This is a genomic window from Spongiactinospora rosea (genome assembly GCF_003315795.1).
GTDB classification, from domain to species: domain Bacteria; phylum Actinomycetota; class Actinomycetes; order Streptosporangiales; family Streptosporangiaceae; genus Spongiactinospora; species Spongiactinospora rosea.
In genome coordinates this window covers 173015-287227 of sequence record NZ_QMEY01000008.1, presented here as the reverse complement: position 1 = coordinate 287227, position 114213 = coordinate 173015, and the positions used below count along the sequence as shown (strand labels likewise).

The 114213-nt window shown below is 70.8% G+C and carries 103 protein-coding genes (2 of these 103 only partly in view); 45 read left to right on the top strand and 58 right to left on the bottom strand.

What is annotated here, in order from left to right; translation table 11 throughout:
* Nucleotides 1-322 carry the 3' portion of a GntR family transcriptional regulator gene (locus tag DP939_RS21045; protein WP_113982436.1) on the top strand. 458 nt of this gene lie to the left of the window's left edge, so 322 of the gene's 780 nt are visible here — the last part of the coding sequence; the start codon falls outside the window, past its left edge; the stop codon is at nucleotides 320-322.
* 1886 nt (nucleotides 323-2208) lie between these two features.
* On the opposite strand, the gene DP939_RS49130 is transcribed toward DP939_RS21045, so the two are convergent.
* Nucleotides 2209-2682 (bottom strand): hypothetical protein, encoded by a 474-nt coding sequence (locus DP939_RS49130; RefSeq protein ID WP_199565308.1) that lies wholly within the window; start codon nucleotides 2680-2682, stop codon nucleotides 2209-2211.
* A 59-nt stretch (nucleotides 2683-2741) separates the two neighbouring features.
* Here DP939_RS49130 and DP939_RS46230 point away from each other — a divergent pair, with 59 nt between their 5' ends.
* A complete protein-coding gene (locus tag DP939_RS46230; protein ID WP_158578631.1) occupies nucleotides 2742-2906 on the top strand; it encodes a hypothetical protein in 165 nt (54 codons plus the stop codon).
* Nucleotides 2907-2923: 17 nt separating this feature from the next.
* Here the strand turns inward: DP939_RS46230 and DP939_RS21035 are convergent, their stop codons facing one another.
* The 4 genes from DP939_RS21035 to DP939_RS21020 all read right to left on the bottom strand — a co-directional run bounded on the left by DP939_RS21035 (nucleotide 2924) and on the right by DP939_RS21020 (nucleotide 7291).
* Nucleotides 2924-3271: an ArsR/SmtB family transcription factor gene (locus DP939_RS21035; RefSeq protein ID WP_113982435.1), complete on the bottom strand. Its 348-nt coding sequence runs from the start codon at nucleotides 3269-3271 to the stop codon at nucleotides 2924-2926.
* Between the two features lie 37 nt (nucleotides 3272-3308).
* Entirely contained in the window at nucleotides 3309-4541 is a 1233-nt protein-coding gene (locus DP939_RS21030; protein WP_113982434.1) for an MFS transporter, read from the bottom strand.
* A 70-nt stretch (nucleotides 4542-4611) separates the two neighbouring features.
* Nucleotides 4612-6012 (bottom strand): FAD-dependent oxidoreductase, encoded by a 1401-nt coding sequence (locus tag DP939_RS21025; protein WP_113982433.1) that lies wholly within the window; start codon nucleotides 6010-6012, stop codon nucleotides 4612-4614.
* Between the two features lie 196 nt (nucleotides 6013-6208).
* Nucleotides 6209-7291 carry a flavin-containing monooxygenase gene (locus tag DP939_RS21020; protein WP_199565307.1) on the bottom strand — a complete coding sequence of 361 codons (1083 nt, stop codon included), beginning with the start codon at nucleotides 7289-7291 and terminating at the stop codon, nucleotides 6209-6211.
* Nucleotides 7292-7369: 78 nt separating this feature from the next.
* On the opposite strand from DP939_RS21020, the gene DP939_RS21015 reads away from it, so the two are divergent.
* The 4 genes from DP939_RS21015 (at nucleotide 7370) to arsB (ending at nucleotide 10419) form a co-directional block, all read left to right on the top strand.
* The gene (locus DP939_RS21015; protein WP_113982431.1) at nucleotides 7370-7762 is read left to right on the top strand and encodes an ArsR/SmtB family transcription factor; all 393 of its coding nucleotides are present in this window, start codon (nucleotides 7370-7372) and stop codon (nucleotides 7760-7762) included.
* A 382-nt stretch (nucleotides 7763-8144) separates the two neighbouring features.
* The gene (locus tag DP939_RS21010) at nucleotides 8145-8834 is read left to right on the top strand and encodes an arsenate reductase ArsC (RefSeq protein ID WP_113982430.1); all 690 of its coding nucleotides are present in this window, start codon (nucleotides 8145-8147) and stop codon (nucleotides 8832-8834) included.
* Between the two features lie 128 nt (nucleotides 8835-8962).
* On the top strand, nucleotides 8963-9313 hold the full coding sequence (locus DP939_RS21005) for an ArsR/SmtB family transcription factor (protein ID WP_199565306.1): 351 nt from the start codon (nucleotides 8963-8965) through the stop codon (nucleotides 9311-9313).
* An 8-nt stretch (nucleotides 9314-9321) separates the two neighbouring features.
* Nucleotides 9322-10419: an ACR3 family arsenite efflux transporter gene (arsB, locus tag DP939_RS21000; RefSeq protein ID WP_113982428.1), complete on the top strand. Its 1098-nt coding sequence runs from the start codon at nucleotides 9322-9324 to the stop codon at nucleotides 10417-10419.
* Between the two features lie 3 nt (nucleotides 10420-10422).
* Here arsB and DP939_RS20995 read toward each other — a convergent pair whose 3' ends face one another.
* Nucleotides 10423-13008, bottom strand: a complete 2586-nt coding sequence (locus tag DP939_RS20995; protein WP_113982427.1) for a molybdopterin-containing oxidoreductase family protein — start codon at nucleotides 13006-13008, stop codon at nucleotides 10423-10425.
* A 339-nt stretch (nucleotides 13009-13347) separates the two neighbouring features.
* Here DP939_RS20995 and DP939_RS20990 point away from each other — a divergent pair, with 339 nt between their 5' ends.
* Nucleotides 13348-14328: a helix-turn-helix transcriptional regulator gene (locus DP939_RS20990; RefSeq protein ID WP_113982426.1), complete on the top strand. Its 981-nt coding sequence runs from the start codon at nucleotides 13348-13350 to the stop codon at nucleotides 14326-14328.
* Nucleotides 14329-14347: 19 nt separating this feature from the next.
* Here the strand turns inward: DP939_RS20990 and DP939_RS20985 are convergent, their stop codons facing one another.
* The 3 genes from DP939_RS20985 to DP939_RS20975 all read right to left on the bottom strand — a co-directional run bounded on the left by DP939_RS20985 (nucleotide 14348) and on the right by DP939_RS20975 (nucleotide 19141).
* Nucleotides 14348-15574, bottom strand: coding sequence for a metallophosphoesterase family protein (locus tag DP939_RS20985; RefSeq protein ID WP_113982425.1), 1227 nt, complete (start codon nucleotides 15572-15574; stop codon nucleotides 14348-14350).
* A gap of 22 nt (nucleotides 15575-15596) precedes the next feature.
* Nucleotides 15597-16289 carry a hypothetical protein gene (locus DP939_RS20980; RefSeq protein ID WP_113982424.1) on the bottom strand — a complete coding sequence of 231 codons (693 nt, stop codon included), beginning with the start codon at nucleotides 16287-16289 and terminating at the stop codon, nucleotides 15597-15599.
* Nucleotides 16290-16636: 347 nt separating this feature from the next.
* Nucleotides 16637-19141: a S8 family serine peptidase gene (locus DP939_RS20975; RefSeq protein WP_113982423.1), complete on the bottom strand. Its 2505-nt coding sequence runs from the start codon at nucleotides 19139-19141 to the stop codon at nucleotides 16637-16639.
* Nucleotides 19142-19478: 337 nt separating this feature from the next.
* Here DP939_RS20975 and DP939_RS20970 point away from each other — a divergent pair, with 337 nt between their 5' ends.
* Nucleotides 19479-20330, top strand: coding sequence for a phosphotransferase enzyme family protein (locus DP939_RS20970; RefSeq protein ID WP_113982422.1), 852 nt, complete (start codon nucleotides 19479-19481; stop codon nucleotides 20328-20330).
* A gap of 419 nt (nucleotides 20331-20749) precedes the next feature.
* On the opposite strand, the gene DP939_RS20965 is transcribed toward DP939_RS20970, so the two are convergent.
* From DP939_RS20965 to DP939_RS20955, 3 genes are all read right to left on the bottom strand, one after another.
* Nucleotides 20750-21655, bottom strand: coding sequence for a DUF4429 domain-containing protein (locus DP939_RS20965; RefSeq protein WP_113982421.1), 906 nt, complete (start codon nucleotides 21653-21655; stop codon nucleotides 20750-20752).
* 355 nt (nucleotides 21656-22010) lie between these two features.
* A complete protein-coding gene (locus DP939_RS20960) occupies nucleotides 22011-24296 on the bottom strand; it encodes an NPP1 family protein (protein WP_225878400.1) in 2286 nt (761 codons plus the stop codon).
* A 337-nt stretch (nucleotides 24297-24633) separates the two neighbouring features.
* Nucleotides 24634-24861, bottom strand: coding sequence for a RidA family protein (locus tag DP939_RS20955; protein ID WP_113982419.1), 228 nt, complete (start codon nucleotides 24859-24861; stop codon nucleotides 24634-24636).
* 192 nt (nucleotides 24862-25053) lie between these two features.
* Between DP939_RS20955 and DP939_RS20950 the strand changes: the two genes are divergently transcribed.
* Both DP939_RS20950 and DP939_RS20945 read left to right on the top strand, forming a co-directional pair.
* Nucleotides 25054-26415 (top strand): serine hydrolase domain-containing protein, encoded by a 1362-nt coding sequence (locus tag DP939_RS20950; RefSeq protein WP_113982418.1) that lies wholly within the window; start codon nucleotides 25054-25056, stop codon nucleotides 26413-26415.
* Nucleotides 26416-26573: 158 nt separating this feature from the next.
* Complete coding sequence (locus DP939_RS20945; protein WP_113982417.1) at nucleotides 26574-27719, top strand: DUF418 domain-containing protein; 1146 nt, start codon at nucleotides 26574-26576, stop codon at nucleotides 27717-27719.
* A gap of 89 nt (nucleotides 27720-27808) precedes the next feature.
* Here DP939_RS20945 and DP939_RS20940 read toward each other — a convergent pair whose 3' ends face one another.
* From DP939_RS20940 to DP939_RS20930, 3 genes are all read right to left on the bottom strand, one after another.
* On the bottom strand, nucleotides 27809-28249 hold the full coding sequence (locus DP939_RS20940) for a rhodanese-like domain-containing protein (RefSeq protein ID WP_113982416.1): 441 nt from the start codon (nucleotides 28247-28249) through the stop codon (nucleotides 27809-27811).
* Nucleotides 28242-29024 carry an alpha/beta fold hydrolase gene (locus tag DP939_RS20935; RefSeq protein ID WP_113982415.1) on the bottom strand — a complete coding sequence of 261 codons (783 nt, stop codon included), beginning with the start codon at nucleotides 29022-29024 and terminating at the stop codon, nucleotides 28242-28244. The genes DP939_RS20940 and DP939_RS20935 overlap by 8 nt, the downstream gene beginning before the upstream one ends.
* A gap of 135 nt (nucleotides 29025-29159) precedes the next feature.
* Nucleotides 29160-29576 (bottom strand): winged helix-turn-helix transcriptional regulator, encoded by a 417-nt coding sequence (locus DP939_RS20930; protein WP_113982414.1) that lies wholly within the window; start codon nucleotides 29574-29576, stop codon nucleotides 29160-29162.
* 95 nt (nucleotides 29577-29671) lie between these two features.
* Here DP939_RS20930 and DP939_RS20925 point away from each other — a divergent pair, with 95 nt between their 5' ends.
* Both DP939_RS20925 and DP939_RS20920 read left to right on the top strand, forming a co-directional pair.
* Nucleotides 29672-30319: an NAD(P)-dependent oxidoreductase gene (locus tag DP939_RS20925; RefSeq protein WP_113982413.1), complete on the top strand. Its 648-nt coding sequence runs from the start codon at nucleotides 29672-29674 to the stop codon at nucleotides 30317-30319.
* Nucleotides 30320-30370: 51 nt separating this feature from the next.
* Nucleotides 30371-31627: a DUF3500 domain-containing protein gene (locus tag DP939_RS20920; RefSeq protein WP_113982412.1), complete on the top strand. Its 1257-nt coding sequence runs from the start codon at nucleotides 30371-30373 to the stop codon at nucleotides 31625-31627.
* Between the two features lie 70 nt (nucleotides 31628-31697).
* On the opposite strand, the gene DP939_RS20915 is transcribed toward DP939_RS20920, so the two are convergent.
* From DP939_RS20915 to DP939_RS20895, 5 genes are all read right to left on the bottom strand, one after another.
* A complete protein-coding gene (locus DP939_RS20915) occupies nucleotides 31698-38525 on the bottom strand; it encodes a DUF2341 domain-containing protein (protein ID WP_113982411.1) in 6828 nt (2275 codons plus the stop codon).
* Between the two features lie 119 nt (nucleotides 38526-38644).
* A complete protein-coding gene (locus tag DP939_RS20910; protein ID WP_199565305.1) occupies nucleotides 38645-39157 on the bottom strand; it encodes a chromate transporter in 513 nt (170 codons plus the stop codon).
* A gap of 14 nt (nucleotides 39158-39171) precedes the next feature.
* A complete protein-coding gene (locus DP939_RS20905) occupies nucleotides 39172-39603 on the bottom strand; it encodes a chromate resistance protein ChrB domain-containing protein (protein WP_113982410.1) in 432 nt (143 codons plus the stop codon).
* Entirely contained in the window at nucleotides 39600-40157 is a 558-nt protein-coding gene (locus DP939_RS20900; protein ID WP_199565304.1) for a Chromate resistance protein ChrB, read from the bottom strand. The genes DP939_RS20905 and DP939_RS20900 overlap by 4 nt, the downstream gene beginning before the upstream one ends.
* A gap of 44 nt (nucleotides 40158-40201) precedes the next feature.
* Entirely contained in the window at nucleotides 40202-40621 is a 420-nt protein-coding gene (locus DP939_RS20895; protein ID WP_225878399.1) for an RrF2 family transcriptional regulator, read from the bottom strand.
* A 528-nt stretch (nucleotides 40622-41149) separates the two neighbouring features.
* Here DP939_RS20895 and DP939_RS20890 point away from each other — a divergent pair.
* Genes DP939_RS20890 through DP939_RS20875 form a run of 4 tightly spaced genes read left to right on the top strand, consistent with a single transcriptional unit; the run spans nucleotide 41150 to nucleotide 44769 of the window.
* Nucleotides 41150-42151 (top strand): sulfate ABC transporter substrate-binding protein, encoded by a 1002-nt coding sequence (locus tag DP939_RS20890; protein ID WP_199565303.1) that lies wholly within the window; start codon nucleotides 41150-41152, stop codon nucleotides 42149-42151.
* Nucleotides 42148-42987, top strand: coding sequence for a sulfate ABC transporter permease subunit CysT (cysT, locus tag DP939_RS20885; RefSeq protein ID WP_113982408.1), 840 nt, complete (start codon nucleotides 42148-42150; stop codon nucleotides 42985-42987). The genes DP939_RS20890 and cysT overlap by 4 nt, the downstream gene beginning before the upstream one ends.
* Nucleotides 42980-43798, top strand: a complete 819-nt coding sequence (locus DP939_RS20880) for a sulfate ABC transporter permease (protein ID WP_113982407.1) — start codon at nucleotides 42980-42982, stop codon at nucleotides 43796-43798. The genes cysT and DP939_RS20880 overlap by 8 nt, the downstream gene beginning before the upstream one ends.
* A gap of 5 nt (nucleotides 43799-43803) precedes the next feature.
* Nucleotides 43804-44769 carry a sulfate/molybdate ABC transporter ATP-binding protein gene (locus DP939_RS20875; RefSeq protein WP_113982406.1) on the top strand — a complete coding sequence of 322 codons (966 nt, stop codon included), beginning with the start codon at nucleotides 43804-43806 and terminating at the stop codon, nucleotides 44767-44769.
* A gap of 21 nt (nucleotides 44770-44790) precedes the next feature.
* On the opposite strand, the gene DP939_RS20870 is transcribed toward DP939_RS20875, so the two are convergent.
* From DP939_RS20870 to DP939_RS20845, 6 genes are all read right to left on the bottom strand, one after another.
* Nucleotides 44791-45123 carry an ArsR/SmtB family transcription factor gene (locus DP939_RS20870; RefSeq protein ID WP_113982405.1) on the bottom strand — a complete coding sequence of 111 codons (333 nt, stop codon included), beginning with the start codon at nucleotides 45121-45123 and terminating at the stop codon, nucleotides 44791-44793.
* Complete coding sequence (locus tag DP939_RS20865; protein WP_113982404.1) at nucleotides 45120-45614, bottom strand: SRPBCC family protein; 495 nt, start codon at nucleotides 45612-45614, stop codon at nucleotides 45120-45122. The genes DP939_RS20870 and DP939_RS20865 overlap by 4 nt, the downstream gene beginning before the upstream one ends.
* Before the next feature lie 108 nt (nucleotides 45615-45722).
* A complete protein-coding gene (locus DP939_RS20860; RefSeq protein WP_113982403.1) occupies nucleotides 45723-46571 on the bottom strand; it encodes a carbohydrate ABC transporter permease in 849 nt (282 codons plus the stop codon).
* Nucleotides 46571-47542 carry a carbohydrate ABC transporter permease gene (locus DP939_RS20855; RefSeq protein WP_113982402.1) on the bottom strand — a complete coding sequence of 324 codons (972 nt, stop codon included), beginning with the start codon at nucleotides 47540-47542 and terminating at the stop codon, nucleotides 46571-46573. Before DP939_RS20855 ends, DP939_RS20860 begins: the two co-directional genes overlap by 1 nt.
* Nucleotides 47543-47553: 11 nt before the next feature.
* Nucleotides 47554-48876, bottom strand: a complete 1323-nt coding sequence (locus tag DP939_RS20850; RefSeq protein ID WP_113982401.1) for an ABC transporter substrate-binding protein — start codon at nucleotides 48874-48876, stop codon at nucleotides 47554-47556.
* Nucleotides 48877-48921: 45 nt separating this feature from the next.
* Nucleotides 48922-50799 carry a DUF5107 domain-containing protein gene (locus tag DP939_RS20845; RefSeq protein ID WP_113982400.1) on the bottom strand — a complete coding sequence of 626 codons (1878 nt, stop codon included), beginning with the start codon at nucleotides 50797-50799 and terminating at the stop codon, nucleotides 48922-48924.
* A gap of 269 nt (nucleotides 50800-51068) precedes the next feature.
* Here DP939_RS20845 and DP939_RS20840 point away from each other — a divergent pair, with 269 nt between their 5' ends.
* The 6 genes from DP939_RS20840 (at nucleotide 51069) to DP939_RS20815 (ending at nucleotide 57476) form a co-directional block, all read left to right on the top strand.
* Nucleotides 51069-52247, top strand: a complete 1179-nt coding sequence (locus DP939_RS20840) for an ROK family protein (protein ID WP_147268059.1) — start codon at nucleotides 51069-51071, stop codon at nucleotides 52245-52247.
* A 155-nt stretch (nucleotides 52248-52402) separates the two neighbouring features.
* Entirely contained in the window at nucleotides 52403-55396 is a 2994-nt protein-coding gene (locus DP939_RS20835) for a galactose-binding domain-containing protein (RefSeq protein WP_113982398.1), read from the top strand.
* Between the two features lie 182 nt (nucleotides 55397-55578).
* Nucleotides 55579-55824: an FAD-dependent oxidoreductase gene (locus DP939_RS20830; protein WP_158578630.1), complete on the top strand. Its 246-nt coding sequence runs from the start codon at nucleotides 55579-55581 to the stop codon at nucleotides 55822-55824.
* 172 nt (nucleotides 55825-55996) lie between these two features.
* Nucleotides 55997-56194, top strand: coding sequence for a CbtB domain-containing protein (locus DP939_RS20825; RefSeq protein ID WP_113982499.1), 198 nt, complete (start codon nucleotides 55997-55999; stop codon nucleotides 56192-56194).
* A gap of 8 nt (nucleotides 56195-56202) precedes the next feature.
* Nucleotides 56203-56931, top strand: a complete 729-nt coding sequence (locus tag DP939_RS20820) for a CbtA family protein (protein ID WP_113982396.1) — start codon at nucleotides 56203-56205, stop codon at nucleotides 56929-56931.
* A gap of 8 nt (nucleotides 56932-56939) precedes the next feature.
* Nucleotides 56940-57476 carry a histidine phosphatase family protein gene (locus DP939_RS20815; RefSeq protein WP_113982395.1) on the top strand — a complete coding sequence of 179 codons (537 nt, stop codon included), beginning with the start codon at nucleotides 56940-56942 and terminating at the stop codon, nucleotides 57474-57476.
* Between the two features lie 66 nt (nucleotides 57477-57542).
* Here the strand turns inward: DP939_RS20815 and dmpG are convergent, their stop codons facing one another.
* Genes dmpG through DP939_RS20800 form a run of 3 tightly spaced genes read right to left on the bottom strand, consistent with a single transcriptional unit; the run spans nucleotide 57543 to nucleotide 60246 of the window.
* On the bottom strand, nucleotides 57543-58544 hold the full coding sequence (gene dmpG / locus DP939_RS20810) for a 4-hydroxy-2-oxovalerate aldolase (RefSeq protein ID WP_113982394.1): 1002 nt from the start codon (nucleotides 58542-58544) through the stop codon (nucleotides 57543-57545).
* Complete coding sequence (locus DP939_RS20805; protein WP_199565301.1) at nucleotides 58541-59443, bottom strand: acetaldehyde dehydrogenase (acetylating); 903 nt, start codon at nucleotides 59441-59443, stop codon at nucleotides 58541-58543. Before DP939_RS20805 ends, dmpG begins: the two co-directional genes overlap by 4 nt.
* Nucleotides 59440-60246 (bottom strand): 2-keto-4-pentenoate hydratase, encoded by an 807-nt coding sequence (locus DP939_RS20800; RefSeq protein WP_113982393.1) that lies wholly within the window; start codon nucleotides 60244-60246, stop codon nucleotides 59440-59442. The genes DP939_RS20805 and DP939_RS20800 overlap by 4 nt, the downstream gene beginning before the upstream one ends.
* Before the next feature lie 129 nt (nucleotides 60247-60375).
* Between DP939_RS20800 and DP939_RS20795 the strand changes: the two genes are divergently transcribed.
* The 3 genes from DP939_RS20795 to DP939_RS20785 all read left to right on the top strand — a co-directional run bounded on the left by DP939_RS20795 (nucleotide 60376) and on the right by DP939_RS20785 (nucleotide 64050).
* Complete coding sequence (locus DP939_RS20795) at nucleotides 60376-61125, top strand: IclR family transcriptional regulator (protein ID WP_225878398.1); 750 nt, start codon at nucleotides 60376-60378, stop codon at nucleotides 61123-61125.
* A 115-nt stretch (nucleotides 61126-61240) separates the two neighbouring features.
* The gene (locus DP939_RS20790; RefSeq protein ID WP_113982392.1) at nucleotides 61241-62896 is read left to right on the top strand and encodes a PHP domain-containing protein; all 1656 of its coding nucleotides are present in this window, start codon (nucleotides 61241-61243) and stop codon (nucleotides 62894-62896) included.
* Nucleotides 62897-62925: 29 nt separating this feature from the next.
* Nucleotides 62926-64050, top strand: a complete 1125-nt coding sequence (locus tag DP939_RS20785; RefSeq protein ID WP_113982391.1) for an esterase-like activity of phytase family protein — start codon at nucleotides 62926-62928, stop codon at nucleotides 64048-64050.
* Between the two features lie 16 nt (nucleotides 64051-64066).
* Here DP939_RS20785 and DP939_RS20780 read toward each other — a convergent pair whose 3' ends face one another.
* A complete protein-coding gene (locus DP939_RS20780; protein ID WP_113982390.1) occupies nucleotides 64067-64657 on the bottom strand; it encodes a TetR/AcrR family transcriptional regulator in 591 nt (196 codons plus the stop codon).
* Between the two features lie 65 nt (nucleotides 64658-64722).
* Here DP939_RS20780 and DP939_RS20775 point away from each other — a divergent pair, with 65 nt between their 5' ends.
* From DP939_RS20775 to DP939_RS20765, 3 genes are all read left to right on the top strand, one after another.
* On the top strand, nucleotides 64723-65418 hold the full coding sequence (locus DP939_RS20775; protein ID WP_113982389.1) for an SDR family NAD(P)-dependent oxidoreductase: 696 nt from the start codon (nucleotides 64723-64725) through the stop codon (nucleotides 65416-65418).
* 112 nt (nucleotides 65419-65530) lie between these two features.
* Nucleotides 65531-66061 carry a hypothetical protein gene (locus DP939_RS46225; protein WP_113982388.1) on the top strand — a complete coding sequence of 177 codons (531 nt, stop codon included), beginning with the start codon at nucleotides 65531-65533 and terminating at the stop codon, nucleotides 66059-66061.
* Nucleotides 66062-66166: 105 nt separating this feature from the next.
* Nucleotides 66167-67120, top strand: a complete 954-nt coding sequence (locus DP939_RS20765) for a helix-turn-helix transcriptional regulator (protein ID WP_113982387.1) — start codon at nucleotides 66167-66169, stop codon at nucleotides 67118-67120.
* Nucleotides 67121-67157: 37 nt separating this feature from the next.
* On the opposite strand, the gene DP939_RS20760 is transcribed toward DP939_RS20765, so the two are convergent.
* Nucleotides 67158-67622, bottom strand: coding sequence for a MarR family winged helix-turn-helix transcriptional regulator (locus DP939_RS20760; protein WP_199565298.1), 465 nt, complete (start codon nucleotides 67620-67622; stop codon nucleotides 67158-67160).
* 120 nt (nucleotides 67623-67742) lie between these two features.
* Between DP939_RS20760 and DP939_RS20755 the strand changes: the two genes are divergently transcribed.
* Nucleotides 67743-68321: an NADPH-dependent FMN reductase gene (locus DP939_RS20755; RefSeq protein WP_113982386.1), complete on the top strand. Its 579-nt coding sequence runs from the start codon at nucleotides 67743-67745 to the stop codon at nucleotides 68319-68321.
* A gap of 27 nt (nucleotides 68322-68348) precedes the next feature.
* Nucleotides 68349-69935, top strand: coding sequence for an amidohydrolase family protein (locus DP939_RS20750; RefSeq protein WP_113982385.1), 1587 nt, complete (start codon nucleotides 68349-68351; stop codon nucleotides 69933-69935).
* A gap of 15 nt (nucleotides 69936-69950) precedes the next feature.
* On the opposite strand, the gene DP939_RS20745 is transcribed toward DP939_RS20750, so the two are convergent.
* A complete protein-coding gene (locus DP939_RS20745) occupies nucleotides 69951-70385 on the bottom strand; it encodes a hemerythrin domain-containing protein (RefSeq protein ID WP_113982384.1) in 435 nt (144 codons plus the stop codon).
* Entirely contained in the window at nucleotides 70382-71731 is a 1350-nt protein-coding gene (locus DP939_RS20740) for an MFS transporter (RefSeq protein WP_113982495.1), read from the bottom strand. Before DP939_RS20740 ends, DP939_RS20745 begins: the two co-directional genes overlap by 4 nt.
* Before the next feature lie 22 nt (nucleotides 71732-71753).
* Between DP939_RS20740 and DP939_RS20735 the strand changes: the two genes are divergently transcribed.
* Together DP939_RS20735 and DP939_RS20730 are read left to right on the top strand one after the other, a co-directional pair.
* Nucleotides 71754-72410, top strand: coding sequence for a TetR/AcrR family transcriptional regulator (locus DP939_RS20735; RefSeq protein WP_113982383.1), 657 nt, complete (start codon nucleotides 71754-71756; stop codon nucleotides 72408-72410).
* A gap of 29 nt (nucleotides 72411-72439) precedes the next feature.
* On the top strand, nucleotides 72440-73270 hold the full coding sequence (locus DP939_RS20730) for a universal stress protein (protein WP_113982382.1): 831 nt from the start codon (nucleotides 72440-72442) through the stop codon (nucleotides 73268-73270).
* Here DP939_RS20730 and DP939_RS20725 read toward each other — a convergent pair.
* Nucleotides 73267-74655: a dihydrolipoyl dehydrogenase family protein gene (locus tag DP939_RS20725; protein WP_225878397.1), complete on the bottom strand. Its 1389-nt coding sequence runs from the start codon at nucleotides 74653-74655 to the stop codon at nucleotides 73267-73269. The genes DP939_RS20730 and DP939_RS20725 overlap by 4 nt on opposite strands.
* A gap of 95 nt (nucleotides 74656-74750) precedes the next feature.
* Here DP939_RS20725 and DP939_RS20720 point away from each other — a divergent pair, with 95 nt between their 5' ends.
* From DP939_RS20720 to DP939_RS20705, 4 genes are all read left to right on the top strand, one after another.
* On the top strand, nucleotides 74751-75722 hold the full coding sequence (locus tag DP939_RS20720) for a sigma-70 family RNA polymerase sigma factor (RefSeq protein WP_113982380.1): 972 nt from the start codon (nucleotides 74751-74753) through the stop codon (nucleotides 75720-75722).
* A 73-nt stretch (nucleotides 75723-75795) separates the two neighbouring features.
* Nucleotides 75796-76641 carry an alpha/beta fold hydrolase gene (locus DP939_RS20715; RefSeq protein ID WP_113982379.1) on the top strand — a complete coding sequence of 282 codons (846 nt, stop codon included), beginning with the start codon at nucleotides 75796-75798 and terminating at the stop codon, nucleotides 76639-76641.
* A 255-nt stretch (nucleotides 76642-76896) separates the two neighbouring features.
* The gene (locus DP939_RS20710) at nucleotides 76897-78357 is read left to right on the top strand and encodes an FAD-dependent monooxygenase (RefSeq protein ID WP_113982378.1); all 1461 of its coding nucleotides are present in this window, start codon (nucleotides 76897-76899) and stop codon (nucleotides 78355-78357) included.
* Nucleotides 78354-78968, top strand: coding sequence for a TetR/AcrR family transcriptional regulator (locus DP939_RS20705; protein WP_199565297.1), 615 nt, complete (start codon nucleotides 78354-78356; stop codon nucleotides 78966-78968). Before DP939_RS20710 ends, DP939_RS20705 begins: the two co-directional genes overlap by 4 nt.
* 84 nt (nucleotides 78969-79052) lie before the next feature.
* On the opposite strand, the gene DP939_RS47025 is transcribed toward DP939_RS20705, so the two are convergent.
* Nucleotides 79053-80555: a hypothetical protein gene (locus DP939_RS47025; RefSeq protein WP_199565296.1), complete on the bottom strand. Its 1503-nt coding sequence runs from the start codon at nucleotides 80553-80555 to the stop codon at nucleotides 79053-79055.
* A 434-nt stretch (nucleotides 80556-80989) separates the two neighbouring features.
* Nucleotides 80990-82495, bottom strand: coding sequence for an MDR family MFS transporter (locus DP939_RS20695; RefSeq protein ID WP_225878396.1), 1506 nt, complete (start codon nucleotides 82493-82495; stop codon nucleotides 80990-80992).
* A gap of 857 nt (nucleotides 82496-83352) precedes the next feature.
* Between DP939_RS20695 and DP939_RS20690 the strand changes: the two genes are divergently transcribed.
* Together DP939_RS20690 and DP939_RS20685 are read left to right on the top strand one after the other, a co-directional pair.
* Nucleotides 83353-85011, top strand: a complete 1659-nt coding sequence (locus DP939_RS20690) for a TROVE domain-containing protein (RefSeq protein ID WP_113982375.1) — start codon at nucleotides 83353-83355, stop codon at nucleotides 85009-85011.
* A 143-nt stretch (nucleotides 85012-85154) separates the two neighbouring features.
* Nucleotides 85155-86282, top strand: coding sequence for an ABC transporter substrate-binding protein (locus tag DP939_RS20685; RefSeq protein ID WP_113982374.1), 1128 nt, complete (start codon nucleotides 85155-85157; stop codon nucleotides 86280-86282).
* A 3-nt stretch (nucleotides 86283-86285) separates the two neighbouring features.
* Here DP939_RS20685 and DP939_RS20680 read toward each other — a convergent pair whose 3' ends face one another.
* The 18 genes from DP939_RS20680 to DP939_RS20595 form a co-directional block, all read right to left on the bottom strand.
* Nucleotides 86286-87314, bottom strand: coding sequence for an ArsR family transcriptional regulator (locus tag DP939_RS20680; protein WP_199565295.1), 1029 nt, complete (start codon nucleotides 87312-87314; stop codon nucleotides 86286-86288).
* Nucleotides 87315-87536: 222 nt separating this feature from the next.
* Entirely contained in the window at nucleotides 87537-88859 is a 1323-nt protein-coding gene (aspS, locus tag DP939_RS20675) for an aspartate--tRNA(Asn) ligase (RefSeq protein WP_113982372.1), read from the bottom strand.
* A gap of 311 nt (nucleotides 88860-89170) precedes the next feature.
* Nucleotides 89171-89845 (bottom strand): TetR/AcrR family transcriptional regulator, encoded by a 675-nt coding sequence (locus DP939_RS20670; protein ID WP_113982371.1) that lies wholly within the window; start codon nucleotides 89843-89845, stop codon nucleotides 89171-89173.
* A 37-nt stretch (nucleotides 89846-89882) separates the two neighbouring features.
* Nucleotides 89883-90659 (bottom strand): HpcH/HpaI aldolase family protein, encoded by a 777-nt coding sequence (locus tag DP939_RS20665; RefSeq protein ID WP_113982370.1) that lies wholly within the window; start codon nucleotides 90657-90659, stop codon nucleotides 89883-89885.
* Nucleotides 90660-90681: 22 nt separating this feature from the next.
* Nucleotides 90682-92136 carry an aldehyde dehydrogenase family protein gene (locus DP939_RS20660; protein WP_113982369.1) on the bottom strand — a complete coding sequence of 485 codons (1455 nt, stop codon included), beginning with the start codon at nucleotides 92134-92136 and terminating at the stop codon, nucleotides 90682-90684.
* Nucleotides 92137-92147: 11 nt separating this feature from the next.
* Entirely contained in the window at nucleotides 92148-93092 is a 945-nt protein-coding gene (locus tag DP939_RS20655; RefSeq protein ID WP_113982368.1) for a phosphotriesterase family protein, read from the bottom strand.
* Between the two features lie 19 nt (nucleotides 93093-93111).
* The gene (locus DP939_RS20650; protein ID WP_199565294.1) at nucleotides 93112-93876 is read right to left on the bottom strand and encodes an SDR family NAD(P)-dependent oxidoreductase; all 765 of its coding nucleotides are present in this window, start codon (nucleotides 93874-93876) and stop codon (nucleotides 93112-93114) included.
* Nucleotides 93877-93910: 34 nt separating this feature from the next.
* The gene (locus DP939_RS20645; RefSeq protein ID WP_113982366.1) at nucleotides 93911-95665 is read right to left on the bottom strand and encodes a GMC family oxidoreductase; all 1755 of its coding nucleotides are present in this window, start codon (nucleotides 95663-95665) and stop codon (nucleotides 93911-93913) included.
* Nucleotides 95666-96448, bottom strand: a complete 783-nt coding sequence (locus tag DP939_RS20640) for a gluconate 2-dehydrogenase subunit 3 family protein (protein WP_113982365.1) — start codon at nucleotides 96446-96448, stop codon at nucleotides 95666-95668.
* Nucleotides 96438-97142: an RraA family protein gene (locus DP939_RS20635; RefSeq protein ID WP_113982364.1), complete on the bottom strand. Its 705-nt coding sequence runs from the start codon at nucleotides 97140-97142 to the stop codon at nucleotides 96438-96440. The genes DP939_RS20640 and DP939_RS20635 overlap by 11 nt, the downstream gene beginning before the upstream one ends.
* On the bottom strand, nucleotides 97142-98110 hold the full coding sequence (locus DP939_RS20630; protein WP_113982363.1) for an NAD(P)-dependent oxidoreductase: 969 nt from the start codon (nucleotides 98108-98110) through the stop codon (nucleotides 97142-97144). Before DP939_RS20630 ends, DP939_RS20635 begins: the two co-directional genes overlap by 1 nt.
* Before the next feature lie 19 nt (nucleotides 98111-98129).
* The gene (locus DP939_RS20625) at nucleotides 98130-98630 is read right to left on the bottom strand and encodes an HIT family protein (protein ID WP_113982362.1); all 501 of its coding nucleotides are present in this window, start codon (nucleotides 98628-98630) and stop codon (nucleotides 98130-98132) included.
* A 40-nt stretch (nucleotides 98631-98670) separates the two neighbouring features.
* On the bottom strand, nucleotides 98671-100302 hold the full coding sequence (locus DP939_RS20620) for an ABC transporter substrate-binding protein (protein WP_113982361.1): 1632 nt from the start codon (nucleotides 100300-100302) through the stop codon (nucleotides 98671-98673).
* Nucleotides 100303-100353: 51 nt separating this feature from the next.
* Nucleotides 100354-101340, bottom strand: a complete 987-nt coding sequence (locus tag DP939_RS20615) for an ABC transporter ATP-binding protein (protein WP_113982360.1) — start codon at nucleotides 101338-101340, stop codon at nucleotides 100354-100356.
* Entirely contained in the window at nucleotides 101337-102326 is a 990-nt protein-coding gene (locus DP939_RS20610) for an ABC transporter ATP-binding protein (protein WP_113982359.1), read from the bottom strand. Before DP939_RS20610 ends, DP939_RS20615 begins: the two co-directional genes overlap by 4 nt.
* Nucleotides 102323-103210 (bottom strand): ABC transporter permease, encoded by an 888-nt coding sequence (locus DP939_RS20605; RefSeq protein ID WP_113982358.1) that lies wholly within the window; start codon nucleotides 103208-103210, stop codon nucleotides 102323-102325. Before DP939_RS20605 ends, DP939_RS20610 begins: the two co-directional genes overlap by 4 nt.
* Nucleotides 103203-104141, bottom strand: coding sequence for an ABC transporter permease (locus tag DP939_RS20600; RefSeq protein ID WP_113982357.1), 939 nt, complete (start codon nucleotides 104139-104141; stop codon nucleotides 103203-103205). The genes DP939_RS20605 and DP939_RS20600 overlap by 8 nt, the downstream gene beginning before the upstream one ends.
* 22 nt (nucleotides 104142-104163) lie before the next feature.
* Nucleotides 104164-104655 (bottom strand): HIT family protein, encoded by a 492-nt coding sequence (locus DP939_RS20595; protein ID WP_113982356.1) that lies wholly within the window; start codon nucleotides 104653-104655, stop codon nucleotides 104164-104166.
* A 167-nt stretch (nucleotides 104656-104822) separates the two neighbouring features.
* On the opposite strand from DP939_RS20595, the gene DP939_RS20590 reads away from it, so the two are divergent.
* Genes DP939_RS20590 through DP939_RS20565 form a run of 6 tightly spaced genes read left to right on the top strand, consistent with a single transcriptional unit; the run spans nucleotide 104823 to nucleotide 110475 of the window.
* Nucleotides 104823-106472, top strand: coding sequence for a class I adenylate-forming enzyme family protein (locus tag DP939_RS20590; protein WP_113982355.1), 1650 nt, complete (start codon nucleotides 104823-104825; stop codon nucleotides 106470-106472).
* Entirely contained in the window at nucleotides 106472-107656 is a 1185-nt protein-coding gene (locus tag DP939_RS20585) for a lipid-transfer protein (RefSeq protein ID WP_113982354.1), read from the top strand. The genes DP939_RS20590 and DP939_RS20585 overlap by 1 nt, the downstream gene beginning before the upstream one ends.
* 4 nt (nucleotides 107657-107660) lie before the next feature.
* Nucleotides 107661-108119: a MaoC family dehydratase N-terminal domain-containing protein gene (locus DP939_RS20580; protein WP_199565293.1), complete on the top strand. Its 459-nt coding sequence runs from the start codon at nucleotides 107661-107663 to the stop codon at nucleotides 108117-108119.
* The gene (locus DP939_RS20575; protein ID WP_113982353.1) at nucleotides 108116-108514 is read left to right on the top strand and encodes a MaoC/PaaZ C-terminal domain-containing protein; all 399 of its coding nucleotides are present in this window, start codon (nucleotides 108116-108118) and stop codon (nucleotides 108512-108514) included. The genes DP939_RS20580 and DP939_RS20575 overlap by 4 nt, the downstream gene beginning before the upstream one ends.
* Nucleotides 108515-108544: 30 nt before the next feature.
* Entirely contained in the window at nucleotides 108545-109372 is an 828-nt protein-coding gene (locus tag DP939_RS20570) for an SDR family NAD(P)-dependent oxidoreductase (RefSeq protein ID WP_113982352.1), read from the top strand.
* On the top strand, nucleotides 109369-110475 hold the full coding sequence (locus tag DP939_RS20565; RefSeq protein WP_318656298.1) for a CaiB/BaiF CoA transferase family protein: 1107 nt from the start codon (nucleotides 109369-109371) through the stop codon (nucleotides 110473-110475). The genes DP939_RS20570 and DP939_RS20565 overlap by 4 nt, the downstream gene beginning before the upstream one ends.
* A gap of 17 nt (nucleotides 110476-110492) precedes the next feature.
* On the opposite strand, the gene DP939_RS20560 is transcribed toward DP939_RS20565, so the two are convergent.
* Entirely contained in the window at nucleotides 110493-111635 is a 1143-nt protein-coding gene (locus tag DP939_RS20560) for an acyl-CoA dehydrogenase family protein (RefSeq protein ID WP_113982350.1), read from the bottom strand.
* A 134-nt stretch (nucleotides 111636-111769) separates the two neighbouring features.
* On the opposite strand from DP939_RS20560, the gene DP939_RS20555 reads away from it, so the two are divergent.
* Nucleotides 111770-112363, top strand: a complete 594-nt coding sequence (locus DP939_RS20555) for a TetR/AcrR family transcriptional regulator (protein WP_113982349.1) — start codon at nucleotides 111770-111772, stop codon at nucleotides 112361-112363.
* Here the strand turns inward: DP939_RS20555 and DP939_RS48755 are convergent.
* The 3 genes in view from DP939_RS48755 to DP939_RS20540 are tightly spaced (at most 18 nt apart) and all read right to left on the bottom strand, a layout consistent with a single transcriptional unit that may run on beyond the window.
* Entirely contained in the window at nucleotides 112305-113036 is a 732-nt protein-coding gene (locus DP939_RS48755; protein WP_113982348.1) for a (2Fe-2S)-binding protein, read from the bottom strand. The genes DP939_RS20555 and DP939_RS48755 overlap by 59 nt on opposite strands.
* Before the next feature lie 18 nt (nucleotides 113037-113054).
* On the bottom strand, nucleotides 113055-113876 hold the full coding sequence (locus DP939_RS20545) for an ABC transporter ATP-binding protein (protein ID WP_225878394.1): 822 nt from the start codon (nucleotides 113874-113876) through the stop codon (nucleotides 113055-113057).
* Nucleotides 113849-114213 carry the 3' end of a FecCD family ABC transporter permease gene (locus DP939_RS20540; RefSeq protein WP_318656297.1) on the bottom strand. It continues 715 nt past the right edge of the window, so the window shows 365 of its 1080 coding nt (coding positions 716-1080); the start codon falls outside the window, past its right edge; it ends in the stop codon at nucleotides 113849-113851. The genes DP939_RS20545 and DP939_RS20540 overlap by 28 nt, the downstream gene beginning before the upstream one ends.

Sequence of the window (114213 nt, the reverse complement as noted above, 5' to 3'; positions counted from 1 at the left end):
CTCAACTAGCTGGGAGCCTTTGGCCACCACACGAGGCACGCCGATCGTGCTGCCCGAGGACGGCATGCTTGCAGGCAGGGGAGTGGTTGAGCGGATGCTGAGCATCGGCGTCGTGATCGACGACTGGGTCGAGGAAGTCGGCGCGCGTCCCGGTACGGCAATGGAGTGCGACCGTCTAAGGCACGCGCCTGGCTCCACCATAATGACTATCCAGCGCACCTACTACGCAGCTGAACAGCCGGTGGAGACTGCCGATATCGTGGTGCCCGCCGACCGTTTTGCCCTAGTCTACTGCGGCAAGATGGGTCGCTTCTCAGGGTAGTGGATCACGCGGAATTCGCAGCGTCCGCGGAAGCTCGTAGAGCTTCGCTCGCAGAAATGCCCTGAGCGCTTTAGCTGATTCTTCAAAACGGTGAACCGCCTCCCGTGACCCCCGCTTCAGGCTACATAGAAGAGCTGCTGCCAAAAGCGTCCCAGCATCTATGAGTGTCGCCTGAAATGATGACCTTTCCATCCAGTCCTTGCTTGATATATGGTCCTGTCGGCTTATCTCGCTGGCCCCACCTAATTACATCTCATATCGTCACCTCTTGTCGAGCTTATCGCACTGCTTGATTATTGCTCATTGGAGGGATGGTATTATGTGCCTAATGGATCGCGAGCCCCCTCAGTAGCAGATGACTATCCGAATCGACTGTTCGGGGCTAAGGTAAGGATGTATTGCCTTAATCCTGGCTCTTCCGGGAGACCGTGAATCACTATCGATTTCTCCGCTCCAAATTTTAGTAAGCGCTTGAATACCTGAGGTGCATCGCTGAAGCGAAATAGCCCCGACGCGTATACATGAATTTCATCGCATGCGGCTAACTGCTCCGGAAGATTCGCTATGACCCTCGGTGCCAGGTCTTGTATCTTGATTGAGCAGGGGCCGACGTCGTCGCTTAGCAGTATATTACGTATGGCCCACTCGCTTCGTCCATTGTAATAGCGGTAGTTAACCAATAGATCATTTTTATAATGTTGGCGGAGCGCTTTCAAGGCGGCTTGCCCGCCACGACCCTGCGTGGAGCCGAGCAAATCTATAAGGCCAAACTTGGAGCCGCTTATTGCGATGGAGACACCCGACTGGTCGGAAGACAGCCTTATTGGTCTGGGATCTTGGCTGTGGGCTATATGGTTGAGGCAAATCTCATATGTAACGTTCTCAACTATACTTGCGTGGCCTTCCCCCCATGCGCGCAGGCCTATATCCCACATGAAGTTTGATACGGCTAGCCCAAGATTGGAGCTTGGGTGAATGTCAACTATATGCGCTGCTAAGCTGCAGGAGTCGCTGTGCATAGGTCGTCCGAGGGCTTCTCTGGCGTTGCCTTCTGCTTTGTTCTTCCAGCTTGTGAGCAAACGAACAGTAAAGCGCCTGGTATCGTCGTCAATCATTTTCGCGTGTGTAGCGCACAGCCAGATTCCGTTATTGTATGACGAGCGTTCCTCGGGCGACATGCGGGAGTCAAATCGAGGGCCTCCAAAAGAAGCGGCTGCTATATGGGCTGCGACACCAACGCGCGAGACGCCATCGCTTTTGGTATCCGAAGGGCCAACCGTCACTGCTCGGCAAGTTGGAGCAGAACATCGATGCCCCGTAGCGTCCGCTAGCCTCCTTTTTACTGCGGAAGGAAAATCGTCGCGCATGCGGCTCTCATTCGTGATGTGAATTGGTCTATTTTCAAGGCGGCGCTTGTGGCTGAGGCACTACATGCCTGTAGCGATGCCCCCCAATTCCCCTGCCGTCTTGCTGGCGGCCGGGGGCACCGGTAGTTGGGTGGGCTTGGGGCAGACCCAAGTGTTGTCTACTGGTCGCTGTAGTGATCCTTGGGTGCGGTGCGCCAAGCGGCACGTGAGGTACAGCGCGATCGGCATAGGCGTGGTCCTGTTCCGATGGATCGGGCATCGCCTTCGAGTGGAGTGCGCTGTGGTCGGAGTCACCAGTTCAACCCAGCCTTCAGGCTCACGATGTCCAGTGACAGCCAAGCATGCCTTGCTCCACGCGATCCCTCGACTGACGGCCACTCCTAGACGTGAATCTGCTCGCCTGGATGGAGTTGATCACCAACGTGTCCCGTTTCTCATTGCTACGGTTTAGCGTGTACTCATCTATGAGGGAATGCAAGGGCGGCCTGGAGCCTGTGGGCCACATGCGGGCCAGTATCATCATTTTCCCATGTGTAACTGGTAAACGCCCAGGTCAACTGGTATGTGTCGTCGTAATCTGCACCCCCCTCCGGAGCCGGGTGCGTAGGTTCGAATCCTACAGGGGGCACGCTTAAGATCTACGTCCTCGGGCGCCTCTTGGAGGCGCCCGTTTTGGTCTGTCTGGATGGCTTCGGCCATGCTCGCGACCCCTTCGATGGTGTCGCTGTCGAGCGTCATGTTGAGCACGGCGACGTTGGTTCTGTCGTCGTAACGGATCTCCAGGCGGAAGGCTTGGAAGAGTTCGCGCTGGAGCTCCGGGGGGATGCTGCCGAGGCTGGTTCTGAGCATGGGGATCATGCCGAGCAGTTCGGCTTGAGCGTCTTGCGTAGGTGGGTCGGCTTCGATCTCGGTCGTGTCGTTGAGCTTCCAATCCTCGTGGCGTTTGCGGTGGAAGATCGGGCAAGCATCGCCACAACCCATGGTGACCACCACCTCCGACGCCTCGGCGGCGTCAATGGCGAGGATCTGACCTGGCCGATGACGGCCCGCTGGTGGCGAGGGCGACCGCCCAGCTCACCGGCGATCTGGTCCAGACTTACGGCGTCGCTGAGAACCGGCAGATCACCCGCGACGGCACGATCGTCTCCAACGCCTGGGGAAGCGAGTGGGAGACGATCAAAGGCTGGGTTGCGCGGGCGGGGATGCCCATCGTGTGATGGTGTTCCAGGGCTGCTTACTGGGAGGCGGTCTCGGCCAAGGGGGTGAAGAGCGTACCGAGCCTGGTCACCGTCTCGGGGATGAGTCGGTAGTAGACCCAGGTGCCGCGGCGTTCGCCGTCGATCAGGCCGGCGGTGCGCAGGATCTTCAGGTGGTGGGAGATCGTGGGCGCGGTGAGGTCGAAGGCGACGGTCAGATCGCACACGCAGGTCTCGCCGCCGGCGTTGGAGCCGATCATCGACAGCAGCCGCAGCCGTACCGGGTCGGCGACGGCCTTCAGCAGGACGGCCAGCTCGGCGGCCTCGGTCTCATCCAACGGCCGGCGGGCGATCGGCGGGCAGCACTCGATCGTGACGGCGGTCATGACCCCCACCTCCTCAATATTTCGATCCTCATCGAAATCATATGCGGTGGTAGGCGATCAGGGACACCGCGGCGATCGCGCAGGCGGTGGCGACCGCGGCCATCACCCAGGTGTACCCGGCCGCCTGTGCCAACGCGACCGCTCCCAGCGGGGCCAGGGCCTTGTCCGCGACGGAGAAGAGGGCGATCCGTCCCGACAGGGAGGCGTAGGCGGCGGTGCCGTACCGCTGGACGAGCAGGTGGGACAGGGTGATGGACGCGATGCCGAAGCCGAGGCCGAAGCCCAGTACACAGCCGACCGCCCCGGCGACCGTCGAGCCGGACAAGGGCAGGAGCAGGGCGGCGATGCCTTGCACCGCGAAGATCGTGGCGGCGATGAGCGCGGTGGGCAGCCGCCGTTGCAGACCGGTGGTGATCAGGCGGCCGGTGACCGACAGCAGGCCCAGCAGCCCGGCGAGGGTGGCGGCGAGCACCGGCGGGTGGCCGAGGTGGATCAGGTAGGTGACCAGCAGCACCGCGACGGTGGCCACGCCGCCGCCGCTGGCGGTGAAGGCGATGACCAGGAGCCGGAACGGGCGGCGGCGTACGGCCGTCCTGACCAGGTCGGCGCGCTCGCCGGCGGCCTGGGACGTGCGGGCCGCCGCCGGGCGGCGGCGGATGACCAGGGCGTGCAACGGGATCGCCGCCACGCCGTAGACCAGCGCGAGCACGACCAGGGCGTGCCGCCAGCCGTAGGTCTCGACCAGCAGGCCGGTCAGCGGGATGAAGATGGTCGAGGCGAACCCGGCGATGATGGTGAGCGCCAGCAGGCCGCCCGCGCGGCCCTTCTCATCGCCGTCGTACCAGGCGACGATGACGGCGAAGGCCGCCTCGTACAGCACCATCGCGCACGCGATGCCGACGACGGCGAAGACGAGGTAGAGCTGCCACAGGTGCTGCACGGCCGACCAGGCCAGCACCGCCGTCGCGCCGAGGACGGAGCCGGTGGTCATCAGGCCGCGTCCGCCCCGGGCGTCCAGCCACCGGCCCGCGGCCGGGGCGCACAGCGCGGCGATCAGCACCGAGCCGGTCAGTGCGGCGGCGACCTGGGTGGGGGACGCGCCGAGGTCGGCGGCCATCGGCGTGAGGAAGACGGAGAAGGCGTAGTACAGCACGCCGTAGCCGATGGTCTGGGTGACGCCCAGGGCGGCGACGAGCCGCCGTCCGTGCCGGGACCGCGACCCGTCGTCGCCCTCGATCTCGGGGGCGGCGGCCTGGGTGGTGGTGCTCACGCGGGTCCGCCGGGCGGCTGCGGGATGCGCATGGTGATCTTCTTCCTCCGGTCGCGCCGGTGTGGCCGGGTCAGCCGCAGCAGCCGCCCTCGCCGGCATCGGCGGTGACGAGTGGAAGCGGGGCGGCGAGCAGACCGCCGCTGATGCCGGTGGCGAGCCCGACCCGCTGTTCCTGGGCCTGGACGAGGCTGGAGGAGCACACGCCGGTCTCGGGCAGGTCCAGCCGTACCTGGCGGGCCGCCTCCCAGTCCCCGGCCAGCGCGGCGACCACCGAGCGGACCTGCTCATACCCGGTGGCCATGAGGAACGTCGGGGCGCGGCCGTAGGACTTCACGCCGACGGCGTAGTAACCCGGCTCGGGATGGGACAACTCGTCCACCCCGTGGGCGGGGACGGTGCCGCAGGAGTGGGCGTTGGGATCGATCAGCGGGGCCAGCGCGCGGGTGGACCCCAGGATCGGGTCCAGATCCAGCCGCAGCTCGCCCGCGATCGAGTGGTCGGGACGGTAGCCGGTCGCCGCGATCACCCGGTCGGCGACGATGACCTGCTCGGCCCCGGACGGGTCGCGGCCGATCACGGTGACCTGCTCGCCCTCCCGCCGGATCGTGTGGGTGAAGAACCCGGTCAGCAGGTGGATGCGGCCGGATTCGACGTGCGCGCGCAGCCGGGTGCCGAGTGCCCCGCGGGCGGGCAGTGCGTCGGCCTCCCCGCCACCATAGGCACGGGCCGCGCCACCGGCGCGGATCGCCCAGATGATCCGGGTGTCGTCGGAGAGTCCGGCCAGTGCGAGCAGGGTGGTGGCGGCCGAGTGGCCCGCGCCGATGACCAGGACGTGCCTGCCCTCGTACCGCTCCCGGTCCGTGCCCAGCACGTCCGGCAGCGCGTGGTCCACCAGATCGCCGGCGTCGGCCTCGCCGTGGGCGGGCAGCCCGGACGCGCCCAGCACGTTCGGGGTCTCGTAGGTGCCGGAGGCGTCGATGACTGCGCGGGCGTGCAGCTCCTCGCCGCCGGCCAGGCGAACGAGGAAGGGGACGTCCTCACGGCCGCTGGTGCGGACCCGGTCATGGCCCAGTCGGCTGATCGCGGTCACCTTCGCGCGGAGCCGGACCCGCTCGCCGAACAGGTCGGCCAGCGGCGCGAGGTAGCCGTCGATCAGTTCGGCCCCGGTGGGCAGCCACTCGGGATCGGGCGCGTTCCAGCCGGCGGCCTCAAGGAGACGGCGAGCGGCGGCGTCGATGTCGTACTTCCACGGGCTGAACACCCGCACATGCCCCCACCGCGCCACCGACGCGCCCGCCTGCTCACCGGCCTCCAGGACGAGGAAGTCGATGCCGCGTTCGGCCAGGTGCGCGGCGGCGGCCAGGCCGACCGGCCCGGCCCCGATCACCACGATCGGCAGCGTGCCGGCGTCGGGGCCGTTGACCATCTGCTCCAGTTCGAGGGCGGTGGTGCCGCAGCAGCCGTCGCTCATGACGGTGTCTCCTTGGGTTCAGGTGAGAACGGGGTGCTTCGGGTCCGGCCGACCGGTACGGGCGGTGGCGCGTTGCACACCGCACCCCACCCCACTGTTTAGAAGATTGTCGAACTAGCAGCCATCATGAATCACTGCTTAGAGAACTGTCAAATTAGCCGGGCGTCGAATCAGGCGGGTCGCGAGCGCCCGCCGGTCACAGGCCGACCCGGGCCGGGGCGTCGCGGACGTGCGCGGCCAGCGGGCCCATGACGTACGCGGCGTCCGCGGCGACCCCGCGCAGGGTGTTGGAGGCGAAGGAGCGCTGGAACTCCAGCCCGAGGTAGGCAAGGCCCGGGTGGGTGAGGGACAGCCCGCCGGCATGCAGCGGCAGGCCGTTGGCGTCCAGCGCGCCGAGCGGGGCCAGGTATCCCAGGTCGGGCAGGTAGCCGGTGGCCCACAGCACCACATCGACGCGCTCGCGCGTGCCATCGGCCCACACCACGTGCTCGCCGTCCAGCGCGGTGAACATCGGCCGGCGTACCAGCCGGCCGGAGTCCACCGCGGCGGCGTAGTCGCCGGTGTCCATGACCGGCCGCCCGGGCAGGCGGGGCAGCAGCCAGGCCGGCGGCAGGTCGTCGAACCCGCTGGAGGTCAGCCAGTGATGCACGTCCCTGCCCTCGCGCCGCTGCGGCAGGAAGGTCAGCGGGGCACGCGAGGCGATGGTGACCTGGGCGTGGCCGGTGAGCTCGTAGGCGATCTGCACGGCGGAGTTGCCGCCGCCGACCACCACCACCCGCCGTCCGTCCAGGTCTTTGGGGGTGCGGTAGTCGGCCGCGTGCAGCACCTGCCCGGTGAAGGATTCCGCGCCGGGCAGGGCGGGGCGGATCGGGCGGGTGAAGGAGCCGCCGGCCGCGACCACCGCCGCGGCTGCGATGTCCTGCCCGGCGGCGGTGCGCACGGTGAATCCGCCGCCTTCGGCGGTCTGGACGGCCCGCACCCGGGTGCCGGCGCGGATCTCGGTGTCCAGGGTGGCGGCGTAGCGGCGCAGGTAGGCGGTGACCTCGTCGCGGTGCGGGTAGTGGTCGGGGTCGCCGGGGAAGTCCAGGCCCGGCATCGCGCTGAAACGGGCGGGTGAGAACGCGGTGAGACTGTCGTAGTACTGCGGCCAGGAGCCGCCCGGTTCGCCGGCCGCTTCCAGGATCAGCGCACGCACGCCCGCGTTCTGGGCGGCGCGGGCGGCGGCCAAGCCGGACTGGCCTGCGCCGATGATGACGACGGGGTGCGGGGATGTGGTCATGACCCGGACCATATATCGCTGTTTTTAGATATGTCAAAGCAACGATATGATGGTGGCTCCGGCAGCTAAGGAGGACACATGACCTCGAAGGGCGCCGATTCGGGCATCACCAGAGGTCCGCAGGCAGCGGACGGGCCATGCTGCCCGCCCTCATCGGTGCCGCCCGCCGGCGCGCAGCAGGCGGTGACCGATCTCAGCCCCGCCGTGCACGCCTTCCTCAAAGCCCTGGCCAGCCCCGCCCGCCAGCGCGTCATGCTGCTGTTCGCCCAGGGGGCCGAACTCAGCGTCGGCCAGGTCGCCGAGGCCACCGGCCTGGCCCAGCCCCGCACCAGCGAGCACCTGGCCGAACTGCGGCGCGGCGGCATCCTCACCTCCCGCAAGGACGGCAAGACCGTGCTCTACCGCGCCGACAAACACGCCAGCGCCGCCGCGCTCGCCGAGCTCCAGGCCTTCCTGCAGCACTGCTGCTGAGATGCAGGCCTGACTGCCTTCGTGAAAGGCGCACAGGCCATCGGTGGCGTCGGCGCGGGTGCACGCACAGCGGTCCAGGAAGTCGGTACGGCGCCAGCACGATCTTGGTGCGGCCGTCAGGGACGGCTCTTCCGGACGATCTTGGTGCGGCCGTCAGGGACGGCTCTTCCGGCAGGGAGGCCGGAATCCTGGCGGCTGGCCGTTCCATCTATCCCGACTCGTATGCATTCGCCCCGCTTGATGACTCAGAGGGCGATTCATCTCGGTATCGTAGTAAACGAGATAATTGTTTACCCTGCGTTCACCTCCTACTCTATAGATGAGTGTCAATATCGATGAGAGTCGAAATAGGTACGCATCGATACGTAGCAGGGGAGTGTCCATGACCGGCGCCTACCAGCGCGAGGACCTGTCCATCGACCAGCAGCTCGCCCTGTCCACCGCCGCGCGGCGGCTGCGGGAGGACTTCACCGGAGTCTTCGGCACCGAGACGATCGAACGGTTCCTGCACTCAAGTTACGAGCAGTTCGCCACCAAGGCGGCGGTGGCCAACTTCCTGCCCCTGCTGGCCGAGCGGTTCGCCCGGCAGCGGCTGCACGCGCTGGCGCGGGTGGAGGGCAGGAGCGACAGCCGGCCGATCGTGCTGTTCCTGTGCGTCCACAACGCCGGGCGGTCCCAGATGGCCCTGGGGTTCTTCGCCCACCTGGCCGGTGAGCACGCGGTGGCCTGGTCGGGCGGGTCGGAGTTCGCGGTCGAGATCAATCCGGCCGCCGTCGCCGTGATGGCCGAGCGCGGCATCGACATCTCCTCCGAGTTCCCCAAGCCGTGGACCGAGGAGATCGTCCGCGCGGCCGACGTGGTGGTCACCATGGGGTGCGGGGACGCCTGCCCGGTCTTCCCCGGCAAGCGTTACCTGGACTGGGAGATCGACGACCCGAACGGCAAGTCCCTCGACCAGGTGCGCCCCATCCGCGACGAGATCGAGCACCGGGTACGCGCGCTGCTGGGCGATCTCGGCGTCCCAGTGCCGGGCCCGGCGTCCGCCGCCTCCGCCTCGCCGCCCCGCGGCTGACCTGGCGTCAGCCCATCCCCGTCACCTGACTGTCACCGAAGCGTGCCGCTGCGCTGTCTTATAGACGGCTGCCAATATAGATACTGTTGGAAGCCGTTACCGGTCGGGGTGACCGAAAGGGAATGACCATGCCGCCACGCCAGCCACTTGAGCTCCTGGACTGCAGCCCGCCGCTGATGCGCGAGCCGCTGGACACCGACCGGGCCGCCGCCGTGGCCCGCGTGTTCAAGGCGCTGGGCGACCCCGTACGGCTGCGCATCCTGTCCATCGTGGCAAGCCACGCGGGCGGCGAGGTGTGCGTGTGCGACATCACCAGCGCCTTCGACGTCTCCCAGCCGACCATCTCCCACCACCTGAAAGTGCTCAAGGAGGTCGGCCTGCTCACCAGCGAACGCCGCGCCTCCTGGGTCTACTACCGGCTGGTGCCCGAGACGCTCGGCGAACTTTCGGGTTTGCTGAACGTGCCCACGACCGTGTGAGGTTGCACATGAGCGCTACCACGGCCCGGCCGCGCCCGGCGGGGCTGATCGGAGCCCTGCCGGTGCTGGACCGGTTCCTGCCCGTCTGGATCATCGCGGCCATGGCCGCCGGCCTGCTGCTCGGCCGCCTCGTGCCGGGGCTGGACGGCGCGCTGGAGGCGGTGAAGATCGGCGGGATATCGCTGCCGATCGCGCTGGGACTGCTGCTGATGATGTACCCGGTGCTGGCGAAAGTCCGTTATGACCGGCTCGGCAGCGTGACCGGCGACCGCCGCATGCTCATCGCCTCCCTGGCCCTGAACTGGATCGCCGGACCGGCCGTGATGTTCGCCCTGGCCTGGGCCTTCCTGCCCGACCTGCCGGAGTACCGCACCGGGCTGATCATCGTCGGGCTGGCCCGGTGCATCGCCATGGTGCTCATCTGGAACGATCTGGCCTGCGGGGACCGCGAGGCCGCCGCCGTCCTGGTCGCGATCAACTCGATCTTCCAGGTGGTCGCCTTCGGCGTCCTGGGCTGGTTCTACCTGCAGGTGCTGCCGGGCTGGCTGGGCCTGCCGGGGGCCGCCGCGCTGACGGTGTCGGCCTGGGACATCGCGTTCTACGTGCTGGTCTTCCTCGGCGTCCCGCTGGCCGCTGGTTACCTCTCCCGCCGGCTCGGCGAACGCGCCCGGGGCAGGGAGTGGTACGAGGCCCGGTTCCTGCCCCGGGTGGGCCCGGTGGCGCTGTACGGGCTCCTGTTCACCATCGTCGTCCTGTTCGCCCTGCAGGGCGGCACCATCACCGCCCGCCCCGCGGACGTGGCCAGGATCGCGCTGCCACTGCTGGCCTACTTCGCCCTGATGTGGGGCGGCGCCTTCCTGACCGGCCGGGCCATCGGCCTGGGGTACGACCGGACCACCACGCTCGCCTTCACCGCCGCCGGCAACAACTTCGAGCTGGCCATCGCGGTCGCGGTAGGAGTGTTCGGGATCTCCTCCGGCCAGGCCCTGGCCGGGGTGGTCGGCCCGCTGATCGAGGTGCCGGTGCTGGTGGGCCTGGTGTACGTCAGCCTGGCCGCCCGCCGGCTGTTCGGCGCGCCCGTACCGGCTCCGGCACCTCGCCGCTGAGGCTCAGCCCGCCTTGCGGATCCGGCAGGCGAAGCACTTGTACGCCTGCTGGCCGGACAGATTGTCATAGAACGCGTCATCGACCAGGGTGTTGGCGGCCTCGTAGCGCGGGTTGCCGAAGAGGTCGCCGACCTCCTGGGCGGGCCCGAAAGTGTTGGGCAGGAAGATCGTGTCGGCCCGGATGCCCCGATCCAGCGACGCGGTCGCCCGTACCGACCCCCGCGGGCTCTCCACCACGATCGCGTCGCCGTCGGCGATGCCGTTGCGGCGCGCGGTGTCGGGGTGGATCTGCGCCAGGCGGACGCCGTTCAGGCGTACGCCGGTGAACGTCCAGTGCGTGACGCTCGCGAAGTGCGCCACGCTGGGACGGCCGGTCATGCCCATCAACGGAAAACGCTTGTGCACCTCGCCGTCGCCCGGCACCCCGATGCGCACCGGGTGGGTGAGCGCCTGCGGATTGACCGGGTTGGCGATGAAGGTGTCCTGGTAGGCGATGGTGGGGTGGGCCCCGGTGACCTCGGGATGGGTGAAGAAGACCGGCAGCGCGCCGTGCCCGCTCGGTTCGAGCCGGGCGTGCAGGGCGGGGGTGTAGATCTCCACCTTGCCGCTGGGGGTCAGGAAGCGCTTGCCGGCGTTGGCCGGGTCCAGCGCGGCGGCGGCCTGGTACCAGGAGGGGTGGTCCAGGTACAGGGTGCTCACCCCGGGGTGGCTCGTGCTCGGGCACGGCCAGCGCAGCGGCTCGGCGCGGCGGCGCATCCGCTCGCGCGTCATGCCCGCGGCGCCGGGGGTGTGCGCGATGAAGGTCGCCCACAGGTTCTTGTAGTCCAGCCATGCCTCGGGGAAGGCGTCTCGCCAGTAGGAGGCCGGCTTGACGCGGTCGCGGCGGGCCAGGGCGTGTGCCAGGCCGATCCACACCTCGGTGTCGGGCCGGGCCTGGCCGACCCTGGGCGCGGCGGCGTCCTGCCAGCGGATGGCGCGGTCGTCGCGGCGCATGTAGACGCCCTCGAACTCCAGGCCGCTGCACACCGGCAGGATCACGTCGGCGTAGTAGGCGGCCTCCTCCATGAACAGGCCGGTGTAGACGTAGAAGTCGAGTTCGGCGAACGCGCGGCGGACCTTGGCGGTGTTGGCCGACGCCAGCAGCGGGTTGCCCTCGGTGACCACGGCGCGGAGCCTGTAGGGGCGGCCGGTGAGGATGGCCTCGGCGAAGGCGTCCGGGCCGACCGGCAGCGCCGGGCCGGGCGCGGGGGTGTCCACGGTGAGCGGGGGCAGGTCCAGGCCGCCGGGCCAGGTGTTGTGCATGAAGTTGCAGCCCCCGCCGGGGACGCCGATGTTGCCGGTCACCGCGGCCAGCATGGCGATGGCCCGGTAGGTGTCGAAGGCGCCGAGCTGGTGTGAGATCCCGGCGTTGCAGAAGATCGCGGCCGGTTTGGCGACGGCGTACTCGACCGCGAGGCGGCGGATGGTGGCGGCCGGGACGCCGGTCACCCCGGCGGCCCAGTCCGCGGTGTACCGCCTGGCGATCAGGTGCTCGCGCAGCTCCTCGAAACCGAGCACCCACCGGGTCACGAACGCCTTGTCGTACAGGTTCCCGGTGATGATCTCGTGCAGCATGCCGAGCACCAGGGCGAAGTCGGTGTGCGGCTTGGGGGCGACCCACTCGTCGGCGAAGGCGCTGGTCGGGGTCTGCCGCGGGTCGACCACCACCAGGCGGGCGCCGGTACGGCGGCGCGCACGCAGCAGATGGGCGTAGGTCACCGGGTGGGTCTCGGCCTGGTTGGTGCCCAGCAGCAGCAGGTACCGGGCCGCGCCGAGGTCCTCCTTGCCGGTGGCGCCGTCGATGCCGTAGCCGTTGGTGAAGTTGCCCAGCCCGAAGGTGGCGGCCAGCGCGTTGCCGCCGGCGTCGTTGCAGACCGGGCCCACGTCGGTGTCGTTGGGGCTGCCCAGCAGGCCGAACAGCCGGTGGACCAGGGAGCCGGTGCCCCGGGGCAGGCGGCCGGTGGTGCGGTTGGCGATGGCGCGGGCCTCGCCCTGATCGCGTAGCCGCAGGAACCGGTCCGCGATCAGGTCCAGCGCCCGGTCCCAGGACACGGGCTCGAACCGGGAGGCGGGATCGCCCTTGGCGCCGCCGACCCGGCGCAGCGGGGTGGTCAGCCGCAGCGGGTTGTACAGCAGCTCGGTCATCATCGGCCCTTTGACGCACAGGTTGCCGTCCTGGACCGGATCGTCTTTGCGGCCGGAGATGTCGATGATCCGCCCCGCCTTCAGCCCCACGGTGAGGCCGCAGGCGCTGTTGCAGAACTGGCACGCGCTGGTGACGGTCTTGTCGGGGGTGAGCGCCGCCGAACCACGGGAGAAGTCCGGCAGCGGTCCGCCGTCCACACCGCCGGTCGCGGGCGTGGGGGCGAACGACGCGGCGGCGTGCTCGGACCGGGGTAACAGCGTGGGCGGTGCAAGCGGTAATGGTCCGGCGGCCGCGAGCCCCGCGCCCGACCACAGCGCGCCGCCCAGCAGGGAGCGTCGCGACGGCGGTACAGGATCGGAGTGCGGCCATTGGTCGTCCTGGGCGGGGGAGTTGGAGGTCGGCATGGCGTGCTCCCGTCCACGTGCGATGGCGATCGGTCGCCCGACCGGCATTTCGGGCCGGGCGTGGTACGAGACGTGCGAGTACCGATGTCGCTATATCGATACATGTTGGTATAGAAGGCCGTCTTTATAGATGGCCTTCTATGCAAGCTCCATAGTGCCCAGGGCCACGGTGGGCGTCAACGACCCCACCGATCACGATCGGGTCACTCCATCGTCACACACGGCCACCGCCGGGCGCGGGAGAAAATCCCTCCGGGTCATTTTCGTTTGATATGACCGAGTCGAGGCGGTGCCTTACCGAACGGTCTTTGTCACGAACCGGGTGCTCCTGGGGGAAGCATGCTTCAGCAATGGGGCCTGTCCGACCACGCCGACGCCGTCTATCGCCTCCTGCTCCGCCGGCCCGAATGGGACACCGCGAAAATCGCCGCCGAGATCGGCGTTTCGGAGACGAGCGTCGAGCAGGCCGTCGACGCACTGGTCGAACTCTCGTTGGTGCACAGGTCGCGGGGTTTCCTTCGGCCGGCCGATCCCAGCGTCGCGCTTCATATGCTGCTGCAACGGCAGCGGGCGGACCTCCTGCACCGGCAGAAGGCGTTCGTCACGACCGAGCAGACGGTCAACCGCCTGATCGACGAATACAACCGGTTGTGCGTCACCGGGGCGCGCCATGGATACGACCGCCTGGACGGCATGTACGCGGTCGAGGCGCGCCTTGGGACGCTGAGCCGTCAGGCCAAACGCGAACGCCTGGCGATCCTCCCGGGGCGGCAGGCGACCGCGATGCTGGACGCGTGGCGGCCGGTCGATGACCTCCTCCTCGGCAGGGGCGTGGTCATCCACACCATCTGCCAGGAGAGCGCGCGCGGCGATTCTTCCGTGCTCGATCACATTCGCCGGCTGCCTCGGCCCCAGGGCGAAATTCGCACCGCGCCCGTACTGCCGGTGTGGGCGGTGATTTTCGATCGTGAGGTGGCGCTGGTCCCGGTCGATCCGCTGGAGCAGCCGAAAGGCGCCGTGGAGGTTTTCGGGGCGGGCATCATCGCGGCGCTGTCCGCTCTTTTCGAACAGATCTGGCATTCTGCGACCCCCTTCGGGGTGAAGGCCGCCATCTCAAGCGAGGACGGTGTCACCTCACAAGAGCGTGAAGTCCTTCGATTGCTCGCGCAGGGTCTGACCGACCAGCGTGCGAGCAAGATGCTGGGAATCGGCGTCCGGACCCACCGCCGCATAGTCGCCGGCCTGATGGAGCGACTGGGTGCGCGAAGCAGGTTCGAGGCAGGGGTCAGGGCCGCGGAACGCGGCTGGATCACCTGTTAAGGCTGTACTCCTCGGTCGTTCAGCCGGCGCAGTGAATCGGTGACAGCAGGATGTTCTGGGCCTGTAGTTCCTCCAGCAAAAGCCGGACGGCTCTGCGTCGGGCCGCATGCGCGAAGGTCGCGGCGGACGGTAGTTCGGCGGGGTGTGACAGGAAGGGCGCCTGATCGACCAGTTGCGGGTGCCACGCCCATCCCTCGGCCGTGAGGGTCAGTTCTGGGAGCGGCAACCGAGATTCGCCGAATGGGCGCATCGCCGGGGCGTCGTGGCCGGGACGTACAGGGGTGATTTCGCGGGCGGCTCCCGCTTCCGCCAGTTCGTCGATCTCGATCGGGGGATCGACGTACCAGATGCGGTCCGGCAGCAGGGGTGAACCCCGCAGGGAACGGACAGGGATGGCGGGATCGGGGTCCGGCCAGGCGTCCTCGTCGATCCCGAGGGCTTTCAGCAATTTCGGGACGCTGGAGTCGTAAACGTGGAAAAGCCCATCGGCCCGCTCAGCGGCAGGCAGCACTTCCAGGCATGTGGTCCACCATCCGGTGACTATGGTGCGTGCGAAGGCGCCGGGGAACTCGGCATCGCGCAACGCCTTCGCCTGCGACCGCCAGTCGTAGTGAAGGCGAACGATCTGCGCCTTCGCGGCACCATCGTCGAGATCGATCAATGCGTACCGGACTCGCCGGTCACCGTCGTTGGCGGGCTTCCCGATGACCCCGACGTTCACCACCAGGCTTGATCCGGCACGGCGGATCCAGGGCAGTCCTGAATGGGTGCAGAGGATGACGTCCGCGCCGCTGGCAGCCACCCGGCGGACATGCTCGGATTCCGGTAGCGATTCCCACCAGAAGTCATTGAGGCCGATGGTCGAGCCGTGCACGAAATGGACATCACAGCCCGCCAGTTTCTCTCTCCGCTCGGTTCGCAGGCCGCCCATCCAGGCGGCGAACCGGCGATCGGTGTTACGCAGGGTGAAGTCGTACATGATCGCGCTGAATTCCCGGTCGCGCGGGTCCCGATATCCGCAGCCGCAATCCTCGTCCGCCGCGGCGATCGCCACGTCGTAGTTTCCGGCGATGCAGGTGACGTCATTATCGACCAGCAGCGGCCAGACCGCGTTCGGCTCGGTCCCGTACCCACCGAGGTCGCCCAGGCAGTACAGGCGATCAGCGCGGTTGCGGCGGGCGTCGGCCACGAACGCGCGAAGGGCCCATGGATTGGAATAGACCCCGCCGCAGACGGCGATCCTCATCCGTTCACCCCGCCCTTTGGCCTTACCGGGCCGAAGCGGTGTCGGGCGACGCGACGGCCGTGCCGCAGCACGGCGAACCCTTCTCGGCCAGCCGATGGCCGGGGTCGAGCGGGCGAAGGTCGCACCCCATCTTCTTGTCGAAGATCACGAGTGTGCCGAAGGCGAATTCGATCGGCCGTCGCCATCCCTGCCACCCCTCCGGAGGGTAGACCCAGTGCTTGGACTTGACCTGGGTGTGACAGCAGTGGACGGGACCGGAATCCCCTTGGGGCACTTCACGCCAGCCGAGTTCGGCCGCCCGCGCCGGCACGTTCTCGAACGCCACGAACGTCGGCGCGGCCTCGTCTCGCATGTCTATGCCGACGTGGTCCATGAACGGCTTCGACAGGACGACGGCACCGGGCAGGTTGTCGTCCTGGGCGATCGGGATGGAGGAGAAGATGAGGTGGATCGCGGCGTCCGTGGTGTACTTGATGTATCCGGGCTCGGCGTTCTCGGGGCGATATCCGAGTTCCTTCAGCCGGAGGTGCGGCAGCGCATCGACGTCGTCCACCTTGATGTGCGCGTGCACGGAGTCGGTGTGCCGCAGCATCGCCGCATAGGGAAACTCCGGCGTGAACACCGAAAGTATCTCGCTCCGCTCCACTTCGCTGACGAGGCCGAGTTCCCTGACATCGCTCAAAACCTGCATGACCGCCGAGCGATCGAACTGCATGGTTCTCCCCATTCGTAGGACCACCAGGTGCTGGAGTAGCGCCGGCCGATGTCCGTGGCCGGCCGTATCGCGCTACGTCATTCCCGCCGGTCGCCCTGGGCAAAGTACGACCATCGGGCAGCAAGCTGCCGGGCACATTCCTGCCACGGAACGCCCACGATCGTGTGGCCTCGAACCCGGGCGCGGGACTCAGCCGCTGACCAGGACAGGCAGCACAAGTACGGGCGGGCCTCCAGTCCCACGGAGTCCCGCCCGTTCTCTTTGTCGCTTGCCGTCAACACCTTGGCCGCGACCACAGGCGCATGTGACGTTGCTCTGATGCCGACTCCACTGATGGTGGTGGTCGGCTACCGCCCGTGGGCGGTGCCAGGGGGGCCGGCGGTGAAGGTCAGGCTCTGCCCGTTCTTGATCGACGGGGTGTCGTGGGAGTACTGGAACGCGTCAGTGCCATCGGCGTTCTCGATGCCGATCGTCGCGGACACGCCGTGGTCACTGGTGCCGTCCACGTCCTTGTAGCGGTAGCTGATCGTGCCGTCCTCACCGAGCAGCACCGAGAACGACAGACGGTCGGTGCTGTCCGCTGGGTCGTCGATGCGGACGTTCCGCCACTCGACCACGAAGGTTCGATTGGGGGCGGTGCCGAACGTACCGGCGTAGATGTCGGACTCCGCGTCCACGTTCAGGGTCGCCCAATACGGATAGAGGGCGAGGTTCGGGAGTGCCGGATTCAGCAGAGGGGTGCGGCCGTTGTTGGAGACGGTCTCGAAGGAGATCACCCCGTTGGGCTCGATCCAGACCTCGGAGTAGGTTCCCCCGTAGAACGGCATCGCGAACGGCAGCCTCGCCTGCATGGGGAAGGAGAGCCGGTCGGTGCCCGCGACGTACGGCTCGGTGCCGGCCTCGCACGTGTACCCGAACGTGTCCCGCCGCACATCCAGTCCGACGTTCCTCGTCACGTTCCCGGCGACCGTGACCTGGTGGGCGGCGGTGGTCACGCAGTGCGAGGCACCGGAGGTCTCCAGCCGATAGGAGCCGTGCGGGAGGGTGATCTGATAACGACCCGAGGTGTCGGTGACCGCCTTGGCCGGCGTGCCGGGCACCAGCACCGTGGCACCCGCTTCCGCTGCGCCGCCGGCGGTGACCGTGCCGGTCACCGTGCCGTGCGGCAGCCGGAGCAGGTCGAGGTTCCCGGTCGCGACCTGCCCGTCCACGACGGTCACGGTCCGGGTGGCGCTCCGGTGGCCGAACTTCGACGCCGTGATCTCGTACCGGCCCGGCGGCAGGCGCAGCAGCGAGTAGCCGCCGTCCGCCGCCGTGCCCACCTTGTGGCCGGAGGAGGTCGTTACCCGCACCTCGGCGTCGCGCAGGGGCCTGCCGCCCGAGGTGACCGTGCCGCGCAGGTCGCCGAGCGCGTCGTCGGGCACGGCCCGCACCGCGGCGTACGCGTCCAGCGCGCCCTCGCCGAAGACGTTGTTGTCGTCCGGCGTCCCGCCGCAGTCGGACGCGGGCATGTCGATGGCGGTGTCGTCGAGCAGCCGCCGGGTGGCGTCGATGTCACCCCGGAGCGAGGGCGCCGCCGACCACATCAGCGCCACCGCGCCGACCACGTGCGGCGACGCCATCGAGGTGCCGCTCATCAGCCGGTAGTCCCCGTAGGGGGCCGAGGAGCGGATATTGACTCCCGGGGCGGAGATGTTCGGCTTGATGTCCCCGTCCCGCCCAGGGCCCGTGGCCGAGCCACGCCCGAGGTCGCCGTTGATGTCGAAGGAGCCCGTACTGTAGCTCTGGGGGTACACCGCCGGCGTGTCGCTCGATCCACAGCCCATTTCGCCGCCGTTGCCGTTGGCGAACATCGGGAAGATCCCCGCCGCGATCCAACTGTCGACGATGTGCTCGTAGCTCTTGTCGGAGGGGATTCTCCAGGAGTTGTTCACGATGTCGGGTACCAGGTCGTAACGGACGTTCTGGCCGTTCAGGTCGGTCGGCTCGATCAGCCACTGCCCGGCCGCGATCACCGAGGTCTCATCGCAGCGCTCGTGCGCGCAGCCCCTGGCGGCGATCCACTTGACACCAGGCGCGACTCCGATGCCGTTCGCCCCGGCCACGGTGCCGGTCACGTGGGTACCGTGCTCCTCCGTTCCGCACGGACCGAGGGTCGCGCATTCCGGGTGAGGGTCGAACCAGTTGTAGTTGTGATCCACGCGTCCGTCGGCGTGCCTGCCGCGGTACTGCGCGGCGAGCGCCGGGTGGTCGAAGTCCGGCCACGAGTCGATGATGGCGACGACGACGCCCTCACCGCGGTCGTTCAGCTCGTTCCACACCTGTGGCGCCTTGACGCGGTCGATGTTCCACTCGACCGCGTTCGCGACCTTGCCCTTTGCCTGCGGCTGGGCCTTGCCCGGCCTGGGCTCGGGCATTTCGATCGTGTCGATGGGGTCGATGGCGGTGACCTCGGGGAGCGCGGCGATCTCGCTCGTCAGCTCCGCGTCCGCGGTGACCTTGACGGCGTTGACGATCCAGAACGGGGTGTGCTCGGCCTTCCGCTCGGTCAGCAGCCGGCGCAGCCCGGCCTGGGACCTGTTCGCGTGGGCGGACTTGGCGTCATGAACCGCCTTGGCCTTGGCCGCCTTGGTGGTGGCCGCGCGGGCGGTGGCGAGGCTCGCCTCGCCCTTGAGCCGGACCAGGTAACTGGCCTTGCCGTCCTTCAGGTCCGCGACGACCGCCTTGTCGATCTTTTCGTTGCCGGGTTCGGCGTGTGCCGTACCCTCCGGTAAGACCAGGCTTAAGGTGGCGAGCACGCCGACGATCAGCCGGCCGAGGGCCGGCCGTCGGCGGTATGGGGGATGGGACACGCGTTCTCCTTCTGATAAGGCGAACTTCCAGGTGCGCGAGACATGATCCGCCCCGCCCGCGAAGACCCTGCACCAGGGCGTTGACCATCCGCCAGGCCGATTCGTTGCTCACTTTCTGGTCGCCCCGCCGGCGGCGAGCGGCGGGCGGGCCCGCTAATCTGCCGGTGCCGTGGCTGTCGGCACGCACGTGAGCAGTACGGCTCCATCAATTTCGCCAAGAAGAAGCCGCTCTCCGGGTCAGGCCACCTGCGATCATGACCAGTGCGGTGGTGCCGGGCTCCAGGCGGCACCGTGTGGAGGCCACGGCGGGGTCCGGGGAAGAGAAGGGCGGGTGACGATGCAGGCGTCGGAGGTGTCGCGGGCGGTGGCCGCGGCGATGGCGGTCGTCTCATCGCTCGGCCTGGTGGCCGACGACGCGGTCGTGCTACACGACTCGAACAAGCTCACCCTCCGCCTGCTGCCCTGTGACGTGCTCGCCCGCGTGGCCCCGATCGCCGATCAGGTGGCGCGGTTCGAGATCGAGCTCGCCCGGCGGCTGGCCGAGTCCGGGTGCCCCGTGGCCGCTCTTGAGCCCCGGGTGGAGCCACGCGTCCATGAGCGCGATGGCTTCGCGATCACGCTGTGGACCTACTACGAGCCCGTGTCCCGCCGCGAGGTCCCGCCCGCCGACTACGCCAAGGCGCTTGCGCGGTTGCACGCCGGCATGCGCACCATCGACGTCCCGGCGCCGCACTTCACGGATCGGGTCGAGGAGGCCCAGCGGCTCGTGGCGAGCCGCGACCGTACTCCGGAGCTCGCCGACGCGGACCGGGAGCTCCTCGGCGGCGCACTGCGCAGCCTGCGCCGAACCATCGGCGACCGCGGCGGCACCGGGCGGCTTCTGCACGGCGAGCCCCACCCGGGCAACCTGCTCAACACGAAGCACGGCCTGCTGTTCATCGACCTTGAGACGTGCTGCCGGGGGCCTGTCGAGTTCGACCTCGCCCACGCGCCCGAAGCGGTCGGCGCGCACTATCCGGATGTCGATCAGGAGTTGCTGCGCGAGTGCCGGATTCTCGTACTCGCCATGGTCACGACGTGGCGCTGGGATCGGGACGACCAGTTCCCGGACGGCCGCCGGCTCGGCACGGAATGGCTCGGCCGGATCCGAACGGCGCTTGAACGGAACGCGCTGGACGTTCAGGGCTGATCGCAGGCATGCCAACGAAAGGTCCCGCTGGCGAGCGGAGTGCTTCAAGCCTGTGGGCGCCCTTCAGCCACTTCTATGCGCGCTTGAACGGTCAGGAGGTTGCGCGCAAGCGGGGGAGTGGGGGACGTGGATCTGCTGGTCACTTCGCAGGGGGCGTGCGATCTCGACCGGCGGCTCCGGCCGCCGACCAGAGCAGAGCTGCTGAAGATCAAGCATATCGAGTGCGAGGGTCGCCCAGTACCTGGGAATCGGCTCGGTGGTCACCGCATGGGCGTATTCCCAGGTGTTGCTCTCCCAGTCCGCGGTGGTTCTGCGCCCTTTCGAGCGCGGAAGCCCCTTCAGCGATCATGGCTGCGGAGAGCTGCCGGCACTTCCGTCCTGTCTACAGGTGTCTACACATGTCTATGCAAGATGGAGGCTTACAGGCGATTGAGAAGCTCCGCCTTCTTCGATGTGAACTCCTCGTCAGTGAGCATGCCCTCCTTGTGCAGCCGTCCGAGCTCGCGGATGCGGTCGTAGACGCTTCGGGCGTCGGCGTCGGCCACCGTGCCCGGGCCGGTGGTGAGCTGCGCGGTTTCGGTCTGCGGGTTCAAGGCATGTCCCGCCGTCGCCGCCCACAGGTGTGCCGTGACCGTCGCGGCCATCACCAGTGTCCAGGCGTCCTGCTTGGCACTGTCCTCGGTGAGCAGGCATGTGAAGTCCTTGCTCGGCTTGGCTGAACCGGCGCCAGTGTCCTCGTCCCACGTCACGATGCGCAGGTAGCCCTCGTCCAGCGATTTCTGCGGGAACCAATCCATGCGGCGGATGTCCGTCAGCGCGTACTCCATCCGGCGTTTCCTGCTCTTGCGGAAGCTCGCGTCATCGGACCACTCCAGCCGGATCGTCTGCCCGTCGAACCTCGCCGACCCCTCCGATGTCTGGATGTGCAGCGGCACGGGCGGGACGAGTCCGAGTGCGTACTCCTCCGGCGGGCGCCGGCCGTCGCCGAGCCGTGCGGCGTCGGCCAAGAGCCGCATCTGGTCGGCGTGGTACTCGGCGACGAGTTCCGTGTCGGGCCCGCCGGTCAGCAGGAACGGCTGCCCCTTCTCGGCGAGCAGCGGGCCGACGGCGGCGTAGGGGTCGGCGCGCTCGCGCAGCCGGAGCTGGAGCCGCCAGCCCTTCTTCCCCGCGGAGGCGAACTCCACCGCCGCGACGGCCGGCAGAGGGACCTCACAGCGGGCGAGGACCTTCAGCAGCGCGTGGGTGCGCCACCTGGTGCTGTACCGGATGACGACCTTCTCCTCGTCGAACTGCCATGTCGCCGTTTTTCCCTGTAACTCGTCCATGCGTCGAAGTCTAGGAGCGTGACCGCCGAGTGGTGAGAGTGTCGAACTTCGGGCCGCGACCTGCTGGGGAAGCCGGACACTACGCAGGGCGACGAGCGGTCACTGACTTGAGGCTGCCTCCGGTCGCCCACGCGGGGACTTCGCCCTGCCTCCCGGGCAGGCGGATCGGCGAACTACCCGGGCGACCTGTCGCTCTGGAAGGAAGGCATGACGTTCGGGCAGAGCCGGGCCGGCGCACACGTCCGATGACACCTTGCGCCCGGTGTCGCGGAAACCGTACGGTCGCGCGCTCCCACGGTGCCGGGGTCCGTGGCCCGTCTGGACACGGACCCCTTGTTCACCGGAACGGACGCGGTCAGGCCGGGTCCCCGCCGTTGTTGATCCATGCCCGTACGCTGCCGATGGCGACGTCGTAGATCAGGTAGTCGTCCCGCCCGTCGCCGTCGATGTCGGCGAACGTCAGGCCCTGGCCGCTTCCGATGCCGATGCCGGCGGCGATCTGCCCACGGGCCGTCCAGCCGCCGCCACCGTCGCCGCCACGGTTCAGCCACGCCCTGACCGACCCACTGGGATAGCCGGTCACCAGGTAGTCGTCCCGCCTGTCGCAATCGACGTTGGCGAAGGTGAGACCATCCTGGGGACTCGCGACGCCGGCGGCGATCCGGCCGCGGGCCGTCCAGCCGCCGCCGCCGTCGCCGCCCTTGTTGATCCAGGCGTTCACCGCTCCGGTGGCGATATCGGATACGACGAGGTAATCGTCCCGCCCGTCGCCGTCCACGTCGGCGAACACCGGCCGGCTCTGGCCTTCGACCCCGACGGCGATCCGGCCGCGGGCGGTCCAGCCGCCGCCGCCGTCGCCACCGTTGTTGATCCAGGCCCGCACCGCCCTGCTCTCGACGTCGACCACGAGGTAGTCGTCTCGTCCGTCGCCGTCGATGTCGGCGAAGTCGATGACCTCGGTGTCACTGTGGGGGATACCGACGGCGATCCGGCCGCGGGCGGTCCAGCCGCCGCCGCCGTCGCCACCGTTGTTGATCCAGGCCCGCACCGCCCCGGTCTCGACGTCGACCACGAGGTAGTCGTCTCGGCCGTCGCCGTCGATGTCGGCGAAGTCGATGCGCTCGTCCTGGGAATGGCCGACACCGGTGGCGATCCGGCCGCGGAAGTTCCAGCTCCCGGGGGTGTCGGTGCAGGTGGTCCCGCCGGAGGGGTCCTTGATCCAGCCCCCGGCCGCCGCCCGGACGATGGCGGTGTAGAACGCGTCGGCCATCTTGCCGTATCCGCTGTCGTTCGGATGCAGATCGTCGCTGAGATCGCCGGGCTTCACGGCGCTCATGTCGGCCAGGAGGACGTGCCGGCCCGCCAGGATGTACGCGAGGACCACCCCGCGGATCTGCGTGTTGAACTCCTGGATCCTGCCCTGGACGGCGGCGTTCCTGGACGGCACCAGGTCGGCCACCACCACCGTCGCATCCGGCGCCGCCTGGTGGATGTCGTCGATCAACGCCGCCAGGGCGTCCCGGGCGGCGCCCGCGTTCCCGTGGCTCATGTCGTTGGTCCCGGCGTGCACCAGTACGACGTTGGGCCGCCACCGCTGCGCCGCGACCACGCCCTTCTGCGCGATCTCGCTGATCATCGCGCCGGGATGCCCCTCGTTGTCGGTGTCCGGCAGTCGCCCTGACCGCTGCGAGCCGACGAAGTCCAGGCTTTTGGCCTTCAGCTTCGCCCAGAGGTCCCCCCGGTAGCCGGAATTGGTGGAGCTGCCGTTGCCGTAGGTGATGGAGTCGCCCAGTGGCAGCACCCGCAGATCCCGCTTCGCCAGCTCCGCTTCGCCGCCCTCGTCGCTGCGGGGAGTGTTCGGGTCCGACATTCCGGACGGCAGTTCATGCCTGTCGACGTCGAACTCGAACGACCAGTCCAGGTAGTAAGGCGAGCCACGCGTCGGCCGGACCTCGTACTTGTGCGCCTTGTCCAGCTCGCCGGGGAATTCGTCGTCCTTGAGCGCGAACGTGGCCGAGCCCCAGTCGTGCGCGGACAGTTTGTCCCGAAGCTCGGTCGAGGGGTAGCCGTTCCAGCTCACCAGGTCGGGAAGCTGCCAGCCCCGGGGGTTCTCCGCCTCCTCACCCGCGCGGGCCAGCCGGAACGCGTGCGTCTCAAGGCCGTCCTTGTGATAGACGATCTTCGGGTGGGTGCGGTCCACGAGCTCGACCTCATCGACCGGACGGGTGTTGTAGTGCCCGTGGGCGGACGGCCCGACGTACTTGACCTCGCCGTCCTTGACCCACACCGCGATGTGCTCCCAGTCGTGCCGGTGCCCGCTCTCGGCGCCAGGAAGCTTCTGGTCTTTCTGGAAGTACAGCCCGTAGAGGTGGACGCACCATCCGCTGGTGTTGCAGCGGGACCGTGCGTACATGTTGACGTTCTCCAGGTCCGACTCGTCATGGCACGCGCCGTCCAGGGCGCCGGAGGGCTTCAGTCCCGGATTCAGGGTGCCGTCGGGTCCGATCGCCACCGACGGATAGCAGCCGTCGCCGTCGTAGTCCATCGCGGGCTGGTACCTCAGTTGCGCCTCACTGGCGTTCGCCGGAAGCTTGGGCGGCGGCGGCTCGGCCCACGCGGGCGGCGCCGTGACGGCGCTCAACAGACCCGCCACCAGGCTAAGTGCGGCGGCGCCGACGGCCGTTCGCGGCCACCTGCGGCGAGTACGGCGGACGGCGGCGGCTGATTTCCTGGTCATCGGCGCTCCGATAACTCTGTCATGAGGTTCTCCTCAGATAGGGGACGTGAAAGCCCCGATATCGGTGACAATGCGAGCGAAATCGCCGGGCATCGATGGGAACGGGCAGGTGCGAGGCGTCGAGTGCGGCGGTGGCGTTCGAATTGCCGGGAATTTGCGCTGCGGGGCGGGCCGGACGGCCATGTCGCGTTCAAGATGCATTGTGCGATCGCGACTGACCAGTTAACAGGCCACTTTGTGCTCATTGCCCAGAAGCCGGTGCCGGCCTGCGCGGCGCGCACCTCGGCGTCTCCCCGCGCCGCGGGGCCACGCCGCCCCGGTGAGAGTGCGCCGGGACGTCGCCATCGGGATACCGGTCCGCGAAGACCTCCTCCCGGGCGGCGTAGAAGCCGGGCAGGTGGTCGGCCCCGGCCACGATGGTCAGCAGCTTGACCAGATCCCGCGGTGTCGCCCCCAGCTCCTCGAACACGCGCGGCCGGGTCCTTCGTGACCGCCCGGCTTCGCTACGCGGCGCTCGGCTATTAAGTGTTGCTACGTACTGGTAGTCAGTGTTACTTTGTACCGGTAATCAGTATCACCAGGTAGCTGAAGGTGAGCGTGGCGCTGGAGGGCCGCGCCGCTCGGCTCCCTGAGTCTCAGCGCTCCAGAAAGGAAGCAGAGCATGGCGGACGCGACAAGCGGGGCACCCGAACCGGGACACGTCGAGCGCCGGACCGTGTTGAAGGGCGTGCTGGGGGCCGGTGCGCTCGCGGGGGCGCAGGCCGTTCTCGCCGGCCCCGCCGACGCCGCCGTGAGCGGTGGTGGGGACGACGGCGAGCGCGGTGTCGAGCATGGCTGGGGGAAGGTCGCGGACGTGTTCCGTGCGAACTTCAGGAATCCTGGCGAGGTCGGCGCGGCGTGCAGCGTCTACGTGGGCGGCCGCCCCGTCGTCAACCTGTGGGGCGGCCTCGCCGACCGCGAGGCGAAGCGGCCGTGGCGCAGGAACACCATCGTCCAGGTCGCCTCCACGACGAAGGGCGCCACCGCGATCTGTGCTCACCTGCTGGTCCAGCGCGGTCAGCTCGATCTGGACGCCCCGGTGGCACGGTACTGGCCGGAGTTCGCCGCGGCGGGCAAGGAGCGGATACCGGTGCGCTGGTTGCTGTCGCACCAGGCCGGCCTGCCCATTGTCGACGGGCCGCTGACGTTCGAACAGGCGTGCGCCTGGCACCCGGTCATCCGTGCGCTTGAGGCCCAGAAGCCGCTGTGGCGGCCGGGCACCGAGCACGTCTACCACAGCGTCACCTACGGGTTCCTGGTCGGCGAGATCGTACGCCGGATCACCGGCAGGTCGCTCGGCACCTTCTTCGCCGAAGAGGTGGCCGCCCCCCTCGGGCTGAGGGCGTGGATCGGGCTGCCGGAGAAGGAGGAGAAGCGGGTGGCCCGGCTCCACGACGCGGCCCCGTTCAGCCTGGAGGAGCTGCTGGCCGGGCTGATCGCGACGACCGGGCTCGACGCGGACACGGTCACCGCATGGGTGAACGCCGTGTGGGCTCCGGGCTCGGTCCAGGCCCGTGCCGGTGAGCTGGGCGGCGCCCTGACCGACCCCAAGGTGTTCGCGACGCGTGCCTGGCGCGCGGCCGAGTTCCCTGCCGCGAACATGCTCGCCGACGCCCGATCGGTGGCACGGATGTACGCCGCCACGGTCAGCGACGTCGACGGGGTGCGGCTGCTCGATCCATCGACGGTCGCGAGAATGACGGCCGTCCAGACCGACAGGACACCGATGCATGGGCTGCCGCCGGGGCTGAACCTCCCGGCCGACCGCTCCTTCTACATGTCGCTCGGGTTCTGGCGAGCCTGCCCGCCGCTGCCGATGACCGGGCCGGGGTCGTTCGGCCACCCGGGCTCCGGCGGATCGATCGGCTTCGCCGATCCCGACGCCGGTGTCGGCTTCGGCTACGTCACGAACCTCTGGAACTACCGGCCCGACGACCCGCGGGCGTCGAACCTGGCCAAGGCCGTCCGATCCTGCCTGGGATGACCGACCTCCAGGCGTCGCCGCAGGAACCGGCGGCCCGCCACCCGCTCGGCGCGGGGTGACCTGACTCATCCCGTTCGTCCGGCTTCGCACATGACGCCGACCGGATGGCAGGTCGGTCACCCCCCGTCGTCACCTTTCTCTTCTCCCGGGAGCGATCCATGCCCACCGTCCCTTCGGGAAGCGTGCAGGCGCCGCCTCCGGCACAGGTCCGCGCGCTCGCCCCCGACCTGGCGCGCGGCGTGATGCTGTTGCTGATCGCGCTGGCGCATGCGCCGACCTTCGTCAGCCACGCCGACCTCGGCCCGTCGGCGCTCAACAGCGTCAGCCAGTTCCTCAAGGTCCTGGTCGCCGACAACCTGGCGCGCACGATGTTCGTGTTCCTGTTCGGCTACGGCCTCGGCCGGCTGGCCGCCGGCCGGTTCGCGCAGGGCGGCGATTGGCCCTCGGTCCGCAAGCTGCTGCGGCGCCGGGGGTTCTGGCTCCTCGTCATCGGGTTCCTGCACGCGACGCTGCTGGTGCCGATCGACATCGTCGCGACGTACGGCCTGGCGCTACTGATCATGGCGCCCATGGTCCGCGCACGTGACTCGGTCCTGCTCTGGACCACGGCGATCTCCTTTGTCCCCGCGACGGCCATCGTGGCGTGGACGACCGTCCGGGCGCACGCCGCGGCGGCCGCCGGCCACCCGGAGTCGCTGCCGTCGCTGATGAAGGACGACTTCGCCGGTCAGTTGCTCCTCCACCTGATGCTGTGGCCGGCGAAGGTACCGGGGATGGTCCTGCTCGTGGTGCCCGGCATCGCGATCGGCATCTGGGCCGCGCGGCGCCGGATCATCGACGAGCCCGAGCTGCATGTGGTCCTGCTCCGCCGCGTCACCGTCTCCTTCCTCGCCCTGGCCGTCGCGGGCAGGCTCCCGATGACGCTGATCTCGGCCGGGGTGTGGACGACCGGCTCGACCTGGCTGCCGGCGATCGCGCACACGATCGCGGGGTACGCCGGCGGCATCGGACTGGCCGCCGCCATGGGGCTGATCGCCGTCAAGATCGGCGGCGACCGCGGCCGCCTCACGACCGCGCTGGTGGCGCTCGGTCAGCGCTCGCTGAGCTTCTATCTCTTCCAGTCCGTCGTGTTCGTCGCCCTGTTCTATCCCTTCGCGCTGGACCTGGCCGATGCCATGGGCTCCGCCGCCGCGCATGCCATCGGCGTGGCGGTCTGGTCGCTGTCGATCGTGCTGGCGGACTGGATGCGCCGCGCCGGCCACCGGGGGCCCTGCGAGATCGCCCTGCGTCGGCTGTCCCGCTGATCCACACGCCGGCAGGGACTTGGGGGCCGGTCGGTGTTGCAGAGGGTTGTCGCTCTGCTTGGTATCTGTAGTGTCAGGTGCTTGGGCGTTCAGGCTCGCGGCAGGCGTGGCGGGGTCGGCGTTGGCGGAGTGATCAAGGGCAGGCCGGCGTGCTTCCATGCGCGGAAGCCCCCGATCACGTCGGTGGCCTGGCCGAGGCCGATCCGGTGCAGCGAGGCGGCTGCCAGGGACGAGGAGTAGCCCTCGTCGCAGAGCACGATCCAGGCGATGTCGTGGCCGGTCGCCTCGTGGATGCGGGCCGGGCAGGTGGGGTCGAGCCGCCATTCCAGGTGATTGCGTTCGATGATGATCGCGTCCGGGATCTCGCCGTCGGCCGACCGCTGGAAGTGCGGGCGCGTGTCCACCAGCCGGGCGCCCCGGGCGAGCGCGGCGGCGGCTTCGGTGGGGGACAACCGGCGCAGTCCGGCGCGTGCCGCGGCGAGCAGGCGGTCGACGGCCGGCGGCCGGACGTCCTCCTTCGGCTCACTCATCGAGGAACTCCGTAAGGACCGGTACCAATGCCTCCGGCGGCACCATGTGATGCTGTCCGGGCAGCACGCGATGGGACCCGGCGGGCAGGTGGCGGGCGATCCGGCGGCCGGAGTCGATCATCCAGGCGGGGCTGTGCCCGCCGTTGATCACCAAGGTGGGGACGCGTACGGCACGCACCAGATCGGCCGGGACGGTGCCGCCGCTGTGGACGTTGCCCATGATCTGGAACTCATGACCGAGCGTCGGCGCCATCGCCCGTGTGCGCGGGTCCCGGCTCGACTGCTCGACCATCGCCGAAGGCATGCCGGCACCGGCCAGGAACAGCTCCACTGCCTCACCTCTTCGGTCCTCGGCCAGGGCCGCCTCGATCTTCTCGGCGATGTCCCGCGCGGCGGCTCGGTGGTCGGCGTCATCAGGCCCGTAGGGCGGCTCGTGCACGACCAGCTTGATGATGGCACACCCATGCGCCGCGGCATGTAAAGCGAGGGCCGCGCCAGAGGAATGTCCGTACACCGAGGCCGCGCCCCCGGCCGCGGTGATGAGCGCGGCGATGTCCTCCACCTCGCGGAGTACCGCGTAGGGGCGGGTGTTCCCGCTGTCGCCTCGTCCCCGGCGGTCGTAGTTGATCACGGTGTGGTGCCGGGCCAGGTGCTCGGCGAGGGCGTAGGTGTCGCTCCTGTCGCACAGGGCCGGGGCCACCACGACGACCGGCGGGCCGTCGCCGATCCGGTCGAAGGCGATGGGAGTTCCGTCCGCCGATGTCACCTTGTCCATACCGGGTCCTGTCTGTTCGGAGGTCTTCGGAAGGAAGTCGAAGCCGGGACCCGGATCTCGACCCGGCACACCGATATGGCCGCTCGCCTGTGCCGGCTGTCCGAACGCCTGACCGGCGTCACCTGCACATGAGCGTCACTTGTCGCGATCCGTGGAGCCGGGAGGAAGTTGATTCGCCTGGTCGTAGGCTTCCTGCGAGGCCGCCACATCGCCGAGGTGGGCGATGGACCATTCCTGCAGGGCGCGCAGGGGCTCGCGCAGGGTGCGGCCTGCCTCGGTGAGCGTGTATTCGACGCGGACCGGGACTTCGGGGTGGACGGTGCGGTGGACGAGCCCGTCCCGTTCGAGGCCGCGGAGGGTCTGGGTGAGCATCTTCTGTGAGATGCCCTCGATGCGGCGGCGCAGGTCGGAGAAGCGGGCGCTGCCGTCCCAGAGGGCGCCCACGATGAGGACCGTCCAGCGGTCGCCGATGCGGTCCAGGATGCGGCGGGTCGGGCAGTCCGCGCTGTAGGGGCTGCCATGGAGCACCGGCTCGGTCGAGGTGGTTACCACAAAGTGCCTTCTTCCCGTTGGAGAGTTGCTCTCATACGGTAAGCGCAGCGCGTCGTTCGACGCCACCCATCCCGTAGAAGCAGAAGGGCACCCCCGTGTCTCGTATCACCATCATCGGCGGCACCGGCTATTCCGGTTCGGCCATCGCCGCGGAGGCCGCCGGTCGTGGTCACCAGGTCACCGCGCTGAGCCGTTCGCTCCCCGAGGCGCCGATCCCGAACGTGACCTACGTCCAAGGCGACGCCGCCGACGAGGCGACGCTCGCGGCGCTCATCGAGGACACGGACGTCGTGGTGGCCGCACTCGCCCCGCGCGGCCCGCTGGCCGGTACGTTCCGCGACGTCAACCGCACCATCGCGCGCCTGGCCGATGCCAAGGGCGTACGCCTGTACGTCGTCGGCGGCCACTCCTCGCTGCGCCCCGCGGCCGGGGCGGACCGTTTCGTCACCGACCTCAGCCACATCCCCGCGGAGTTCCACGACGAGATCCGCGCCGGGGCGGCGCTCATCATCGAGGATCTCCCGGCCGCGCCCGCGACGCTCGACTGGGTCTTCGTGAGCCCGGCGCTCAGGTTCGGCGCGCGGATGCCCGGCGAACGGCTCGGCCGTTACCGGCTCGGCGGCGACGTCGCGGTTCAGCCCGAGGACGGCGGTGCGATCTCCGCCGCGGACTACGCCCTCGGGTTCGTCGACCTGATCGAGAAGGGCGACCACCACAGAGAACAGGTCAACCTCGGCCACTGAGTATGGCCCACCCCGCCCCATCGCGTCGCCCTTAGGAAGGCATGTTCTGTCATGGACAATGAATCTGAGAAGACGCTCTACCGGGGATACGGACCTGTCCTCGGGCTGCCGATCCAGAACGGCCGGGTGGATCTCGCGGGCTTGCCCCCGGACCTCCAGCCGGTGGTGCGCAAGTCGTTCCCGCCCGTGGTCGAGAAGGCGAAGGAGCCGCTGGTCGGCATCACGACCGACGGGCACGTCGTACCCGATCTGTTCGCCCTTCAGGACACCGGCTGGGACCCCGGGTCCGCGACCAGGGCGGCGACCGCGTTCCTCGACCACCTCACTCCCACCCAGCGCGAAGCCGTCAGGTTCGCCATCGACGCGGACGAGTGGCGGATGTGGATCAACGCCTTTCCGAACTGGGACCCGCACGGCCTGCGGCTCGAGGACCTTGAGCCCGCGCAGCGGGATCGTGCGCTCGCGATCCTAGAGGCGTCCCTGTCCGCCACCGGCTTCTCCGACGCCCGGACGGCGATGAAACTCAACGCCGCGCTCGGCGAGCTGATCGGCCACTATCGCGACTCCCTCACCGAGTACAACTACTCCATCGCACTGTTCGGCACCCCCTCGGCGACGGAGCCGTGGGGCTGGCAACTGTGGGGCCACCACCTCGACGTGCACTGCTTCATCATCGGCCGGCAGATGGTCCTCACCCCGACCTTCATCGGGGCCGAGCCCACCGAGGCCGACCGCGGTGTCCACAAGGGCCTGCGCCTGTTCGACGAGCAGCGGGCGGCCGGACTCGGCCTGCTGCGCGGCCTGCGCCCCGAGCAGGCACGTCAGGCCGTTCTGCACCCATCGATCCGGGTGCAGGACCTGCCCGCCGACCTCGCCGATCCGGTCAACGGCAGGCACCTGGGCGGCGCCGCCCAGGACAACCGCGTCATCCCCTACGCGGGGCTACCGGCCGGCGGACTGTCCCACCGGCAGCGGGAGTCGCTGCTGCACCTGGTCGGGACCTACGCGCGGCGGCTCCCGGACGGTCCCGCCGCCGCGTTCATGGCGGACGTCGAGCGGCACCTCGGTGACACGCACATCGCCTGGATCGGCGGGAGCGGCGACGACGACGCCTTCTACTACCGCGTCCACAGCCCCGTCGTCCTGATCGAATACGACTGCCAGCGAGGCGTCTTCCTCGACAACGAGGAGCCCGAGCCGTTCCACGTCCACACCATCGTCCGCACCCCCAACGGCGGCGACTACGGACGCGACCTGCTGCGCCGCCACCTCGCCCGCCACCATCCACAGCGGCGCGCCGGACGCTGACAACGGTCGTGGGCGTGATCGTCGCATGTGGATCGCGTTGCGACGATCACGCCCACGGTTCATTCCAGGGTCAGCTCAGCGGACGCCAGGGGCCGTGCGGATCGCCCGGCTGCTGGTTGCGGGTCCACCAGGTGGCCCTGTACCGGTGGCCACGGTGTTCCACCACGTCACCGGCCACGAAGATGCGGCTCGGTGTCCAGACGGCGGTCCCGTCGGCGGTCGTGGCGATCTCCTGCCACGGCCCGTTCGGGTCGCCCGGCGCCTGGTCGCGGGTCCACCACGCCGCCCGCCAGAGCGCGCCGCGGTAGGTCACCTCGCTGCCTCCGGTGTAGACGGTGCCGGGGGCCCACGCGGGGGCCTTCGCCACGGTGAAGGCGCTGACGGCGCTGCGGGTCACGTGGCCCGCCGGGTCGCGCAGCTCGGCGTACCACTCGTAGGAGCCGCCCCGGGTGAGGCCGTTCAGCACCACCGAGACCCGCTCGGCGCCGACCGCCGGCCGTACGTCACCGACCTGCTTTCGCGGGCCGGCCGCGACGGTGAGCGATTCGGCGGCGAGGGTGCGTGTCGTGCTGCCGCCGAGGTCGATGTCCAGGGCGAAGTTCTCCGTGTCCGCGCCGTGGAAACCGGGGATCGCGCCCTGGGGGACCTTGTGGTGCCAGTTCCCGTCGGACGTGGCCTTGCCCAGCAGCGGCGACCAGGTGTTGAAGTAGATCAGGTCGTTCTCGGCGTCGACGCTGATGTGCTTCAGGTACTCCTGCCCGCCGTACACGCGCGACTGGTAGTCGGTCAGTACGCCGTAGACGCGGTTGCCGCCGGCGGTCTGCCGGGAGGCGACGCCGGTGCCGGCGATGTGGCCGCCGAGCACCAGTTTGACGTTCGGGTACGGGTCGATCAGCGCCCTGGTGACGTTGTCGTTCGACCAGCCGTTGACGCCCTGGTTCACCGAGTTGTGGTTGGCGATGATCACCGCGTGGTCCTGATGGGCCTCGATGACGCGCTTGGCCCAGGCCAGGCCGGGGTCGCCGGCGTTGTCCGCGGAGAAGAAGCCGACGGTGATCAGCAGCAGCTTCGCCCCGTCGATCTCGGCCGTGTAGTAGTAGTTGTCGATGTTGTCGCTGCCCCCGAACCGCCAGGGGCCGCCCTTGAGACTCTTCTCGAACCGCTCCATCGGGAAGTACTTCGGCAGCATCACCCGGCCGTTGCGCGCGTCCGAGTAGTCGTGGTTGCCCCACGAGATCATGTACGGCAGGCCCGCCTTCTCCAGCGCCCGCGCCGACGGCTCGGCGTTCTCCCACTGGTACTCCTGCGACAGGTACTCGCGGTTGACCCAGTCGCCCGACTGGAGCACCAGCCTGGTCTTGCGCGCCGCCGCGACGCCGGCGATGTACTCGAACTGGTGGGTCATGAGGTCGGGCGTCGCCTGCGCGTAGAGCTGGGAGTCCGGTACGTGGTCGAAGGCCCAGTCGTACCGGTCGGCGGCGGGCATGGACCCGACGTTCTCGGGCAGGGCGGTCATGCCGCGCCAGACCAGCAGGTGCAGCTTGCCGCCGGCCACGACGTTCTCGGCGGCGCGGGCGGTCACGTCGAGCTGGACCGCGGCGCCGGACGGGTCCGCCCCTGAGTCCTTCAGGATCCAGCGCCCGGCCGCGTGGTCGTACACGTGGGCCGACACGGTGCGGTCGTCCCCGGAGCCCGTCCAGGTCAGGTGGAACTCCTGCTGCTTCGCCTGCTCGCCGGTCAGCGAGATCTCATAGATCTGGAACGGGTTCTCGTTGCTTCCCCTCGTCGTCGGCAGCAGTTCCTTGCCCACGGTGCCGCTGCCGGGCTTCAGCGCGCCGGGCACCCTGTCGGGGGTGGTCCCGGTGCGTACCACGACGTTCGAGCCGCTGAGCGGGATGGTCGGGCCCGCGTAGAACCTGGCCTCGACCCGCTCGCGGTCCTGGGTCTGGGGCGTCGCGCTCAGCGTGACGTTCGGGCCCTTGCCCGCGGCGGCGTCGTCGCTCACCTTCGGCGCGGCGGGCGCCACGGTGTCCTTGACCGTGACCCGGATCTGGACCGGCTCGGCCACGTCCCGCGACCCGCCGGAGGCGGGCTTGCCCGACCTGCCGATGGCGGCGGCCCCGACCGTGAGCGTCTGCTCGCCCGTCTGATTCACCGGCACGCGGACCGTGAACGGCCCCGCGTCGACCCGCTGGGTGAGCACCTGCTCGGTGCCCACCCGCGCGGTCAGCTCGGCGCGGCGGCTGACGGTGCCGGTCACCTCGGCCAGGCCCGCCTCCAGCGAGCCGCCCGCGCGCGGGGTGCCGACCACCAGCGTCAGGCGCTCGCGCGCCCGCTCGACCCGCTCGCCGAAGGTCACGGCGTCGCCGAACAGGTTCGCGTACCGGAAGGACTCGAAGGCGGGCGTGAAGGCCACCCCCGCGATCTGCACCTCATCGACCAGGCCGCGGAACGGCGTCCGGAGGGTGCCGTCGTTGGTGTAGTAGTCGCCGATCGTGGTCTGCACGGCCGGGTCCGAGAAGGTGCTGCGGTACTCGACCATCTGGCTGTGCACCTCGCGGCCGTCGACGAACACCGAGTACGTCATGCCGTCGTAGGTCTGGGTGACCAGGTGCGGCCTGCCGTCGGCGGGGAAGCCGAACCGGTGGCTCAGATCGACGTTCCCGAACTCGAAGCTGTTGCCGGCAAGGCGCGTGCCGACCTGCTTCTCCGGCCGCACGCCCTGCCAGAACGTGAGCTGCCCGTCACCGGTCGCGCTCTCCTTCGCGACCACGGGGGCCGGTGCGCCCAGCGCGGCCAGGTCCTCCTCGGTGAGGGAGTACACGCCGCTGATCGCGATCCGGTCGTGGCCGCCGCCGACGTCGCCCGCGTACTGCAGGCGCGAGGCGCCGAACCGCGCCTGGCCGGTGCCCCGCTCCGAATGACCGGTGGTGATGTCGCCGCCCACCACGAGGCCGGACTGCCGGCCCGTGGAGTCGGTGCGGCGCTCGCCGCTCGCGGTGCCGCCGCCGAAGTGCTCGACCAGGGAGTACGCCTCGCCCCACACGGCGGTGGGATCGTTGCCGGGCGCTCCGCCGCCGAAGTACGCCCACACCTGCCGCGCCGACCGGGCGGGCAGGCTCGGCACCCGGACCCACACCGTCGAGGTGCCGCCCGGCCGCCAGGTCTCCACCTCGAACGGCAGGGGAGCGCCGTCCGCGGCGAAGAAGGCCAGCTCGTCCGGCTTGACGTCGGGCGCCGCCGGGATGCGGAGCTGGACCGGCGTGCCGGTGAAGTCCGACGCGGTGTCGTTGCGGACGGTGACCATCTGACGGGCGGTCGCGCCGGGGTCGGCCCAGGCCACGGTCTTGCCGTCGGTGGAGACCAGGCCGCCCAGCTCGCGCAGCCGGCGTTCGGCGGCCTCAAGGCGCGACAGGCCGGTCAGGGCGCCGCGCTGCGCCTCGCTGAGGCCGTTCACGGCGTCGCGTACCGCGGCCACCGCCTTGGCGTCCTTCAGGGTGATGTCGGCCGCGGCGGGCAGCTCGCTGATCCGGGCGGCGACCGGGGAGATCGCGCGGTCGATGCCGAAGCCCTCGAACAGGCGGGGCACGCCGCGGTCGCGGATGTCGTACACGTTCACCGTGAGGCGGGCCGCCGTGACGTTCACCGCCGTGAAGTTCTCGCCCGCCTGCTCACCGGTGCGGTCGAACAGCCGCAGGTAGGGCTCCAGATCCACCCCCTGCGGGTCGGTGGCCTGCTTGTAGTGCTTGGCGCCCGCGGTGTTCGGCAGGAAGTAGATGGAACCCTTGGGGTCCACCGCGTACTCGACGCGCTTCCCGGCGCGGACCTCGGTGATCTTGGTGGTCTCGACCGGCCGTGCGCCCTGGACCCCCTTGGGGTCGGCGGCCAGTACCTTGGACCGGCTCATCACATGGTCGTGGCCCTGGAGCACCAGGTCGATGTCCAGCTCGTCGATCACCGGCACAAGAGTGCGGCGCATCGCCATGACGTCGCCGTCGTCCAGGTGGTTCGCCGTCGTGTAGACGCCCTTGTGCATGGCCAGGACGAGCCACCTGGCACCGGCGTCGCGCGCGGCCCTGGCGTCGGCCCGGAGCCAGTCGATCTGCTTCTTGGAGATCCCCTCGGGGCCGCCCTCGTTGGTGTTGAGCACCATGAAGTGCGCCCGGTTGTAGGTGTAGGAGTAGTACACGCCGCTGGAGCGGTTCTGGTCCTGCGGGCCCGCGAGCGTGAAGTGGTCGGCGAACGCGTTGGCCGCCGCGTCGTGGTTGCCCGACGCCGGTGCGAACGTGGTCTTCAGCAGGCTCGGGCGGGCGGCGTCGAGCAGGTCCTTCCAGTCCTGCTCCCGGCCGCCGTCCTCGACGACGTCGCCATTGTGCATGACGAACTCCGCGTCCGGCACGTGCCGGAGCGCCTTGGCGATGGTCTGCGCCGACAGCTCCGCCTCGGCCAGGTTCTGCGACTGGGTGTCGGTCAGGTCGATGAACGTGAAGTCCTCGTCCCCGCCCTTCGCCGTGCCGAACGTGCCGGTGGCGCTCCACACCTGCTCGGCCGCGTTGCCCACGCGGTAGTAGTAGGTGGTGCCGGGCCGCAGGTCGCGGGCGATGGCGCGGTAGAAGGTCTCGCCGTCCTCGCTCTCCTCGCGCTGCGCCTCGACGGTCACCGTGGCCGAGCCCTCGGGGAACTCGCGGTCGGTGCTCAGCACGGCGACGGCGCCGTCCGTGTTCAGCGCCGAATACCAGGTGAAGGCGCGCTGGGTGCCGGGGTCGCCATGGAAGGTGGTGGTGATCCGGTTCGGCGCCTCGGCCGCGGAGACGTACTTCGGCACCGGGTGGCCGAGCTCGGCGTCCCAGCTCCACTTCTCGGCGAAGTCCCAGCCCAGCTTCTCGTACGTCGCCCGCTGGGCGAGCTGTTCGGCCGCGGTGTCGGTGCCGTGCTGGTTCCTGGTGCCCGGCCCGGTGACGGTCTTCCCGCCGATGGTGATCGCGGCATTGGCCAGGTTGTTCTCCGCCGTCCAGCCCTCGTAGCCGGTGTAGCCGACGATCCGGCCGGCGAAGCCGTCGATCCCGCCCCGGTAGGCGATCGAGCCGGACAGCGCGACGTTGCCGGTGAACGAGCCGCCCGCGCTCGGGTTGCCCGGGTAGGCCACGACGTGCGCGGCGTCGATGCCGCGGGTGCCGCCCGCGCCGCCGTCGGCGGCCACGGTGAGGTTCGCCTCGACGAGGTTGTCGCGGATCGTCACGCCGCTGTTGGAGTACGCCACGAGGCCCGCGGGCATCTTCTGCGCGCTGATCGCGGCGCGTACCCAGTTGCCGGTGACGGAGCCGCCGCGCAGTTCGGCGACCAGGCCCGCCGCCTTCTCCGCGCCGGTGGCCGTGAGGCGGGCGTCGAGCACGGCGTTGCCCGTCAGGGTCGCGTCGGTGGCGACGACGGCGAGGCCGGCCACGAACCCGCCGCGCGTGCCGCCGTCGGCCGTGACGTTCGCCAGGGTGAGGCCGCGGATGGTGCCGCCGACGAGCTGCCGCACCAGGCCGAGCCGGTCGGCCTCGCCGCCGGCGCTCGCCTGCGGGGCGTAGAGCAGGCCGCTGACCTTGTGCCCCGCGCCGTCCAGCACGCCCTCGAAGCGGTTGATGCCGCCGAACGGCTCGCGTCCGGCGAAGTCGAGGTCGGCGGTCAGGGCGAAGTGCCTGTCGCCGGTGTACCGGGCGTTGCCGGCGTTGAGCTGGGCGGCGAGCAGTTCCAGGTCCTCGGGGGAGCCGATCTCGTAGGGCTGCTCGGCGGTGCCGTTGCCGAACAGCGTCGAGGTGTACTTCGGCACCGGGTGGCGCAGCGCGTCGTCCCACCGCCAGGCGTTGGCGAAGTCCCAGCCCAGCTTCTCGTACGTCGCCCGCTGGGCAAGCTGTTCGGCCGTGGTGTCGGTGCCGTGCTGGTTCTTGGCGCCCGGCCCGGTGACGGTCTTCCCGCCGATGGTGATCGCGGCGTTGGCGAGGTTGTTCTCCGCCGTCCAGCCCTCGTAGCCGGTGTAGCCGATGATCCGGCCGACGAACCCGTCGGCCTTGCCCGTGTAGGCGATCGAGCCGGACAGCGCGACGTTGCCGGAGAAGGCGGAGCCGTTCGGCGAGCCCGGGTAGCCGGTGATGAAACCCGCGTCGATGCCGCGCGTGCCACCGTCCCCGCCCGGCGCGGCGATCGTCAGGTCGGCCGCCGCCAGGTTGTGCCGCACCTGGGAGTTCTGGTTGACGTAGGCGGCGATGCCACCGGGCATCTTGGCCGCGCTCAGGGAGCCGGTCACGAGGTTGTCCTCGATGGTCCCGTTGTGCAGCTCGGCGACGATGCCGCCCACCTTCTCGGCGCTGCTCGCGGTGAGCCGCGCGCCCTTCACGGCGTTGCCGGTCAGGGTGGAGTTGGTGGCCACCACGGCGACGGCGCCGATCCAGCCGCCGGTGCTGGTCCCGGCGTCGGCCTGCACATCGTCGAGGGTGAGGTCGCGGATCGTGCCGCCCTCCAGGCGGCGGACCAATCCCAGGCGGTCGGCCTCGCCTCCCGCCGACGCCTCCCGTACGAGCCGGACGCCGCTGATCGTGTGACCGGCGCCTTCGAGTGTTCCGGTGAAGGAGTTGATCCCGCCGAACGTGCTTCCGCCGAAGTCGATGTCGGCGGTCAACCGGTAGGCCGCGCCGCCGAGACCGCCCGGGTTCCCGTTGATCGCTCCGGCGACGGTGCGCAGGTCGTCGGCCGAGTCGATCTGGTACGGGTCCCGGGGGGTGCCGCCGCCGTCGATCCCGGGCAGCGGGTCCGCCGCGTGGGCGGCGGGCACACCCGTCCCGAGGGCGGCGACGACGCCGAGCGCGGCGGCGACGCGTGCGAGGGCACGGGTGCGTGACAGGACATGGGAGTGCATGCCGGGAGTTCATCGATCAACGTTGAATGCGCTCGGGCCCACCGGCAACGCCGCGATGAACATCATGGTTTCGGCTCGTTGAATTCTTGATTTTCGGCTGATCTGCGGACCCTGCGTCACTACAGCAGAAGGGAGGCGACGCCGAGCAGCGCGCAGACGCCCAGAATGCGCAGCATCGGCCAGCGCAGGACGAACGTCATCACCAGCGCGGCGGCGACGATCGCGAGTACGGCGGGCGCGATCCCGGCGAACAGTGCGGTCACCACCGTGGTGTCCTGCCAGATGACGTAGACCGCCGACAGGGCGAGCAGGGCCAGCATGCCCGGCAGCACGAACAGGACCCCGGCGACCAGGCCGCCGCGGGTGCCGTTCAGCAGCCAGCCGACGTAGATCGCCAGTTGCTGGGCCTCGGGGCCGGGCAGCAGCATGCAGTAGTTGAGCGCGTGGTTGAAGCGCCGCTGGCCGATCCAGCGCTTCTCCTCCACGAGCGTGCGCTGCATGACGGCGATCTGCCCGGCCGGGCCGCCGAACGTCTGCAGCGAGATGCCGAACCACGCGCGCAGGGCCTGCCGGAAGGGGATCACGTCGCCGGTCACCGGCGGCGCGGCGGCGGATGCCTCGGGTCGGTCCATACGTCCTCCGTCGCCTACGCCGGGGGGCGGCCGAGCAGGAACGCCCGCTGGTAGTACTCGTACAGGCCGTCGAACAGCGGCCCGGCCAGCTCCAGGACGCGCTCGTCGCCGCAGGTCATGGACAGGCCGCGGAGGATGACATCCAGGCCGGGGGCCTCGGGGGCGTCGTAGCGCTCGTCGTCGATGTCGGCCTCGTGCACGATCTCGGCGATCTTCCACAGCACCGGGTCGCCGAGGTCGTAGCGGCGCAGGATCGTCTCGAAACTGCAGTCGGGGCCGTGGTGGGACAGATCGACCCCGCGCATGTCGAACGGCGTGGCGTCGGGCGGCACCTGCGCCGGGTCATCGACGAAGACGAAGGCCGCGTCGGGGTCGAGGTGACGGCGGATCAGCCAGGCGCACGCCGCCCGGTCGATGTGCACACCTGCTCGGGTCGCCCACTTCATCGGTTCTCGTCCTTCCGGGAGGCGGCCGCCCGCTGTTGGGGATCGGGCTTCTTGTCGGGGTCGGCCAGTGCGCGGACGGCCTGGTGGGCCGAGTCCCGCTCGGCGGGCGGGAAGAAGTCGCGGCGGGCGATGCGGCGCAGTTCGGCGCGCAGGCGTCCGGCGGTACGGGAGCGTTCGCCCGGCCTGGCGTTCGTGGCGGCCTGGGCGGCGATGATCACGGTCTGGTACTCGGCCCGGCGGTCGGCCTGCATCTGCCCGGCGATCGCGCGCTCCTGGGTCAGGCTGCCCGGCACGGCCAGCCACACGGTGGCGGTGCCCTGGCCCGCGACGATCTCCTCGGCGATCCAGTCGAACTGCTCCCGGGTACGCGCGTCGCCGGGGAGCGCCACCAGCCCATCGCCCAGCCGGGCCACGCCCAGGCGTTCCAGCTTGCGCCAGATCGCGATGCGCGGGGCCGACGGCTGGCGAGGCATCCGATAGGCCAGCAGCACCCACTGACCCACCTGCCCCGGCTGACCGGGGCGGCCGGGCAGGGCCGCGGGCTCGTGTTCCACGAACATCTCCTCACTTGGTGCAACGACAGTAACTGTAACCGTGGTTACGGTCCAGGGGAAGAGGGTGACCGTCCCAGCCGTGGACGCACCTCGGCCGACGCCAGTATGTCGGCCAGGGTGATCTTGGCCAGGAGAACGTACTCGCGCTCGCGCGCGGCCGTCCGGATGACGGCGAGCGGTCCGGCGACGGCATGCACACGTCGTTTCTCCTCGACGCCTTCGACGATCTCGATGACGTCGGCGACACTGACCTCGCCGGGACGGCGGGCCAGCCGATATCCGCTGCCGCGCCGGCCGTGCACCAACCCGGCCCGCCGGAACTGCTGGAGAATGCTGCTGCAGTATGAGCGGGGAATGCCCTGGCCGGACGCTATCTTCTCCGCCGATAACGCGTCGGGGGCCGCGGCGGCGAGGGCGACGGCGGCGCGTAAAGCGTAGTCGGTCGTCGCGGAAATGGACATCATCCCGCCCGATGGCACGCCGGCGGGCCAATGGCATGTGCATCAGGGATCATCACCGCGCAGCCACCGCTTTTAAGGTATTCCGAAATGCCAGGCCACTCTGAACGCAATACTGAAGGCCGCGCACTACGGCCATGAGATTCACCTCGCCAGGTTCGCGTGGGGGTTGCAAAGGTGCCCTCCCCGGCACTCCGGCAATGTAACCATAGTTACAGTAACCATCGCTACAGGGTGCCGGCAGGGTGTAGGTGACGGCACCCGGGCACCCGCGATCAAGCAGGTCGAATGCCGGGCATATGGCTGAGCTGGGCAGACGTGATGTTGACGATGCAACGCTGTGCGATGTGACGGTGGTTACAGTAACCTGAGCAATACCATGCGCCTCTGGCCAGCGACGACAGCGGGTCACGGAGCGACAGAGAAGCTTCGCGAAGGGCTTGCTCTGAAGCGCTTCACGGCACTTTAATGCTCCGTACATCGACATTACGAGTCGGAAATAGGGGAATCATGGAATCGCGCAGGCTTCGGGCTGTGGCGACGGCCACTGCTGTGGCGTCACTTACGGCCTTGGTCGCCGCCTGCGGGCGCGACAGCGGCAGCGGCGGCGGGACGAGCGGCAAGATCGAATTATCGCTCGTCGCCTATTCGACACCACAAGCCGCATACGAAAAGATCATCCAAGCCTTCCAGGCGACACCGGAAGGCAAGAACATCACCTTCACCAAATCCTTCGGCGGATCGGGCGACCAGAGTCGCGCGGTAGAAGCAGGCTTACAAGCCGATATAGTCGCATTCTCCCTCGAACCGGACATGATGCGCCTCGTCAAGAAGGGCCTGGTCGCCGACGACTGGAACGCCGGCCCGGCCAAGGGAATGGTGACCGACTCGGTCGTCGTCATCGCCACCCGCCGGGGCAACCCGAAGAACCTCAAGACCTGGGACGACCTCGCCAAGCCCGGCGTCGAGGTCATCACCCCCAACCCGTTCACCTCCGGCGGCGCCCGTTGGAACGTGCTAGCCGCCTACGGCGCCAAATCCGCCAAGGGAACCGACAAAGCAGGCGGAATCGCCTACCTTAATGCCCTGTTCGCCAATGTGCCGGTACAGGATGACAGTGCACGTAAATCGCTACAGACGTTCTCCAGCGGTAAGGGCGACGCCATCCTGGCCTACGAGAACGAGGCGATCTTCGCCCAGCAGAGCCGCCAGCCCATCGAGTACACCGTTCCAGACTCCACCATCCTGATCGAGAACCCCGTCGCGGTGACCAGGAAGTCGGCCCACCCGGCCCAGGCCAAGGCGTTCCTGACGTTCCTGTACACCCCGCAGGCCCAGAAGATCTTCGCGGCCAACGGCTACCGGCCGGTGATCGAGGGCGGCGTGCCGGGCGTCACCTTCCCGTCCCCGCCGGCGCTGTTCACCATCGGCGATCTCGGTGGCTGGCCGAAGGCCACCGCCGAGTTCTTCGATCCCAAGGGCAGCGTCATGGCCGATGTCGAGCGCAGGCTCGGCGTCTCGATCGAGGCGAAGTGACCGGTTCCGCACAGACGGTCTCCGCCTCACGCGCCGGGCCGAGAGGCGCCCGGCGCCGCGCCAGCGGCACCGCGCTCGGGCTGGGCGCGGCCATCCTCTACCTCAGCCTGATCGTGCTGATCCCGCTGTCCGCCGTGGTGTGGCGCTCGCAGGAACGCGGACCCGGTGGTTTCTGGGAGGCGGTCACGACGCCCGACGCCTGGGCCGCGCTGACCCTCACCGTCGGAGCGTCGGTCGTCGTCGCAGGGATCAACCTGGTGATGGGGACGATCATCGCCTGGGTGCTGGTGCGCGATCGGTTCCACGGCAAGGCCATCGTCGACACGCTCATCGACCTGCCGTTCGCGTTGCCGACCATCGTCGCGGGGCTGGTACTGCTCGCGCTGTACGGCCCGAGCAGCCCGCTCGGCATCGATCTGGCCTACAGCCAGGCCGGAGTCGTACTGGCCCTGCTGTTCGTCACCCTGCCGTTCGTGGTCCGGACGGTCCAGCCGGTCCTGCTGGAGTTCGACACCGCGATGGAACAGGCGGCGGCGTCCCTCGGCGCCGGATCGGTGCAGATCTTCCGCCGGATCGTGCTGCCCAACCTGCTGCCGGCGATGTTGTCGGGCACCGCGCTGGCCTTCGCCCGGTCGATGGCCGAGATCGGGTCGGTCGTGCTGATCTCCGGGAACCTCCCCTTCAAGACCCAGGTGGCGTCGGTGCACATCTTCGGTCAGATCGAGACCGACAATCCCATGGGGGCGGCCGCGGTCTCCACCGTGCTGCTCGCCGTCGCCCTGGCGATGTTGGTCACCCTCGATCTGCTGCAGCGCTGGGGAGGCCGCCATGGCTAGCCCCACCGCCGGACACGGGCTCGCCACGCGCCCGAGGTACGCGCTGCGCCTCCTGGCGCTGGGCTACCTGGTGTTCCTCCTGGTCCTGCCCGTCGTCCTCATCGGCTGGCGGACCTTCCAGGGCGGCATCGGGCCCGTCCTGGACGCGCTCACCTCGTCGCAGGCCCAGTCGGCGTTCCGCGTCACACTGATCGTCGCGTTCTGGACCGTGCTCGCCAACACCGTCTTCGGCGTGGGGGTGGCGCTCCTGCTGGTACGGCGCGACTTTCCCGGCAAGCGGTTGCTGAACACGCTCATCGACCTGCCCATGGCCGTGTCCCCGGTCGTGGTCGGACTCGCGCTCATCCTCGTCTACGGACGCTTCGCCCCCGTGGGCGCCCGGCTGGAAGACCTCGGCATCCAGGTCATCTTCTCCACCCCGGGCATGGTGATGGCCGCCGTGTTCATCTCGCTGCCCCTGGTCGTCCGGGCGGTGATCCCCGTACTGGAGGAGCTCGGGGACGAACAGGAACAGGCGGCCCGCACCCTGGGCGCCGGCTCCTGGCAGACCTTCCGCCGCATCACCATCCCGGGGATCCGCTGGGGCCTGGCCTATGGCGTCGTGTTGTGCCTGGCCAGGGCCCTCGGCGAGTACGGCGCGGTCGCCGTGGTCTCCGGGCGGCTGGTCGAGAAGACGCAGACCCTGACCCTGTTCGTCGAGGAACGCTTCCAGAACTTCGACGAACACGCCGCCTTCGCCGCGGCGACCGCCCTGGCCCTGGTGGCCGTGGTCACCCTCCTGCTCATCAAGATCCTTCGCCCGAAGGGCTGAATCACATGGCCATCGAAGTACGCAATGTCGTCAAGAGGTTCGGCGTGACCCCCGTATTGCGGGACGTCTCCATCGACGTGGCCTCCGGCTCGCTGACCGCGCTGCTCGGCCCGTCCGGTGGCGGCAAGTCCACGCTGCTGCGGGTCATCGCCGGGCTGGAGATCCCCGACGCGGGCACCGTGGCGATCTCCGGCGCGGACGCCACGAACCTGCCCCCGCAGAAGCGCAACGTCGGGTTCGTCTTCCAGCACTACGCCGCGTTCAAGCACATGACCGTGTTCCGGAACGTGGCCTTCGGCCTGGAGATCCGCAACCGGCCCAAGGACGAGATCCGCCCCCGCGTACGCGAGCTGCTGGAACTGGTCCACCTGGAGGACTTCGCCGACCGCTACCCCGCCCAGCTGTCCGGCGGGCAGCGCCAGCGCATGGCCCTGGCCAGGGCCCTGGCCGTCGAGCCGCAGGTGCTCCTGCTGGACGAGCCGTTCGGCGCGCTGGACGCGCAGGTCCGTAAGGAACTGCGAACGTGGCTGCGCCGCCTGCACGACGAGGTCCACGTCACCACCGTGTTCGTCACCCACGACCAGGAGGAGGCGATCGAGGTCGCCGACACCATCGTCGTCCTCGCCGACGGCCAGGTGAAGCAGATCGGCAGCCCGGACGAGGTCTACGACAACCCCGCCGACCAGTTCATCATGCGCTTCCTCGGCCCCGTCACCGAGCTGGAAGGCCACCTGGTCCGCCCGCACGACATCGAGATCAGCACGGACGGGCACGGCGGCGGCATCTCCGCGACGGTCTCCCGGGTGGTGCGGCTGGGCTTCGAGGTCAGGGTGGAACTGCTCATCGACCAGAAGGAGGCGTGGGCCCAGGTCACCCGGAGCACCATCGATGACCTGGACCTCCGCCCCGGCCAGGCGGTTCGCGTCCGCCCGAGCCCGAGCGCCCGCCCGCTCGCCCTGAGTACGAGATGAACCGTCCCGCTGGAGCCGCCGTCAGCCGGAGGCCGCCGAGCCGGGTCGTTCCGCCAGGTCCTTGATCCGCAGCAGGCGGGTCTCCCAGGAGCGGCCGATCCGGTCGAGTTCCCGGGCCAGCGCGCCGAGCCGGGCGCCGATGGCGAGGTAGACGACCTCGCGCCCGCGCTGCTCGGACTCGACCAGCCCGACCTCGCGCAGCACCTCCAGGTGCTTGCCGATCGCCTGGCGGCTCACCGGCAGGACCCTGGCCAGCGCGCTCGCCGACATGGGGCCTTCGCCGAGCCGGGTGAGGATGTCCCAGCGCGTCGGGTCGCCGAGCGCGGCGCACATGACGGGGAGGGGGGCGGTCACGAGCGGGTCGTGCGGGCCGCGGCGGACTTCTCGGCGAAGGCCTTCGCGGCCTGCAACTCGGCGAGCCACCCCTTGTCGTTGCCCTCGCGTTCCTTCAACCAGGCGGCGGGGTCGGCGGAGAGGCCGGAGAACCCGCTCTCCACGACGCGCAGCGTCACCCCGGCGCCGTCCCGCTCGTCGATCCAGAACTCGACGAGGGTCGAGGGCGATGACTCGTCCCGGTACGGGGTGCCGATCCAGTGGAACGCCGCGTAGCGCGGCTTGTCCAGCTCCACCGTACGGAACCGGAACTCGCCCAGCGCCGGATGGCGCACCACGGTCACGTCGCCCTCGTGGCGCAGGTCGGGGGCGGGATCGACCTCGCCGTCGTTGATGTACCAGCCGGGGCGCACGACCAGGTCCCAGACCCGCTCGGCCGGGGCGTCGATGTCGATCCGCCGGGCGATCCGGTCGAGTTCGGCCAGTTCGGCGTCGGTGTAGGTGGTGTTCATGACTTCCCCTCTCACGCATCCATCTGCAACTCCACAATTGCACATCAGGACAGCGTCTGCAACCTTGGCGTTGCACATTGTGCGGATCCGGGATGGTGAGGGGGAGCGTCACTTTCCGGCGCCGACGGTCATGCCCTCGATGATGCGGTGGCCGAGCCAGACGTAGACGGCGACGATCGGCAGGACGACGATGACGACACCGGCGAACAGGCCGCCCCAGTTGGAGGTGTACTGCATGGTCTGGTAGAGGCCGAGCAGCGCCTGGGGGAGGGTGTACCGGTCGTTCTCGGCGATCAGCATGAGCGCGAGCAGGGTCTCGTTCCAGAGGCTGACCGCGGTCAGGATGAGCGCGGTGATCAGGCCAGGCTGGGCGAGGGGGAGCATGATCGTGGTGAAGATGCGCAGGCCGCCCGCGCCGTCGAGGGCGGCGGCCTCCTCCATCTCGCCGGGCAGGGTGCGGAAGAACCCGGTGAGCAGGAAGACGCAGAACGGCAGGGACATGGCCACGTAGATCGCGTAGAGGCTGATCCGGTCGTCCCACCAGCCGAAGGCGCCGTAGAAGAACAGCGAGACCTTCTGGGCGAGGATGAAGACGGGGATGATCACGGCCTGCATCGGGATGCCCATGCCGACCGCGAAGAAGGTGGTGACGGGCCCGCCGGTGCGCCTGCCGGTGCGGGTCAGCACGTACGCCGCCGGAGCGGCCAGCGCGATCGTCGTCAGGGTGGCCGCGGCGACGATCACGATGGAGTTGAAGAAGCCCTGGCCGAGCTGGGACACGCTCCACGCGCTGTCGTAGTTCGACCACTGCGGGCCGGCCGGGAGTTCGAGCGGCGAGCCGAAGACCTCGCGGCTGCTCTTCAGCGAGGTGAGCGCGATCCAGCCGAACAGGAAGACGTTGAAGGCCGCCCACATCCACAGCAGGACGCGGGTGCCGTGGCCGAGAAGCCCGCCCATCAGAAGGTCACCGCCTCACGGCGCATGACCCGCCGGATCAGGACGACGAGGACCACGATCAGCGCCACCATGACGACGCCCATGGCGCAGCCGTAGCCCATCTCGTAGGCGGGACTGCGGCCGCCCATGGTCATGATGAACTGGTAGATCGGCACGGTCCTGGCCTGCTCGGGCGGGGCGTCGGTGGTGCCGGTGAACGCGTAGATGAACTCGAAGATCTTCAACGCGTTGATCACCCACAGCACGGCGGAGATGGCGATGACGTCCCAGCTCAGCGGCAGCGTGACGTACCACCACTGCTGGAGCTTGTTCGCCCCGGCGAGCTGGCTGTCCTCGTAGAAGTAGCCGGGGATGCGGTCGGCGCCGGCCATGAGCAGCATGACGTAGAAACCCGTGGTCACCCAGATGACGCCGACCAGGATGGTGGTGAACAGCCGGTCCGGCGACAGCCACGGCCGGGCCAGCGAGGACAGCCCGACGCCGCGCAGGCCGGCGTTGACGATGCCGTTGGGGTCCAGCAGCAGCCCGAGCCCGACGCCGATGGCGATCGGCGAGATGATGTAGGGCAGGAACAGCAGGGCCTGCAGCCCCCTGCGGAACCGCATCCCGCGCAGCAGCGCGCTGATGACGAACGCCAAGGCGAAGATGACCACGCCGCAGATCACCAGGATCTTCAGGGAGTTCCAGAACGCGGTGGTGAAGGCGGTGTCGTTCCACAGGCGCTCGTAGTTGCGGGTGCCGACGTACTTCATCTGGTCACCGGAGCCGCGCCAGGACTGGAAGCTGATCCAGATGCCGCTCAGCGCGGGACCGACGAACAGCAGCAGGTAGACCGCGAGGGCCGGGGCGACGAGCGGCCAGTACAGCTTTCTGTGCTGCTGGGTGAGGGCACTGGTCGGGGCGGGCCCGGCGGGGACGCGGGCCGGTTTCGGGGTCGGGGCGACGGTGGCGCCCGTCGTGGTGTCGGCCATTGCTCGTGCGGTCAGCCGTTCGCGTGCAGCTTGACGGTCTCGTCCTTGAGCCGCTTGACGAAGCCGGTGGCGTCGAGCTTGCCGTTGAAGAAGTCGGCGTTGGCCTGCTCCCACACGTTGGTCACCCACTGCGGGGTGGCGGCAGCGGCGTTGTCGCCGGGCAGGAAGAAGTTCGACCCGGCGGCCAGGTACTCCTTCTGGTAGTCGGCCAGCTCCGCGGGCGCGGCCACGTCGGCGCGCGGGGTGAGGTTCTTCGCCGCGGACGAGATCTTGCCGATGCGGCCCTTGTTCATGAAGAACCGGATGAACTTCTTCGCCTCGGCGGAGTTCGCCGCGCCGGAGGGCACCGCGAAACCGATGACCCCGGCGTCGGCCGCGCCGTTGCCCTTGCCGCCGGTGACCGACGGGAAGGGGAAGGACCGGTAGGTGAACCCGGAGGCGGCCTGCGGGCCGGTCTCGCTGGGCGCCCACGTGCCCATCAGCAGGATGTCGGCCGGCGTCTTGCCGCCCGCCCAGTTGTTCTGCTGGACCGGCCATTTGGTGGAGTTGAAGTCCTTGACGAGGTACCCGCCCTTGATCAGCTTCTCGACGTCCTTCGCCGCCGCCAGGAACGCCGGGTCGTCGAAGGTGGCGCCGGTCTTGTCCTGGGCCGCCTTGTTCAGCAGCCCGACACCGCCGTGGCGGATGATGGACCAGGTGGTCCAGTAGGCCGCGTAGAACTTGACGTCCCCGTCGAGCGCGAGCGGGGTGCGGCCCTTGGCCTTCTGGGCGTCCAGCCAGGTGAGAAACTCCTCCCAGGTCGCCGGGCGGCGGTCACCGAGGCCGTTCGCGGTGTCGGCGGCGTTGTACCAGATGGTGGAGCCGACCACCTCGTACGGGACCACGTACGGCTCGCCGCCGCTCGTCTTGTAGGCGGAGACCAGCCCGGCGGGGATGACGTCGCCGACCTTGCCCTGCTCGCCGTCGATGGTCCCGGCGTAGACGTCCGCCAGCCCCATGACGCCGTTGACCTTGGCGAGGTTGCCCGCGATGGCGCCGCCGTCGTTGTCGGTGAGGTCCGGCGGGTTGCCGGTGTTGAGCCGGGCGGCGACGGTCTTGAGCACGTCCCGGCCGGTCCACTGCACGTTGACCTTGACGCCGGTGGCCTTGGTGAACTCGTCGATCGCGGCCTGGAGCACCTTCTGCTGGTCCTCGCCCTGCTTCCACATCGACCAGTACGTCAGTTGCCCGCCGGTCGCGGCCGGGTCCTTGCCGCCGCAACCGGTCAGCGGCACGGTGGCGATGGCCGCGATCGTGGCGGCGAGCAGCGCCCGCCGGTGACGCAGAATGTTCATGATCTTGCTCTTTCTCGCAGGGGGTGGGGAGCGGCGGTGGGTCCGTCAGCTCATGCGGAAGTCGTACTGCGGGGGGAGGGGGTGGTCGGTGCCGGACCGGCCGGCCGCCTTGTCGCGGGCCTCGTGGTACCTGGACCACAGCTCGGCCAGGGAGTCCTCGCCTTCGCGCAGGTCATCGACGGCCAGGGTGAGATCGGCCAGGCGGGTCGCCCGCTCGGGCCGGCCCGCCCGGATCGCGGCGATGCACTCCAGCATGCGGACGCGGCCGTGCGCGCGCAGCCCGGGGGGCAGCGCGTCCACGAACTGCAGGGCCTGGGCCGGGTCGTCCATGCCGATCAGGGCGTCGAGGGTTTCGATGGCCAGCGCGCGTACGTGCGGTGCCAGGGCGTACGCCTCGCGCAGCAGGCCCGCCGCCGCGGCGGGATCGCCGGCCTGCCGGGCGAGGACGGCCAGGTTCCGCAGTGCCCAGGGGGTGCGGGTGCGGGCGGCCGAGGACGTCCAGGCCGAGCGCGCGCCGTCCGGATCGCCCGCGTGGTACCTGGCCACGCCCAGGTGCAGCAGCGTCAGCCAGTTGGGGGCGGCCGCGTCGAGCAGCGCCAGCCAGTCCGGCCCCACCTGGTACGACGCGGGCGCGTCCCCGGGCGGCCCGGCGGCCATCTGCCCGGTGGTGACCAGTCGCAGCCACGGCTCCTGCTCGAGGCCCAGGGTGGACTCGGGGAAGGGGGTGGCGGGCAGGTCCAGGCGGCGAAGCCGGGCCTCCAGCGCGCCCCACCCGGAACCGGCGTGCAGGATCTCGGCGGGCGGCTGGTCCAGGCAGCCCTCGACGGAGTCCATGGCGGACCGGGGGAGCAGTGCCTCCAGAGCGGCCTCGGGGTCCCCGGCGGCGTGCAGCCGCCCGTACGCCTCGGTCCACGACCAGCTCTCCCCGCCTGGCAGCGGCAGGTGTTCAAGCTGGGTGCGGGCCAGGCCGGCCTGGATCTCCAGATACGGCTCGCCGGCGGGGGAGAGCCATTCCTGCCAGCGCTTCCCCCCGGCGCTCTGGCCCCACACGAACAGCTTGCGTCCGGCCAGCCGGTCGGTGGAGGTCTGCACCAGGCCCGAGCCATCGGCGTCGAGCGCCGCGATCCACCTGCGGTTTCCCATGGGGATGTCGAAGAAGTGGTCGGCGGCGCGGGGCATGGCGCAGGGGTCGCCATCGGGGGCCGCCACGTAGTCGAGGGTGACACCGTCGTGTCCGCGCCAGGCGTGCGACGCCGGTACGTGCACCCGCGTGCCGGGCCGCTCCGGTACGGCGATGTTGGACCACCAGTAGACCGGCACCGGATGCGGATTGGGGTTGGTGATCCTGACCTGCACGAACAGCACCGGTGAGCCGGGCGGCGCCCAGACATCGAGCTGGTAGACCAGGTCGCGCATCCGCTCCCACTCCCACAGGCGCAGCACCTCGGCGCCGTCGGGGCGTACGACGCGGGCGGCGTGCAGCGGCGCGCAGGTCAGCGCCGTGTGGCCGGTGGTCCCCAGGTTCCATTCGACGCCACCGGCGAACCAGGCGTTGCGCAGGGCCACGTTGGCCAGTTGCACCGCCGGGTTGCGGTGCAGCAGTTCCCGGCCGGTCGGCTTGTGCGCCAGCGACCACATTCGCCCGCCCAGGCCGAGCAGGAACTCGGCCCGCAGCACGTCGTTCTCCACGACGGCGGTGGCCAGCGTCCGGTCGGTCAGGTCGCGGCCGTACCCGTCCTGCACGGTGTAGGGCAGGATCGACGCCACCCGTCCGTACGCCAGTCCGGCGGCCATGGCCTCGTCCGCCTGCGCCACCCGCGGGGAGGCCGTCCCCAGCTCAGCGGTCACCAGCGGCGGCAGCGGGTCGTCCTCCCCGAGATCGGCCATGGGGACCGTCAGGCTCGACAGGCGCACGGTGCTCATCGGCAGACCCCTTTATGATAGGCATGTAAATAAGTAAGTGCAGTAGAGTCTCGGCCCCGATGCGCTGTCAAGGGATCCGAGGGCCGCCGTTACCGATCTGTGTCCGGCGGGTGGTCGCGCCCAACGAGAACACGCAGGTAGGGCGCTATCGCCCGAAGCGGGCCGAATGGGACCGTGGTTCCTCGTATAGTTTCCGTGACCACATCAATAAGCGACCCTGACGTGGCCGCAGGGGCCGGGGTCGCCGTCCGGAAGGATGGTGCGCAGCCGTGCCGAAGCCGATGCCCGGCGCCGCCCGGGATCAGACGATGCTCCGGCGGGCCAACGAACTCACCGTGCTGGCGGTGCTGCGCGACGGAACACCGCGCGTCATGCGCGACATCGCCGACCAGACCGGGCTGTCCTGGCGCACCGCCAGCGTCGTGACCGAATCGCTCGAAGGACACGGCTGGTTAGCGGGCACCGAGGCCGACGCCGGTGACAAACGGCTGGGCCGCCCGGCGCGCAGGTACCGCTTCCGGGCCGAGGCCGGGCATGTGGCCGGTATCGACATCGGCGCGCACGCGATCTGCGTCTACCTGGCCGACCTGGCCGGGACCATCGTCGGCATGCACCGGGTCAGGGTGTCACCGGGCGAACCGGCGGCCGACCGGCTGGCCGCCGCGGAGGCCACCGTGCAGGCGGCGCTCGACGCGGCCCAGCTCGGCAACGCCGACGTGTGGGCGGCGGCGGTCGGCACCACCGGCATCGTCGGCCTCGACGGTGTCGTGACCAAGTCCGCGGTGCTGCCCGGCTGGACCGGCGTGGACCTCGGCGGGCGGATGGGCGCGCTGCTGGGCCGGCCGGTCACGGTGGCCAACGACAGCAACCTCGCCGTGCTCGCCGAGCACTGGCGCGGCCACCGCGCCGACACGATGATCTATCTGCTGGTCGGGGTCCGGCTGGGCACCGGGCTGGTCATCCGGGGTCAACTGCACCGTGGCGCGGCGGGCGCGGCCGGGGAGATCGGCGAGATCGGGGAGATCGGCTGGAGTGACGCCGCCCAGCGGCTGGCCGCAGCCGCACCCGGCCACCTCGCCGACCTCGACGGCGCCGCCAGGCACGTCTTCGCCGCCGCCCGCCACCAGGACCCCGCGGCGGTGGCGGCGGTGGACCGCTTCGCCACCGACATCGCGCGCGGCCTGACCGCCATGGTGCTGACCATCGACCCCGACGTCGTCGTCCTCGGCGGCGGCTTCGCGTACGCCGCCGACCTGCTCATGCCGCGCATCGACCAGCGGCTGGGCGAGACGTGCCCGCACTCCCCGCGGCTGGCGACCTCCCGGCTCGGCGACGAGGCGGTCGGGCTGGGCGCGGTCCGCCTGGCCCTGGACACCGTGGAGCAGCGCATCACCGGCCTGAGCAGCGGCACTCCGCTCACCCCGGCCGCGATCAGCGCCTCGGCCTGACGCGGGCCGGGCCACCTCCGGGCCGTCTTCCGGGTCGTGTACAGGGCGGCCCGGAGCGCGATCCGGCGCGCGAACGGCTCTTGACAACCATGGGATCGGCCTCTTTTACTCAAGGCACTTATTTATGTGACTTCCGAAAATCGGGAGGGCTCCCCATGTCCCGCCTCCGCCCGGTCCTCGCGGCCCTGGGTGTCACCGTCGCGGCCACAGCCGTCGTCGCGACGACATCGCCGGCCGCATCCGCCGCACCCCCGCTTCCCCCCGCCGCCACCTACACGGTCACGACCGGGGTCACCGGCCCCAACCAGTACTCCAGCGACTCTCCCGCACAGGCGTTCGTCGACAAGGACGGCACCTTCTACACCCAGCAGGCCGCGGCCCTGTACGGCCCGAAGGACCCGCGCTACTGGGACTTCTTCACCGGCACCGACTTCGACGACGCCCGCCGCTCGGCCGCGATCAGCGACGCCGTGAACCCGGACAACCCCCTGGACCGCAACAACGACACCACCTGGCGGTGCAACAACAGCCCGACCGGGAAGATCGCCTCATACTCCTCCAAACCCGACTGGCAGAAGAACTACTGCGACCTGATCGGCACCTGGGTCGATCCCGACACCGGTGACTGGATCGGGCTGGTGCACAACGAGTTCACCATGTTCCCGTTCGGCGACGGCATGCACTACGACTCGATCGACTACGCCGTGTCCACCGACCAGGGCCGTACCTGGGACATCAAGGACCACGCGATCACCTCGCCGTACAGCACCGAGCGCGGCGACACCAACGCGTTCCCGAACCAGACCTACTACTACGGCGGCGGCGACCAGCGCCTGTTCGCCGACCCCGCCTCCGGCTACTTCTACGTCTTCTACGGCTCCCAGATCATCAACAAGCCCGGCCAGGCCGGCCGGTGGAACATGCGCCACGAGCACGTGGCCAGGGCGCCGATGTCAGGCAAGATGGCGAGGGGGACCTGGCAGAAGTGGTACAACGGCGCCTGGACCGAGGCGGGCATCGGCGGTAAGGAGAGCAACATCGTCCCGGTCACCGCGGACGACCCCAACGGCTACACCCCGCCGGACAAGGACTACGACCCGCTCAACACCGGCTCCATCGACCAGCAGGTCGCCGCGGGCGAGATGCCCGACCAGTCGCCGCTGCTGTACATGAGCGTCACCTACAACGCCTACCTCGGCCTCTACCTGGCCACCGCCAACCCGGTCAACCCGTACAATGGCACCAGCCCCATGCCGGTGTACGCCTCCGACGACCTGTCCACGCAGAAGTGGTACAAGATCGGTGACACCGGCGGCGTCCGGTACGGCGACTACTGGTACCACTGGCTCGTCGATCCGGTGGGCAAGATCGGCGGCACGGTCACCGGTAAGACCTTCCGTGAGTACTGCGACTACGGCTGCCCCGCCGGCCGCGCGGAATGGCGCAACATCACCCTCGGCAGCAGCGCCCCCGCCGCGCCGGTGAACCCGAGCCTCGCGTACCGGATCAGCAGCTCCTCCGGCCGGACCCTGGCCCAGGTCTCCGGGTCATCGGCGACCACCTCGGTGGCGTCGCCCACCGGCTCGGCGCGGGAGAAGTGGACCTTCCAGCCCACCGGCGACGGCGCCTACGTCATCGTCAACGTGGGCAGCGGGCAGGCCCTCGGCGTCGACTCCGGCACGACCACCTCCCGCGCCTGGGGCGCCAAGCTCACCGTCGCCCTCGCCGACGGCACGGCCGGGCAGCAGTGGTTCATGGTCGAGAACGTCTCGCCCGCCGGCTCCTACCGCCTGGTCAACCGGTACAGCGGCCTGGTGCTCGGCATGTCGTCGGACGCCGGGCGGCCGGTCGAGACCACCCCGGCGCGGTCGTGGACCAACGCCACCGGCAGCCCCGTCGGCGGCACCCGCACCGCCGCCGAGCAGACCCTCACGCTGAAGGCCGCCGGCCAGGGCATCAACCTGGCCCTGAACAAGCCCGCCACCGCGCAGAGCGACCGGCCCGGACACGCGGCTAGCCGGGCCGTCGACGCCAACGCCAGGACGTACTGGGCCACCAACGGGTCGCTCCCGCAGTGGTGGCAGGTCGACCTGCAGGGCGTCTACCGGCTCAGCAACGTCACCGTCACCAACGACCACCGTCCCAGGCGCTCCTACCAGTACAACGTCCAGCCCAGCACCGATGGCAGGACATGGACCACGATCGCCACGAAGGACTCCACCGGCACCAGTGACGGTCACCTGGTGACCGAGACCGCCCGGTACGTACGGGTGAACATCACCGGCAGCTCCGAACGCGCCGGCGGCCGCATCGCCGACGTCGTCGTCAACGGCATCCCCGCGCCGAACCTGGCCCTGAAGAAGCCGGCCACCGCGCAGAGCGGCAAGGCCGGGCACGCCGCCGACCTGGCGGTGGACGCCGACACCGGCTCGTACTGGGCCGCCGGCGGCCCGCTGCCGCAGTGGTGGCAGGTCGATCTGCAGGGCATCTACCAGCTCGGCAACATCACCGTCGTCAATCCGCCCGGCCGCGGCCGCACCTACCGGTACAACGTCCAGACCAGCACCAACGGCACGACGTGGACCACGGTCGCCACCAAGGACACCGCCACCCCGGCGACCGCCACCGGGGACCTGCACTCCCTGGCCACGACCGCCCGGTACGTACGGGTGAACGTGACCGGCGCCTCCGCCGGCGCCGACGGCCACCTCGCCAACGTCATCGTCAACGGGATCCCCGCCCCGAACCTGGCCCTGAACAAGCCCGCCACCGCGGACAAGAGCGAGGCCGGGCATCCCCCGGTCATGGCCGTGGACGCGGACGCCGGGTCGTACTGGTCCACCTGGCCGCTGCCGGGGTGGGTGCAGGTCGATCTGCAGGACGTCTACCGGCTCAGCAACATCACCGTCACCAACTACCACGGCGACAACCGCTACTACAAGTACAAGGTCGAGGTCAGCACCGACGGCACGACGTGGAGCACGGTCGCCGCCAAGGACACCACCACCCCGGCGACCAGCGCCGGTGACAGCCACCCGGTGGCCGCCACCGCCCGGTACGTACGGGTGACCATGACCCACAACTCCGCCAACCCCAGCGCGCACATCACCAACGTCGTCGTCAACGGCACCAAGCCCGCGGCCGGCTAGGCCGTCCTCCCAAAGAGGTCTCCGGTGGCCGGTGCGAGCGGCACCGGACACCGGAGACCTCATGGCCGGCGTGGCGGTGACGACCTCGTGCTCACCCCGGGAGCCGCCGCTTGACTTCATGTTGACCTTAACTTGCAGACTTGCTCCCACGACAAGCGATGACCGCTCATGGGAGGCAAGAGATGTTCGATGTCGTCATCGTCGGCGGAGGCCCGGCGGGCATGGCCGCCGCGCTGGGCCTCGTACGCGGCCTCGGCCTGTCGCTCGGCGTGGCGGTCTTCGGCACCCTCCTCACCCGCGAACTCCAGGGCCGCGCCCCGAGCCCGGCGGCCACCGCCGCCGCCATCCCGGATGTCCTGTTCTGGGGCGCGCCGGCCGCCGCCGTACTGATGGCCCTGCTCACCCTGCTGCCCCGCGAAGCCCATTGACGCGACCGGGACGGCGGGGTACGTTCCGGTTGATTTCACGATTGCTCAAGGGAAATCCGGTGAGATGCCGGTGCGGACGCGCCACTGTATCCGGGACGTAGATCCCGGGAGCCAGGTCGCTTGGCGGTCGTGACCTCGTGAGATGGGACGCGTGACCCTGAGGAGGCTCCACATGAGTGGCTTGTCCACGCCGTCCACCCCGTCCACCATCCCCTTTCCGCGCCTGCGGCCCTGGCTGCTGGTCATGCCCGTGCTGCTGCTCGTCGCGTACCTGGTCCTGATGGACAACGGCGCGGTCTCCCAGACCGGCGCCTTCCTGCACGAGCTGATGCACGACGGGCGGCACCTGCTCGGCGTGCCCTGCCACTAGAGGCCGGAGTGGTACGCACCCTGCTGGTCAGGGGCCTGCTCGTGGGGCTGCTGGCCGGACTGATCGCGGGCGGCTTCGCCTTCGCCTTCGGGGAGCCGCGGGTGGACGACGCCATCGCCTTGGAGGAGGCCGCCGCGCATGCCACGGCTCCCGAGCACGACCATGGGGAGGAGGCCGAGGTCGGCAGGCCGGTGCAGAAGGCCGGTCTGTTCCTGGCCACCGGCCTGTACGGGCTCGCCGTGGGCGGCGTCTTCGCGCTCGTGTTCGCGGGTCTTCGCGGGCGGGTCGGGCCGGGGTCCGATGGACGGCTCGCGCTGGTCGCGGCCGGGACGGCGTTCATCGCCGTCATCCTCGTGCCGTTCGTGAAATATCCCGCCAATCCTCCCGCCGTGGGTGACCCGGCGACCATCAACGCCCGCACGCTGCTCTATCTGACGATGATCCTCGTCGGCCTGGCGGCGACCGCCATCGCGGTGGCCACCGCCCGCAGGGTCACCGTGGATCCATGGGCGCGCGGGGTGTCGGCGGTCGCCGCGTTCCTCGTGCCGGTGGTGGCCGCGTGGTGGCTGCTGCCCACGGTCGATGAGGTGCCCGAGGGTTTTCCGGCCACGCTGCTGTGGCAGTTCCGGCTCGTCTCGATCGGCACCCAGCTCGTCTTCTGGACGGCGTTCGGCGTGCTGTTCGGCTGGGTGAGCGACCGGGCGGCGCGGCGTACGATCGCGCCCGTGCCGGGCTGAACCGGAGGGTGCGCTTCGTCCGGCACGCCACGACGCCGGGGATGCGGGCGGCCCGCTTCCCCGCCGACGAGGACGCCGACCCGGCCGGGCTCGCCAAGGCCGCCGCGCTGGGCTTCGCGGCGGCCTGCCCGGTATGGACGGCGCCCGGCAGGGCCGCCCGGCAGACCGCCCAGGCCATGGGACTGCCTGCGCGGGAGGCCGCCGCCCTTCGCGAAGCGGACGTCGGCCGGTGGCGCGGCCTCGCGTACGACCAGGTGGCGCCGGAGGCGCTGGCGAGCTGGCTCACCGACCCGGACGCGGCCCCGCACGGCGGCGAATCCCTGACGGCGCACGCGGGCAGGGTGGCGACCTGGCTCGACTCGATACGTGACGAGCCGGACCAGATCGCCATCTGCGATGCCGGAACCATCAGGGCGGCGCTCGGCCACGCCCTGGGAACCGGCCCGCTCGGCACCGCCCGCTTCGACCTCGCCCCGCTTTCCGTCACCGGGCTCACCGTGACCCGGAGCGGCTGGCGGATCGCCTACGTCAACCGAAGGCTCTGAACCGGCCCCGACCCTGACGCAGGGGCAAGGTCCCGGCATGGTGGCATGACCCCTGACGGATGCTCCTCAGGCGTTGAGCAGGTCGAGGGCGATGTCGACGATCATGTCCTCCTGGCCGCCGACGAGGCGGCGCCTGCCCACTTCGAGCAGGATGGCGCGCGTGTCGACGCCGTACTGCCGGGAGGCCGCCTCGGCGTGCCGCAGGAAGCTGGAGTACACGCCCGCGTAACCCAGGGTGAGGGTTTCGCGGTCCACCTGGACCGGGCGGTCCTGAAGCGGGCGGACGATGTCGTCGGCGGCGTCCTGGAGGGCGAACAGGTCGCAGCCGTGCGTCCAGCCGTTGAGGTCGGCGACGGCGATGAACGGCTCGATCGGGCAGTTGCCCGCTCCCGCGCCCTGCCCGGCCAGCGAGGCGTCCACCCGCGTGACGCCCTCCTCGACGGCGACGACGCTGTTGGCGACGGCGAGCGAGAGGTTCTGGTGGGCGTGGATGCCGAGCTGGGTCTCCGGGTCGAGGACGTCGCGGTAGGCGCGGATGCGCTCGCGTACGCCGTCCATGGTGAGCCGCCCGCCGGAGTCGGTGACGTAGACGCAGTGGGCGCCGTAGGACTCCATCAGCTTCGCCTGCTCGGCCAGTTCGGCGGGCGGTGCCATGTGGCTGAGCATGAGGAAGCCGGACACGTCCATGCCGATCTCGCGGGCGGTGGCGATGTGCTGGGCGGCGATGTCGGCCTCGGTGCAGTGGGTGGCGATGCGAATGGAACGCACGCCGAGGGCGTAGGACTCCTTGAGTTCGGCGATGGTGCCGATGCCGGGCAGCAGGAGGGTCGTGAGCGTCGCGCGCCGGATGTTCTCCGCGGCGGCCTCGATCCATTCCCGGTCGGTGTTGCTGCCGGGACCGTAGTTGATCGAGGCGCCCGCCAGGCCGTCGCCGTGGGCGACCTCGATGGCGTCCACCCCGGCGGCGTCGAGGGCGGCGGCGATGCGGCCGACGTCGCGCGGGCTGATGCGGTGGCGGACGGCGTGCATGCCGTCCCGCAGGGTGACGTCCTGGATGTAGAGGTTCATACGGTGCCTCCGGCGATGCGCTCGGCGACGCGCAGCGCGGCCGAGGTCATGATGTCGAGGTTTCCGGCATAGGCGGGCAGGTAGTGGGCGGCGCCCTGTACCTCGAGGAACACCGACACGCGGGTGGTGACCGGCTCGGCGGTGAGCGTGGTGACCGGCTCGTCGACCGGGGTGAACTGCACGTCCTGCTTCAGCCGGTAGCCCGGGACGTACTCGGCGACCTCGGCCACCATCTTCTCCACCGAGGCGCGGATCTGGTCGTGGTCGGCCTCGCCGATCAGGCAGAAGACGGTGTCGCGCATGATCAGCGGCGGCTCGGCGGGGTTCAGCACGATGATCGCCTTGCCCCGCCGCGCGCCGCCGACCTGCTCGATGGCGTGCGTGGTGGTCTCGGTGAACTCGTCGATGTTGGCCCGGGTGCCCGGACCCGCCGACTTGGAGGCGATCGACGCCACGATCTCGGCGTAGTGGACCGTGGTCTGCGACGACACCGCGGCCACGATGGGGATGGTGGCCTGCCCGCCGCAGGTCACCATGTTCATGTTGGGGGCCTCCAGGTGGTGGCCGAGATTGACCGGGGGGACCACGAAGGGGCCGAGAGCCGCGGGGGTCAGGTCGATGACCCGCTTGCCGTACTGCTGCACGGCGGCGGCGTTGTGCGGGTGCGCTCCGGCCGAGGTGGCGTCGATGACGATGTCCACGTCCTCGAACTCACTCAGCCGCACCAGGCCGTCCACGCCCTCGGCGGTCACCGCGAGCCCGCGCCTGCGCGCCCTGGCCAGGCCGTCGGAGGCGGGGTCGATGCCCGCCATGGCCACCGCCTCGACCTTCTTCGACAACAGGGCCTTGAACATGAGATCGGTCCCGATGTTGCCCGATCCGATGATCGCTATTTTCACTGGTCGCTCACCGTTCCTCGCTCGCTCTCTTTTCCTGCTCCGAAGGCCGCGGTGACCGAGCCGACCCCCTCGATGCGCGCCTCGAACACGTCTCCCGGCTCGACGTCCACCATCGGCCCGAGCGCGCCGGTCAGCACGATGTCACCGGCCCGCAGCGGGAAGTCCGTCCGCGCGAGGGTGTCGGCCAGCCAGACCGCCGCGTTGACCGGGTGGCCCAGGCAGTCGGCCCCGGTGCCGGTGGAGACCTCCTGGCCGTTCCTGACCAGGCTCATCGCCGCCGTCCGCAGGTCCAGCCCGAGCAGGCCGACCGGGGTGTTGCCCAGGACGAATCCACCGCTGGAGGCGTTGTCCGCGATCGTGTCGGGCAGCGTGATGTCCCAGCCTTCGATCCTGGAGTCAACGATCTCGATGGCGGGCAGGGCGAACTCGACCGCGCGGATCACGTCGGCCGCGGTGAACGGCCCGCCGCACAGGTCCGCGCCCAGCACGAACGCGATCTCCGCCTCCGCCTTGGGCTGCATGAAGTCGCCCGGGGCGATGGGCAGCGCGTCGGGACGCCACATGTCGGCGAACAGCATGCCGAAGTCGGGCCGGTCGATGCCGAACCGGCGCTGGACCGCCGCGCTGGTGATGCCGATCTTCCGCCCGACGAGCCTTCTGCCCGCGGCGACGGCACGGCGGGTGTTGATCTCCTGGACCGCGTAGCCGTCCTCCGCCGTGGTTATCGAATCCCGGACCGGGGCGCACGCCCGGCCGGATGTGGCCGCGGCCAGGAGCCGGTCGGCGGCCTGCTGGTGGTTCATTGAGGCTCCTGCCCGATGAAGGTATGACGAAAGTGCTTCGGGGAGGGCACCGCCGATCGGGGGCCCGTTCGCGCGTTCGCGCTGGTCCATGGATATCGACCCGCCGTGCCATGGACAACAATGAGTTCCATGACACGGAACGACGGCCGCCTTTCGATGCTGGAGAGAGTGTGGCTGGTGCTGGACGCCTTCCGCCCCACCGGCGGCCCGTTGCGCCTGGTGGACGTGGCCGAGCGCTGTCATCTGCCCAAGTCCACCGCGCTGCGGCTGCTGGCCGATCTCGGCGAGCTGGGCGTGGTCGTCCGTAAGGAAGGCCGCTACTACCTCGGCAGGCGGCTGTTCGAGCTGGGCAGCATCGTCCCTCTCGAACGCGATCTGCGGCACGGCGCGCTGCCGATCATGCACGATCTCTACCAGGCCACCGGCGCGACCGTCCACCTGGGCGTGCGCGACGGCCTCGACGTGGTCTACGTGGAGAAGATCCAGCGCCCGGAGTCGCCGTCGCTGCCCTCCGCGGTCGGTGGCCGGCTTCCGCTGACCTGCACCGGCGTCGGGAAGGCGCTCCTGGCCCACGCGGAGGCGGAACTGCTGGAGGAGGTGCTCAACCGCCCGCTGCGCAGGCTGACCCCGTACTCGATCGTGGACCACGCGCGGCTGGAGGGCGAGATCCGGCGGATCCGCACGAGCGGCGTGGCCTACGAGCGGGAGGAGGCGCGGCTGGGGATCGCCTGCATCGCCGCGCCGATCTTCAGAGGCGACACGGTCGTGGCGTCGGTGTCGATCGCGGCGCCCGCGAACCGGTTCCACCCGGCCCGCCTGGCGCCCGCCGTGAAGACCGCGGCGCTGGGCGTGTCACGGGCCCTGCTCAAGGCCCTCTGACCGGTCCACTGAACCGACCCGAGCATTTCTCACCACCGCAACCTGTCTTCACGGAAAGTAGTCGGATGGCCACGCAGGGTTCCAGACTTGGGTGATCCAACCCAAGGGAGCACCGATGGGTCACGGCCACCCCCACCCCGCCCCAGATCAGGACGTCCCCCCGGCGCTCGATCCGTCCGTGCCCGACGGCGAGCTGCCGCCCGCCGACGCCTCCCGCCGCGGCTTCCTGCGCGGGGCCGGGCTGCTCGGCGCGGGCGCCGCCACCACCGTGCTGACCGCCGCACCGGACCCGGCGAGCGCCGGCGCCAGGGGCGGCTTCCGGTGGCTGGCCGGCGACCACCACGTCCACACCCAGTTCAGCCGCGACGGCCAGTACCGCGTCATCGACCACGCCCGGCACGCCCGCGGCCACGGGCTGGACTGGATGGTCGTCACCGACCACGGCGACCTCGCCCATGCCAAGATCGGCGTGGAGAAGGTCAACCCGGACATCGTGGCCGCCCGCAGGCGGCTCAAGGACCTGCTGATCTACCAGGGCCTGGAGTGGAACTGCCCGGCCGCCGAGCACGCCACCGTCTTCGTCCATCCCGGGCGCAACGAGGTGGCGGTGCTCAAGGAGTTCGAGAACGCCTTCGATGGCGAGGTCAAGAACGCCACCGGCTCCACCCCCGCCAACGAGGCCCTGGCCATCGCCGGGATCAAGTTCCTCGGCGAGCAGGTGCGCAGGCGCCGCGTCAGGGACGCGCTCTTCCTGGCCAACCACCCGGCCCGGCGCGGCGTGGACTCCCCGCACGAGATCCGGAACTGGCGCGACGCCGACCCCCATGTGGCGATCGGCATGGAGAGCGCGCCCGGCCACCAGGCCGCCGGCCTGCCCGACTCGACCTGGCGCTACAAGGCCCGCGGCCTGTACTTCCTCAACCGGACCGACGCGTCGTTCCCCGGCTACCCGCCGGAGAGCTACCGGACCTGGGGCGGCTTCGACTGGATGACGTCCACCGTCGGCGGCCTCTGGGACAGCATGCTCGCCGAGGGCAGGCCATGGTGGATCACCGCCAACTCCGACTCGCACATCGTCTACCTGGACACCTCCACGCGCGGCCCGGGCGGCGACTTCGACCGCGACGGCAAGCACGCCGACCCCGTGTACGCTCCGCCGCGCACCGACGGGTTCGACTACTGGCCCGGCCAGTACACCCGCACCCACGTCGGGGCGACGTCGTTCGGCTACCGCGCGGTGATGGCGGGGCTGCGCGCCGGGCGGGTCTGGGTGGACCACGGCGGGCTGATCAGCGGCCTCGACGTACGCGCCCGGCAGGCCGGTGACCGGCGCGCCGGCCACGGCACGCCGCTGGGCGGCGTCCTGCGGGTCCGGCGCGGCGCGCGCGTGGAGGCGACCATCGAGATCGAGCTCGCCGCCACCCCCAACTGGGCGCAGTTCGTCCCGAGACTGGCCAGGGTTGACGTGATCACCGGCCGGGTGACCGGCCTGGTCGCCGACCGCGACGCCTTCACCGCCCCGACCGCCCGGGTGGTCAAGTCCTTCGAGGTCGGCAAGGCCACCGGAAGGGTCTTCCTGACCTACGCCTTCGGGCGGGTGGACAAGCCCTTCTATTTCCGGATCCGCGGTACGGACGGCAAGCGCAGCGCGCCGGGCCCGATGGGCGCCGACGTCGATCCGTCCGGACCGGCGATGGACATCTACGGCAACGCCGACCCCTGGCAGGACCTGTGGTTCTACGCGAACCCGATCTGGGTCCTGCCCGGGTGACCTCTATTCCGATGAGAAGAAGGAGACCCATGCGCAACTGGCGAACGGCGGGCCTGCTCGCCGTGCTCCCCCTCGGTCTGGCGACGACGACGGCGCAGGCGGCCCCCGCGGCCGTGGTGCAGATCGAGATCACCCGTGACCTCGGTGAGCAGGTGATCCCCTACGACAAGAAGGTCGACGAGACCACGGTGGGCGGGCTCTCCGGGCTGGACCACGACCCGAAGACCGGCACCTGGTACTTCATCTCCGACGACCGCTGGCGCCACCAGGCCCCGCGCTTCTACACCGGCAAGCTGACGTTCGACGCGCAGACCGGCAAGCTCACCGCCGCCGAGCTGACCGCCCGTACCTGGCTGACGCAGCACGACGGCTCGTCCTATCCCAAATACGGGGAGAAGGAATCGCCCGACCCGGAGTCCATCCGTTTCGACCCGGCCACCGGACGGCTGCTGTGGGGCACCGAGGGCCACCACGCCGGCACCTCCCACCCGAACGCACTTACCCAGCTCGCCGTCCGCTGGATGAACACCGACGGCAAGGAACAGAGCAAGCTGACCATCCCCGACAACCTCACCGTCACCGCCGGCACCACCAAGGGTCCCCGCACCGACACCGGCTTCGAAGGGATCACCCTCACCCCCAGCGGCATCGCCGCCATCGTCGAACAGCCCCTATACCAGGACGGCGACGCGGTGAGCGCCAAGCAGGGCGGCCCGGTCCGGCTGACCGTGTGGAAGCGGGACGGCACGCCGGCGGCCCAGTACGCCTACATGGTCGACGCGCTGCCCACCGAATCCGAACCGGCCGACCCCGCCGACAACGGCGGCGTCTCGGAGGTCCTGGCCATCGACGACCACCGCTTCCTGGCCCTGGAGCGCTCCTGGACCAAGCGCACCGGCTACCGGGTCCGCCTTTATGAGCTGGACGTCAGCGCCGCGACCGACGTGCTGCACCAGGACAGCCTGCGCGGCGCGACGTACACGCCGGCGACCAAGCGCCTGGTCAAGGACTTCCCCTCCCCGCAGAACCTGGAGTCCATGGCCTTCGGGCCGAAGTTCGCGAACGGGGAGTGCACGTTGATCGTCGGCTCGGACAACAACTTCAGCGCGGACGAGAAGACCGAGTTCCTGGCCTACGCCGTCAAAGGCTGCTGACCGGTAGGCCCAGAGATCAGGGGCGGGCGACGGGGGAGCCGCGCATGAACCGCTCGACGGCGGTCGGCGCGATCCCGTCGAGCAGTTCCGGGGCGACCAGGTTGCCGTTGATCAGTGTCGCGATGCCGTGCAGGGTCGCGTACAGCACGATCCCCACGCGCTCCGGGTCGCCGGGCTCCAGCACCCCCTGCGCCTGCCCCTCCGCGATCAGGTCGTACATCCGCCCGAACGGCGCGGCGGCGGCCGCGACCAGCCGCTCCGCGCCTTCACGGTGTTTGCCGGTGAACATCAGCTCAAGCAGGGCCGCGTCCTCGGTGGCGAACCGCAGGTAGGCCGCCGCCATGGCGTGCAGGCGCGGCCCGAACTCCTCGCCCGCGGCGGCGAGCGCGTCGCGCAACTCCGTGTCCAGCCGGGCGAACCCCGCCTCGGCGAGCGCGTCCAGCAGGGCTTGGCGGTCCGCGAAGTGGCGGCGCGGGGCGGTGTGGCTGACTCCCGCCTCGCGGGCCAGCTCGCGCAGCGATAGCCGGTCCGCGCCATGCTCGCGCAGGTTGCGCTCGGCGATGGCGAGCAGCGTCGTCCGGAGGTTTCCGTGATGGTACGCGGGCATGCGGCCATCGTAGCCGGTCAATGTTGTCATTGACAGCATTGTTGTCAGTGCATACATTGTTGCCCGTGACAACATTCGCAGCCCAGCTCCCGGCCATGACCGGCCGCACTGTCATCGTCACCGGCGCCAACAGCGGCATCGGCCGCGCCGCCGCCCGCGCGCTCGCCACCACGGGGGCCCGCGTCGTACTCGCCGTCCGCGACCTCGCCAAGGGCCGCGCCGCCGCCACGGCCATGACCGGCGAGGTCGTCGTGCGGCGGCTCGACCTCGCCGACCTCTCCTCGGTCCGCGCGTTCGCCGGGGAGACCACCGAGCCGATCGACGTGCTGATCAACAACGCGGGCCTGTCGGTCCCGCCGCCCGGCCGTACCGCCGACGGCTTCGAGCTTCAGTTCGGCACCAACCACCTCGGCCACTTCGCGCTCACCAACCTGCTGCTGCCACGGATCCGGGGCCGGGTGGTCACCGTGGCCTCCGACTCGCACTGGCTGGGCGCGATCGACCTCGCCGACCTCAACTGGGAGCGCCGGCGCTACCGGGCGCTCGCCGGGTACGCGCAGTCCAAGCTGGCGAACCTGCTGTTCACCACCGAACTCCACCGCCGCCTCACCGAGATCGGCTCACCGGTGCTCGCGACCGCGGCCCACCCCGGCATCGTGGTCACCAACCTCGGCCGTTCGGCCGACCTCCGGGGAGCAGCGGCCCGCACCGCCCGTGCGGTCTCCGGTGCCGGTGGCCCGCTGAGGCGGGGTGGGGGATAGGCGTCAATCTCCGCCGACCTCGCCCCGGACGGGCGGTATCCGGGCTACTGTGCAATCGGTGCCCCGGTCACCAAGCGTATCCCCAAGGTCACCCATCGAAAAGGAACGGGCCATGTCATCCCCTCTCAGCGCCGGCTCGTCCGGCATCGGCGACGTGGACACGGTGCTGGGCATCCTGGACCAGCACCTGCGCATGATCCGCTCCGGTGATCCGGCGTCGGCCCGCACCCTGCTGATCGACGGGCGGCCCGCCCAGCTGGACGGGGCCGACTTCGACCAGGTCATCGTGGGTGCGGGCACGCTCGTGTACGTCTACGTCGACTGGCTCCGGCAGGCGTACGAGCACCAGGGGGACGGCTCCGCCGAAGCGCTCGGCAGCGTCGTCGGATACGTCGTCGACGGGCTGCACGTGATGAACGCCGTCGATGACGCCGCCATCCCGACCATGGCCGGGCTGATCGTCGCGGCGGGCGTCGGCCTGTCGCCCAACCTGTGGCGGGCCCAGTACGGCCCGTGGATGCGGGCCGAGATGAACGCCGTCGAGGCGACGCTGCTGCTCCTGGCCGGTCACGTCAACGAGATCGCCCAGGACGACGACCAGGCGATCCGCATGGTCGCCGACGTGCTCGCCGCCGAGCTGTGATCAGCCTTGACCGGTCGTGTCGTCGTACTCGTCGATGACGTGTGGCGGCCACATTGGTGCGAGAAGCGGCCAGGGTATGGCCGCTATCTGGGGCACCGTGGGTCCATGCCGAAGACTTCAGCGCGGCTGCTGGCCCTGCTCTCCCTGCTCCAGGTGCGACGTGACTGGCCGGGGGCGCTGCTGGCCGAGCGGCTGGACATCAGCCCGCGTACCGTGCGCCGTGACGTGGACCGCCTGCGCGAGCTGGGCTACCCGATCATGGCGATCAAGGGCCCCGACGGCGGCTACCGGCTGGAGGCGGGCACCGAGCTGCCCCCGCTGCTGTTCGACGACGAGCAGGCCGTGGCGCTGGCCGTCGCGCTCCAGCTCGCCGGGACGGCGGGCGCGGGCATCGAGGAGGCCGCGGCGCGCGCGCTGAACACCGTCCGGCAGGTCATGCCCGCCCGGCTGCGCCGCAGGATCGACACCCTGCAGGTCACCGCCGTCCGGCCGCCCCCGGCCCGGCCGGTCCCGCAGGTGGGCGGCGATGTGCTGACGGCGCTCAGCGCCGCCGTCCATGCCCGCGAGGTGCTGCGTTTCACGTACGCGGACGAGCCGATGCCGCGCCGGGCGGAGCCGCACCACCTCATCACCTGGGGCGGGCGCTGGTACCTCGTGGCCTGGGATCTCGACCGCGCCGACTGGCGTACCTTCCGCGCGGACCGGATCACCCCGCGCATCCCCGCCGGGCCCCGCTTCACCCCGCGCGAACTGCCCGGCGGCGACGTGGCCGCCTTCGTGACCGGCCGCTTCCGTGGCACGGACGGCTCTGGGGAGTGGCCGTGCGTCGGTGAGGTGATCATCGACCTGCCCGCCGCCACCGTGTCCGGCTACTCCCGCGACGGAGTGGTCGAGGCACTGGGCCCGGATCGGTGCCGCCTCGTCCTGGGCTCCTGGTCCTGGGCGGGCCTGGCCGCGGCCATCGGCAGGTTCGACGCCGACATCGAGGTCATCGGCCCGGCCGAACTCAAGGACGCGTTCGCCCGCCTGGCCCGCCGCTACGCCGATGCCGCTCGTTGATCGATCGTCAGTGACGCGCTGAGCGGCGGCCGGCCGCTCACTCGCCGGGCGGCTCGTCCGCGTCCAGGGTGTCCAGGATCTTGGCGGCGAGCCCGGCGAACCGATCGAGTTCGCCGGGGGTGAGGCGGTCGACGAACAGCCGCCGGATCTCCTGGCCGTGGCCGGGCACCGCCTTCTTCAGCGCGGCGAGACCCTCGTCGGTGAGCACGGCGTAGACGCCGCGCGAGCCGCATGGTTCGCGGGCGACCAGGCCGCGTTTGCTCATCCGCATGAGCTGGTGGTGCATCCGGCTTTTCTCCCACCCCGCGGTCCGGCCCAGCTCGTAGGAGCGCATCCGCCGCTCGGGCGCCTCGGACAGCAGGGCCAGCACCGTGTAGTCGGCGTTGGACAGGCCGCTGGTGGCCTGTAGCTGCTGCTCAAGGCGTGCCGGAAGGAGCAGCACCATCCGGAAGAGTGTCCGCCACGCGCGGAGCTCGTGTTCGGTCAATCCAAGCTGCGCCATGCCCGTCATCCTACCAGCGAGTTGACACATCTACTCGATGCCCTGTATCCAGTAGACATATCAACTCAGCTCGCGCCGGGCCCGGCCGCGGTACGACCGACAGGAAGGCAACGCACTTCTATGACCCGTATAGGAATCATTCTGGGCAGTGCACGCGAGCACCGGAACAGCGAGCAGGTGGCCGGCTGGGTGCTCCAGTACGCCGAGCTGCGCGATGACGCCACATTCGACCTCATCGACCTCCGCGACCACCCGCTGCCGCTCTTCGACGAGCAGTTCCCGCCCGCCATGGGCAGATACCAGAACGAGCACACCAAGCGCTGGGCGAGCGTCATCGCGTCGTACGACGGCTTCATCATCGTGACCCCGGAATACAACCACGGCATTCCCGCGGTGCTGAAGAACGCCATCGACTTCGTGTTCGCCGAATGGGCCAACAAGGCGGTCGGCTTCGTCTCCTACGGAGTGGCCGGGGGCGCCCGCGCGGTCGAGCATCTGCGCTCGATCGCCGGCAACCTGCACCTGGCCGACGTGCGTCAGCAGGTCGCGCTCAACCTGTTCACCGAGTTCGAGGACATGACCGTCTTCAAGCCCGGCGACCACAACCTCGAACCCCTGGAGACCATGATCGGCCAGGTGGTCGCCTGGAGTGCCGCCCTCGCCCCGCTGCGGGCCGTTCCCGCCTTCAGTGCATCGTGACCAGCCCTTTCTCAAGGAGAAACCCCCATGTCCAGCCGGCAGGATGAAGACGAGCGGCCGGAGAGCGCCGCTCAGCGATCCGAGCGTCGAGGCTTTCTGAAGACCTCCGTCATGGCCGCCGCCGCCACGGGCGCGGGCCTGCTCGCGGCGCCCCCCGCCGCCGCCCAGACCCGTGACCAGGCGCCACCGAGCAACACCGGCGGCCGGGGACGGCGATATGTCATCCGTGGCGGGGCGGTGATGTCGATGGACCCGAAGGTGGGGAATTTCGAGTCCGCCGACGTCTTGGTCGAAGGCAAGAAGATCGTCGCGGTCAGACCCCGTATCAACGCCGGAGGGGCCGACATGATCGACGCGCGCGGGCGCATCGTCATGCCGGGTTTCGTGGACACGCACCACCACATGTTCGAGACGGCCGAACGCTCATTCCTGGCCAATGGCATGCTGCTCGACGACAAATCCGGCTCACCCAGCGCCTACCCCAACTACGTCGGGCACATTCTCGGGGGATTCGCCAAGAAGTACCGGCCGCAGGACGTTTACATCAACGAACTGTTCGGCGGGCTCTCCCAGCTCGACGCGGGCGTCACCACGGTGCTCGACGTGTCGCAGATCCACCATTCCCCCGAGCACAGCGACGCGGCGGTCCAGGCGCTGATCGACACCGGGCGGCGGGCCGCCTTCGGGTTCTTCGAGGGCGACGGCCGTCCCGGGGCCAAGTACCCCGAGGACGCCCGCAGGCTCAGGAGCAAGTGGTTCTCCTCGGACGACCAGCTGGTGACCATGATCATGGGTGGCGAGCTGCACCTCGGCGAGGAGGTGTACACCCGGGCCTGGGCCATCGCCCGCGAGCTGGGCCTGCGGATCGCGGCCCACTCGGTCGGCTCGTTCGGGATGCGGCCGACCTTCGAGAAGATCGTCCGCGGCATCGGCGGTGTCCGGCTGGGGCCGGACAACATGTTCATTCACATGACCGGCATGTCCGATGAGATCTGGAAGAAGGCCCGGGACGCGGGCGCGCAGATCTCGATCGCCTTCCCGATCGAGATGACCATGCGGCACGGCACTCCGCCGATCATCAAGATGCAGGAACTCGGCATGGAGCCCTCCCTCAGCTCCGACGTCGAGACGACGATGGCCGCCGACCCATTCACGCTGATGCGCTCCGCGATGACCATGCAACGCATGATCGTCAACCAGATGGTCCTGGACCAGGGCAGCGGGGAGCCGCCGGACAACTGGCCGAAGCCGGCCGAGGGCACGCCGCCGCTGCTCACGGTCCGCGACGTGCTGCGGTACGCGACCATCAACGGCGCCAGGCACCTCGGGCTCGACGGCAGGACCGGCACGCTCACGCCCGGCAAGGAGGCCGACATCGTGCTGCTGGACGCCACCGCGCTCAACGTCGCCCCGCTCAACAGCGTGCCCGGGGCGGTCGTCACGCTGATGGACCGCACGAACGTCGAGACGGTGATCGTCGCTGGAAAGATCCGTAAGTGGAAGGGCCGTCTGCTCGGCGCGGACCTCGGCCGCCTCACCCGGCAGCTGGAGGTCTCCCGCGACCACCTCTTCAGGCAGATGAAGCTGAAGCAGGACCTGTTCGCGTACAGCTAGGACCGGGCCGGGCGGTCACAGGTCGTCCGGCATGTCGGTCATCGTGTTGAGCAGGGGCACGAGTCGCTCCTCCTCATGGTCCAGGTGCGCCTCCAGTTCGCCCGCGAGCCGATCCAGTTCGGCCCGGATCTCGGCCGGCCCGCCCGCCACGGCGTCCGGGGCCTCGGCCAGCGCCCTGATCCGGGCCAGCAGGCGGCCCACCACCACGTGCTCCTCCCGCAGCCGGTCGAGGACGGCGGCCAGTTCGGGATGCAGGCCGTTCAGGTGCGGGAAGAGCACGTCGTCCTCGCCGCTGTGGTGGGCGTGCAGGGCGTGGCAGAACGTCAGGCAGTGCTCCCGCAGCCCGGGCGCGGGCAGTGTGCCTTCGCGCAGTGCGGCGAGGTCGCGGCGGAACGTGGCGTGCAGTTTGACCAGTTCGTCGCCCCAGGCGACCGCGCGCTCGCCGGTCACGCCGCCTCCCCGGCCACGGCCGCCGGAGTACGGCCGAGCACGCCGTGCGCGAAGGCGAAGGCGGCCGACAGCAGGGCCGCGATAGCCGCGGCGGCGAAGCTCCAGCCCGCGCCCGCGCCGGACAGCAGCGCGCCGGTCACCGCGCCCGCCACGCTGCTTCCCACGATCCTGACCAGCGCGTTCACGCCTCCGGCCGCCGCCGTCTTGGCGGGCTCGACGTGCTCGACGGCCATCGTGCCGAGCGCGGCGTACCCGAGGCCGATGCCCAGGCCCAGCACGCTCGCCGCGCCGTACAGCTCCGCCGGTGACCCGTGCGCGAAGCTCAGCCAGATCGCCGCGCAGGCCACCACCGCCGACCCCGCGCCGACCAGCGACGATGCCGTGAACCGGCGCATCAGCCGCCCGGCGAGCAGCGAGATCACCAGCATCAGCAGCGCCGTGGGCAGCAGGTACAGGCCGACCTGCAGCACCGAGGCCCCGAGTCGCCGCTGGGCCACGGCCGACAGCGTGGTGATGGTGCCGAACAGCGCGAACCCGAGCAGCAAGGACGCCACCGTCGCGCCGACCGTGCCCCGGTGCAGCAGCATCGGGATCTCGATGAGCGGCGACGCGGTACGCCTGGCCGACAGCACCCAGGCGGCGATCAGCACGGCGGTCGCGGCCAGCAGGCCCAGAGTGGCCGCCGACGTCCAGCCCCAGTCCGGTGCCTTGCTGACGGCGAGCAGCAGGCAGACCAGCCATCCGGCGATCAGCGCCGCGCCCGCGAAGTCGGGCCGCGCCCCGGCCTGCCGGTGGACGGGCTCGCGGACGAACGCGACGACCAGGGCCGCGCTCAGGGCCGCCAGGCCCGCGAGTATCCAGAACAACGCCTGGTAGCCGCCTCCGACCAGCCCCGCGAGGATCATTCCGCCGCCGCTGCCCACGCCCATCATGGCGCTCAGCACGCCGATCGCCGTGGGCAGCCGGTCGGGCGGCACCTGCTGCCGGGCGATACCGATGGCCAGCGGCAGCAGCGGCGCGGCCATGCCCTGGAGCACCCGTCCGGCGATGAGCGCGGGAAGCGTGGTGGCCAGGGCGGCGGCGACCGATCCGGCGACCAGCAGGATCAGGGAGGCGACGGCCATGGGCCGCCTGCCGTACAGGTCGCCGAGGCGGGAGAGCAGCGGGATCGCAATCGCGCCGGACAGCAATGAGGCGGTCAGGGTCCAGGAGACGGAGGCCAGGGTCGTGCCCAGCTCGCGTTGCAGCGTGGGGAGCACCGGTACCACGGCGGTCATCTGCAGGGTGCCGATGGCCACGCCGAACGCGAGAGCGCACACGGCGGTCCACGGCGACTTTGTATACATGTAGACAAAGTAGCATGGCAGGATGCCGGCGCGTACGGGACGACCTCCCAGAATCTCCAGAACGGACATCCTCGCCGCGGCCTACCGCGTCATCGACGCGGAGGGGACGCAGGCCCTGACCATGCGCAGGCTGGCCCGCGAGGTCGGTACGACGCCGATGGCGCTCTACCGCCACGTACGCGACAAGGACGAACTGCTCCTGATGCTGCTTGACGACTACGCGGCCGGGGTGCCGCGCCCCGAGCCACCGGCCGGGGGAGGCCCCGCCGAGCGCGTCACGGCCACCGCCCACGCCATGCGCGAGGCGCTGATGGGCGTGCCGTGGATCGTCGAACTGCTCAGGGCCGACGACCTGATGTCCGCCCGCGCGCTGTGGTACCCGGAGGAGATCATCGACGCGGCCGTCCAGGCCGGGCTCACCGCCGAAGAGGCCGTGGACGTCTACCGGATCATCTGGCACTACACGGCGGGCGAGATCTCCGCACGGGCCGCCGCCGCGCGCCGCCGCGAGGACGGCAGGCCGACCCATCGCAGCCAGGTCTTCGAAAGCCTCGACCCCGACCGGCTCCCGCGCCTGGCCGCGCTCGGCCCCCGCTGGGCGGAGCTGACCGCCCGCGACACCTATGACAAGGGGATACGGGCGCTGGTGAACGGCCTGCTGGGTCAGGACCGCAGCTAAGGGGGGCCCTGGCGGGAAGGAGACCTGTCATGGCCGGACGGATCGTGGTCGGCGTGGACGGGTCCGCCCCGTCCAACGCCGCGGTGGAGTGGGCCGCGCTCGACGCCCAGCGGCGCGGCCTGGACCTGCGGATCGTGCACGTGTGCGAGCCGTGGCGGCGAAAGCTGGGGATCGAGCACTGCGGCGGAGCGCTGGAGGCCGCCGACCACGCGCGTGACCTCACCCGTGGCGTCACGGTGTCGGCCGAACTCCTCATCGGGGACGTCACCGGTGAGCTGATCGGCGAGTCCGCGTCGGCCGACGGCCTGGTCCTGGGCAGCCGGGGGCTCGGCGGGTTCGCCGGGATGGTGCTCGGCTCGGTGAGCATGGCCGTGGCCGGGCACGCCGCAGGGCCTGTCGTGGTGGTCCGGGCGCCGCGCGTGGTGGAGTACGGCCGAGTGGTGGTGGGCTACGACGGGTCCGTGCACTCGCGGGCGGCGATGGAGTACGCCGTCGTGCAGGCCCGGGCGCGCGGCGCTCAGGTGCACGTCGTGTCGGCCTGCCAGATTCCGGCCTATCCCTCCTACGCCGCCGCCTACCAGGGGCTGCTGGAGGACGTCGTCGGCGACGAGGTCCGGGCGGCGGGCGAGCGCGTCGCCGAATGGCGGGAGCGCGACCCGGACGTGATCATCACCGACGAGCAGCCACGGGAACACCCCTCCGCCGCCCTGATCAAGGCGGCCGAGGCGGCGGACCTGGTCGTGGTGGGCTCGCGCGGGCGCGGCGCGCTGGCCTCGGCGGTGCTCGGCTCGGTCAGCCACGCCGTACTGCACCATGTGATGTGCCCGGTCGCGGTCGTACGCCCCGGCGGCCGGTCCTAGAGCCCGTACTCCTCCAGCAGCCGCAGCCACACCTCGTTCATCGAGGGGAAGACCGGCACTGCGTGCCACAACCGCTCCAGCGGGACCTCCCCGACGATGGCGATCGTCGCGGCGTGCACCATCTCCGCGACGTCCTGGCCGACGAACGTCGCGCCGACGAGCACCTCGCGCTCGGTGTCCACGACGATCCTGACCCGCCCGCGATAGCCGTCCGCGTGCAGCGTGGAACCGGCGACGGCCAGATCGATCTCCACCTCGCGATGCACGGGCTCCCGCGCGCCGGTGAGGCCGACCGAGGCCACCTCCGGATCGGTGAACACGACCTGCGGCACGGCACTGTGGTCGGCGGTGGCGGCGAAGCGCGTCCAGGGCCGCTCCGGCACGTCGGTGCCCGCGGCGCGCGCGGCGATCACGTCGCCGACCACGCGCCCGGCGTACTTGCCCTGGTGGGTGAGCGGCGCACGCCCGGTGACGTCGCCCGCCGCGTACAGCCAGCCGCCCGGAACGGCCTTGACCAGCCCGGAGTCGTCGACCTCCAGCGGGTCGCCGGGGGTCAGGCCGAGCGTGTCGAGCCCGAGGTCGTCGGTGGCGGGCCTGCGCCCGGTGGCCACCAGCAGCTCATCGGCCACCACCTGCCGTCCGTCCGTCAGCTCGACGCGCACCTCGCCGTCGGTCCGCGACACGCTCGTGGCCTCGGTCCGCTGGTGGACGGTCACCCCGTCGGCCCGCAGGCCGTCGGCCACCGCGTCACCCGCGAACGCGGCGAAGCCGGGCAGCGGCCGCTCGCCACGGATGATCAGATCGACCTTGGCGCCAAGCCGGGCCCACGCCTGCGCCATCTCCACGCCGACCACGCCGCCGCCGAGCACGGCCAACCGGCCGGGCACCGCACCGGCCGAGGTGGCCTCCCGCGAGGTCCAGGGGCGGGCGTCCGCGAGGCCCGGCAGCGGCGGCATCCTGGGCACGCTGCCGCTGCACACCACGACGGCGTGCTCGGCCCTCAGCACCCGCTCGCCTACCGTGACCTCGCGCTTTCCGGTGATCCTGGCGAAGCCGCGGACCGGCGTCATCCCCGTGTCGCGGACCCACCGCTCCTGCCCGCCGTCGTCCCAGTGCGCGGCCACGGAGTCACGCGTCTTGAAGATCGGGCCGGGGTCCAGGCGCTCGCCGACCGGCACCCCGGGCACCCGGCGGGCCGCCGCGAGCGCGTTGCCCGGCCGCAGCAGGGCCTTGCTCGGCATACACGCCCAGTACGAGCACTCGCCGCCGTAGCGCTCGTGCTCCACCAGGGCCACCCGCAGCCCGCCGCGCGCGGCGCGCGCCGCCGCGTTCTCGCCGACGGGGCCGCCCCCGATCACGATGACATCGAAGCTCTCTTGTGTCACACCCTCTACCGCACACCATGGAGCGGCCGGACGCAACTTCAGCCTTTGTACGGTGGTGTCACATGGGCCGCGGCATGTCAGAGGGGGGACCGGGGATGACCGACCTCGCGGTGGAGTCATGGCTGGAGCGGTACCGGGCCGAGCTGATCGGCTACTGCTACCGGATGCTCGGCTCGGCCGCCGAGGCCGAGGACGCGGTGCAGGAGACGCTGACGCGGGCCTGGCAGGGCTTCGACGCGTTCGAGGGCCGGTCCGCGGTGCGCTCCTGGCTGTACCGGATCGCCACCAACGTCTGCCTCAACATGCGGAAGAGCGGTCAGCGGCGGGCCCGGCCGATGGATCTGGCGTCCCCGGCCGTGGCGGGGGCTCCGCTGGGCGCCCCGCTGCCCGAGGCCGCCTGGGTCGGGCCGATCCCGGACCTGCCGCCCGCGGCCGGGGGCGACCCGGCGGAGGTGGTGGTGTCCAGGGAGCGGATCAGCCTGGCGTTCGTGGCCGCGCTGCAGTACCTGACGCCGCGGCAGCGCGCGGTGCTCATCATGCGCGACGTGCTGTCCCTGCGGGCGGACGAGGTCGCCGCGTCGCTGGACACCACGGTGGCCGCGGTCAAGAGCACGCTCCAGCGCGCGCGGGCCGCGCTCGCCGGCCGGGAGATCGTCGAGCCGGAGCCGGAGCCGGAGCCGTACCGGCCCGCGGACGCGGCGCAGCGGGCGCTGCTGGCCCGGTACGTGGACGCCTTCCAGCGCCACGACTTCGACGCGCTGGTCGCCCTGCTGCACGAGGACGCCACCATGTCGATGCCGCCGTTCCCGTGGTGGCTGCGCGGGCGGGAGGAGATCCGCCGGGTGCTCTTCGGCGGGGAGGGCGCGTGCCGTGGCGCGCGGCTGGTGCCCACGGTCGCGAACGGCTCTCCGGCGTTCGGGCAGTACCGTCCGGCCGGCGAGGGCGGCCACGAGCCGTTCGCGCTGGTGGTCGTGGACGTGTCGGGCGGGTGGATCACCGGCCTGACCACGTTCCTCGACGCCACCGGGCGGTTCCCGTCGTTCGCGCTGCCGGCCCGGTTGCCGTGAATTTCGCCGCCCCCGATTCCTTTCGCGTCTCCGCGTTGTCCTACCGATGAACCCAGCGATACAGGAGGCGGCGATGAACGTTCAGACCGAGGTTCACGTGAACGGGGTGGGCCTGTGCCTGGAGACCTTCGGCGACCATGGCGATCCGGCGGTCCTGCTGATCGGCTCGTCGATGCTCACCTGGCCTGATGACCTGTGCCGGCGGCTCGCGGGCGGCCGGTACGTGATCAGGTACGACATGCGCGACACCGGCCGTTCGGTCTCCTACGGCCACCGCGCCGCGCCGTACACGCTGCGCGATCTCGTGGCCGACGCGATGGGCGTCCTGGACGCGCTGCGCCTGCCCGCCGCGCACGTCGCCGGCTTCTCGGTGGGCGGCTGGATCGCGCAGCTCGCCGCGCTCGACCACCCTGAGAGAGTCACGTCCCTGACACTGATCGGCACCCGGCCCACCGCCCCCGGCCCCGCGGACGCGGACCTGCCCGAACACGACCCGAAGCTCATGGAGCGGATCATGAACGCCCCGGAGCCGGACTGGAACGACCGGGAGAGCGTGATCCGGCATCTGGTGGAGTCCGACCGGGTCTTCGCGGGCGAGGTGCCGATCGACGAGGCGGAGCGGCGCGCGGTGGCCGGGCGCACCTTCGATCGCACGGCCGATGTCGCGGTGAGCCTGACCAACATCGCCTTCATCGACCACGGCGCCCGCTGGCGCGAACGCCTGCCTGAGATCAAGGCGCCCACGCTGGTCCTGCACGGCACGCACGACCCGTTCTTCCCGTACGGCAACGGCGTGGCCCTCGCCCGCGAGATCCCCGGCGCCCGGCTGGTGCCGCTTGCGGGGGTCGGGCACGAACTACCGCGCCGCGCCTGGGACACCCTGCTCGCCGAACTCCTCGCCCACACCGCCGCCGGATGACGGCTCGCGTGGGTGCTCGCGGTCCCAGCGGTCGATGAGGGCGGGGAACTCGCGGCCCATGAAGGCGTACATGTCGCGCATCCGTTCCAGCCTGGCCCGGTTGCCGGAGTCGCGAGCCCGCCCGGGAACGGCTGTGGGCGGTGTCCCAGTCCGCCACCGGCGATCCCACCTGGGCCTGGTGACCGGCGCTGGACACCGGCCCACCGGCCGCCTATTTTGTTTACGGAACGGTACCGTTAACTAATAGGAGGGCTCATGGACACCGACGTTCTGGTGGCCGGGGCGGGGCCGGTGGGCCTGGCACTGGCCTGCGCGCTGCTCCAGCACGGCGTCTCGGTACGGGTGGTGGACAAGGCCCAGGGGCCGGCCACCACGTCGAGGGCCAACTTCGTGCACGCGCGCGGCTCGGAGGTCCTGGACCGGCTCGACGCGCTCGGCGGCCTGGCCGGGGAGTCGCTGCGGGCGATGACGATCACCACGTACGCGGGGGACCGGCCGATGACCCGCATCCGGTTCGGCGACCCCGGGCTGCGCACCGCCGCGCCGCCCATGGTGATCTCCCAGGCCCGGGTGGAGGCGGCGCTGCGCGACCGGCTGGCCGAGCTGGGCGGGCGGCCGGAGTGGAACGCCGGGCTGGTGGCGGCCGAGCAGGACGCCTCCGGCGTGTCCGCGACGCTGGCCGACGGGCGCGTGGTGCGGGCCGGCCGGCTCGTGGGCTGCGACGGTACCGGCAGCACCGTACGCGGGCTGGCCGGCATCGGCTTCCCCGGCGTCAAGGTCAGCGAACGCTTCCTGCTGGTGGACGCCCGCCTGGACACCACGCTGGAGCGCGGGGGGACCAGCGGCTGGGTGCACCCGGACGGCATGCTGGGCGCGATGCCCATGCCCGGCGGCCGGTGGCGGCTGCTCGCGTACGACCCGGCCTTCCGCGAGAGCGGGCCGAGCGAGGAGCAGATCGTCGAGCGCATGCGGCGCATCCTGGCCGAGCGCACCGGCCGGATCGGCGTCCGGCTGCTGGAGGCCGACTGGGCGTCGCTGTTCCAGGTGCATCGCCGGCTGGCCGACACCTACCGGCGCGGACGCGTCCTGCTGGCCGGGGACGCCGCGCACGCGCACGCGCCGTTCGGCGGGCAGGGCATGCTCACCGGGCTCGGCGACGCGGAGAACCTTGCCTGGAAGCTGGCCCTGGTGGCCCAGGGCCGGGCCGGGGAGCGCCTGCTGGACACCTACGAGGCCGAGCGGCGTCCGCTGGCCGCCAAGGTGCTGAGCGGCAGCACCGCGCAAACCAAGATCAATATCGCCGCCGGGCCGGTCGGCCGGTTCCTGCGCGACCAGGTACTGCTGCCGATCTCCAACATCGGACGGCTGCAGCGCTGGGTGACCTACGGGACCTCCCAGCTCTGGGTCAGCTACCACCGCGGCCCGCTGGGCGGTCGCGGCGCACGGCCCCGCCCCGGCGACCGCGTCCCCGACCTCCCCTGCGAACGGCCCGACGGCACCCCCACCCGCCTGCACGCCGAACTACGCGGCCGCTGGGCCGTACTCGGCGGCCCCGCCGCCCTCGAAGCGGCCCGCCCCCGGCTCGGCGACCAGGTGACGCTCCTGCACCCGTCCGGCCACGCGCTGCCCGCTATGCTCGTACGCCCGGACGCCCACCTGGCCTGCAAGGGCGGCCCTGCCGAGCTGGCACGATGGCTGGACGGAGCACTCCATTGACCACTGCCCGAGGCCGCGGACGCCCCCGCGACCCGCAGACCGACGCCGCGATCCTGCGGGCGGCGCTGGAGCTGTTCATCGAACGCGGCGTGGAGGGCACCAGCATCGAGCAGATCGCCAAACGCGCGGGAGTGGGCAAGCTCACCGTCTACCGCCGCTGGAGCGGCAAGGAGGAACTGATCGCCCAGGCCGTCGAACAGACGGTCCCCGCCGACCTCGTCCCCTCCCCGGAGGACGTCGAGACCATGACCCCGCACGAGATCATCGAACGCATCCTCCCCGCGGCGGCGGAGACAACGGCCAGCCCGGAGTTCCGCGCCCTGACCGCCCGCATGATGGGCTCAGCCGTCAGCCATCCGTCCCTGATGGCCGCCTACTGGAAACACCACATCCTCCCCCGCCGCGACCTCGCCATGGCAATGCTCCGCCACGCCCAGCAAAACGGCACGGTCTCCCCGGACGCCGACCCCGACGTCCTGATCGACATGATGGCAGGCGCAGTGACCTGGCGCGTACTCCAACCAGACCCCCCAGACGCCGCAGAAATGCTCCGCTACATCAAGGCCGTTTACCACCAAATCGGCCTCTATCACCCCACCAAAGCCCCCTGACCCCGCCCGCCGGCACGGCACATTCCCGGCGGACGCTGATGGCGGGGCGCGGTGACAAATCGGACGCCGGGAACATGCTGCGCTCTATCGAGGCCGTCCATCACCAGAGCCGCCTCTACCGCCCGTCCGAAGATCCTTGGCCCCCGCTGCGTGCCGTACGCCGTAGCGGAGTACGGCGAGAACGCCTGCCGCCGCCGTAACCCCGCCCAGCAGTACGGCCAGGCCGGTGGCCAGGTGGTAGTGGCCGATCAGGGCCGAACGCCACAGGCGGTAGGGCGTCATCACCGCGTAGTACTCGGCGCACCCGGCGACCAGGGCGATGCCCGACGCAAGTAGCCGAATCCGGACCCTTACGGCGATCGTCACCGCCCAGGGCAGGCCGGCCGCCAGCAGGAGCAGGCCGATGGCCACGGCTTGTGGATCGAAAAAGATCGGTGTGTTCAGTCCCGCCAGGCAGCAGTAGCCTCCGGCCAGCATGGTCAGCGCGGCGAGCGGAAGAGCGGACCGCACCGCCGCGCAGCACAGTGCCGCCAGGGCCGCGGCGAGGGCGGCCAGCAGTGCGATGCCGGGGACCAGCCTGTGGTATCTGCCCGGCGCGTTCAGGGTAACCGCTTTCGCGGCGGCGAACCCCGCCGTGCCCGCCCACCCCAGCCGGTGCCATCCGCCGTCGGCGCTGCGCAGGGCGATCCCGTCCACGCCGTTGGCCACCACCACGGTATGGCCGCCGGGAACGGCCTGCACGGCGATGCCCAGCGACGCGACCTTCCCGGCGTACTTCGGGAATAGGGGTTCGTACCTTCTGACCAGCCTGTCCTGGTCGCCGGGGGAGACCTCCCACGCGGTCGTCCACAGGCCGCCCGCCGATTGCTCGACCTTGAGCAGGCCGGGGACGATCCGGTAGCAGTGGGTCGGCTCGCCGGGTACGCAGGCCGAGGTCTGTACGGCGGGCGGAGGCGGGCTGCCGCTCGCGGCCCATGACCATCCCCCGTCGCCGGAGGCGAAGACCGTTTTCGTGGGGCGGGACTCCTCGCCGCCGCTGACGGCCACGACGATCGCCCCGTCGTGCGTGCCCACCGCGTACGCGCTGTCGGGCAGCATGACGGGCACGCTGTGGGTCGCCGCCACGGCCAGTACGGCGAACGGGATCACGATCACGGCTCGGGCCCGCCGCACGGCACCCGGATACGCGCGGCCCCGCGCCCACCAGGCCACGGCCAGGGCGGGCAACGCGAGCAGGTCGGTCGGGTCGGCGACGACCTGCGCGGGTCCCCAGAGCGCCGACCACGCGTACGTGGCCAGGGCGGCACCGCCGGCAGTGGTCTTGACCAGGGTGAAGGCCGCGCCGGTGAGCGCGATGGACACCAGGGGGCGGCGGATGAGCAGGTCGAGCAGGGGCGGGACGACGATCAGCCCGGCCACATCGCTGAGCTTTCCGCTCACCGGCCCCGGCCACCACACCTTGAACAGGTGATCATTGAGCGGCAGCAGCACCACGGCGAGGACGGTCACGGGGTGACCGATCCAGATCAGGCTCGGTGTCCGCACACTGAGGACATCGGCACGGACGTCCAGCGCGATACCCGGCAATAGGGGATTGTGATCAAGCGCCGAGCCGGAGCGGGGGCGAGGGGCGAGGGGCGAGGGGCGAGGGGCGAGCCTGCCTGGTGTGGGGGCCCCGAGGCTCCCGGTGACCGTGGTCAGGCGGTCTCCATCGACGGGAGATCCGGCGCGAAGCCCGGTGGTACGGGAGTGTGTCCGGCACCGAGTCCGGGACGGAGGTGGGAGGCGGGGTTTCCGTGACGAAGGTGGGGTGATCTGCACCGATGGGAATTCGGCGGGGGAGCCGGTGACAAGAGCTTGTGGTCAGGCGCCGAGTCCGGAGTGGGGGCGGAGTCTGTCTGGTGTGACCGAGGTCGGGGGCCATTACCGATGGGAAATCCGGCTCGGTGGCCGGGGATAGGGGACTGCGGTCAGGTGCCGAACCCGGGTGGGTGGGGGGTGGGCCTGGCCGGCCGGTGGGGTCAGGTGACCTTTACGGAGCGGTCGTCGTCGATTTCGACGGTGAGGTCGGGCTCCTCGTCGGGGCCGTGGGCGTCGGCGTGTTCGGCGCGGGCCGGGAGGAGGAGGGCGGTGATGACCACGGCGACCGACAGGACGGCGCCGATGATGAAGGCGAGGCGCATGCCGTCGAGGGTGGCGGCCACCTGGGTGACCCCGGTGGCCTTCAGGGCCTCGGCGCGGGCGCTCATCACGGTGATGACCAGTGCCGTGCCGAAGGCGGCGGCGACCTGCTGGAGGGTGCTCAGGATGGAGCTGCCGTGGCTGTAGAGGTGCGGGGGGACCGCGCCGAGGCCGAGGGTGAACACCGGGGTGAAGGTCGCGGCCAGGCTGATCATCAGCAGCGCGTGCACGGCGAGCAGCAGCCAGAACGGCGTGGTCATGGTGACCTGGGTGAAGGCGGCCAGCGCGACCATGATCCCGATCGCGCCGGGGATGACCAGCACGCGTCCGCCGAACCGGTCGAACAGCCGGCCGACGGTCGGGCCGAGCAGACCCATCGCGAGGCCGCCGGGCATCACCAGCAGGCCGGTCTGGAGCGGGCTCAGCGCGCGGATGTTCTGGAGGTACAGCGGCAGCAGGATCATCGAGCCGAGCATCGCCATGAAGGCGACCGCCATCAGGATCAGCGCGACCGTGAAGGTGCGGTGGCGCAGCGTGCGAAGGTCCATCAGCGGCGCGCCGCGCTTCTGCAGGAAGATCTGCCGGGCGACGAAGACCGCGATGCTGAGCAGACCGGCCGCCACGATGCCGATGGCGAGGCCGGCGTCGCCGCCCTCGAACTTGCTGAGCCCGTAGACCAGGCCGCCGAACCCGGCCGCGGCGGTCACCACGCTGAACCAGTCGACGGTGCTGAAGTGGGACTCGTCGATGTTCTGGAGCTTCCTGAGACCGCCCCAGGTGATCAAGGCGGCGATGGGGAGCACCACGGCGAACAGCAGCCGCCAGGACCCGAGCTGCAGGATCAACCCCGAGATCGTCGGGCCCATCGCGGGCGCCACCGAGATGGCCAGTGTGACGTTGCCCATCACCCGGCCCCGGTCGGACTCCGGCACGACCTGCATCAGGGTGGTCATCAGCAAGGGCATCATCACCGCGGTGCCGGACGCCTGGATGATCCGGGCGCCGAGCAGCACCTCGAACGACGGCGCGACGGCGGCCAGCGCGGTGCCGAGCAGGAACAGGCCCATCGCCGTGGTGTACGCCTGCCGGGTGGACACCCGCTGCAAGAACCACCCGGTGATGGGGATCACCGCGGCCATGGTCAGCATGAAGGCGGTCGAAAGCCACTGAGCCGTCTGCTCGGTGATGTGCAGCGCCTCCATGAGCTGCGGAATCGCATTGATCATGATCGTCTCATTGAGGATGACCACGAACGTCGCGAGCACCAGCAGCCGGATCACGGCCGGTGTGCGGCCTCGAACGGCGGGGGCGGACGTGACAGGTGGGTCGAGCTGTGGGGAGGACAAGGGAAACCTCGATCAGTGTCGCGGGCATAACGTGTCGTGGCCGGTGGCCCAGCCGTCGGTCTCAATCGGTTGCGGTCGTACAAAAGCCTGCCGGACGCCACCGACAAAACTCATCGACCGCCCTCAGCATTCCGAGTTGTGCCGGGAGATGTCATCTGGATTTAACCGGCGGCAGATGATGATCTTCGGATCGTCTTGAGGGCCGTTCTGCGCCATGGCCCTGGGTGGGCGATGCGGCCCCGTCCTGCCCGCCGAGGGGATCTCCATGCTAGCCAGAGCCGTCCGGCGGCGCGTCGAGGGGATACGGGTGTGGAAGGCCCGCCGAATCACCGCCCGCACGGGCGATGACCGTTGATCGGCGGGAGAAGCGGCGGCCGGTGAGAGAAGAATCACGTTCGCGGGCTCGACGGCCGAAGGCCCCCGAGATCGACTCCGGACCTTACAACCGTCAGGGCGGTCAAAGGGGCCGGTATTTCCCGCGCGCCGAATAATCAGATGTGGCGCGGCAGGCGTGCCGCTAATGTGAGAAGCGGTTCGTGAGGCCTGAGAGACGCGGGTCGAATGGGCGTCGGTTATCTTTCTGAAATAAAGACGCATCCGGCGCCCGCCTCCCATATCCGCGTTCTCTCAGGGCTCATGGGCCGGTCAGAGCCGGTCCCGCCAGGGGCACGGGTCGAATCCGGTCGGTCATCGATTCGGGATCCGGGGGTCGCGAGGTTCGATTCCTCGCCACGAGGGCCACATCCTCGTGTGGCGCAGTGGCAGCGCACCGTCAAAATGCCGGTCGGAATCCCCACATCCGTGCCTCTGGCCGGGCCGGCGAACAGGGCGGCGGGGCCGAATGGAAGGAGCGCATCATGGCGAATGATCCCCTCGCGGGCGTTTCGAGGTTCGCGACGCCGCAGCGGCGGCCCATGCCCGGCCGTCCCGGCCAGGTGCGGAACGCGGCCGGCGGCTACGTGTTCGCCAAGGACCTGTGGGACCGGGTCGAGGACTTCCTGATCCTCGGCACCACCGGCGGCACTTACTACGTGGGCGAGGACAGGCTCACCGAACAGAACGCGGACGTGCTGTTCCAGGCCATCGCCGCCGACGGCCCGCGCGTCGTCGCGCTGCTCACCGACATCTCCACGGCCCGGCCGCCGCGAGCGCCGAAGAACCACCCGGCGCTGTTCGCGCTGGCCGCCTGCTACGCGCGCGGCGACGCGGCCACCCGCCGGGCGGCGAAGTCCGCCCTGGCCAAGGTCGCCAGGACCACTGATCACCTGGCCTCCTTCTTCGGCTACTACAAGAACCTCGGCGGCAAGGCGACCCCGCGCGGCACCGCGCCGGTGACCGGGCGCTCGCTGCGCACCGCGCTCGCGTCGTGGTTCCTCGGCGGCGCCCCCGACGGCGTGGCCTTCCGGGCCTGCAAGGCGCGGCAGCGCAAGACCCCGCAGGGCGAGGCGTTCGACCTGCGCGACGTCCTGCGGATCGCGCACCCGCGGGCCGACTCGCCGCAGCGGCGGACGCTGTTCGGGTGGATCGCCGGAAACGTCAGCGATGACGAGGCACGAGATGAGCTGCCCGCGATCGACCGGTTCTGCACCGCCAAGGCGGTCACCTCGGCGCGCGAGGCGGTCCGGGTGGTCACCGAGGCGCGGGTGCCGTGGGAGTTCCTGCCCGACGCCATGCTGAAGGAGTCGGAGGTGTGGGACGCGCTCGTGGACACCATCGGCATGACGGCGCTCCTTCGCAACCTGGCCCGCATGACCCGGCTCGGCACGCTCAAGCCGATGGCGGCGGCCACGTCGCGGGCGGTGCGGCGGCTCACCGACCGCGAGGCGATCCTGCGCGCCCGCGTCCACCCGATGGACGCCTGGCTCGCCATGCGCGTGTACGCCTGCGGCCGCAGCCGGCCGAACCCGCGCGGCGGCGCGCAGACCTGGACCCCGGTGCCCGCGATCCTCGACGCGCTGGAGCAGACGTACGAGTTGTCCTTCGGCAACGTGGCGCCCTCCGGGCGGCGGCTCCTGGTCGCGGTGGACTCGTCGGGGTCGATGAGCCACCAGAAGGTGTCCGTCGGCGGCTCGCCGATCGGCACGGCGTACGAGGTGGGGTGCGCGATGGCGGTCATGCTGACCCGCGTCGAGCGGGGCGGCGCGCACGTCATCGAGGTCGACACCCGGGTCCACCCGTCCAAGGTGACGCCGCGCACCAACCTGCGCGAGATCGCCGGGTGGCGCCCCTCGGGCGGCGGCACCGACCTGTCGCTGCCGTTCACCTGGGCGCGGCAGGAGCGGCTGGCGGCCGACGGCGTCGTGGTGTTCACCGACAACGAGACCTGGGCGGGCCGCTCGCACGCCGCGCAGGCCCTTCAGGCGTACCGCGACGCGGTCAACCCCGGCGTGCGCGTGGTCGTCGCCGCGATGGTCCCGGTGGGCTACACGATCGGCGACCCGAAGGACGCGGGCGTGCTCAACATGGCGGGGATCGACGCGTCGCTGCCGCTGGTCGTGACCGGTTTCGTACGCTGACCGGTCCGGCCGCCCCGGGCATACGGGCTGTGATCAGCGCACATGGGGCCCGTGACGCCTTTGTGACAGGGAGCCGAAGACATCTCACTGACGGTCGGCGATCGTGTCGGGCATGCTTGCCGAAAGCTAGCAGGAGGCTCGCCATGAAGGCATCGCCGGGCAGATTCCCATCCCACCGCTCCAGCCTGCACATCACCCGCCGGGACCTGCTGACCCGCGGTTCGGCGCTGGCCGGGGGACTGGCCGCCGCCACACTGGTCAGCGGGTGCGGCGGCGGCTCCTCCGGCCCCTCGGGAGGCGGGGGAGGCGACCGCGTGGTGGTGGCCGACTGGGGCGGCGCGCTGGTCGAGGCGGAGAAGAAGTACATCTTCGACCCGTTCAGCAAGGAGACCGGCATCGAAGTGGTGGTGGCCGGGCCGCCGACGGGAGCGCGGATCAAGGCCATGGTCGAGACCGGCACCATCGAGTGGGACGTGATCGCCGGCGGGCCGGGGACCGTGCTGCCGATCGGCCGCGACTACTTCGAGGAACTACCCGACCGGCTGCTCGACATCCCCGGCGTCGATCACTCCTACGTCGACCGCAACTGGCTCACCTATTACCTGTTCTCCGTGGTGCTGGCCTGGAGCACCAAGGCGCCCTGGGCCAAGCGCGGCATGAAGGGCTGGCAGGACTTCTGGGACGTGCAGGCCTTCCCCGGCCGGCGGACGCTGCGCGGCGCCGACAACGGGGTGCCCCCGGACATGGAGTTCGCCCTGCTGGGCGACGGGGTGGTCGCCGACCGGCTCTATCCGCTGGACGTCGAACGCGCCTTCGTCAGTCTGGACCGGCTCAAGCCGCACGTGCCGCAGTGGTGGGTCTCGGGCGCGCAGCCGGGGCAGATGCTGGTCGGCGAGCAGGTGGCGGCGTCGAGCATCTTCTCCGGGCGCGTCGGCGCGCTGAAGAACTCCGGCGCGCCGGTGGACTTCACCTGGAACGGCGGCATGTTCGAGCTGGCGAGCTGGTCGGTGATCAAGGGCGCGCCGCACAAGGAGGCCGCGTTCAAGCTGATGGAGTACTCGCTGCGGCCCGAGGTGCAGGCCGCGGTGTGGAGCAACTACCCCAACGGACCGGCCAACAGCAAGGCCCTGGACCTGATGGACAAGGACTTCGCCAAGACCCTGCCCTCCCACCCGGACAACCTCGAGGTGCAGTTCATGCAGAACGGCGAGTGGTGGGGAGAGCACCGCGACGCCGTGCTGAAGCGCTTCCAGACCTTCGCCGCCACCTGACCGTCACCCGGAGGCGTCGTCGGCGGCCACGCCCTCGACGATGGACAGCACGGTGCCGGTCGGGACGACGCGGGACAGCCGCAGGCCCGCCGCCGCGAACATCCCGGCGAACTCCGCCTCGGTGCGCTCGCGGCCGGGCAGCGCGCCCATCAGCATCACGTCGACGGCCTTGGCCTGGTGCGGGTCGTTGCCCTTGGGAACGACCGCGTCCACCACCAGGACCCGGCCGCCCGGGGCCATCGCCCTGCGGCAGTTGCGCAGGATGGTCACGCCCTGCTCGTCGTTCCAGTCGTGCAGGATGCGCTTGAGCAGGTAGACGTCCGCGTTAGGGACCTCGGTGAAGAAGTCGCCCGCGGCGGTCCGCCAGCGACCGCTGATCTCCGCGCCGGGCGGCCGGTGCCCGGCCAGCACGTGCGTCTCGTCGTACAGCACGCCGTGCAGGCCGGGCCGCCGGGCGAGCACGGCCAGCAGGAAGCCGCCCTGGCCGCCGCCGACGTCGGCCACCACGCCGGACTCGGGGAAGTGGTAGGCGGCGGCGATCGGCCCGTTCTCCCAGTCCGACATCGCCGCCATGCCGTCGTGGAAGGTCGCCGCCGTCTCCGCGTCCTGGGCGAAGTACTCGAAGAACGGCATGCCGAACATGTCATCGAAGACCGTGCCGCCCTTGCGCAGGCAGCGTTCCAGCTCCCCGCTGGACTGCCAGAAGGTCGCGTGGGTGAGCATGAGGATGGCGGACCGCGCGGACAGCGGCACGTCGGAGCGCAGCGCGTGCCCGAGCGAGGTGAGCCGGAAGCGGCCCTCGGCGTCCTCCTCGAAGACGCCGCGCGTCGCCAGCAGGCGCAGCACCCGGTACAGGGCGTCCGCGTCCAGGCCGGTACGCCCGGCCAGGTCGGCCGCGGTGCGCGGCCCGTCCGCGAGGTGGTCGGCGAGCTTGACCGAGGCGACGGCCCGCAGCACGGCCGGGTACAGGTAGCCGAGCGCCTCGCCGATGAGGAAGAAATGAGAATCCCGCTCGGCGCTTTCGGTGCTCATTTCTGTTTCTTCTTCGCGCATGGGACGCCTCCACAGGCTGCGACGCTGCTGAGAACCATTGCCGTGCCAATGGAATCACGCCATGGCGTATGAACATAGGGTGACGAGCGGATGTTCACATATAACCCGAGCATCCGCTTCGTCGCCCGGCCCATGTGCCCGCCCGAATAAGTCAGCTAATTTCCGCTCTTTTCCGGAAATGCGGACACGCTGGGGTCGGTATTAAGGGGAGAGCCGGTTGGGCCCCCGGAACAGGAAGGTGACCTCGCGGATGGAGTCCAGGCCGAGCAGGACCATCAGCACCCGGCCGAGGCCCATGCCCAGGCCGCCGTGCGGCGGGCAGCCGTACCGGAAGCAGTCCAGGTAGTCGCGCAGCGGCCCGGTGCCCATGCCCTTCTCGGCCGCCTGCCGCAGCAGCACGTCGTACCGGTGTTCGCGCTGCGCCCCCGTGGTGATCTCCAGCCCCTTCCACAGCAGGTCGAAGCTGCAGGTGAGGTCCGGCCTGCCCGCGGGCCGCATGTGGTAGAACGGCCGGACGCTCGCCGGGTAGTCGGTGACGAACACGAAGTCGTGCCCGGTCTCGGCCCGGACGTGCGCGGCGATGCCGCGCTCGCCCGCGGGGTCCAGGTCCGCCTTGGCCCCGGCCGGGTCCCAGCCGCCGCGCCGCAGGATCTCCCGCGCCTCGGCCATGGTGACCCGGGGAAACGGTGTCTTCGGGACGGTCACCTCCACCCCGAAGTGCTCCCCGATCGCGTCGGCGTGCGCGTCGGCCACCCTGGCCAGGGCGTGGGCCAGCATGTCCTCCTCGAACGCCATCACCTCCGAAACGCCGCCGATCCACCCGAGTTCGACGTCCACGCCGGTGAACTCGGTGGCGTGCCGAGAGGTGAACGACGGCTCGGCGCGGAAGACCGGCCCGATCTCGAAGACCCGGTCGATGCCCGCCGCGACCGCCATCTGCTTGTAGAACTGCGGCGACTGCGCCAGGTACGCCGAGCGGCCGAAGTAGTCCAGCCGGAACACCTCCGCCCCCGACTCCGAGGCGGTGCCCATGAGTTTCGGCGTGTGCATCTCCACGCACCCGGCGGCGTACGCGTACTCGCGCATCCCCTGTTCCAGCGTGGTCTGCACGGCGTACGCGAGCCGCGCCTCCGGACGCAGCCGCACGTCCAGGAAACGCCAGTCCAGCCGCTGCTCCGGCCCGGTGCGCTCGTCGATGGGCAGCGGCGTCTCCGCGCGGCCCAGCACCTCGATCGACTCGGGCACGACTTCCAGGCCGCCGAGTTTCACGATCGGGTTGGCGGTCACCGTCCCGGTGATCCGCACCGCCGACTCGGCGGTCAGCGACTCAAGGGCGGCTTCGAGCGCGTCGCCGGGGCCGCCGCGCCGGTGGGTGACCTGCACCATGCCGGTGTGGTCGCGGATCACGGCGAACTGCATCCGGCCCTGCAACCGCAGGGTCCGCACCCAGCCGCAGATCGTCACCGTGCGGCCGAGATGTCCGCGCAGGCCGGAGACCGGCACGCGGTTCGTAGGGCGGATCATCGAAAGTCCCTCCAAAGGACCTCGTCATGATCCCTTGGGGGCGTGGGCGATAAGGGTACTCGCGGTGCCACCACGCCTTCGCCGCCACCTCGCGAGGTGGCGGCCTCGTCGTCGCCCGGTAACGGGGGCGGGCCGGCGGAGCATCGGGCCCCCGCCCCTCGCCGGGGCGTGCGGGCCGTTCCTCTCCGCGCTCGGGAGGGTCTTCGCCGTGGGGCGCGGGGCCGCCTTCGCAGCTACCGGCGGCTCTCTACGACCCGCGTGGTCCCGCGGCTACTCGTCTCCGTCAACGCGTTGCCCACCAGGATACGGGATCACCAGGTGGCGCGTACGGCGTCGCGCCGCGCCGGATGCACCGCCGCGGCCAGCTCCGCCGCGGTCGTCTGGAAGACGATCCGCCGCCCGGTCTCGGCCAGCAGCCGCCGCATGCCCTCCTGGTCGATCTGGCCGGGATGGCGCGGATCGAGATGCAGGAAGGTCACCGAGGTCATCAGGCCGATCGCGAGCTGGGCCAGGACGTGCGCCTCGGTCCGGGCCAGCTCCGGGCGCACCGCGGCGACCGTGGTCGTCCACATCCAGATGTAGTCCTGGTGGTGCCCGCCGATCCGCTCGCGGATCTCGTCAGTGAGGTTGCGCCGCTCCTCCAGCCAGATGATGGAAAGGCCGGGCCGCTGCACGCAGAAGGCCGCGTAGCTGTCCAGCAGGTAGTCGAGCGCGCCGCGCGGGGGCAGCGTGGCGGCCTCGGCGGCGGCGGTCTCCATCAACTGCGAGGACAGCTCCAGCACCGCGGTGAGCAGATCCTCCTTGTTGGCGAAGTGCCGGTACACCGCCGGGCCGCTGATGCCCGCCGCCGCCCCGACGTCGGTCGTGGAGGTGTTGCGGTAGCCGGACCTGTGGAACAGGTCCAGCGCCGCGTCGATGAGCATCTCCCGGCGCGGTGTCCTGCCCGGCGGACGTCCTCCGCGACGTGCTTTCCGCTGCTCGGCCATGCAGTGACGGTACCAACCAATCGGGATCGACCGGAGATCAGACGTAGGAGGCGGTCCGGCGGGGCTGGGCCACTTCGACCTCCCGGGCGGCGGCCAGTTCGTGCAGCGCGCCGTGGTAGAGCAGGGAGGCGTCGGTGGCCAGGTTGAGCATGTGGAAGCCCGCCTCGCGGCGGCGGATCACCGTCTGCGCGTCATCGCAGTGGATGCCCGCCACGACGCCGTGCCGCTTGCATCCCTCGGCCAGCGACGTGATCACCGCCTCCTGCTCGGGGTCGTCCTGCTCGCGGCCGAAGCCGAGGGCCAGGTCGTTGGGCCCCACGTAGATCGCGTCCACCCCGGGGACCGACATGATCTCGTCCATGTTGGCGACCCCCTCGGGGGTCTCGATCATGACGGCCACCACGTTGCGGCGGTTGGCCACCGCCGCGCTGTAGTCGGGGACGCGCAGCATGTTGCGGCTCGGCCCCCAGCTCCGGTTGCCCTCCGGCGGGTACTTCGCGGCGGTCACCGCCTGCTCGGCCGCCTCCCGGGTGCTCACCATCGGCACCACGACGCCCTGCGCCCCCGCGTCGAGCGCGCGGGCGATGTGCTCGGGGGAGTTGGAGGGCACCCGTACGAGACCGGGCACCCCGGCGATGGCCAGCCCCTGGAGCAACGTCAGCATGCCCTCGTAGCCGACCAGGCCGTGCTGGCCGTCCACGCAGATCCAGTCGAATCCCGCCCGGCCGAGCAGTTCGGCCTGCAGGTCGCTCGGGGTGACCAGCCAGGTGCCGACGGTCGGCTCGCCCCGCTCCCACAGCTCTCGCAAGGTCATCGGATCGCTTCCCTTCTCTCCGTCACGCGTAGTTGTGATAGACGCTGCGGAGCTGCGTGTACCGCAGGACGCCGTGCTTGCCGTCCTCGCCGCCCAGCCCCGACTCCCGGTGGCCGGAGTGGTGCCCCTGGGCCTGCTCGCCGATCGACCGGTTGACGTACAGCTCGCCGAAGTCGAGGTCGCGTTCGGCGCGCATCGCGATGCGGTGGTCGGCCGTGTAGAGGTAGGCCGACAGCCCGTACCGTGTCTCGTTGGCCAGCTCGAAGGCGCGCTCCAGCGTGTCCACCTTGGCGATCGGGGTGACCGGGCCGAACACCTCCTCGCGCATGATGTGCATACCCGGTTCGACATCGACCAGCACGGTCGGCGCGACCCAGAATCCGCGCTCGAAGGCGTCGCCGTCCGGCCGCCCGCCGCCCAGCACGACGCGCGCGCCCTCCGCCTTGGCCCGCTCGATCGCGCCGATCGACTTGTCCCGCTGGGCCGCCCCGGCCAGCGGGCCGAGTTCGACCTCGGTCAGCGGGTCGCCGACCCGCAGGTGCCCGACCAGCGCGGTGTACCGGGCCACGAACTCCTCGAACACCGACTCGTGCACGAACACCCGCTCGGCGCTGGTGCAGACCTGCCCGCCGTTGAAGTGGCGGGCCATCGCCACCGCCGGAACGGCGGAGTCCAGGTCGGCGTCGGCCCAGACGATCGCCGGGGCCTTGCCGCCCAGCTCCAGGGAGACCCTGGTCAGGTTGGCCGCGGCCGCCGCCATCACCTTCTTGCCGGTGTCGCGGTGGCCGGTGAGGGTGACCAGCCCGGTACGCGGGCTGGTGACCAGCGCGAGCCCGGTCTCCGGGCCGCCGGTCACCAGGTTGAGCAGGCCCGGCGGCAGATCGACCGCCTCGGCGATCATCCGGACCAGCGCGATCGAGGACAGCGGAGCCAGCTCGCTCGGCTTGACCACGACGGCGTTGCCCGCGACGAGCGCCGGGGCGATCTTGCGGACCAGCAGCGCCACCGGGGCGTTCCAGGCGGTCACCGCCGCCACCACGCCGATCGGCACCCGGTTGAGGTGGATGACCTCGTCGGCGTTGTCGCTCGGCAGGATCTCGCCTTCGATCCGGCGGTCCCAGCCGGCCGTGTAGTCGGCGAGCTGCGCGGCCATCGCGATCTCGGCGTGCGAGATGGCCAGCGGCTTGCCGACCTCGGCCGTCTGCAGCTCGGCCAGCTCGGTGGCGTTCGCGCGGATGACGTCGCCGATCGCCCGTACCAGCGCGCCGCGCACGCCGCCGGGGGCCCGGCCCCACTCGCGCTGCGCGCGCTGCGCGGCCGCCAGGGCCTCCTCCACCTCCTCGGGCGTGGCGCTCGGGACGGTGGCGATGACGTCTTCGGTGGCGGGGTTGATCACGGGGATCGCGGGCCCGCCGCCCCGCCGCCAGGAGCCGGCGATGTACAGCCCGGCCTCGCTGCCGATGTGAGTCGCGGTCATCTGGGTCTCCTTCAGCTTCCGCTCAGCCAGGCGGCGGGATTGCGCTCCAGCATCTCGTCGATCTGGTCGTGGCCGACGCCGAGTTCGGCCAGGCGCGGGAGCACGGTCTCGAACAGCAGGGTCATCGACCATGCCGGGGCGAACAGGGCGAGCTTGTCGGCCGGAACCCAGTCGTTGAAGGCCGAGTAGTCCTGGGACAGCATCATCCGGCCGGTGTGGCCGCGGGCGCACAGCTTGGCGACGGTCGCCGCCCGCCGTTCGAGGGACAGCAGGCCCTCGACGCCGAAGCGGTCCATGCCGATCCACACGCCGAGGTCGAGCAGTTCCTCGATGTAGCCGAGGTCGTCGCTGTCGCCGGTGTGCGCGATCTGCACCGCGCGCAGGTCCACGCCCTCCTCGCGGAAGATGCGGGCCTGTTCCAGGCCGGTGCGGGTGGCCGCGTGCGAGTGCGCCATGATCGGCCGGCCGGTGCGCAGGTGGGCCCTGGCCGACGCGCGGAGCACCTTCTCCACGTCGGGCGTGATGCCCGGTTCGTCGGTCGCGCACTTGATGAACGCGGCCTTGATCGAGGTGCCCTGGATGCCCTGCTCGATGTCGTGCACGAGCGCGTCGGCGAGGGCGTCGGCGTCGCGCCACTGGAAGTAGGGCGGCAGCACGTTGTAGGTGTACAGGCCGGTGGCCACGACCAGGTTGACGCCGGTCTCCGCGGCGACCCGGGCGTGGAAGGCCACGTCGCGGCCGAGCATCGCCACGCACGGGTCGATGATCGTGCGCACGCCGTGGGCCTGCACCCCGCGGACGGTCTCCACCGCCGCGGTGTACATGGCCTCCCGGTCGTACAGGTGAGGGAACTGGGTGAGCAGCGGTTCGCTCACCGTGAGCAGTTGTTCGTGGGCGAGGGTACGGCCGAGCTCGGTGTGCTCGACCGGCCCCGCGACGGTTTCGATCAATGTCATGCCGGTACCTCTTCTCCGCTCACCTGGCGGTCTGGCCGCCGTCCACCACGAGACTCGCCGCGGTGATGAAACTCGCCGAGTCCGAGGCCAGGAAGACCACCGCCTCGGCCACCTCCTCCGGGCCGCCGACCCGGCGCAGCATGGCCTCCCCGCCGACCGCCGGGTGTACGTCGGCCCCGGCCCGGTCCAGGCCCATCGTCGCCCCGAGGTACGCCTCGTTGGGCGGCGTCCAGATCGTGCCGGGGCAGACCGCGTTCACCCGGACCCCGTCGGCGGCGAGGTCGAGGGCGAGGCCGCGGGTCAGGCTCTGCAGCGCGCCCTTGCCCGCGCTGTAGGTGATCCGGTCGGGCTGGGCGATGAGCGCGGAGATGGAGGAGATGTTCACGATCGCCCCGCCGCCCTGCTCGCGCATGTACGGCAGCGCGTGCTTGGCGCACAGCGCGTAGCCGAAGACGTTGGTGGCGAACGCCCGCCCCCACTCCTCCGGGGTCGCCTCGACGCCCTTGGCCACCAGCGCCACGGCGCTGTTGACCAGGATGTCCAGCCGGCCGAACCGGGTCGCGGCGGCCCGCATCAGCCCGTTGATCTGCTGTTCGTCGCTGACGTCCGCGCGGACGAACAGCGCCCGCTCGCCGAGCAGGCTCTCGGCCTTGCGCCCGGCCTCCTCGTCGATGTCGGCGATGGCGACCGAGACGCCTCGTTCGGCGAACGCCGCCGCGGTGGCGAGACCGATGCCGGACGCGCCCCCGGTGATGACGGCCACCTTGCCCGTCAGACCTTTCACCGTCATGCTCCTGTCTGATCTGCCCTGGGCCGCGTCAGGCGAGCGGGCCGGGGTTCTTGCGGTAGCGCAGGACGCCGTCCACCGCCCGGTAGGCGAGCGCGCCCACGGTGCCGGTGGGGTTGTAGCCGGCGTTCTGCGGGAATGCGGACGCGCCGACCACGAAGGTGTTCGGGAAGTCCCACATCTGCAGGTAGTTGTTGACGGCCGAGGTGCGCGGGTCGGCGCCCATGATCACGCCACCGGTGTTGTGGGTGGACTGGTATGAGTTGCCGTCGTAGTGCTCGGCGAGCACGCCACCGGCCACGAACGAGTCGGGGTTCATCGCGGTGGCGATCTCCTTGAGCTTCTCGCCCAGGTAGGCGACCATCTTGCGCTCGTTCGGCTCCCAGTCGAAGGTGATGCGCACCAGCGGCAGGCCGTAGGCGTCCCGGTAGTTGGGGTCGAGGCTGAGGTAGTGGCCCCGGTAGGCGGGGCTCTCGCCCTGCGCGCCGATGATCAGCGAGTGCGCGTAGTGCTTGCGGATCGCCTTCTTCCACTCAAGGCCCCAGGTCGGGGTGCCGGGCGGGGCGAGGACCGCGTTGATCGGCGTCGTCGGGTTGCTGCCGACCTTGATCAGGCCGCCGCCGATGAAGCCGAGCCCGGTGTGGTCGAAGTTGTCGCCGTTGAGGTCGTCGATGGCGATGGCGCTGCCACAGGCGACCATGTACGGCTTGAAGTCCTTGTCCTTGAAGTAGGCCATCGCGCCCGCGCCGTCGGACTGGTAGCAGTAGTTGCGGCCGATGACGCCCTCGCCGGTGGCCGGGTCGTACGGCTTGCCCATCTTGGACAGCAGCAGCAGCCGGCAGTTGTTCAGGGTGAAGGCGGTGAGCACCACGACGTCGGCGGGCTGGTCGCGGACCGCGCCGCTGGCGTCGTAGTAGCGCACGCCGGTGGCCCGCCCGCCGTCGTGCAGGATCTCGATCACCTGGGCGTTGGTGCGCAGCTCGAACCGGCCGGTCTTCTGGGCGGTGGGGATCACCGTCAGCGTCGGGTCGCTCTTGGCGCCGATGTGGCAGCCGAAGTGCCCGGTGAAGCCGCAGTAGGTGCAGCCGGGCCGGGACATGCCGTCCGGGTTGGTGTACGGCTTGGACAGCGCGCCCGCGGGACCGGGGAACGGCTTGTAGCCCACCTTGGCCGCGGCCTCGCGGAACACCGACCCGGCGTAGGACTCGATCAGCGGCGGGAGCGGGAAGTCACGGCTGCGCGGCCCCTCGAACGGGTTGCCGCCGGGCACCTTGGTGCCCTTGATGTTGCCCGCCTTGCCGCTGATGCCCGCCATGTACTCGAACTTGTCGTAGTACGGCTCCAGGTCGTCGTAGGTGATGCCCCAGTCCTGGATCGTCATGTCGGCGGGGATCGCGCCCGCGCCGTAGCGTGCGATCGTGCGGCTGCGGATCTCGAAGTCCCTGGGGTTGAACCGCCAGGTCTGCCCGGCCCAGGACACCCCCGAGCCGCCCACGCCGTAGGCGGGCGCGAACGAGCCGAGCCTGCGGATCGGCAGGGCGCGGTCGTTGACGTCGTGCCGCAGTGTCCAGGTCTCGGACGCGACGTTCTGCATCAGCTCGCGGTCCACCGCGTACCGCAGCTCGTCGTGCCCGTGCGCGAAGTCCTCGACGCCGCGCGGCCCGCCGCGCTCCAGACCCACCACGCTCAGCCCGGCCTTGGCCAGCTCGGCGGCCATGATCCCGCCCGCCCAGCCCACTCCGACGCAGACCACGTCGACCTTCGGCAGCGTCGTTCGCCCGGCCATCTACCGGACTCCCTTCGGATAGACGTTGTACGGCTCGTTCCAGCGGCCGATGAGCCCGCCGTACCGGTCGCCGTAGGCCACCGGGTCGCCGGGGAAGCCCAGCCAGAGCCAGCCGACCATGTCGCGGTTGCCGTCGTGCATGGGGTCGCAGAACAGCCCCTCGGTGACGTTGCGCAGGAACATCGCGAAGAACGAGGCCGAGGTGAACCCGTGCGCGCCGGTCGCCAGCCCGAGATCGACCTGGCCCTTCTCCAGCGCGGTCATCACCGCGTCCTGCTGGGCGGTGGTCAGCGCGGGGAACGCCTTGCCGGCGTACTTCGTCCTGCAGTACGTGTCGATCGCCCGCAGCGCGCGCTCGTAGACCTCGCGCGGGGTGAGCGGGAGCTGGTAGCCGTGCCCTTCGTGCTCCGGCTCGAAGAACGGCCCCCGGAGGTACATCCGGTCGCCGTCGCCCCAGGCCCCGGCGAGCCGTCCGTCGATGTAGTGGGTCACGCCCGCCTCGGCCGCGCCGTCGCCGTCGGGGTCTGCGGGAAAGACGCGCTCGGCCATCGCGGTCACCGTCGCCGCCTCGGCATCGGTGAGCACCCGCAGCGGCGGGGGCGGGTCGTCCAGCACCTTGGTCGTGGGCGGCTTGGGCTTGCGCTCCGCGAGCGCGCTGCCGCCGGTCACGACGCCGCCGACGCCGATCGCGCCGCCCGCGACCACCCCGCCCGCGGTGGACAACAGGGCCCGGCGTGAGGGCACGGACCGCCCGTCGCCGCCCTCGTCCGGCTCAGCTGACATTTCCGGTCTCCTTGGTGTCCGCTTCGGTGGCCTGCCGCCAGGCGTCGGCCAGGCCGTTCATGCTGAACTGCGGCGAGCGCATCCAGCCGATCAGCTTCTGCTCCTGGGCGACGATCCGGTCGGCCGCGGCCGGTACGTCGGCGGCGATCTCGGCGGGCACCACGAGGACGCCGTGCTGGTCGGCGTGGATGATGTCGCCCGGCCGCACGGTGAGGCCGCCGATCCGCACCGGCTCGCCCGCCGACTCCACGCGCACGTTGGCGTGGGAGACCCCGACGCTGCCGGAGAAGAAGCGGAAGCCCAGGTCGTGGGCCTCGGTCAGGTCGCGCACGCAGCCGTTGGTGACCGCGCCCAGGCAGTCCAGCTTGGTGAACAGGTTGGCTGACACCTCGCCCCACAGTGATCCGTGGCCCGGCTGGTCATCGAGGTCCTGGACGACGACGACGCGCGGCCCCGGCACCTGGACCAGGTGCGCGACCAGCGGCTCCACGCCGTAGTCGTGCTCCGGCGTGCCGCGCCCCCGGATGGTGGCCGTGGCGGCGTAGCCGACCATGACCCCGAGGTCGGGGAACACGCAGCGGATCTCGGAACTGGCGAAGCCCTCGTCGCGCGAGCGGATGTCGAACGTCTCGATGGCGTTGCACACCGTCGGGGTGTCGTAGCGGGCGAGCGCCGCCAGCACGTTGTCGGTCATTAGTTCTCCTGCTGGGGACGAGCGGTGTTGACGACGTTGAACGGCGGCTCGCCGGAAAGGACGCGGCGGATGTTGGCCGCGACGATGGCGAGCACGCGTTCGTTGGCGTCACGGGTGAACGCCGCCGCGTGCGGCGTCATGAAGACGTTCTCCAGGCGGCGCAGCTCGGAGTCGGCCGGGAGCGGTTCGGTGGCGAAGACGTCGAGCGCGGCGGCGGCGAGCCTGCCGGACTTCAGCGCCGCGATCAGGGCCTCCTCGTCCACGACCGGGCCGCGGCTGCTGTTGATCAGGTAGGCGCCCTGCTTCATCCGCTCGATGGCCGCGGTGTCGATCAGCCCGCGGGTCGAGGCGTCCAGCGGAACGTGCACCGAGACGACGTCGGAGCGGGCCAGCACCTCGTTCAGCTCGCAGGACTCCGCGCCGGTGACGCTGCGCGGCACCACGTCGTAGAAGAGGACGCGGGAGCCGAACGCGCGCAGCCGGTCGGCGACCGCGCCGCCGGTGTTGCCAACGCCGACCAGACCCACGGTCAGCGCGCCCAGCTCCCGGCCCAGCATCTTGAGCATCGGCCACTCGCCCGCGCGCATCTGCCGATCGCCCCAGGCCCCGTGCCTGATCAGGTTGAGGACCGCCATGACGACCCAGTCGGCGACCGAGTCGAGGTTGTACCCGGCGCTGTTGGACACCGGGATGCCGAGCCGGGCGGCGCTCTCCACGTCGATCCCGTCGAAGCCGACGGACGGCTGCTGGACCAGGCGGCAGCGCCGCATGGCGGCGAGGATGCCGGCGTCGAGGTGATAGCGGTGCAGGCCGTCACCGATCACGATGTCGGCGTCGGCCACGGCGGCGCGCACCTCCTCGGGGGTGGAGCCGCCGGGCAGGACCACGGCTTCGACGTCGAAGCCCTTCGCCAGGCCGCGCACCTGATCTTCGGTGAGCGGGCTCAGGCACACGATTCGGGACATCATCACCTCGGGGTATTGATCATCATTCGTCCCAGTGCCGCACGAGCGCGGAGCCGGGGGCGAGCAGTGCCCGCAGCTCCGCCGCGTCGGCCCGCCACTGCTCCTCGGGCAGGGCCGCGCCGACCGGGTCGAGCAGCGCGCCCGGCGCCACGTCGTCGGTGTAGCGGGCCACCACGTTGGTGTGCAGGTGCGGGGTCTGGTTGCCGAGTGTCAGGTAGTTGATCTTCAGGGCGGCGAAGTGCCGCTGGACGGCCGTGCCGACCAGCAGGACCTCCCGGCCGTAGCGGTCGGCGTCGCCGGGCGCCAGGTCGGCCGGCTCGGCGGCGTGGCCGTTCTTCCAGGCGACGACCGCGTAGCCGCGCTGGGCCGCGTGCCGCATCAGGTAAGCGTCGGAGACGCGGCCCGCGTAGACGCGGATCCGGTCGTCGGAGTCGCCCGGCGCGGGGGCGGAGCCGCACGCGCAGGCCCGGCCGTCCATCCGCTGGACGAAGTCGGCGGGCCAATTGGGGAAGGGCGCTATCATGGATTTATGTTATTCCGGATTAACTTTCCCCGCAAGCTTCTCACCTCGCTCGCCAGGCGGTCGTGACGTTCACGACGCCGCGCAGCAGCCCGAGCTCGCGCCCGCCGTCGGGGAGCGCCGGTTCGAGCAGTCCGCCCACGTCGGGCCTGGTCACCAGCGAGTACGGCGTGGCGTCCAGCCACACGAACGGCAGCGCGGTGTTCAGCCGCTCGTTCAGCGCCCGGTAGGCGGCCTGCCGCTCGGCCGCGCCGGTGGCCTGACGGCCCTCGGCGAGCGCGGCGTCGATCGCCTTGTCACGGTTGCGGGTGAAGTTCAGGGCGGGCTCGCCGTTGGGGGCGGCGCTGCCGGAGCTGAAGTAGAGCGCGTTCTGGTCCGGGTCGCCCGCGCCGAAGAACGCGCCGATGACCGCCTCGTAGCCGCCGCCCAGCAGCACCTCCCCGAAGTTGTCCTTGGACACCTGCACCGGCGCGCTCTCGATCCCGGCCTGCCGCCACATGCCCTGAATCAGGGAGAAGGCGGTGATGTCGCGGGGGGTGGTCTGGATCGTCACCTTGATCGGCGGCAGCGGGCCCCGCTCCCGCTCGTACTCCGCGACCAGGCGCTTGGCCCGCTCCACGTCGTACGCCGGGTACGGCGAGCCCGCGTGGTACGGCGAGCCGCGCTGGAACAGGCCGTCCATGACCGGGGCCAGCCCCTTGTCGATCACCTTGCTGTACTTCGTGGCGTCCGTGGCGCAGGCCAGCGCCTGCCGGACGCGCAGGTCGTTCAGGGGAGCGCGGGACACGTTCAGCGCGACCAGCGTGATGTCCTTCTGCCCGAACGTGGTGCTCAGGTCGTCGGCCAGCGTGAAGCCCTGCTCGCCGCGGAAGGCCGCGATCGTCTGGGCGTCCTGGGAGTGCAGGGCGTCGATGTCGCCGGCCCGCAGGGCGTTCTCCCTGGCCAGCGGGTCGGGGATGGGCCGGAACGTGACCTGGTCGAGATAGGGCAGGCCGCGCCGCCAGTACCGCTCGTTGCGGGTCAGGGTGAGATGGTCGTCGGCCTGCCACTCCTTGAACACGAACGGGCCGGACCCGACCGGATGCCGTGGGTCGCCGCCCTTGCCGATCGTCTTCGGCGAGGCCACGTACCCGAGCTGCGCGCCCGGATAGCCGGTCAGGTAGCTGTCGAAGGCCGACCACGGCTCCTTCATCTCGACGACCAGCGTGTGCTCGCCGGTCACCCGGGTCGCCTCGATCGGCCCGAGCAGCAGTCCGAGGAAGTCGTGGTCGCGCTGCGCGTCGAAGTTGGTCTTGACCGCGGCGGCGTCGAACGGCTCGCCGTCGTGGAAGGTCATCCCCGGCCGCAGCTCGATCGTCCAGCGGGTCGCCTCGCGGTTGGGGGTGATCGACCGGGCGGCGTACGGCCGGACCCGGCCCTGCGCGTCGAGCGCGGCCAGGCGGTCGAACACCGCGCGGGCGTAGACGTGGCCGGAGCGGTCGAACAGGGTGGCGGCCGGGTCCAGGCCGCCCGCCTCGCCCTGGGTGGCGAAGACCAGCCGGCCGCCGCGGCGCGGCGTGCCGGTGGCCCGGACGGCGGGCTTCGCGGCGGGCGCGGGGCCGCAGGCCGCCAGAAGCAGCCCGGCCCCGCCGTATGTCAGTAGTGTCCTCCGGCCGATGGGGTCGCGGGAAACCATCACTGTCGCTCCTTGAGCCACGGGTTGGAAATGGTGTTTCGATGGGGAGCGCTACGCGTGATGGCAGGCCACGTGCCGGCCCGGCCGTACCTCGCGGAGCTGGGGCTCTTCCGTGGCGCACCGGCCGGTGGCGAGCGGGCACCTGGTGCGGAAGCGGCACCCGGAGGGCGGCGCCAGCGGCGAGGGGAACTCACCGGCCAGCGCGGGATCGGACCCGGCGGGCCGGGCCGCCGGATCGGGCACGGGCACCGCGTCCAGCAGCGCCCGGGTGTAGGGGTGGGCCGGGGCCCGGTAGAGCTCTTCGGCGGGCGCGACCTCGCACAGCCGGCCGAGGTACATCACGGCCACCCGGTCGCTGACGTTCTTGACCACGCCGAGGTCGTGCGCGATGAACACCAGGGACAGGCCGAAGCGGGCCTTGGCGTCCTCCAGCAGGTTGAGGATCTGGGCCTGGACCGAGACGTCCAGCGCCGAGACCGGTTCGTCGCAGATGAGCAGTTTCGGATCGAGCACCAGCGCCCGCGCGATGCTGATCCGCTGGCACTGCCCCCCGGAGAACTCGTGCGGCCTGCGTCCGGCGACGGCGTCATAGTCCAGGCCGACGGCCTCGAACACCTCGCGGGCGCGGGCCGCGCGCTCCCGAGGGCCGCCCTCGTTCCAGATCGCCATCGGCTCGGTGACGATGTCGCCGACCCGCCGCCGGGGATTGAGCGACGAGATCGGGTCCTGGAAGATCATCTGGATCCGGCGGCGGGTGCGCCGCAGCTCCTCGCCGCGCAGCCCGGTGAGGTCGCGGCCCTCGAAGACCACCGACCCGGACGCGGGCGGCGGCATCAGCACGGCCGCCCGGCCCATGCTGGACTTGCCGCAGCCCGATTCGCCGACGATGCCCAGGGTCTCGCCGGGCAGCACGTCGAAGCTGACGTCCGACACGGCGTGGACCGTGCGGCCCCGCCCGGCGGGGAAGGTGACGACCAGGTGCTCCACCCGCAGCAGCGCCTCGCCGGGCGCGCGCAGGTGGGCCGTGCCCGCGGTCACGACTCGCCGCCGACCGGGTGCCAGCAGGCGTAGCGGTGCCGGGTGCCCGGGATCGTCCGCAGCGGCGGGGCCTCGCGCGCGCAGCGCGCCGCGGAGTATCGGCAGCGCGGCGCGAACGCGCAGCCCGGCCCCGGATTCACCAGGTCGGGAGGGCGCCCGGGGATGGCGGCCAGCCGGGTGTGCGGCGGGTCGGAGAGCTTGGGGATCGATTCCATCAGCGCCTCGGTGTAGGGCATCTTGGCGGCGGCGAACAGCCGCTCGGTGGGCGCCTGCTCCACGATCCGGCCCGCGTACATCACCGCGATCTCGTCGGTGCGCCCGGCTGCCACGCCCAGGTCGTGGGTGACCAGCAGCAGGCCCATCGACCGCCGGGCCCGCTGGGCGGCCAGCAGGGTGAGGATCTGGTCCTGGACCGTCACGTCCAGGGCGGTGGTCGGCTCGTCGGCGAGCACCAGGCCGGGATCGCAGGCCAGCGCCATGGCGATCATCACGCGCTGCCGCATGCCGCCGGAGAGCTGGTGCGGGTACTGCCGGGCGCGGCGTTCGACGTCGGGGATGCCGACCGAGCGCAGCAGCGTCACGCTGCGGCTGCGGGCCTCCGCGCGGCTCACCCGCCGGTGCAGCCGGATCGTCTCGCCGACCTGCCGCCCGATCCGGTGGACCGGGTTGAGCGAGGTCATCGGATCCTGGAACACCATGGCGATGTCGGCCCCGCGGCGGCGGCGCAGCTCGCGCTCGCCCATCACGGCCAGGTCTTCGCCCTTGTACAGGACGCTGCCCTGCCGGATGACGCCCTTGCGCGGCAGCAGCCCCATGATGGAACGGGCGAGCACCGTCTTGCCCGAGCCGGACTCGCCCAGGATCGCCAGGGTGCGGTCGCCCGCCAGCTCGAAGCTGACGCCGTCGACCGCGCGCACGATGCCGCGCGGGGTGTCGAAGTAGGTCTTCAGTCCGACGACCTTGAGCAGCGGGGCCTGGTCGGTCATGTGGCGTCCCCTTTGACGTCCAGCCGGTCGCGGAGCCGGTCACCTGCGAAGTTGAGGCCGAGCACGGTGAGGAACATGAACAGCGACGGCCACAGCGCGGTGCCCGGACTCTCGGCCAGCGTGTTGCGCCCTTCGGCGATCATGGCTCCCCAGCTCGGGGTGGGCGGCTGGACCGAGAGCCCGAGGTACGCCAGGCTGCCCTCGGCCACGATGGCGGTCGCCACCCACACCAGCGAGAGCGACAGCGCGACCGGGGCCACGTTGGGGATGATCTCCCGCAGGATGATCCGCCGGTTCTTCGCGCCGAGCATGCGCGCCGCCACGACGTACTCCCGCCCGGCGCACCCGATGGTCGCCCCGCGCACCACCATGGCGATCGGGGCCACCGAGACCAGCCCGATGGTCAGCGTGACGTTCTGGGGGCTCTGCCCGAGAAAGGTGACCACGGCCAGCGCCAGCACCAGCGCGGGGAACGCGAGCAGGCTGTTGGCCAGCGTGGTCACCACCGTGTCGGTCGCGCCGCGGCGGAAGCCCGCGATGAGCCCGAGCGTGCCGCCGACGACCAGGCCGAGCGTGATCGAGACGAACCCGGCCACCAGCGAGATCCGGGCCCCGTGGACGACCCTTGAGAAGAGGTCGCGGCCGAGTTCGTCGGTGCCGAGCAGGTGGGCGGCCGACGGGCCGAGCCCGGGGTCGCCGACGCCCACGGCGGCGGGGTCGGCGAGCGGCAGCAGCCCGGCGGTCGCGGCCAGCGCGATGACCAGGGTCACCCACCCCGCCGACAGCCAGAAGACCACGCCGAGCCCGCGCGCCCGAGCCGTCCTGCGGCCCTTGCGGGGCGCGCCGCCCGCGGCGGGCGAGGTCACGGAAAGCCCCTCAGCCATGGCGGGTCCTCGGGTCGAGCAGCGGGTAGATCAGGTCGGCCAGGAAGGTGACCAGGACGTAGGAGACGGCGATGACCAGGACGCAGGACTGCAGCACCAGGTAGTCGTGCTGGAAGATCGAGTTGACCGTGAGCTGCCCGATCCCGGGCAGCGCGAAGATCTGCTCGACCAGGATCGCGCCGCCGGTCAGCGCCCCGACGTGCAGCGCGACGACCGTCACCAGCGACAGCGAGGACGACCTGAGCGCGTGCCGCCACAGGATCGTCCCGGCCGGTACGCCCTTGGCCCGCGCCGTCGTGACGTGGTCCTGGCGCAGGGTGGCGATCATGTCGGCGCGCAGCGCCCGGACGTACACCGCGAGCGAGCCCAGCGCCAGCGTGAGCGCGGGCAGGAACAGCGAGCGCAGCGCCAGCGCCGGATCCTCGGCGAAGGAGGTGTAGCCGGTGGCCGGGAAGACGTTGAACGTCACCGCGAAGACGAAGACGAGCAGCACCCCCAGCATGAACGGCGGCACCGAGAGCGTGGCGAACGTGAACCCGGAGGCCAGCCGGTCCACCCAGCCGTTGGGCCGGTGGGCGGAGTAGACGCCGAGCGGCACCGCGATGGCCAGGGCCATCACCTGTGACACCGCGACGAGCTGGAGGGTGACCGGCAGGTGCTCGGAGATGGCCTGCGCGGTGGGGACGTGGTTGATGTAGGAACTGCCGAGGTCGCCGCGCAGGGCCGAGCCCAGCCACTCCAGGTAGCGGATGTGGACGGGCTGGTCGAGCGAGAGTTCGGCGGTCAGCCGGGCGACCGCCTCCTCGGTGGCCCGAAGGCCCAGGATTGCGTGCACCGGGTCGCCCGGCAGCAGGTTGAGCAGCAGGAACGTCAGCGCCGAGACGACGAACAGGACCACGGCGAGCTGAAGTGCCCTGGTGAGGATGAACACTTCCCCTCCTTCGCCGGCGGGCTCATCTGCCCCCGGCGCGCGCCAGGCGTCTGAGCGCGTCGATATCGGCCCGCTCGTCGCGGGCCGGTGGCCGGCCGTCGGCCGGCACGAACCGGCCGGGCAGGATGTCCTCGCCCGGCGCGATGTCCTCGGTGTCGGAATAACGCATGGTCACGCTCGTGTGCAGATGCGGGGCCTCGTTGCCGAGCGTCTGGAAGTTGAGCTTGAGCGGACGGTAGTGCGCCTGCATCGCGCGGGCGGCGATCAACGTCTCGGCGTTGAACGCCGCGGCCTCCTGCGGGGTGAGGTCGGTGGGCTCCACGACGTGGCGGCCCTGCCAGAGCACGACCGCCCAGCCGGGTTGCAGCGTGCCGAGCACCAGGTAGGCATCGCTCACCTCACCCGCGAAGAACCGCGCCAGCGGCGGGTCGGCCGACTCCTCGAAACGTCCGGCGGCGCAGGCGGGGCAGTCCGCGCCAGAGATCCGATCCTGCCAGTTCGACGGCCAGCCCATGGCTTCTCCCTCGGGCCTGCGCAACGCGTTTGTTACGCTGAATTAACTTACTGTGGGTGACGTTACAGAGGGCCCGAGGGTGCGTCAAGGAGTCGGCCGAGGTGCTTGACGAGCCGCCTCCAGGCGGCGTAATAAATACATACTGAGCAGTTAACAATGATGGGCCGATGAAGGCCGTCATCGCTGCTCGCACCACCCCCGAAGGGACCAAGCCCATGATCGACCCGGCTACGACGTTGCGGGAGACGGTCTCCGCGCACGGCGACGCGCTCGCGGTGGTCTGCGACGAGCGGCGCCAGACATACGCCGAGATGTACGACAGGGCGTGCCGGCTGGCGAACGCGTTGCGTGACGCCGGGATCAAGCCGGGCGACCGGGTCGCCGTGCTGGCCGACAACGACCTCGAATCGATCGAGATCATCGCCGGGCTCGCACTGGGCGGCTACGTCATCTGCCCCCTCTACACCCACCAGACGGCCGAGGGGAACGCGTACCTGCTGGACCTCATCGAGGCCACGGCGCTGATCATCCAGGAGCGCCACCACACCGCGCTCGCCCCCCTGCTCGGCACCGCGCCCGGCCTGCGGCTGACGGTGGTCATCGGGGAGGAGACGGCCGCTCCGCGCTATTCCGAGCTGCTGGCCGCAGCCTCGGCCGAGGACCCCATGGTGCCGCTCAAGCCGGACGCCACGCACGTGATCCGCTTCTCGGCGGGCACCACCGGCCGTCCCAAGGGCATCGTCCACGACGTCAAGGGCTGGATGGCGATGGGCGACCTGTGGCGGGCCGCCTGGGGCAGGCACTGGAGCCCCACCGACCGCTACCTCGCGCCGGGCCCGATCAGCCACGCCACGGGCCTGCTCGTGTGGCCGGTCATCGAGGGCGGCGCGGGCGTGGTCGTGATGCGCGGCTTCGACCCCGGCCGCTTCCTCGAACTCGCCGAGCGGGAGCGCGCCACCGTGACGCTGCTGGTCCCGACGATGGTCCAGATGGTCCTCGGGCATCCCGACGTCGGGCGGCGGGACGTCTCCAGCATGCACACGATCTTCTACGGCGCCGCCCCGATGCCCCGGCCCACGCTGGTCAAGGCCCTTTCGGTGTGGGGCCCGATCATGTACCAGGCGTACGGCCAGAGCGAGGCGCTGCCGATCTCGATCCTGCGGCCCGAGCACCACATCCTCGAAGGCACCGAGGAGGAGATCGGCCGGCTGCGCTCGGCGGGGCGGCCCTGCCCCGGGGCGGAGGTGCGCATCGCCGACGACGAGGGCGGCGACGTGCCGACGGGCGAGATCGGCGAGATCGTCGTACGCACCCCCGGGGCCATGTCCGGCCTCTGGAAGGACCCTGCGGGGACGGCCGCGCGCCTCACCCCCGACGGCTACATGCGCACCAGGGACATGGGGTACCTGTCGCCGAACGGCTTCCTGTACCTGACCGACCGCAAGGACGACATGATCATCTCCGGCGGGTTCAACATCTGGCCCGCCGAACTGGAGAGCGCCCTGCTCGGCCACCCGGCCGTCCGCGAGGCCACCGTCGTCGGCGTGCCCCACGAGAAGTGGGGCGAGACGCCGCACGCCATCGTCGTCCTCGGCGAGGGCGACGGGGACACGGCGACCGAGACCGACCTTATCGACTTCATGCGCACGGCCGTGGGCTCCACCAAGAAGCCCACGGCCGTCCATTTCGCCGGCGAGCTGCCGAAGACCCCTCTCGGCAAGGTGCTGCGGCGGGCCGCGCGCGAGGCGCACTGCGCCGGATGCGGCGGTTCGCCCTCGACCGGCGGCACGACCCCCTCAACAGATCGGAGTGCTTGATGAATCGGCGAGTGTGCGTGGCGGGGGTGGGCATGGTCCCGTTCTCCACGCCCAGCAAGGGCAAGACCTACGAGGAGATGGGCGAGGCGGCGATCAGGGCCGCCCTGGCCGACTCCAAGGTCGACTACGCCAAGGTGGCCCAGGCGTACGCGGGGTTCGCCTACGGCGACTCCACCAGCGGCCAGAAGGCCCTCTACCGTGTCGGCCTGACCGGCATCCCCGTCATCAACGTCAACAACAACTGCTCGACCGGCTCCTCGGCGCTGTGGCTGGCCCGGCAGGCGGTGGCCAGCGGCACGGCCGAGTGCGTGCTGGCGTTCGGCTTCGAGCAGATGCAGCGCGGCGCGCTCAAGCCGATGTGGGACGACCGGCCCAGCGTGCTGGAGCGGTTCGACGGCGTGGTGAGCGCCGTCTGCGACATGGACGACAACGTGCCCATGGCCGCCCGCTACTTCGGCGCGGCCGGTCTTGAGTACATGTCGAAGTACGGCGCCAAGGCCGAGACGTTCGGCGCGATCGCCGTCAAGGCCCGCAAGCACGCCGCGGGCAACCCCTACGCGGTGTTCCGCGACCCGCTCACCCTGGAAGAGGTGATGGGCTCCCCGCACATCTTCGGGCCGCTGACCCGCTTCCAGTGCTGCCCGCCCACCTGCGGGGCCGCCGCCGCCGTGGTGTGCAGCGAGGAGTTCGCCCGCGCCAACGGCCTGCCCGCCGACGTGGTGATCAGGGCGCAGGCGCTGACCACCGACACCCCCGACAGCTTCGAGGGCGACCTCGCCAAGCTGGTCGGGACGGGCATGGCCAAGGAGGCCGCGCGCCGGGTGTACGAGGAGTCCGGGGTGGCCCCGACCGACATCCCGGTGGTGGAGCTGCACGACTGCTTCACGGTCAACGAGCTGCTGACGTACGAGGTGCTGGGCCTGACGCCGGAGGGCACCGCGGAGAAGTTCGTGGCCGACGGCGACAACACCTACGGCGGGCAGGTGGTCACCAACCCGTCCGGCGGGCTGCTGTCCAAGGGCCACCCGCTGGGCGCCACCGGGCTCGCGCAGTGCGCCGAGCTGGTGTGGCAGCTGCGCGACCAGGCCGGTCCGCGCCAGGTCGAGAACGCCACGCTGGCCCTCCAGCACAACGTGGGACTGGGCGGCGCGGCCGTCGTCACGCTGTACGAGAAGGTGGGCTGAGCGCGTGCCCATCGATCCCGAGGCGGCCAAGGCGCTGCGATTCGCGCCGCTGACCATTGACCTCGAACGCGGGCGGCTGCGGTTCTTCGCCAAGGCCACCGGCCAGACCGACCCGGTCTACCACGACCTGGACGCCGCCCGCCAGGCCGGCCACCCGGACCTCCCGGTGCCGCCGACCTTCTTCTTCGGCCTGGACCTCGAAGGCCCCGACGCCCTGCGCTACCTGCGCGAGCTGGACGTGGACATGGGCCGGGTGCTGCACGGAGAGCAGTCCTTCGTCTACCACTCCCTGGCCTACGCGGGGGAGACCCTGACCGTCCGTCCCAGGATCATCGACGTGTACGCCAAGCGGGGCGGCGCGCTGGAGTTCCTGGTCAAGCGGAACGAGATCACCCGCGACGGCGAACCCGTCGCGGAGGCGACCATGACGCTCGTCGTACGCAACCCGGGGGCCGCGGGATGACCACCACCGTACTTTCCGTGGGCACCGAACTCCCGCCGCTGCACATCGAGCCGATCTCCCGTGCCACGCTCGCGCTGTTCGCCGGGGCCTCGGGCGACCACGTGCCGCTGCACATCGACATCGACGTCGCCCGCGCCGCGGGCCTGGAGGACGTCTTCGCGCACGGCATGCTCTCCATGGCCTACCTGGGCCGGCTGCTCACCGGCTGGGTGCCGCAGCACCGGATCCGCTCCTACCAGGTCCGGTTCGCCGCGATCACCCCCGTCCACGCGAGCCCGGTCTGCACCGGCCGCGTGACCGCCGTCGCCGAGGGCCTGGCCACCGTGGAGCTGGCCGTCACGCTCGCCGACGGCACGATCACCCTCACCGGCGAAGCGGTCATCGACCTCCGCTGAGCACACCTTCAGAAAGGACGCCGCAAGCCCATGGGAAAGCTGGACAACAAGGTCGCCGTCGTCACCGGCTCAGGCCGGGGCATCGGCCGTGAGGTCGCCCGCAAACTGGCCGCCGACGGGGCCGCCGTCGTCGTCAACGACCTGGACGAGGGACCGGCCAAGGAGACCGTCGAGATCATCGAGGCCGACGGCGGCAGGGCGCTCGCCTGCGCGGGCAGCGTGGTCGAGGAGGGCTTCGCCGAGCGGTTCGTCCAGACCGCGGTGAACGGCTTCGGCGGCCTGGACATCGTGGTCAACAACGCGGGCTACACCTGGGACACGGTCATCCAGAAGATGACCGACGAGCAGTGGGACGCCATCCTCGACGTCCACCTCAAGGCCCCGTTCCGCATCCTGCGGGCCGCGCAGCCGGTGATCGCCGCCGCGGTGAAGGCCGCCCGCGCGGCGGGGGAGCCGGTGCCCTGCCGCAAGGTCGTCAACATCTCCTCGGTGGCCGGGCTCAGCGGCAACCCCGGGCAGGCCAACTACGCCGCGGCCAAGGCCGGGGTGACCGGGCTGACCAAGACCCTCGCCAAGGAGTGGGGCCGCTACAACGTCACCGTCAACTCGGTGGCCTTCGGCTGGATCAAGACCCGGATGACCGACGTGAGCGCGGGGGAGGGGACCATCACCGTCGAAGGCCGGCAGATCAAGGTCGGAGTCAACCCCGAGCTGCTGGAGGCGATGCGGACCATGATCCCGCTCGGCCGGGCGGGCACGCCGCAGGAGGCGGCGGGCGCGGTGTACCTGCTGTGCGCGCCGGAGTCCGACTACGTCAGCGGCCAGACGCTGGTGTGCGGCGGTGGCTTCGCGCTGTGACCACTACTTCCGTCCACGGACCGCTCGGCGGTATGCGGGTGCTGGAGATCGCCGGGCTGGGCCCCGGGCCGTTCTGCGGGATGCTGCTGGCCGACCTGGGTGCCGACGTGGTCCGGGTGGACCGGCCCGGCGGGGGCTTCGGGTTCGTCCCCGCCGGGCTGGATCTGCTCAACCGCGGCAAGCGGTCCATCGTGGCGGACCTCGGCGAGCCGGCCGGCGTCGAACTGACGCTGGCCCTCGCCGAACGGGCCGACGTGATGTTCGAGGGGTTCCGGCCAGGAGTGGCCGAACGGCTCGGCATCGGCCCGGACGTCTGCCTGAGCAGGCGTCCGGGCCTGGTGTACGGGCGGATGACGGGCTGGGGACAGCGGGGGCCGCTGGCCCGCACCGCCGGTCACGACATCGACTACATCGCGCTGTCCGGTCCGCTGCACGCCATCGGGCCCGAGGGCGGGCCGCCGCAGATCCCGCTGGGTCTGGTGGGCGATTTCGCCGGAGGCGTCTACCTGGCCGTGGGGCTGCTCGCCGCCCTGCGTGAGGCGCAGGTCAGCGGGCGCGGCCAGGTCGTGGACGCCGCGATCGTGGACAGCGCGGCGCACCTGATGACGATGTTCCACAGCCTGCTCGCGGCGGGTGCGTGGCGGGACGAGCGGGGCGTCAACCTCGGCGACGGGGCGGCCCCCTTCTACGGCGTCCACGCCACCTCGGACGGCGAGTACATGGCCGTCGGCGCGCTGGAACCGGCGTTCTTCCGGGAGTTCGCGGCGCGCCTCGGCCTGGGCGACGCCGGCCACCTGAACCACCTGGACCCGGCGACCTGGCCGGAGCTGCGTTCGCGGATCTCGGCCGCGTTCGCCACCCGCACCCGCGATGAGTGGGTGGAGGTCTTCGCGGACGGCGACGCCTGCGTGGCCCCGGTGCTCGGGATGCGGGAGGCGGCCCGGCATCCGCACCTGGCGGAGCGGGAGACGTTCATCGACGTCGACGGCGTCACCCAGCCCGCGCCCGCGCCGCGCTTCTCCCGTACGCCGGGATCGGTGCGCCGCGGGCCGTGCCTGCCGGGCCAGGACGCCGAGGAGATCGTCCGCGACTGGCTGGGCTGAACGGGTACACCGGCTCGCTAGCCGGTGTACTCCCGTCCGATCAGCTCCCGGGCGATGACCAGCTTCTGGATCTGCGGCGTGCCGTCGCCGATCTGGAGGCCGCTCACGTCCAGCAGCAACTGCTGGAGCGGCATCTCGTTGGACCAGCCGGTGTGCCCGTGGATCACGATGCAGTCGTTGACCGCCTGGACGGCCAGCTGCGGGGCCCACCACTTGCACATGGACGCCTCGCGGCTGTGCCGCTCACCGGCCGCCCGCAGCGCCAGGCTGCGGTAGGACAGCAGGCGGGCGGCCTCCAGCCGGGTCTCGTGCTCGGCCAGCGTGAACGACACGCCCTGGTGCCGGGCGATGGGCACCCCGAACGCCTCGCGCCGCCGCACCCACTCGACGGTCTCGTCCATCGCCCGGCGGGCCAGGCCCACGCACATCAGCCCGATCAGGGTCCGCATGAAGTCGAGGTCGGCGAGCTGCGCCGACAGGCCGCTGCGGGGGCCGCCGATCTCGTGGTCGGCCGGGACGAACGTGCCGTCGAAGCCGAGCGCGGCCCGGCCCAGCGGGCGGAAGCCCGGGTCCTGGAACTGCTGCCGCGCGATGTCCGGCCCGCCCAGGGGGACGAGGAAACGCCGGGTCTTGGGGCCGTCGCCCTCGGCGCGGGCCACGACGATGGCGTGCTCGGCCCACATGCCGAGGGTCACCGAGGTCTTCTCGCCGAACAGCCGGTAGCCGCCGTCGGCGGGGCGGGCGGTGACCGACATGCCGGTGAGGTCCGAGCCGCCGCCGGGCTCGGTCAGCGCGAGCGCCATCACGCTCTGGCCGCTGATCAGCGACCTGAGCACCGGCTCGCCGACGTGGCGCGGCAGGCCGTCCCACAGGCAGGACGGCAGCGCGGAGGTCTGCGCCACCAGGCTGGCCAGCGCGATGTCGGCCCTGGCCAGTTGCTCGACGGCGATCCCCACGCTGATCGGGTCGGCGCCCTGGCCCCCCGCGGCCTCCGGCAGCCCCAGCCCGAGCAGGCCGGCCTCGCCGAGCTTGGCCACCTCCGCCCGGCACGGCTCGTCGGACGTGGCGCGGGCAAGGTAGCCGTCGTAGAACTCCTTGCGCGCGATGTCCGCGACGGCCCGCTCGAACTCCGCGTGCTCCGACGTGAACGTGAACGGCATCGACGTGCTCCCTCCAGTGGTACGGCATTCGTAACAATACTGACTGGCTAGTTAAGTTTCTAGACCGCCGGGGCATACTGACCGGGCAGTTAGCTATGCTGGCCCCCGCGACGGGACCAAGGTGAGGAGCGGTGATGGCGAGAGCCCGGGCGACCGACGAGGGCGCGCTGATCCGCGCGGCGGCCAAGGTCTTCCGCGCCAAGGGCTACCGCAACACCACCATCGACGACATCGCCGACGCGGCGGGCATCTCCCGGCCGACCGTCTACTCCTACGCCAAGAGCAAGCGCTGGCTGCTCGACCGCATCGTGCGCGACCTGCTCGACGACCACGACGCCCGGCTCCGGGCCGACCGCGAGACCGGCCTGACCCCGCACGACCGGCTGCGCGCGGTGATCAACACCCACGTGACCTCGGCGATCGTCAACCGCACGTTCTACTCCATCCTGTTCAGCGAGCAGAGCGAGCTGTCCCCGGCCGTGCACCGGCGCTTCCGGCAGTGGGCGCACCGGACCACCACCGACTTCCGCGACCTGCTGGAGAGTGTCCTCGACGAATCCGCCCTGGCCGCGGGCCTGGACCCGGGCATCGCGGCCAACCTGATCGTCACCATGCTCACCGACATCTACCGCTGGTACGACCCCAAGGGCCCGATCAAGCCCGAGCAGCTCACCGAGCAGATCCTGCTGGTGGTCGGCGGCGTGCTGCGCCCGGCCGAGGTCGCCTGAGCGCCGGTTCGCCGGGCAGCGCGCAGTCGCCGCACTTGGTTCCGCCGGGCGCCCGGTAGTAGAGGCAGCAGGTGGTCCGCCGGAAGTCCAGCCCCGGTGTGGTGATCACGCCCTTCCCGGCCAGCCCGCCGCGGGCCAGCAGGGCGGTGGTCAGCCGGGTCGCGGGGGCGGTGAGGTCCGGGCGGGCGGCCACCACGGCGCGGGCCGCCTCGGCCAGGGCGGAGGCGGCGTTGCCGTACAGCAGCCCGGGGGCGACCTTGACCCGCAGGCCCGCCGCCAGCGGCTCCAGGTGGTCGCGCACGACCATGTCGTACAGCAGGTCCGCGGCCTGTTCCGGAGGTCCGGCCGGGCGGCGGGCGAGGACCGGCAGGCGCAGCGCGGGCCCGTCGTCGGCGCGGTCCAGGCGGCTCAGGTCGGGGACCACGCCGTGCGCGAGCGCCGTGCCGAGCACCGGCGACCACAGCCGGGCGGCGTGCCCGAGCTGCGCGATCGACGCGCCGACGCGCAACTCGCGCGTGTCGTACCTGGCGGCGGTGGCCGCCACCAGGTCGGCGAACCCGCGCGCGTAGTCCTCGCGCACGTTGTGCCAGCCGGCGTCGTCGCCGCCGAGCCGGAGGGCGAAGAACGTCCCGTATCCGGCCACATCCGCCAGGGCCGCGCGCAGGGATTCCATGCCGATGACACTCCGATCTCAGATCGCGGGGTCGCGGTGTCCGGTGCGCAAGGTGACCTGGGGGACGCCGGTCTCCGGGTGCGCGGTGACGTCGGCATTGACGCGGTAGACGTCGGTGAACAGGGCGGGGGTCAGTACCTCGCGGGGGGCGCCCAGCGCCACGACCGCGCCAGCGTCCATCACGCAGATCCGGTCGCAGAACGCGGCGGCCAGGTTGAGGTCGTGCAGCGCGACGACGGCGGTGACCCCGAGCCCGCGCACCAGCGCAAGCGCGTCGAGCTGGTGGCGAAGGTCCAGGTGGTTGGTCGGTTCGTCCAGGACCATCGTCCCCGGCTGCTGGGCCAGCGCCCGCGCGATCAGCACCCGCTGCCTCTCCCCGCCGGACAGCCGGTCGAAGGGCGCGTACGCCAGCCCGGTCACGTCCAGCCGGTCCAGCGCGGCGGCGATGATCGCCCGGTCGGCGGCGTCGTCGCCGTCGAAGGCGCGTTTGTGCGGGGTGCGGCCCATGGCCACGACGTCGTAGACGGTCAGGTCGAAGTCCCCGGCCGTCTCCTGGAGGACCGCCGCCATCCGGCGGGCCAGCCAGGGGCCGGGCATCCGCCACACGTCGTGCCCGTCCAGCAGCACCCGCCCGGAGGACGGACGGCGGGCCCGGTAGAGGGTGCGCAGCAGGGTGGTCTTGCCCGCGCCGTTCGGCCCGGCCAGCCCCAGTACCTCGCCGGGCGCGACCTCCAGTGACACCCCGCGCACGAGGTCCCGGCCGCCCGCGCGCACCCACACGTCCTGTACGGCCAGCGCCGCCGCCTGCGCCGTCACCTCGATCGCCTCCGCATCAGCCACAGGAAGAACGGCCCGCCGACCAGGGCCGTGATGATCCCCACCGGGATCTCCTCGGGGGTGATCAGCGTCCGCGCGAACAGGTCGGCCGCGATCAGGAACGACGCCCCGAGCAGCGCCGTGGCCGGGAGCGCCCGCCGGTGGTCGGCCCCGATCAGCAGCCGCACCACGTGCGGCATGATCAGCCCGACGAACCCGATCGACCCGCTGACCGCGACGATCGTCCCGATCATCACGGCCACCAGCACGAACAGCGCCGCCCGAAACCGGTGCACGTCCAGCCCCAGCGCGGTGGCGGCCTCCTCCCCGGCGAGCAGCAGGTTCAGCGGCCGGGAGACGC

Bases quoted from the DNA above. Each gene is read 5' to 3' on its own strand.
- DP939_RS21035 (WP_113982435.1), bottom strand. From the start codon at position 3,271: ATGACCGCCGTCACGATCGAGTGCTGCCCGCCGATCGCCCGCCGGCCG.
- DP939_RS21025 (WP_113982433.1), bottom strand. From the start codon at position 6,012: ATGAGCGACGGCTGCTGCGGCACCACCGCCCTCGAACTGGAGCAGATG.
- DP939_RS21020 (WP_199565307.1), bottom strand. From the start codon at position 7,291: ATGACCACATCCCCGCACCCCGTCGTCATCATCGGCGCAGGCCAGTCC.
- DP939_RS21015 (WP_113982431.1), top strand. From the start codon at position 7,370: ATGACCTCGAAGGGCGCCGATTCGGGCATCACCAGAGGTCCGCAGGCA.
- DP939_RS21010 (WP_113982430.1), top strand. From the start codon at position 8,145: ATGACCGGCGCCTACCAGCGCGAGGACCTGTCCATCGACCAGCAGCTC.
- DP939_RS21005 (WP_199565306.1), top strand. From the start codon at position 8,963: ATGCCGCCACGCCAGCCACTTGAGCTCCTGGACTGCAGCCCGCCGCTG.
- arsB (WP_113982428.1), top strand. From the start codon at position 9,322: ATGAGCGCTACCACGGCCCGGCCGCGCCCGGCGGGGCTGATCGGAGCC.
- DP939_RS20995 (WP_113982427.1), bottom strand. From the start codon at position 13,008: ATGCCGACCTCCAACTCCCCCGCCCAGGACGACCAATGGCCGCACTCC.
- DP939_RS20990 (WP_113982426.1), top strand. From the start codon at position 13,348: ATGCTTCAGCAATGGGGCCTGTCCGACCACGCCGACGCCGTCTATCGC.
- DP939_RS20985 (WP_113982425.1), bottom strand. From the start codon at position 15,574: ATGAGGATCGCCGTCTGCGGCGGGGTCTATTCCAATCCATGGGCCCTT.
- DP939_RS20980 (WP_113982424.1), bottom strand. From the start codon at position 16,289: ATGCAGTTCGATCGCTCGGCGGTCATGCAGGTTTTGAGCGATGTCAGG.
- DP939_RS20970 (WP_113982422.1), top strand. From the start codon at position 19,479: ATGCAGGCGTCGGAGGTGTCGCGGGCGGTGGCCGCGGCGATGGCGGTC.
- DP939_RS20965 (WP_113982421.1), bottom strand. From the start codon at position 21,655: ATGGACGAGTTACAGGGAAAAACGGCGACATGGCAGTTCGACGAGGAG.
- DP939_RS20950 (WP_113982418.1), top strand. From the start codon at position 25,054: ATGGCGGACGCGACAAGCGGGGCACCCGAACCGGGACACGTCGAGCGC.
- DP939_RS20945 (WP_113982417.1), top strand. From the start codon at position 26,574: ATGCCCACCGTCCCTTCGGGAAGCGTGCAGGCGCCGCCTCCGGCACAG.
- DP939_RS20940 (WP_113982416.1), bottom strand. From the start codon at position 28,249: ATGAGTGAGCCGAAGGAGGACGTCCGGCCGCCGGCCGTCGACCGCCTG.
- DP939_RS20935 (WP_113982415.1), bottom strand. From the start codon at position 29,024: ATGGACAAGGTGACATCGGCGGACGGAACTCCCATCGCCTTCGACCGG.
- DP939_RS20920 (WP_113982412.1), top strand. From the start codon at position 30,371: ATGGACAATGAATCTGAGAAGACGCTCTACCGGGGATACGGACCTGTC.
- DP939_RS20915 (WP_113982411.1), bottom strand. From the start codon at position 38,525: ATGCACTCCCATGTCCTGTCACGCACCCGTGCCCTCGCACGCGTCGCC.
- DP939_RS20910 (WP_199565305.1), bottom strand. From the start codon at position 39,157: ATGGACCGACCCGAGGCATCCGCCGCCGCGCCGCCGGTGACCGGCGAC.
- DP939_RS20905 (WP_113982410.1), bottom strand. From the start codon at position 39,603: ATGAAGTGGGCGACCCGAGCAGGTGTGCACATCGACCGGGCGGCGTGC.
- DP939_RS20895 (WP_225878399.1), bottom strand. From the start codon at position 40,621: ATGATGTCCATTTCCGCGACGACCGACTACGCTTTACGCGCCGCCGTC.
- DP939_RS20880 (WP_113982407.1), top strand. From the start codon at position 42,980: ATGGCTAGCCCCACCGCCGGACACGGGCTCGCCACGCGCCCGAGGTAC.
- DP939_RS20875 (WP_113982406.1), top strand. From the start codon at position 43,804: ATGGCCATCGAAGTACGCAATGTCGTCAAGAGGTTCGGCGTGACCCCC.
- DP939_RS20865 (WP_113982404.1), bottom strand. From the start codon at position 45,614: ATGAACACCACCTACACCGACGCCGAACTGGCCGAACTCGACCGGATC.
- DP939_RS20860 (WP_113982403.1), bottom strand. From the start codon at position 46,571: ATGGGCGGGCTTCTCGGCCACGGCACCCGCGTCCTGCTGTGGATGTGG.
- DP939_RS20855 (WP_113982402.1), bottom strand. From the start codon at position 47,542: ATGGCCGACACCACGACGGGCGCCACCGTCGCCCCGACCCCGAAACCG.
- DP939_RS20850 (WP_113982401.1), bottom strand. From the start codon at position 48,876: ATGAACATTCTGCGTCACCGGCGGGCGCTGCTCGCCGCCACGATCGCG.
- DP939_RS20845 (WP_113982400.1), bottom strand. From the start codon at position 50,799: ATGAGCACCGTGCGCCTGTCGAGCCTGACGGTCCCCATGGCCGATCTC.
- DP939_RS20835 (WP_113982398.1), top strand. From the start codon at position 52,403: ATGTCCCGCCTCCGCCCGGTCCTCGCGGCCCTGGGTGTCACCGTCGCG.
- DP939_RS20830 (WP_158578630.1), top strand. From the start codon at position 55,579: ATGTTCGATGTCGTCATCGTCGGCGGAGGCCCGGCGGGCATGGCCGCC.
- DP939_RS20825 (WP_113982499.1), top strand. From the start codon at position 55,997: ATGAGTGGCTTGTCCACGCCGTCCACCCCGTCCACCATCCCCTTTCCG.
- dmpG (WP_113982394.1), bottom strand. From the start codon at position 58,544: ATGAACCTCTACATCCAGGACGTCACCCTGCGGGACGGCATGCACGCC.
- DP939_RS20800 (WP_113982393.1), bottom strand. From the start codon at position 60,246: ATGAACCACCAGCAGGCCGCCGACCGGCTCCTGGCCGCGGCCACATCC.
- DP939_RS20795 (WP_225878398.1), top strand. From the start codon at position 60,376: ATGACACGGAACGACGGCCGCCTTTCGATGCTGGAGAGAGTGTGGCTG.
- DP939_RS20790 (WP_113982392.1), top strand. From the start codon at position 61,241: ATGGGTCACGGCCACCCCCACCCCGCCCCAGATCAGGACGTCCCCCCG.
- DP939_RS20785 (WP_113982391.1), top strand. From the start codon at position 62,926: ATGCGCAACTGGCGAACGGCGGGCCTGCTCGCCGTGCTCCCCCTCGGT.
- DP939_RS20780 (WP_113982390.1), bottom strand. From the start codon at position 64,657: ATGCCCGCGTACCATCACGGAAACCTCCGGACGACGCTGCTCGCCATC.
- DP939_RS46225 (WP_113982388.1), top strand. From the start codon at position 65,531: ATGTCATCCCCTCTCAGCGCCGGCTCGTCCGGCATCGGCGACGTGGAC.
- DP939_RS20765 (WP_113982387.1), top strand. From the start codon at position 66,167: ATGCCGAAGACTTCAGCGCGGCTGCTGGCCCTGCTCTCCCTGCTCCAG.
- DP939_RS20760 (WP_199565298.1), bottom strand. From the start codon at position 67,622: ATGGCGCAGCTTGGATTGACCGAACACGAGCTCCGCGCGTGGCGGACA.
- DP939_RS20755 (WP_113982386.1), top strand. From the start codon at position 67,743: ATGACCCGTATAGGAATCATTCTGGGCAGTGCACGCGAGCACCGGAAC.
- DP939_RS20750 (WP_113982385.1), top strand. From the start codon at position 68,349: ATGTCCAGCCGGCAGGATGAAGACGAGCGGCCGGAGAGCGCCGCTCAG.
- DP939_RS20740 (WP_113982495.1), bottom strand. From the start codon at position 71,731: ATGTATACAAAGTCGCCGTGGACCGCCGTGTGCGCTCTCGCGTTCGGC.
- DP939_RS20735 (WP_113982383.1), top strand. From the start codon at position 71,754: ATGCCGGCGCGTACGGGACGACCTCCCAGAATCTCCAGAACGGACATC.
- DP939_RS20730 (WP_113982382.1), top strand. From the start codon at position 72,440: ATGGCCGGACGGATCGTGGTCGGCGTGGACGGGTCCGCCCCGTCCAAC.
- DP939_RS20720 (WP_113982380.1), top strand. From the start codon at position 74,751: ATGACCGACCTCGCGGTGGAGTCATGGCTGGAGCGGTACCGGGCCGAG.
- DP939_RS20715 (WP_113982379.1), top strand. From the start codon at position 75,796: ATGAACGTTCAGACCGAGGTTCACGTGAACGGGGTGGGCCTGTGCCTG.
- DP939_RS20710 (WP_113982378.1), top strand. From the start codon at position 76,897: ATGGACACCGACGTTCTGGTGGCCGGGGCGGGGCCGGTGGGCCTGGCA.
- DP939_RS20690 (WP_113982375.1), top strand. From the start codon at position 83,353: ATGGCGAATGATCCCCTCGCGGGCGTTTCGAGGTTCGCGACGCCGCAG.
- DP939_RS20685 (WP_113982374.1), top strand. From the start codon at position 85,155: ATGAAGGCATCGCCGGGCAGATTCCCATCCCACCGCTCCAGCCTGCAC.
- DP939_RS20680 (WP_199565295.1), bottom strand. From the start codon at position 87,314: ATGAGCACCGAAAGCGCCGAGCGGGATTCTCATTTCTTCCTCATCGGC.
- aspS (WP_113982372.1), bottom strand. From the start codon at position 88,859: ATGATCCGCCCTACGAACCGCGTGCCGGTCTCCGGCCTGCGCGGACAT.
- DP939_RS20670 (WP_113982371.1), bottom strand. From the start codon at position 89,845: ATGGCCGAGCAGCGGAAAGCACGTCGCGGAGGACGTCCGCCGGGCAGG.
- DP939_RS20665 (WP_113982370.1), bottom strand. From the start codon at position 90,659: ATGACCTTGCGAGAGCTGTGGGAGCGGGGCGAGCCGACCGTCGGCACC.
- DP939_RS20660 (WP_113982369.1), bottom strand. From the start codon at position 92,136: ATGACCGCGACTCACATCGGCAGCGAGGCCGGGCTGTACATCGCCGGC.
- DP939_RS20655 (WP_113982368.1), bottom strand. From the start codon at position 93,092: ATGACATTGATCGAAACCGTCGCGGGGCCGGTCGAGCACACCGAGCTC.
- DP939_RS20645 (WP_113982366.1), bottom strand. From the start codon at position 95,665: ATGGCCGGGCGAACGACGCTGCCGAAGGTCGACGTGGTCTGCGTCGGA.
- DP939_RS20640 (WP_113982365.1), bottom strand. From the start codon at position 96,448: ATGTCAGCTGAGCCGGACGAGGGCGGCGACGGGCGGTCCGTGCCCTCA.
- DP939_RS20635 (WP_113982364.1), bottom strand. From the start codon at position 97,142: ATGACCGACAACGTGCTGGCGGCGCTCGCCCGCTACGACACCCCGACG.
- DP939_RS20630 (WP_113982363.1), bottom strand. From the start codon at position 98,110: ATGATGTCCCGAATCGTGTGCCTGAGCCCGCTCACCGAAGATCAGGTG.
- DP939_RS20625 (WP_113982362.1), bottom strand. From the start codon at position 98,630: ATGATAGCGCCCTTCCCCAATTGGCCCGCCGACTTCGTCCAGCGGATG.
- DP939_RS20620 (WP_113982361.1), bottom strand. From the start codon at position 100,302: ATGGTTTCCCGCGACCCCATCGGCCGGAGGACACTACTGACATACGGC.
- DP939_RS20610 (WP_113982359.1), bottom strand. From the start codon at position 102,326: ATGACCGACCAGGCCCCGCTGCTCAAGGTCGTCGGACTGAAGACCTAC.
- DP939_RS20605 (WP_113982358.1), bottom strand. From the start codon at position 103,210: ATGGCTGAGGGGCTTTCCGTGACCTCGCCCGCCGCGGGCGGCGCGCCC.
- DP939_RS20595 (WP_113982356.1), bottom strand. From the start codon at position 104,655: ATGGGCTGGCCGTCGAACTGGCAGGATCGGATCTCTGGCGCGGACTGC.
- DP939_RS20590 (WP_113982355.1), top strand. From the start codon at position 104,823: ATGAAGGCCGTCATCGCTGCTCGCACCACCCCCGAAGGGACCAAGCCC.
- DP939_RS20585 (WP_113982354.1), top strand. From the start codon at position 106,472: ATGAATCGGCGAGTGTGCGTGGCGGGGGTGGGCATGGTCCCGTTCTCC.
- DP939_RS20575 (WP_113982353.1), top strand. From the start codon at position 108,116: ATGACCACCACCGTACTTTCCGTGGGCACCGAACTCCCGCCGCTGCAC.
- DP939_RS20570 (WP_113982352.1), top strand. From the start codon at position 108,545: ATGGGAAAGCTGGACAACAAGGTCGCCGTCGTCACCGGCTCAGGCCGG.
- DP939_RS20560 (WP_113982350.1), bottom strand. From the start codon at position 111,635: ATGCCGTTCACGTTCACGTCGGAGCACGCGGAGTTCGAGCGGGCCGTC.
- DP939_RS20555 (WP_113982349.1), top strand. From the start codon at position 111,770: ATGGCGAGAGCCCGGGCGACCGACGAGGGCGCGCTGATCCGCGCGGCG.
- DP939_RS48755 (WP_113982348.1), bottom strand. From the start codon at position 113,036: ATGGAATCCCTGCGCGCGGCCCTGGCGGATGTGGCCGGATACGGGACG.